Annotated in this window: 92 protein-coding genes, 3 pseudogenes and 1 riboswitch (1 of these 96 running past the window's edge); of the genes and pseudogenes, 66 read left to right on the top strand and 29 right to left on the bottom strand. The window is 74.9% G+C overall.

Annotation, left to right across the window (positions count from 1 at the left end; all coding sequences use genetic code 11):
- The 7 genes and pseudogenes from AB0F11_RS17535 to AB0F11_RS17505 all read right to left on the bottom strand — a co-directional run.
- Positions 1 to 384, bottom strand: the beginning of a protein-coding gene (locus tag AB0F11_RS17535; RefSeq protein ID WP_362173962.1) for an IS701 family transposase. It extends 825 nt beyond the left edge of the window; only the first 384 of its 1,209 coding nucleotides appear in the window; the start codon lies at positions 382 to 384; its stop codon lies beyond the left edge, outside the window.
- Between the two features lie 122 nt (positions 385 to 506).
- Positions 507 to 2,052 (bottom strand): annotated as a pseudogene (locus AB0F11_RS17530) (oxidoreductase).
- A 58-nt stretch (positions 2,053 to 2,110) separates the two neighbouring features.
- Positions 2,111 to 2,749 carry a 3'-5' exoribonuclease gene (locus AB0F11_RS17525; protein ID WP_362173959.1) on the bottom strand — a complete coding sequence of 213 codons (639 nt, stop codon included), beginning with the start codon at positions 2,747 to 2,749 and terminating at the stop codon, positions 2,111 to 2,113.
- A 44-nt stretch (positions 2,750 to 2,793) separates the two neighbouring features.
- Positions 2,794 to 3,984, bottom strand: coding sequence for a GDSL-type esterase/lipase family protein (locus AB0F11_RS17520; protein WP_362173956.1), 1,191 nt, complete (start codon positions 3,982 to 3,984; stop codon positions 2,794 to 2,796).
- Between the two features lie 322 nt (positions 3,985 to 4,306).
- Entirely contained in the window at positions 4,307 to 5,926 is a 1,620-nt protein-coding gene (gene aceB / locus AB0F11_RS17515) for a malate synthase A (RefSeq protein ID WP_362173953.1), read from the bottom strand.
- Positions 5,927 to 6,200: 274 nt separating this feature from the next.
- Complete coding sequence (locus AB0F11_RS17510) at positions 6,201 to 6,782, bottom strand: nucleotidyltransferase family protein (protein ID WP_362173950.1); 582 nt, start codon at positions 6,780 to 6,782, stop codon at positions 6,201 to 6,203.
- On the bottom strand, positions 6,779 to 7,033 hold the full coding sequence (locus AB0F11_RS17505; RefSeq protein ID WP_362173948.1) for a hypothetical protein: 255 nt from the start codon (positions 7,031 to 7,033) through the stop codon (positions 6,779 to 6,781). Before AB0F11_RS17505 ends, AB0F11_RS17510 begins: the two co-directional genes overlap by 4 nt.
- Positions 7,034 to 7,120: 87 nt before the next feature.
- On the opposite strand from AB0F11_RS17505, the gene AB0F11_RS17500 reads away from it, so the two are divergent.
- Positions 7,121 to 8,608 (top strand): PLP-dependent aminotransferase family protein, encoded by a 1,488-nt coding sequence (locus tag AB0F11_RS17500; protein ID WP_362173945.1) that lies wholly within the window; start codon positions 7,121 to 7,123, stop codon positions 8,606 to 8,608.
- Positions 8,609 to 8,660: 52 nt separating this feature from the next.
- Here the strand turns inward: AB0F11_RS17500 and AB0F11_RS17495 are convergent, their stop codons facing one another.
- Together AB0F11_RS17495 and AB0F11_RS17490 are read right to left on the bottom strand one after the other, a co-directional pair.
- Complete coding sequence (locus AB0F11_RS17495; protein ID WP_361911608.1) at positions 8,661 to 9,290, bottom strand: response regulator transcription factor; 630 nt, start codon at positions 9,288 to 9,290, stop codon at positions 8,661 to 8,663.
- Positions 9,287 to 10,561, bottom strand: coding sequence for a sensor histidine kinase (locus AB0F11_RS17490; RefSeq protein ID WP_362173942.1), 1,275 nt, complete (start codon positions 10,559 to 10,561; stop codon positions 9,287 to 9,289). The genes AB0F11_RS17495 and AB0F11_RS17490 overlap by 4 nt, the downstream gene beginning before the upstream one ends.
- A gap of 134 nt (positions 10,562 to 10,695) precedes the next feature.
- Here AB0F11_RS17490 and AB0F11_RS17485 point away from each other — a divergent pair, with 134 nt between their 5' ends.
- Positions 10,696 to 11,790, top strand: coding sequence for an ABC transporter permease (locus AB0F11_RS17485; protein ID WP_362173939.1), 1,095 nt, complete (start codon positions 10,696 to 10,698; stop codon positions 11,788 to 11,790).
- On the top strand, positions 11,787 to 12,470 hold the full coding sequence (locus tag AB0F11_RS17480) for an ABC transporter ATP-binding protein (protein ID WP_362173936.1): 684 nt from the start codon (positions 11,787 to 11,789) through the stop codon (positions 12,468 to 12,470). The genes AB0F11_RS17485 and AB0F11_RS17480 overlap by 4 nt, the downstream gene beginning before the upstream one ends.
- A gap of 158 nt (positions 12,471 to 12,628) precedes the next feature.
- Here the strand turns inward: AB0F11_RS17480 and AB0F11_RS17475 are convergent, their stop codons facing one another.
- Entirely contained in the window at positions 12,629 to 13,432 is an 804-nt protein-coding gene (locus AB0F11_RS17475; RefSeq protein WP_362173933.1) for an IclR family transcriptional regulator, read from the bottom strand.
- A 330-nt stretch (positions 13,433 to 13,762) separates the two neighbouring features.
- Here AB0F11_RS17475 and allB point away from each other — a divergent pair, with 330 nt between their 5' ends.
- A complete protein-coding gene (gene allB, locus AB0F11_RS17470; protein ID WP_362173930.1) occupies positions 13,763 to 15,103 on the top strand; it encodes an allantoinase AllB in 1,341 nt (446 codons plus the stop codon).
- A 2-nt stretch (positions 15,104 to 15,105) separates the two neighbouring features.
- Complete coding sequence (gene alc, locus AB0F11_RS17465; protein WP_362173928.1) at positions 15,106 to 16,224, top strand: allantoicase; 1,119 nt, start codon at positions 15,106 to 15,108, stop codon at positions 16,222 to 16,224.
- Positions 16,225 to 16,403: 179 nt separating this feature from the next.
- Here the strand turns inward: alc and AB0F11_RS17460 are convergent, their stop codons facing one another.
- Positions 16,404 to 17,135, bottom strand: a complete 732-nt coding sequence (locus tag AB0F11_RS17460) for an SDR family oxidoreductase (RefSeq protein WP_362173925.1) — start codon at positions 17,133 to 17,135, stop codon at positions 16,404 to 16,406.
- A 120-nt stretch (positions 17,136 to 17,255) separates the two neighbouring features.
- Positions 17,256 to 18,917 carry a serine/threonine-protein kinase gene (locus tag AB0F11_RS17455; RefSeq protein ID WP_362173922.1) on the bottom strand — a complete coding sequence of 554 codons (1,662 nt, stop codon included), beginning with the start codon at positions 18,915 to 18,917 and terminating at the stop codon, positions 17,256 to 17,258.
- Positions 18,918 to 19,107: 190 nt separating this feature from the next.
- Between AB0F11_RS17455 and AB0F11_RS17450 the strand changes: the two genes are divergently transcribed.
- From AB0F11_RS17450 to AB0F11_RS17440, 3 genes are all read left to right on the top strand, one after another.
- A complete protein-coding gene (locus tag AB0F11_RS17450) occupies positions 19,108 to 19,725 on the top strand; it encodes a dihydrofolate reductase family protein (RefSeq protein WP_362173919.1) in 618 nt (205 codons plus the stop codon).
- Positions 19,726 to 19,880: 155 nt separating this feature from the next.
- Positions 19,881 to 20,783 carry a DMT family transporter gene (locus AB0F11_RS17445; RefSeq protein ID WP_362174020.1) on the top strand — a complete coding sequence of 301 codons (903 nt, stop codon included), beginning with the start codon at positions 19,881 to 19,883 and terminating at the stop codon, positions 20,781 to 20,783.
- A 96-nt stretch (positions 20,784 to 20,879) separates the two neighbouring features.
- The gene (locus AB0F11_RS17440; RefSeq protein WP_362173916.1) at positions 20,880 to 22,067 is read left to right on the top strand and encodes a cytochrome P450; all 1,188 of its coding nucleotides are present in this window, start codon (positions 20,880 to 20,882) and stop codon (positions 22,065 to 22,067) included.
- A gap of 117 nt (positions 22,068 to 22,184) precedes the next feature.
- Here AB0F11_RS17440 and AB0F11_RS17435 read toward each other — a convergent pair whose 3' ends face one another.
- Entirely contained in the window at positions 22,185 to 23,189 is a 1,005-nt protein-coding gene (locus tag AB0F11_RS17435) for a Gfo/Idh/MocA family oxidoreductase (protein ID WP_362173913.1), read from the bottom strand.
- Positions 23,190 to 23,480: 291 nt separating this feature from the next.
- Here AB0F11_RS17435 and AB0F11_RS17430 point away from each other — a divergent pair, with 291 nt between their 5' ends.
- The 10 genes and pseudogenes from AB0F11_RS17430 to AB0F11_RS17385 all read left to right on the top strand — a co-directional run bounded on the left by AB0F11_RS17430 (position 23,481) and on the right by AB0F11_RS17385 (position 31,583).
- A complete protein-coding gene (locus AB0F11_RS17430) occupies positions 23,481 to 24,470 on the top strand; it encodes a sugar ABC transporter substrate-binding protein (protein ID WP_362173911.1) in 990 nt (329 codons plus the stop codon).
- Entirely contained in the window at positions 24,467 to 25,537 is a 1,071-nt protein-coding gene (locus tag AB0F11_RS17425; protein ID WP_362173908.1) for an ABC transporter permease, read from the top strand. The genes AB0F11_RS17430 and AB0F11_RS17425 overlap by 4 nt, the downstream gene beginning before the upstream one ends.
- The gene (locus tag AB0F11_RS17420) at positions 25,507 to 26,382 is read left to right on the top strand and encodes an ATP-binding cassette domain-containing protein (RefSeq protein WP_362173905.1); all 876 of its coding nucleotides are present in this window, start codon (positions 25,507 to 25,509) and stop codon (positions 26,380 to 26,382) included. The genes AB0F11_RS17425 and AB0F11_RS17420 overlap by 31 nt, the downstream gene beginning before the upstream one ends.
- Positions 26,379 to 27,485: pseudogene (locus AB0F11_RS17415) on the top strand (ROK family glucokinase); the annotation flags it as partial. The gene AB0F11_RS17420 and the pseudogene AB0F11_RS17415, both read left to right, overlap by 4 nt.
- A gap of 188 nt (positions 27,486 to 27,673) precedes the next feature.
- Positions 27,674 to 28,264, top strand: coding sequence for a hypothetical protein (locus AB0F11_RS17410; RefSeq protein ID WP_362173902.1), 591 nt, complete (start codon positions 27,674 to 27,676; stop codon positions 28,262 to 28,264).
- A 62-nt stretch (positions 28,265 to 28,326) separates the two neighbouring features.
- Positions 28,327 to 28,959 (top strand): MBL fold metallo-hydrolase, encoded by a 633-nt coding sequence (locus tag AB0F11_RS17405; protein ID WP_362173899.1) that lies wholly within the window; start codon positions 28,327 to 28,329, stop codon positions 28,957 to 28,959.
- 52 nt (positions 28,960 to 29,011) lie between these two features.
- Entirely contained in the window at positions 29,012 to 29,803 is a 792-nt protein-coding gene (locus tag AB0F11_RS17400; RefSeq protein ID WP_362173896.1) for an exodeoxyribonuclease III, read from the top strand.
- Between the two features lie 82 nt (positions 29,804 to 29,885).
- Positions 29,886 to 30,329: a DUF6278 family protein gene (locus AB0F11_RS17395; RefSeq protein WP_362173893.1), complete on the top strand. Its 444-nt coding sequence runs from the start codon at positions 29,886 to 29,888 to the stop codon at positions 30,327 to 30,329.
- Positions 30,330 to 30,395: 66 nt separating this feature from the next.
- Positions 30,396 to 30,797 (top strand): histidine phosphatase family protein, encoded by a 402-nt coding sequence (locus tag AB0F11_RS17390; RefSeq protein WP_362173890.1) that lies wholly within the window; start codon positions 30,396 to 30,398, stop codon positions 30,795 to 30,797.
- 42 nt (positions 30,798 to 30,839) lie between these two features.
- On the top strand, positions 30,840 to 31,583 hold the full coding sequence (locus tag AB0F11_RS17385; protein WP_362173887.1) for an amino acid ABC transporter ATP-binding protein: 744 nt from the start codon (positions 30,840 to 30,842) through the stop codon (positions 31,581 to 31,583).
- A gap of 705 nt (positions 31,584 to 32,288) precedes the next feature.
- Here AB0F11_RS17385 and AB0F11_RS17380 read toward each other — a convergent pair.
- Together AB0F11_RS17380 and AB0F11_RS17375 are read right to left on the bottom strand one after the other, a co-directional pair.
- Positions 32,289 to 33,893 carry a CocE/NonD family hydrolase gene (locus tag AB0F11_RS17380; protein ID WP_362173884.1) on the bottom strand — a complete coding sequence of 535 codons (1,605 nt, stop codon included), beginning with the start codon at positions 33,891 to 33,893 and terminating at the stop codon, positions 32,289 to 32,291.
- Between the two features lie 129 nt (positions 33,894 to 34,022).
- Positions 34,023 to 35,174, bottom strand: a complete 1,152-nt coding sequence (locus AB0F11_RS17375; RefSeq protein ID WP_362174017.1) for an Ig-like domain-containing protein — start codon at positions 35,172 to 35,174, stop codon at positions 34,023 to 34,025.
- Positions 35,175 to 35,533: 359 nt separating this feature from the next.
- Between AB0F11_RS17375 and AB0F11_RS17370 the strand changes: the two genes are divergently transcribed.
- The 6 genes from AB0F11_RS17370 (at position 35,534) to AB0F11_RS17345 (ending at position 42,386) form a co-directional block, all read left to right on the top strand.
- Complete coding sequence (locus AB0F11_RS17370; protein WP_362174014.1) at positions 35,534 to 36,643, top strand: peptidoglycan bridge formation glycyltransferase FemA/FemB family protein; 1,110 nt, start codon at positions 35,534 to 35,536, stop codon at positions 36,641 to 36,643.
- Positions 36,640 to 38,307 (top strand): murein biosynthesis integral membrane protein MurJ, encoded by a 1,668-nt coding sequence (murJ, locus tag AB0F11_RS17365; protein ID WP_362173881.1) that lies wholly within the window; start codon positions 36,640 to 36,642, stop codon positions 38,305 to 38,307. Before AB0F11_RS17370 ends, murJ begins: the two co-directional genes overlap by 4 nt.
- 39 nt (positions 38,308 to 38,346) lie before the next feature.
- Positions 38,347 to 39,042: a response regulator transcription factor gene (locus AB0F11_RS17360; protein ID WP_362173878.1), complete on the top strand. Its 696-nt coding sequence runs from the start codon at positions 38,347 to 38,349 to the stop codon at positions 39,040 to 39,042.
- Entirely contained in the window at positions 39,039 to 40,481 is a 1,443-nt protein-coding gene (locus AB0F11_RS17355) for a HAMP domain-containing sensor histidine kinase (RefSeq protein ID WP_362173875.1), read from the top strand. The genes AB0F11_RS17360 and AB0F11_RS17355 overlap by 4 nt, the downstream gene beginning before the upstream one ends.
- Complete coding sequence (locus AB0F11_RS17350) at positions 40,478 to 40,999, top strand: hypothetical protein (RefSeq protein WP_362173872.1); 522 nt, start codon at positions 40,478 to 40,480, stop codon at positions 40,997 to 40,999. Before AB0F11_RS17355 ends, AB0F11_RS17350 begins: the two co-directional genes overlap by 4 nt.
- An 88-nt stretch (positions 41,000 to 41,087) precedes the next feature.
- Entirely contained in the window at positions 41,088 to 42,386 is a 1,299-nt protein-coding gene (locus AB0F11_RS17345; RefSeq protein ID WP_362173869.1) for a cytochrome P450, read from the top strand.
- On the opposite strand, the gene AB0F11_RS17340 is transcribed toward AB0F11_RS17345, so the two are convergent.
- Complete coding sequence (locus AB0F11_RS17340) at positions 42,346 to 43,071, bottom strand: hypothetical protein (protein ID WP_362173866.1); 726 nt, start codon at positions 43,069 to 43,071, stop codon at positions 42,346 to 42,348. The two genes, AB0F11_RS17345 and AB0F11_RS17340, sit on opposite strands and share 41 nt — an antisense overlap.
- Before the next feature lie 155 nt (positions 43,072 to 43,226).
- On the opposite strand from AB0F11_RS17340, the gene ggt reads away from it, so the two are divergent.
- Entirely contained in the window at positions 43,227 to 45,044 is a 1,818-nt protein-coding gene (gene ggt / locus AB0F11_RS17335) for a gamma-glutamyltransferase (protein WP_362173864.1), read from the top strand.
- A 210-nt stretch (positions 45,045 to 45,254) separates the two neighbouring features.
- Here ggt and map read toward each other — a convergent pair whose 3' ends face one another.
- On the bottom strand, positions 45,255 to 46,022 hold the full coding sequence (gene map, locus AB0F11_RS17330) for a type I methionyl aminopeptidase (RefSeq protein WP_362173861.1): 768 nt from the start codon (positions 46,020 to 46,022) through the stop codon (positions 45,255 to 45,257).
- 63 nt (positions 46,023 to 46,085) lie between these two features.
- On the opposite strand from map, the gene AB0F11_RS17325 reads away from it, so the two are divergent.
- The 12 genes from AB0F11_RS17325 (at position 46,086) to AB0F11_RS17270 (ending at position 59,048) form a co-directional block, all read left to right on the top strand.
- Positions 46,086 to 46,337, top strand: coding sequence for a helix-turn-helix transcriptional regulator (locus AB0F11_RS17325; protein ID WP_362173858.1), 252 nt, complete (start codon positions 46,086 to 46,088; stop codon positions 46,335 to 46,337).
- Between the two features lie 137 nt (positions 46,338 to 46,474).
- Positions 46,475 to 46,690, top strand: a complete 216-nt coding sequence (locus tag AB0F11_RS17320; RefSeq protein ID WP_362173855.1) for a hypothetical protein — start codon at positions 46,475 to 46,477, stop codon at positions 46,688 to 46,690.
- A 24-nt stretch (positions 46,691 to 46,714) separates the two neighbouring features.
- Complete coding sequence (locus tag AB0F11_RS17315; RefSeq protein ID WP_362173852.1) at positions 46,715 to 47,095, top strand: PPOX class F420-dependent oxidoreductase; 381 nt, start codon at positions 46,715 to 46,717, stop codon at positions 47,093 to 47,095.
- A gap of 45 nt (positions 47,096 to 47,140) precedes the next feature.
- The gene (locus AB0F11_RS17310) at positions 47,141 to 49,801 is read left to right on the top strand and encodes a hypothetical protein (protein WP_362173849.1); all 2,661 of its coding nucleotides are present in this window, start codon (positions 47,141 to 47,143) and stop codon (positions 49,799 to 49,801) included.
- A 194-nt stretch (positions 49,802 to 49,995) separates the two neighbouring features.
- Entirely contained in the window at positions 49,996 to 50,838 is an 843-nt protein-coding gene (locus tag AB0F11_RS17305) for a nitrilase-related carbon-nitrogen hydrolase (protein WP_362173846.1), read from the top strand.
- A 38-nt stretch (positions 50,839 to 50,876) separates the two neighbouring features.
- Complete coding sequence (locus tag AB0F11_RS17300; protein WP_362174011.1) at positions 50,877 to 52,130, top strand: aspartate aminotransferase family protein; 1,254 nt, start codon at positions 50,877 to 50,879, stop codon at positions 52,128 to 52,130.
- 16 nt (positions 52,131 to 52,146) lie between these two features.
- Positions 52,147 to 53,547, top strand: coding sequence for a dihydropyrimidinase (hydA, locus tag AB0F11_RS17295; protein WP_362173843.1), 1,401 nt, complete (start codon positions 52,147 to 52,149; stop codon positions 53,545 to 53,547).
- Positions 53,548 to 53,560: 13 nt separating this feature from the next.
- Entirely contained in the window at positions 53,561 to 54,562 is a 1,002-nt protein-coding gene (locus AB0F11_RS17290) for a TIGR03842 family LLM class F420-dependent oxidoreductase (protein ID WP_362173840.1), read from the top strand.
- A 254-nt stretch (positions 54,563 to 54,816) separates the two neighbouring features.
- Positions 54,817 to 55,641 carry an inositol monophosphatase family protein gene (locus tag AB0F11_RS17285; protein WP_362173837.1) on the top strand — a complete coding sequence of 275 codons (825 nt, stop codon included), beginning with the start codon at positions 54,817 to 54,819 and terminating at the stop codon, positions 55,639 to 55,641.
- 77 nt (positions 55,642 to 55,718) lie between these two features.
- The gene (locus tag AB0F11_RS17280) at positions 55,719 to 57,137 is read left to right on the top strand and encodes an NAD(P)/FAD-dependent oxidoreductase (protein WP_362173835.1); all 1,419 of its coding nucleotides are present in this window, start codon (positions 55,719 to 55,721) and stop codon (positions 57,135 to 57,137) included.
- Positions 57,137 to 57,652, top strand: a complete 516-nt coding sequence (locus AB0F11_RS17275) for an O-acetyl-ADP-ribose deacetylase (RefSeq protein ID WP_362173833.1) — start codon at positions 57,137 to 57,139, stop codon at positions 57,650 to 57,652. The genes AB0F11_RS17280 and AB0F11_RS17275 overlap by 1 nt, the downstream gene beginning before the upstream one ends.
- A 187-nt stretch (positions 57,653 to 57,839) precedes the next feature.
- A complete protein-coding gene (locus tag AB0F11_RS17270) occupies positions 57,840 to 59,048 on the top strand; it encodes an acyltransferase (protein ID WP_362173831.1) in 1,209 nt (402 codons plus the stop codon).
- A gap of 63 nt (positions 59,049 to 59,111) precedes the next feature.
- Here AB0F11_RS17270 and AB0F11_RS17265 read toward each other — a convergent pair whose 3' ends face one another.
- Positions 59,112 to 60,152, bottom strand: a complete 1,041-nt coding sequence (locus AB0F11_RS17265; protein WP_362173829.1) for a CorA family divalent cation transporter — start codon at positions 60,150 to 60,152, stop codon at positions 59,112 to 59,114.
- Here AB0F11_RS17265 and AB0F11_RS17260 point away from each other — a divergent pair.
- A pseudogene (locus tag AB0F11_RS17260) lies at positions 60,151 to 60,591 on the top strand (SRPBCC family protein); the annotation flags it as partial. The gene AB0F11_RS17265 and the pseudogene AB0F11_RS17260 overlap by 2 nt on opposite strands.
- A 40-nt stretch (positions 60,592 to 60,631) precedes the next feature.
- A riboswitch (TPP riboswitch) is annotated at positions 60,632 to 60,805 on the bottom strand.
- Between the two features lie 172 nt (positions 60,806 to 60,977).
- On the top strand, positions 60,978 to 62,093 hold the full coding sequence (locus AB0F11_RS17255) for a molybdopterin-dependent oxidoreductase (protein ID WP_362173827.1): 1,116 nt from the start codon (positions 60,978 to 60,980) through the stop codon (positions 62,091 to 62,093).
- A gap of 39 nt (positions 62,094 to 62,132) precedes the next feature.
- Here the strand turns inward: AB0F11_RS17255 and AB0F11_RS17250 are convergent, their stop codons facing one another.
- The 5 genes from AB0F11_RS17250 to AB0F11_RS17230 all read right to left on the bottom strand — a co-directional run bounded on the left by AB0F11_RS17250 (position 62,133) and on the right by AB0F11_RS17230 (position 67,944).
- The gene (locus AB0F11_RS17250) at positions 62,133 to 62,927 is read right to left on the bottom strand and encodes a class I SAM-dependent methyltransferase (RefSeq protein ID WP_362173825.1); all 795 of its coding nucleotides are present in this window, start codon (positions 62,925 to 62,927) and stop codon (positions 62,133 to 62,135) included.
- A 74-nt stretch (positions 62,928 to 63,001) separates the two neighbouring features.
- Positions 63,002 to 64,270 (bottom strand): aminotransferase class V-fold PLP-dependent enzyme, encoded by a 1,269-nt coding sequence (locus tag AB0F11_RS17245; RefSeq protein WP_362173822.1) that lies wholly within the window; start codon positions 64,268 to 64,270, stop codon positions 63,002 to 63,004.
- Entirely contained in the window at positions 64,263 to 65,582 is a 1,320-nt protein-coding gene (locus tag AB0F11_RS17240) for a pyridoxal-phosphate dependent enzyme (protein WP_362173819.1), read from the bottom strand. Before AB0F11_RS17240 ends, AB0F11_RS17245 begins: the two co-directional genes overlap by 8 nt.
- A 3-nt stretch (positions 65,583 to 65,585) precedes the next feature.
- Positions 65,586 to 67,112, bottom strand: a complete 1,527-nt coding sequence (locus tag AB0F11_RS17235) for a Y4yA family PLP-dependent enzyme (protein WP_362173816.1) — start codon at positions 67,110 to 67,112, stop codon at positions 65,586 to 65,588.
- Between the two features lie 196 nt (positions 67,113 to 67,308).
- Entirely contained in the window at positions 67,309 to 67,944 is a 636-nt protein-coding gene (locus AB0F11_RS17230) for a GNAT family N-acetyltransferase (RefSeq protein ID WP_362173813.1), read from the bottom strand.
- 238 nt (positions 67,945 to 68,182) lie between these two features.
- Here AB0F11_RS17230 and recQ point away from each other — a divergent pair, with 238 nt between their 5' ends.
- Complete coding sequence (gene recQ / locus AB0F11_RS17225; protein WP_362173811.1) at positions 68,183 to 70,132, top strand: DNA helicase RecQ; 1,950 nt, start codon at positions 68,183 to 68,185, stop codon at positions 70,130 to 70,132.
- Between the two features lie 225 nt (positions 70,133 to 70,357).
- On the opposite strand, the gene AB0F11_RS17220 is transcribed toward recQ, so the two are convergent.
- Entirely contained in the window at positions 70,358 to 71,260 is a 903-nt protein-coding gene (locus AB0F11_RS17220) for a hypothetical protein (protein WP_362173808.1), read from the bottom strand.
- A 145-nt stretch (positions 71,261 to 71,405) separates the two neighbouring features.
- Between AB0F11_RS17220 and AB0F11_RS17215 the strand changes: the two genes are divergently transcribed.
- The 23 genes from AB0F11_RS17215 (at position 71,406) to AB0F11_RS17105 (ending at position 105,901) form a co-directional block, all read left to right on the top strand.
- Positions 71,406 to 71,999: a DUF4255 domain-containing protein gene (locus AB0F11_RS17215; RefSeq protein ID WP_362173805.1), complete on the top strand. Its 594-nt coding sequence runs from the start codon at positions 71,406 to 71,408 to the stop codon at positions 71,997 to 71,999.
- Between the two features lie 26 nt (positions 72,000 to 72,025).
- Complete coding sequence (locus AB0F11_RS17210; RefSeq protein WP_362173802.1) at positions 72,026 to 72,934, top strand: hypothetical protein; 909 nt, start codon at positions 72,026 to 72,028, stop codon at positions 72,932 to 72,934.
- Positions 72,935 to 72,968: 34 nt separating this feature from the next.
- Complete coding sequence (locus AB0F11_RS17205) at positions 72,969 to 74,843, top strand: phage tail sheath subtilisin-like domain-containing protein (RefSeq protein WP_362173799.1); 1,875 nt, start codon at positions 72,969 to 72,971, stop codon at positions 74,841 to 74,843.
- A 30-nt stretch (positions 74,844 to 74,873) separates the two neighbouring features.
- Positions 74,874 to 75,329, top strand: a complete 456-nt coding sequence (locus tag AB0F11_RS17200; RefSeq protein WP_362173796.1) for a phage tail protein — start codon at positions 74,874 to 74,876, stop codon at positions 75,327 to 75,329.
- Between the two features lie 74 nt (positions 75,330 to 75,403).
- Positions 75,404 to 77,377, top strand: coding sequence for a phage tail sheath C-terminal domain-containing protein (locus AB0F11_RS17195; protein WP_362173793.1), 1,974 nt, complete (start codon positions 75,404 to 75,406; stop codon positions 77,375 to 77,377).
- Positions 77,378 to 77,385: 8 nt separating this feature from the next.
- Positions 77,386 to 77,994, top strand: coding sequence for a phage tail protein (locus tag AB0F11_RS17190; RefSeq protein ID WP_362173791.1), 609 nt, complete (start codon positions 77,386 to 77,388; stop codon positions 77,992 to 77,994).
- A complete protein-coding gene (locus AB0F11_RS17185; protein ID WP_362173788.1) occupies positions 77,991 to 79,439 on the top strand; it encodes a hypothetical protein in 1,449 nt (482 codons plus the stop codon). Before AB0F11_RS17190 ends, AB0F11_RS17185 begins: the two co-directional genes overlap by 4 nt.
- The gene (locus tag AB0F11_RS17180; protein ID WP_362173785.1) at positions 79,436 to 79,624 is read left to right on the top strand and encodes a hypothetical protein; all 189 of its coding nucleotides are present in this window, start codon (positions 79,436 to 79,438) and stop codon (positions 79,622 to 79,624) included. Before AB0F11_RS17185 ends, AB0F11_RS17180 begins: the two co-directional genes overlap by 4 nt.
- A complete protein-coding gene (locus AB0F11_RS17175; RefSeq protein WP_362173782.1) occupies positions 79,617 to 80,702 on the top strand; it encodes a contractile injection system protein, VgrG/Pvc8 family in 1,086 nt (361 codons plus the stop codon). The genes AB0F11_RS17180 and AB0F11_RS17175 overlap by 8 nt, the downstream gene beginning before the upstream one ends.
- Positions 80,702 to 81,367 carry a phage baseplate assembly protein V gene (locus AB0F11_RS17170; RefSeq protein ID WP_362173779.1) on the top strand — a complete coding sequence of 222 codons (666 nt, stop codon included), beginning with the start codon at positions 80,702 to 80,704 and terminating at the stop codon, positions 81,365 to 81,367. Before AB0F11_RS17175 ends, AB0F11_RS17170 begins: the two co-directional genes overlap by 1 nt.
- Entirely contained in the window at positions 81,364 to 82,929 is a 1,566-nt protein-coding gene (locus AB0F11_RS17165) for a hypothetical protein (RefSeq protein ID WP_362173776.1), read from the top strand. The genes AB0F11_RS17170 and AB0F11_RS17165 overlap by 4 nt, the downstream gene beginning before the upstream one ends.
- Complete coding sequence (locus AB0F11_RS17160) at positions 82,926 to 86,738, top strand: hypothetical protein (RefSeq protein WP_362173773.1); 3,813 nt, start codon at positions 82,926 to 82,928, stop codon at positions 86,736 to 86,738. The genes AB0F11_RS17165 and AB0F11_RS17160 overlap by 4 nt, the downstream gene beginning before the upstream one ends.
- A 32-nt stretch (positions 86,739 to 86,770) precedes the next feature.
- Positions 86,771 to 87,811, top strand: a complete 1,041-nt coding sequence (locus tag AB0F11_RS17155; protein WP_362173770.1) for a hypothetical protein — start codon at positions 86,771 to 86,773, stop codon at positions 87,809 to 87,811.
- A gap of 45 nt (positions 87,812 to 87,856) precedes the next feature.
- Entirely contained in the window at positions 87,857 to 88,360 is a 504-nt protein-coding gene (locus AB0F11_RS17150) for a GPW/gp25 family protein (RefSeq protein ID WP_362173767.1), read from the top strand.
- A gap of 18 nt (positions 88,361 to 88,378) precedes the next feature.
- On the top strand, positions 88,379 to 90,559 hold the full coding sequence (locus AB0F11_RS17145) for a putative baseplate assembly protein (protein ID WP_362173764.1): 2,181 nt from the start codon (positions 88,379 to 88,381) through the stop codon (positions 90,557 to 90,559).
- Positions 90,559 to 92,739, top strand: coding sequence for a phage tail protein (locus AB0F11_RS17140; RefSeq protein WP_362173761.1), 2,181 nt, complete (start codon positions 90,559 to 90,561; stop codon positions 92,737 to 92,739). Before AB0F11_RS17145 ends, AB0F11_RS17140 begins: the two co-directional genes overlap by 1 nt.
- A complete protein-coding gene (locus AB0F11_RS17135) occupies positions 92,736 to 94,367 on the top strand; it encodes a hypothetical protein (RefSeq protein WP_362173758.1) in 1,632 nt (543 codons plus the stop codon). Before AB0F11_RS17140 ends, AB0F11_RS17135 begins: the two co-directional genes overlap by 4 nt.
- Positions 94,360 to 96,474: an ATP-binding protein gene (locus tag AB0F11_RS17130; RefSeq protein WP_362173755.1), complete on the top strand. Its 2,115-nt coding sequence runs from the start codon at positions 94,360 to 94,362 to the stop codon at positions 96,472 to 96,474. Before AB0F11_RS17135 ends, AB0F11_RS17130 begins: the two co-directional genes overlap by 8 nt.
- The gene (locus AB0F11_RS17125; RefSeq protein WP_362173752.1) at positions 96,471 to 97,976 is read left to right on the top strand and encodes a hypothetical protein; all 1,506 of its coding nucleotides are present in this window, start codon (positions 96,471 to 96,473) and stop codon (positions 97,974 to 97,976) included. The genes AB0F11_RS17130 and AB0F11_RS17125 overlap by 4 nt, the downstream gene beginning before the upstream one ends.
- The gene (locus AB0F11_RS17120; RefSeq protein ID WP_362173749.1) at positions 97,973 to 99,469 is read left to right on the top strand and encodes a hypothetical protein; all 1,497 of its coding nucleotides are present in this window, start codon (positions 97,973 to 97,975) and stop codon (positions 99,467 to 99,469) included. Before AB0F11_RS17125 ends, AB0F11_RS17120 begins: the two co-directional genes overlap by 4 nt.
- 70 nt (positions 99,470 to 99,539) lie before the next feature.
- A complete protein-coding gene (locus AB0F11_RS17115; RefSeq protein WP_362173747.1) occupies positions 99,540 to 100,352 on the top strand; it encodes a BTAD domain-containing putative transcriptional regulator in 813 nt (270 codons plus the stop codon).
- A 20-nt stretch (positions 100,353 to 100,372) separates the two neighbouring features.
- Entirely contained in the window at positions 100,373 to 103,789 is a 3,417-nt protein-coding gene (locus AB0F11_RS17110) for a patatin-like protein (RefSeq protein ID WP_362173744.1), read from the top strand.
- Between the two features lie 39 nt (positions 103,790 to 103,828).
- Positions 103,829 to 105,901: a SpoIIE family protein phosphatase gene (locus AB0F11_RS17105; protein ID WP_362173742.1), complete on the top strand. Its 2,073-nt coding sequence runs from the start codon at positions 103,829 to 103,831 to the stop codon at positions 105,899 to 105,901.
- A 37-nt stretch (positions 105,902 to 105,938) separates the two neighbouring features.
- Here AB0F11_RS17105 and AB0F11_RS17100 read toward each other — a convergent pair whose 3' ends face one another.
- Both AB0F11_RS17100 and AB0F11_RS17095 read right to left on the bottom strand, forming a co-directional pair.
- Positions 105,939 to 108,740, bottom strand: coding sequence for a SpoIIE family protein phosphatase (locus tag AB0F11_RS17100; RefSeq protein WP_362173739.1), 2,802 nt, complete (start codon positions 108,738 to 108,740; stop codon positions 105,939 to 105,941).
- 18 nt (positions 108,741 to 108,758) lie between these two features.
- Entirely contained in the window at positions 108,759 to 109,745 is a 987-nt protein-coding gene (locus tag AB0F11_RS17095; RefSeq protein WP_362173736.1) for a helix-turn-helix domain-containing protein, read from the bottom strand.
- Positions 109,746 to 109,945: 200 nt separating this feature from the next.
- On the opposite strand from AB0F11_RS17095, the gene AB0F11_RS17090 reads away from it, so the two are divergent.
- The gene (locus AB0F11_RS17090) at positions 109,946 to 110,533 is read left to right on the top strand and encodes a cysteine hydrolase family protein (RefSeq protein ID WP_362174009.1); all 588 of its coding nucleotides are present in this window, start codon (positions 109,946 to 109,948) and stop codon (positions 110,531 to 110,533) included.
- A 117-nt stretch (positions 110,534 to 110,650) separates the two neighbouring features.
- On the opposite strand, the gene AB0F11_RS17085 is transcribed toward AB0F11_RS17090, so the two are convergent.
- Positions 110,651 to 111,799 (bottom strand): glycerate kinase, encoded by a 1,149-nt coding sequence (locus AB0F11_RS17085; protein WP_362173733.1) that lies wholly within the window; start codon positions 111,797 to 111,799, stop codon positions 110,651 to 110,653.
- 196 nt (positions 111,800 to 111,995) lie between these two features.
- Here AB0F11_RS17085 and AB0F11_RS17080 point away from each other — a divergent pair, with 196 nt between their 5' ends.
- Positions 111,996 to 112,496: an NUDIX hydrolase gene (locus AB0F11_RS17080; protein ID WP_361905832.1), complete on the top strand. Its 501-nt coding sequence runs from the start codon at positions 111,996 to 111,998 to the stop codon at positions 112,494 to 112,496.
- Positions 112,497 to 112,531: 35 nt separating this feature from the next.
- Positions 112,532 to 112,960: a hypothetical protein gene (locus AB0F11_RS17075; RefSeq protein ID WP_362173730.1), complete on the top strand. Its 429-nt coding sequence runs from the start codon at positions 112,532 to 112,534 to the stop codon at positions 112,958 to 112,960.
- Positions 112,961 to 113,002: 42 nt separating this feature from the next.
- Here AB0F11_RS17075 and AB0F11_RS17070 read toward each other — a convergent pair whose 3' ends face one another.
- The gene (locus tag AB0F11_RS17070; RefSeq protein WP_362173727.1) at positions 113,003 to 113,539 is read right to left on the bottom strand and encodes a methylated-DNA--[protein]-cysteine S-methyltransferase; all 537 of its coding nucleotides are present in this window, start codon (positions 113,537 to 113,539) and stop codon (positions 113,003 to 113,005) included.
- Between the two features lie 14 nt (positions 113,540 to 113,553).
- Positions 113,554 to 115,044 carry an AlkA N-terminal domain-containing protein gene (locus tag AB0F11_RS17065; RefSeq protein ID WP_362173724.1) on the bottom strand — a complete coding sequence of 497 codons (1,491 nt, stop codon included), beginning with the start codon at positions 115,042 to 115,044 and terminating at the stop codon, positions 113,554 to 113,556.
- Between the last annotated feature and the right edge of the window lie 299 nt (positions 115,045 to 115,343).

The raw sequence follows: 115,343 nt of genomic DNA, 5'->3' as shown, positions 1-115,343 counted from the left end.
CCGCCAGTTCACCACGCCCGAGGCGTTGTTGGACGCCAGGTGCAGCGAAACGCCGGCCTGGCAGTTGGTGACCTTGCCCGCGGTGCCGGTGTACTGCCGGGTCACATAGGCAGAGGCGTCCCCGTCCTTGAGGAACCCGGTGTCGTCCACGATCAGTGCCGTCGGTTTGACGACCGGCTGCATCCGCCAGGCCAGGCGGGCCCGCACGTGTGCCGGATCCCACGGACTGGAGGTGATGAAGTGGGCCAGGGCCTGCCGGTTGCCGTCCTCGCCCAGACGGGCGGCCATCGGCTCCACCGACTTGCGCCCGCCCTCCAGCAGCAGCCCCCGCAGATAGACCGCACCCCACCGACGCTGATCCACCCGACCGAACGGCTCGAACATCTCCGCCGCGAAATCCTCCAGATCACACCGGACCGCAGCCTACTCCCCACCCAGCACACTCGAACAACGACACGACCAATCAAGAAGACACGCCACCGACCCACCAACCTGACCAAGCCCTACTAGTTGCGGCGGAAGATCAGTGCGGCCGCACCCGCGGTGACGATCGTCGCGAGCATCCAGCCGAGGACGACCAGCAGCAGGGCGATCCACTGCGAGGCGCCGGAGGTCCGCCAGGCGGTCTCCTGCCCGAGGTCGAGGAAGGGCAGTAGCAGGTCGAGCGTGTAGATGGGGGCGCTCCAGGTGGGCGCCTCCTCCGCGTTGAGCGGCGGCGGCCGGTGCGGCGAACCACACGGACCCGAGGGCCCACAGGACGGACAGCCACACCACGCCCCGCCCGGGCCGGTACCCGTAGCCGAGGGCGAGGTCCTGGAAGAGGTCCCACACCTTGATCGCCAGGGGAAGGGTCTCCCGGCGCCGCCGGGCCTGGGCGAGGAGCACCTCGTTCGCATCGGTGTCCTCGCCCGAGGCGCGCAGGACGGCCGCCATACGCTCGTACGGCTCGGGGTCGTACTCGGGGGTGGCGGCCTCGATCCACTCCAGGCGCTGACGCAGCCCGAAGGGGCCGGCCGGAACGAGGTCCTCGTACGTGAAGTTCCGCATATCGAGGTGGCCTGCGCGCGGCCAGCTGTGCGCGGTGTCGACCAGCCGCCCCACCACCGCATTGCCCAGGGTCACCCGGCCCCGCTCCGGTCGCTCGGGCATGAAGCGCAGCTCGGGGGTCTGGACGCCGCGCAGCGACAGCTCCTGGCCGTCCCGCAGCTCCAGCCGGACGCGGTCGAGGACGAGGGAGGTGCCGAACGAGGCCCCGTCCAGGCGGAAGTTCCCCTGGACCGAGGCCCGGCGCATCCGGGGTCCGCCTTCCGGGTCGATCGCGTAGGCGTGGGCCGCGAGGACGAGGCTCTCCTCGACCACCAGCCGGGCGGCGTTGAGCGCCGTTCCGGCCGGATGGTGCAGCATGCACCCGCGCAGGCTGACGGTGCCGCCGACGCGCGCGCCGCGCAGGGTGAGCTCACCGGTGGCGTGGAGCCCGTCGGCCTCCAGGTCCTGGCCCACGTTGAGCCCGTCGCCGTCCAGGGCCTGCCCGGACCGGGCGGGCCGCAGCCGCAGCCCGGTCAGGAGCAGGTCCATGCCGATGCGGGCCTGTGGCAGGGCGATGCCCGAGGGCACGAAGCAGCCGCGCAGGCTCAGGTCCCCCTGGGTGGTCAGGCGGGCCGCGTTCACGCGGGGGACGTGGGAGCCGTCGAGGATGAGGTTGCCGGCCATGCAGTCGACGAGTTCGACCGGGCCGTCCAGACGGCAGTCGTGCAGCTCCAGGGGGACGGTCACCTGAGAGTTGGACAGGTCCAGCGCGCCGGTGACGAAGGCGCCCCGGATCTTGAGCGCCGGCGCCCGCCCGGGAAGCGCGGGCGGCCCGTTCAGCAGCAGGCGGGCGATCACCTCGGCGCGCAGGGTGCGTTCGCCGCCCCAGGGTCGGCCGTCGCCGGGGTCGTCCGCTGCCGGGTCTCCCGTGCGCAGGTCGTACGCGGTACCGATCCGGTACGCCTGCCAGAGCCCGAGCTCCGCTGCCGTCAGGTCCTCCGGAGGTTCCTCGTCCCGCTCCGCCATCCGCGCGCCCCCTTCGGCGGCCGTGTGCACTCGTCGGCGGAGCGAAGTTTCCCAGAAATCAGGTCAGTTGGCCGGAAGGAGAGCGAAGGTTCTCGCCGTCTCCGGGGCCCTCCCACAGCATCAGGTTGCTCATCAGCTCCGCCTGTTCCACCGCGTCGTCGAGGGCGTGGTGGGTGTGGCGGCGGGTGGAGCGCAGGGCGGCCGGCATCCGGCCCTTGACGGCCGCGCGCAGCGGGACCCGGGCCTTCGCCGCGTACAGGGTCTTCATGTCGAGGCAGCCCGAGTGCCCGAACGGGCTGTCGCCGCCGAACCGCATCAGGTACCAGTACAGGAACGTCCAGTCGAAGGAGGCCGGGTAGCCGCACATCACCGGCTGCGCCCCCGCCTCCTCGGCCACCTTGCGCACCCAGCTGCGGAAGGCGGCCATCGCCTCGGCCGGGTCGGTGCCCTCCCGCAGGAGCCGGTCCCGGTCGAGCCCGCTGACGGCGAGCGCCTCGGGCACGTACTGGTCGCTGATCGGCCGCAGTTCGCGGTAGAAGGTCCGCGCCTGCGGATCGGCGGCCGTATACGAGGCGCCGTCCTGCCGCCCCGCGACGGCGGCGCCGAAGCTGATCATGGAATAGGGGCCGGGGATCGGACCGTCGGCCTCGATGTCGACGGAGATGTAGAGGGAGGGATGTGCGCTGCGGGCTGCCATGCGCCTGAGCATGCCAGCCCGCAGCGCCGCCGATCATCCGGATTTCAGGAGGCCGGCGTCAGGTACATCCCGGTCTGGTCGCCGCCCGCGGTGTTCTTGCAGCCGACGTTGGACGTGGCCGGCTGGGCCACGGTCAGGGCCAGGCAGCGGCCGACCGCGAGCTGGCCGAAGTAGTTGGGGTGCATGGACTCCTGGACGAGCCCCTGGGTCTCGCTGCTGTCGATCCAGCGCGCCCACTCGCTCGTCTTGGCCGAGGCCGGCGCGGTCGTGGTCACCTGCTTGCTGGCCTTGGAGCACACCTCGCGCCCCTGGAGCATGTCGCGCAGGTCCAGGAACTGCGCGCCCTTGTCGGCGGCGACGGCCTTCAGGCGGTTCGCGATCTGCGGGACGAGCGAGTCCCGGGCCCAGTCGGAGTCGCGGTTCCAGAAGGGGCAGCCGCCGGTGTTGAGCCGGCTCCAGTCGCTCTGCGTGTACCGGTTCTCCGCCCCGCGCGGGATCGGGGAGGGGTAGGACTGCAGCACGATCCGGTACGCGGAGTCGCCGTAGCCTGCGGCGCGCATGACGGCCCGGATCTCGTCCACGGACTTGCCGACGTTCGCCATCACGCCGTCGATCTTCTGGTCGACGGCGTACTGCTGGTCGTCGTAGCAGTACGAGTTCCAGAGCACGAAGTCGTACGCGCACTCCTGGATGATGTCGGCGAAGCCGAGGTCGTTGCCGCCGACGGACAGTGCGATGACCTTGACGTCGTGGCTCGCGGCGACCGCGGCGAGCTGGTCGGCCTGCGGGGCCTCGCCCTTGAAGGCGACGCCGCCGTTCCTCGCGCGGAAGACGTTCTCGGTGGTCGCGCCGGAGCAGGCCAGGTTCACGGCCACCTCGGCGATCGCCCCGGCGCTCCTGACCTCGGCCGAGTCGGAGCGGTGGCAGCCGCCGGCGGTGGCGCCGTACACCTTCGACGGGTCGTAGGTCGAGCCGGTGGTCCAGGCCCGGTCGGTGCCGGTGCGGCTTCCGGAGTTGGTGAGGCTGTTGCCCTTCCAGCGCCCGGCCTCGCCGGAGATGTAGCTGTCGCCCATGGACACCACCGCGGTGGGCCCGGTCCCGGGGCTCGCGACCGCGGTGCCGGCCGCGCCGCCGACCAGAGCGGTGAGGGCGAGCGGCAGTGCCAGGCCGGCCCCGGCGAGCCGTCGCACGCGGCCGCGGGTCCTGTCCTTGCCGGTGTTGCGGAATCCGATCACAGCGGAACTCCTGCGGTAGGCCATGCCGGAGCCGGAGCGAACTCCGGGGCATGGCTGGGGAAGTGGGGGTTACCGCCGGCCGGTGGCACCGGAAAGGTGACATGGCGCACGTTGTTACCGCTAGGTAGCCGCAGATTACGATGGCGTAACGACCGACCGGTCGTTCGGCCCCCCGGCGTTCCGCTTCCCGACCTGTCCGCCCTTCCGGTTTTCCGGACTCCCCCTTCCTGATTCCGTGCCAGGGAGCAGGGCAGGACGTGAAACGACTCCGCCCCCGGCCGTGGGGCCGGGGGCGGAGTCGGTGCGTTCGGCTGCTGTGCGATCAGCCGACGAGGCGCTCGTACGCGGGGAGGGTGAGGAAGTCCGCGTAGTCGGCGTCCAGGGAGACCTGGAGGAACAGGTCGTGGGCCTGCTGCCACTTGCCGGCCGCGTAGGCCTCGTCGCCGAGCTCGGCGCGCAGGGCGGCCAGTTCCTCGGCGGCGATGGTGCGGGTCAGTTCGGCGGTGGCCCTCTCGCCGTTCTCGAAGACGACGCCGGCGTTGATCCACTGCCAGATCTGCGAGCGGGAGATCTCGGCGGTGGCCGCGTCCTCCATCAGGCCGAAGATGCCGACGGCGCCCAGGCCGCGCAGCCAGGCCTCGATGTAGCGGATGCCGACCTGGACGGCGTTGCGCAGGCCCTCGTAGGTGGGCTTGGCGTCCAGGGAGTCGATGGCGATGAGCTCGCCCGGGGCCACCGAGACGTCCTCGCGCAGCCGGTCCTTCTGGTTCGGCTTCTCGCCGAGGACCGCGTCGAAGGAGGCCATCGCGATCGGGACCAGGTCGGGGTGGGCGACCCAGGAGCCGTCGAAGCCGTCGTTCGCCTCGCGGTCCTTGTCGGCCTTCACCTTCTCGAACGCAACGCGGTTGGCCTCGGCGTCCTTGCGGGACGGGATGAAGGCCGCCATGCCGCCGATGGCGTGCGCGCCGCGCTTGTGGCACGTGCGGACCAGGAGCTCGGTGTACGCCCGCATGAACGGGGCGGTCATCGTGACGGCGTTGCGGTCCGGCAAGACGAACTTCTCGCCGCCGTCGCGGAAGTTCTTCACGATGGAGAACAGGTAGTCCCAGCGGCCCGCGTTCAGGCCCGCGGCGTGGTCGCGCAGTTCGTAGAGGATCTCCTCCATCTCGTACGCGGCCGTGATCGTCTCGATGAGGACGGTGGCGCGGACGGTGCCCTGCGGGATGCCGACGTAGTCCTGGGCGAAGACGAAGATCTCGTTCCACAGGCGCGCCTCGAGGTGCGACTCCGTCTTCGGCAGGTAGAAGTACGGGCCCTTGCCCAGGTCGATCAGGCGCTGTGCGTTGTGGAAGAAGTACAGGCCGAAGTCCACCAGCGCACCCGGCACCGACCGGCCGTCGACCCGGACGTGGCGCTCCTCCAGGTGCCAGCCGCGCGGCCGCATCACGACGGTCGCCAGCTGCTCGGCGGGCTTCAGGGCGTACGACTTGCCCGTGCGCGCGTCGGTGAAGTCGATGCGGCGCTCGTAGGCGTCGATCAGGTTGAGCTGGCCGAGGACCACGTTCTCCCAGGTGGGCGCCGAGGCGTCCTCGAAGTCGGCGAGCCAGACCCTGGCGCCCGAGTTCAGGGCGTTGATGGTCATCTTGCGGTCCGTCGGACCGGTGATCTCCACACGGCGGTCGTTCAGGGCGGCCGGGGCCGGCGCGACCTGCCACTCGCCCTCGCGGACCTGTGCGGTGTCCGCGAGGAAGTCGAGGTGCGAGGTGCGGGCGATCTCGGCGCGGCGCTCGGCGCGGCGGGCGAGGAGCTCGTCGCGGCGGGGGGTGAACCGCCGGTGGAGCTCGGCCACGAAGGCGAGGGCGGCCTCGGTCAGGACCTCGTCCTGGCGGGGGAGGGGCTCGGCGTCGACGATGGCCAGCGATGACGGCGCTGGTGCGGACATATCTGTCACTCCTTCAGCGGCGGTGCCTGGCGGCCGCGGGGGAATGCTCGCGCGGGACGGCACGCAGTGCCGTCGGGTGTGGAGAGTTCCGGGATACGGTCGCGGGCGCCGTCTGGGGGTTCAGGGCGCTTCTGACCAGTGGATAGTAATTTCCTTATGGTGGAAGTTCAATGGTTTGTTGATGTCGAGATTCTCTGAGTCGACAGACTCCGCTCCCTGGTGGCCCTGAGTGCCACCACCGTCACGCCCCGCTCAGGTCTGTCCCGAGCCGGACTCAGGCAAGTCGTGCCAGGTCGGGCGGGGTGTCGATGTCGTACGCCTCCGCGACGTCCCCGCACTCCACCAGCGTGAGCTCCGCCGCGTGCGCTGTCAGGTGCACCCGCGCGCCCTTGTCGCCGGTCGCCGTCGCCGCGATGTCGGCCCACCGGTCCGCCCCGAAGAGCACCGGATGGCCGCGCTCCCCGCCGTACGCCGCCGCCACCAGGCTGGACGGCGAGCGGTACGCCTGGCGGACCCGGGCCACCGCCGCGGGCCCGATGCCCGGCTGGTCCACCAGCGACACCAGCGCCGCGCCGGCGCCCGTACCGGCCAGGGAGGCGAGGCCGACGCGCAGCGACGAGCCCATGCCCTCGGCCCAGTCCGGGTTGTCCAGGACCACGCACCCGCTCAGGTCCGCCCGCTCGCGGACCTCGGCCGCCGAGGCGCCGAGCACCACGTGCACCGGCCCGCAGCCCGCCTCCCGCAGCACCCGCACCGCGTTCTCGACGAGCGGGCGCCCGCGGTAGGGGAGCAGGGCCTTGGGGCGGCCGCCGAGACGGCGCCCGCCGCCGGCCGCCAGCAGCAGGCCTGCGATCACGGGGCCGCCGGGTGGGTCGACCGGGCCGACCGGACCGGCTGGGTTGACTGGGGTGGGTGAGTTCGTCGAGTCGGCTGACATGACAGCGATTCTCGCGCCTCCTCCGGGGCCGGTGACCGGCGTACCAGGATCCGGTGCAGGGCGCGCCGTACGGCGGCCTGCGCCGCACCCAGCCGCAGCGGTTCGCCGATGCGGTTCTCGGCGGCGGCCACCAGCGCACGCTCGTCGCGGTCGGTCAGCAGGTTCTGCATGGCGGATCTCCTTGCCAATCGGGAGCCAATACCGCGAGTCTGGTCACCGATTGGCCTGGACGGCAGAGCCAATCAGGGGAGGTTGGCATGGCAAACGGGCGAGTCGTCCAGACGGCGGACAGAACGATCGGCAGCCGCCAACTCGCGGCACTCCTGCCCCCCGAGGTGCTGGCGCGCCCCGGCTACCGCTCCCTCGCCGACGCCCTGCGCACCCTGCTCCTCGACGGCCGCGTCGCCCTGCACGTACGGCTGCCCGCCGAGCGGGACCTCGCCGAGGCGCTCGGCGCCAGCCGGGCCACCGTCACCGGGGCGTACGACCTGCTGCGCGAGAGCGGCTACGTGCGCAGCCGGCGCGGCTCCGGCACCTGGACCGACCTGCCCGAGGGGCACGCCCCGGTCGGCGCCCACCTCCTCGGCGGCACCGGCGGCTACCGCCCCGACGGCGAGGACGGCCTCGACCTCGCCATCGCCGCCATGGGCGCGCCCGTCGACAGCCTCGCCGAGGCCCTCGCCTGGGCCGCGGCCCGGCTGCCCCGCTTCGCCCGCAACCCCGGCTACCACCCCTTCGGCCTGCCCGACCTGCGCACCGCCATCGCCGACCGCTTCACCCGGCGCGGCCTTGCCACCCACCCCGGGCAGATCCTGGTCACCGCGGGCGCCCAGCAGGCCTTCGCGCTGGTCGTGAACCTGCTGTGCCGGCCCGGCGACCGGGTGGTGACCGAGAACCCCACGTACGCCAACGCCCTCGACGCACTGCGCCAGGCCCGGCTGCGCACCGGCTCGATCGCCGTCTCCGACGCCGGCTGGGACATGGAGATCGCCGAGTCCACCCTGCGCCAGACCGTGCCGAAGCTGGCGTACGTGATCCCGGACTTCCACAATCCGACCGGCGCACTGATGCCCCGCGAGCAGCGGCTGCGGCTGCTGGCGGCGACCCGCCGCACCGGGACCTGGCTGGTCGTGGACGAGACCATCGCCGACATCGCCCTCGACGTGCCGGCGCCAGCGCCGCTGCCCTCGCTCGCGCCGCGCGGCGAGGCGGACCACGTGGTGGTGATCGGCTCGCTCAGCAAGACCCATTGGGGCGGCCTGCGCGTGGGCTGGGTCCGGGCCGCCGAGAAGGTGATCACCGAGCTGGCTGCGGTGCGGGTCGCCGCCGACATGACCGGCTCGGTGCTGGACCAGCTCGTCGCGCTGCCCCTGCTGGAGGGCGTGGAGCGCTCCCTGCCGATCCGCCTGGCCGAACTGCGCAGCCGCCGCGAGGTGCTGGTGCGGGCGCTGGAGGAGCACACCCCGGAGTGGTCCTGGCAGGTGCCGCCGGGCGGGCTGTCGCTGTGGGTGGACTTGGGTGAGCCGGTGAGCTCGGCGCTGGCCGAGCGGGCCGCCGCCGGCGGGGTGCACATCGGCCGCGGGGCCCGCTTCGGCGTGGACCCCGGCACCTTCGAGCACCGCATCCGGATCCCGTACACCCTGCCCGAGGACCGCCTGGAGGAGGCCGTGCGCCGCCTCGCCGCCGCCTTCCACGACGGCGTCCCCCTGGCCCCGTCGGTCGACCGCCCCCACTGGGTGGCCTGACCGCCGCCCGGCGGTCAGGCCTGCGGTCAGGGGGTGCTGTTGCGGGGTGCCGTCACGGGGTGCGGATGAGGCGGCGGGTGGCGGCCGCGGCCACCGCCGCCGTACGGGAGTCCACGCCGAGCTTCGCGTACACGTGGACCAGGTGCGACTTGACCGTGGCCTGGCTGAGGAACAGCCGCTTGGAGATCTGCTGGTTCGACAGGCCGTCCGCGACCAGCTGGAGCACCTCCAGCTCCCGCTTGGTCAGCGCCTCCGCGGGCGTGCGCATCCGGTCCATCAGGCGCAGGGCCACCGCCGGGGCCAGCGCCGACTGGCCGGCCGCCGCCGTGCGCACCGCCGCCGCCAGCTCCTCCGGCGGGGCGTCCTTGAGCAGATAGCCCGAGGCGCCCGCCTCGACCGCCGCCAGGATGTCCGCGTCCGTGTCGTACGTCGTGAGCACCAGCACCCGCGGGGCCCCGGGCCGGGCCGTGATCGCCGCCGTCGCCGCCGAGCCGTGCATCCCCGGGCCGAACTGCAGGTCCATCAGCACCACGTCCACCGGCTCGGCCGCGGCCAGCTCGACGGCCCGCTCGGCGGTCGCCGCCTCCGCGACCACCGTGAAGTCCGGCTCCGTGTCCAGCACCGCACGCAGCCCGGCCCGCACCACCGGGTGGTCGTCGGCCAGCAGCAGCCGGATCGTCATCGGGAAGCCTCCGCGTCCGTGTTCGTGTCGGTGTCGGTGTCGGTGTCGGCGTTCGTCCGGGTCACGGTGCCCGTGCGGGTGTCCGTGGGCAGCGTGACCGCTACCGCCGTGCCCTGCCCCGGCGCGGACTCCACCGTGAACAGCCCGCCCAGCGACTCCGCCCGCGCCCGCATCGCCGGCAGCCCGAAGCCGCCGTCCCCGGAGGGGGCGCGGGCCGGGTCGAAGCCGGCCCCGTCGTCCACGATGTCCAGCGTCACCGAGGCGTCCATGAACGTCAGGGTGATCCCCGCGCGCCCGGCGCCCGCGTGCCGCACCACGTTGGCCAGCGCCGACTGCGCGATCCGCAGCAGGGCCACCTCGTACGGAGTCGGCAGCTCCCGAGGCGTCCCGCTCAGCGAGAACCGGGCCTGCGGCACCCCCGCGCACAGCCGCTCCAGCGCGGCGGCCAGCGAGCCGCGGTCCAGGTCCGGCGGCGTCAGCGCCCGTACGAACCGGCGCGCCTCGGCCAGGTTGTCCTGCGCGGCCTCCCGGGCCCGGCCGATGTGCTCCAGCGCCGGGGCCAGCCCCGGGTCTCCCTCGGGCAGCGCCCGCTCGGCGGCCCGCAGCAGCAGCTGGATCGAGGAGAGCCCCTGGGCCAGCGTGTCGTGGATCTCGCGGGCCAGCCGCTCCCGCTCGGCCGTGGTCCCGGCGGCCCGCTCGGCCGCGGCGAGCTCGGCCCGCGTGGCGATGAGCTCCTCGATCAGCTCGCGGCGGCGTTCGCTCTCCCGGTACAGGGCCTGGTAGCCCAGGACCGTCGCGACGGCCACCGCGGCGCCCAGCAGCGGCCCGAGGAAGGCGCCCGGGTTCACGGTGCCGCTGTGCGTGAGGAAGGAGCCGATGGCCGCGCAGGCGGTCACGGCGACGGCCGCGAGCCCCCAGCGCAGCCGCAGCAGGTGCAGTTCGAGGAAGTACAGCGGGAAGGCCAGCCACAGCCCGTCGGGGGACAGCACCAGCAGCCCCGCCCACAGCGCGCCGAGCGCCGCCAGCCAGGCCCCGGCGGCCGCCGGCGAGCGGCGGACGGCGCAGGAGCGCACCCCGGCCGCGTACACGGCGGCGAGGACGGCGCAGACGGCGGTGACCGCCACCGCCCCGGGGGCGGAGTGGCTGACGGCCCGGCCCGCGGCGAGCGCGAGCAGCGCGAGCAGCAGGGCGTGCAGGCACAGCCGCAGGACGCGGGTGACGGGTGTGAGCGGCCGGGAAGCGGTACGGGAGGGCGAGGGTGACGCGGTCATGGCCCGACCAGCGTAAGCGGGCCCCGACCGGGCCCGGTCAATCGAAAGTTTGATGTCGGGATGCGTCCTTCGATACCAGGATCGCTCCCGTGGCGCGATGTCCCGGGCGCACCGGGCCGACCAAGGTGGGGGACATGTTCGTCGCATGGAGAGATCTACGGTTCGCGAAGGGCCGCTTCGCGCTCATGGGCTCGGTCGTCCTGCTGATCACGCTGCTGGTCGGCCTGCTGTCCGGGCTCACCGCCGGCTTGGCCCGGGAGAACATCTCGGCCGTCACCGGCCTGCCCGCCACGCACCTGGCCTTCGCCGAGCCCGGCGGGGAGCAGAAGGTGTCCTTCACCAACTCCCAGCTGCTCGAGAAGGCCTGGCAGGCCTGGCGGGCGCAGCCCGGCGTGCGGTCGGCGCAGCCGCTCGGCATCCGGACCACCAACGCCGCCGCGGGCGAGCGCACCGCCGCCGTGTCGGTCTTCGGCACCGACCCGGCCGGACCGCTCGCGCCGAAGGCGGGCGGCGGCCCCGCGCAGGGCCGGGTGGTCCTCTCCGAGAAGGCCGCGAAGGAGCTCGGCGGCCTCACCGCCGGATCCCGGCTGAAGATCGGCCCGCTCGACCTGGTCGTCGCCGCGGTCTCCGGCACCGCCGCCTACAGCCACACCCCTGTGGTCTGGGCGGACCTGGACGACTGGCAGCGCATCGGCAACCCCGGCACCTCACCGGACACCGTGGCCACCGTCATCGCCCTCGACGTGCCGGGCGGTGGCGCGGACCTGGCCGCCGGGGACCGGGCCGCGGGGACCCGGGCGCAGACCGTCGACGAGGCCCTCGGCGCCATAGGGTCCTACCAGGCGGAGAACGGCTCGCTCCAGCTGATGAGGGGCTTCCTCTTCGCCATCTCCGCCCTGGTCATAGGGGCCTTCTTCACCGTCTGGACGATCCAGCGCAGCGGTGACATCGCCGTCCTGAAGGCCCTGGGCGCCTCCACCCCGTACCTGCTGCGGGACGCCCTCGGCCAGGCCGTGGTCATGCTCGCGATCGGCACCGGGGCCGGTACGGCGCTCGCCGCCGGCATCGGCGCGCTGATCAGCGGCGGCGACGTGCCGTTCGTCCTGGAGACCGCCACCGTCCTCGCACCCGCCGCGATCATGATCGTGCTCGGCGCGCTGGGGGCGGCCCTGTCCATCCGGCGGATCACCGCCGTCGACCCCCTGACCGCCCTCGGGAGCGCCCGATGACCCTGCTCGTGGACGACGTCACCCTCACCTACCCGGACGGCGAGAGCCGGCTCACCGCCCTGGACCGGGTCCGGCTGGAGGTGCCCGCCGGCACGCTGACGGCGGTGGTCGGGCCCTCCGGCTCCGGCAAGTCCAGCCTGCTCGCGGTCGCCGCCACGCTGGTGACCCCGGATTCCGGCCGGGTGGTCGTGGCCGGCCGGGACACGGCCGGGCTGAGCGCCGCCGAGAAGTCGGCGCTGCGCCGCGAGAAGATCGGCATCGTCTTCCAGCAGCCGAACCTGCTGGCCTCGCTGACCGCCGCCGAGCAGCTGCAGGTCATGGCGCACCTGTCGGGCAGGCCCTCGCGGGAGCTGCGGCGGCGGGCGCTGGAGCTGCTGGACGCGGTCGGTCTGGCCGACAAGGCCGACAAGCGGCCGCACCAGCTCTCGGGTGGGCAGCGGCAGCGGGTCAACATCGCCCGCGCCCTGATGAACGAGCCGGCGGTGCTGTTGGTCGACGAACCGACCAGTGCGCTGGACCACGAGCGGGGGGCGGGTGTCCTCGACCTGCTGGTCGGGCTCACGCGGGAGCGGGGGACGGCCACCGTGCTCGTCACGCATGACCGGGCCCATCTTGAGCGGATGGACCGTACGGCGACGATGACGGACGGGCGTCTGACGGAGCCCGTGGCTGCCGCGTGAGGGGCGGTGCCCAAGCCGAAGGCCCCGGCCTCCCGAGAGGGGCCGGGGCCTTCGCGTGGCCGGGCCGAAGATTCGGGGCTCCGCCCCGGACCCCGCGCCTCAAACGCCGGCGGGGCTGGATTTGCCGGACCGCCGCCTCAAGCGCGGGCGGGTCGGAGCTACGCCGGGGTCTGGCTCTGGAGGGCTACCGAGAGTTCCGCCGCCACGTTCTGGAGGATCGGGACGATCGACTCGGTCAGGTCCTCCGTCACGCGGCCGGCCGGGCCCGAGATGGAGATCGCGGCGGCGGTCGGCGAGTTCGGGACCGACACGGCCAGGCAGCGGACTCCTATCTCCTGCTCGTTGTCGTCGACCGCGTAGCCCGCCCTGCGGACCTGCTCCAGGGCGTCCAGGAAGCCCTCGGGCGTGGTGATGGTCTTCTCGGTCGCGGCCGGCATCCCGGTGCGCGCGAGCAGGGCCCGGACCTCGTCGGCCGGGGTGTAGGCCAGCAGCGCCTTGCCCACGCCCGTGGAGTGCGGCAGCACGCGGCGGCCGACCTCGGTGAACATGCGCATGGAGTGCTTGGACGGCACCTGGGCGACGTAGACGATCTCGTCACCGTCGAGCAGGGCCATGTTCGCCGTCTCGCCGGTCTCCTCGACCAGGCGGGCGAGGTACGGGCGGGCCCAGGTCCCCAGGAGGCGCGACGCGGACTCGCCGAGGCGGATCAGACGCGGGCCGAGGGAGTACCGTCGGTTGGGCTGCTGCCGCACGTACCCGCACGCGACGAGGGTGCGCATGAGGCGGTGGATGGTCGGCAGCGGCAGCCCGCTGGCGGTGGAGAGCTCACTGAGGCCGACCTCGCCACCCGCATCGGCCATGCGTTCGAGCAGATCGAAGGCGCGCTCGAGGGACTGGACGCCACCGCCGGCGGCGGTGGTCTTGGCGGAAGCGTCGGTGGTGCTGGCGCTGGACGTCGGCACGGCGCGGTCCTTTCGGTGCTGGCAGGCAAGGAAGCAGCCTACCGGGCTCTCGGCCTCGGCCCTAGAGTCGGGTCAACGCCGTCCCCGCCGGTCAGAGCGGGTTTGTCCGGGTGGTGGAGGTGCTCCGGAAGTTACCCGTGCACCCCCCGGTGGCGATAGCTACATTCTGAATAGCGAAATCTTAATTCCATGCTGTGGAAACCTCCAATTGCGGACACGGAGTGTCGGTGCAGTGTCCGCCCACTCTTGACTGGGCCCCGGATCGGCATGAAGACTCCGTCAACAGAACGTTGAATTTCGCTCTGTGGAAGTAGATGGGGAGGTTCCGGCGTGTCCGACCACGTGGAACTGGTACTGCGCTCGACCCGCGTCATCACCCCCGAGGGGACGCGCGCCGCTTCGGTCGCCGTCGCCGCCGGGAAGATCGTCGCCGTCCTGCCGCACGACGCCGAGGTACCGGCCGGCGCCCGGCTGGAGGACTTCGGCGACGACGTCCTGCTCCCCGGTCTGGTCGACACCCACGTGCACGTCAACGACCCGGGCCGCACCGAGTGGGAGGGCTTCTGGACGGCCACCCGCGCCGCCGCGGCCGGAGGCATCACCACGATCCTCGACATGCCGCTGAACTCCCTGCCGCCCACCACCACGGTCGGCAACCTCGTCGTCAAGCGGGACGTCGCCCGCGCCAAGGCGCACGTGGACGTCGGCTTCTGGGGCGGAGCGCTGCCCGACAACGTCAAGGACCTGCGCCCGCTGCACGACGCCGGGGTCTTCGGCTTCAAGTGCTTCCTGTCGCCCTCCGGCGTCGACGAGTTCCCGCAGCTCGACCAGGACCAGCTCGCCGCCTCCCTCGCGGAGATCAGCGGCTTCGGCGGCCTGATGATCGTCCACGCCGAGGACCCGCACCACCTCGACTCCGCGCCGGTCGTCCCCGGCCCGAAGTACGCCGACTTCCTCGCCTCCCGCCCGCGCGACGCCGAGAACACCGCGATCGAGAACCTGATCGCCCAGGCCAAGCGGCTGAACGCACGCGTCCACGTGCTGCACCTGTCCTCCAGCGACGCGCTCCCGCTGATCGCCGCCGCCAAGGCCGAGGGCGTGCAGATCACCGTCGAGTCCTGCCCGCACTACCTCACCCTTACGGCCGAGGAAGTCCCCGACGGCGCCAGCGAGTTCAAGTGCTGCCCGCCCATCCGCGAGGCCGCCAACCAGGACCTGCTCTGGGACGCCCTCGCCGACGGCACCATCGACTGCATCGTCTCGGACCACTCGCCCTCCACCGCCGACCTCAAGACGGCCGACTTCTCCACCGCCTGGGGCGGCATCTCCTCCCTCCAGCTGGGCCTGCCGGCCATCTGGACCGAGGCGCGCAAGCGCGGCCGCACCCTGGAGGACGTCGTCCGCTGGATGTCCACAGCCCCGGCCCGCCTGGCGGGCCTGGACCGGAAGGGCGCCATCGAGGCCGGCCGCGACGCCGACTTCGCGGTGCTCGCCCCCGAAGAGACCTTCACCGTGGACCCGGCCGAGCTGCACCACCGCAACCAGGTCACGGCGTACGCGGGCAAGACCCTGCACGGCGTCGTGCAGTCCACCTGGCTGCGCGGCACGCAGATCGCCGACCACGGCACCCCGTCCGAGCCCACCGGCCTCCTCCTCGAAAGGCAGAACTGACCGTGGCGATCCCTTCTTTCACCGGCAACGCGAACCCGTACGGAGGCGGCGACCCGTACGCCGACTACCGCACGGCCGAGTTCCCGTTCACGCAGTACGCGAACCTCGCCGACCGTCAGCTCGGCGCCGGTGTGATCGCCGCCAACGACGAGTTCTTCGCCCAGCGCGAGAACCTGCTGGTCCCCGAGGCCGCCGAGTTCGACCCCGAGCACTTCGGCCACAAGGGCAAGATCATGGACGGCTGGGAGACCCGCCGCCGCCGCGGCGTCTCCGCCGAGCAGCCCTGGCCCACCGCCGAGGACCACGACTGGGCGCTCGTCCGCCTGGGCGCCCCCGGCGTGATCCGCGGCATCGTCGTGGACACCGCCCACTTCCGCGGCAACATGCCGCAGGCCGTCTCCATCGAGGGCACCAACTGGGAGGGCGCGCTCGCCCCGACCCCCGAGGAGCTCCTCGGCGACGACGTGAAGTGGACGACCCTCGTCCCGCGCACCACGGTCGGCGGCCACGCGGCCAACGGCTTCGAGGTCGGCGTCGAGCAGCGCTTCACCCACCTGCGCGTCAACCAGCACCCCGACGGCGGCATCGCCCGCCTGCGCGTCTACGGCGAGGTCCTGCCGGACCCGAAGTGGCTCGCGGCGCTCGGCTCCTTCGACGTCGTGGCGCTGGAGAACGGCGGTGCGGTGCAGGACGCGTCCAACCGCTTCTACTCCCCGCCGACCAACACCATCAACCCGGGCCGCTCCCGCAAGATGGACGACGGCTGGGAGACCGCCCGCCGCCGTGACAACGGCAACGACTGGATCCGCTACCAGCTCGTCGCCGAGTCCGAGATCCGCGCGGTCGAGATCGACACCGCCTACCTCAAGGGCAACTCGGCCGGCTGGGCCTCGCTGTCGATCAAGACCGGCGAGGAGGGCGAGTGGCAGGAGTTCCTCCCCCGCACCCGCCTGCAGCCCGACACCAACCACCGCTTCGTGCTGGACGTCCCGGCGGTCGGCACCCACGTCCGCATCGACATCTTCCCGGACGGCGGCTTCTCCCGCCTGCGCCTGTACGGCTCCCTGACGGAGGCCGGCGCCGCCGCGCTCGCCGCCCGCCACCAGGAGCTCGGCGGCTGACACCGCCCGCAGTACCGCCCCGGGGGCCGACACCCCCGGGGTGAACCGGAACCTCCGAGGTCCCGGACAGCCCGTGGGGCGCAGCCGTACCGCTCGGTACAGGTGCGCCCCTTCGGCATGTACGGCGTCGGCCGCCGGGCTCGTCAACCGCCGGGCCCGTCAACCGGTCCCGGTCCGGCTCAGGCCGCGTGGCCGCCGTCCACGGAGTACTCGGCCCCCGTCACGTACGCGGCCCCGTCCCCGGCCAGGAAGGCCACCACGTGGGCCACCTCCTGCGGCGTGCCGAACCGGCCGAGCGCGGTCATGGCCCGCTGGCCCTCCGCGTACTCCCCGTCCGCCGGGTTCATGGACGTGTCCGTCGGCCCCGGGTGCACGATGTTGGCCGTGATCCCGCGCCCGCCCAGCTCGCGGGCCAGCGCCTTGGTCAGGCCGGTCAGCGCGGACTTGCTCATCGCGTACAGCGTGCCGCCCGGGCCGGGGACCCGCTGGGTCATGCAGGTGCCGATGGTGACGATCCGTCCGCCGCGGTCCATCAGCAGGGCCGCCGTCTGCGCGGCCACGAAGGCCCCGCGGACGTTGACGGCGAGCACCCGGTCGACGTCGGCCGCGCCGATGGTCTCGATCGGCCCGAGGACACCGATGCCCGCGTTGTTGACGAGCACGTCCAGCCGCCCGAACTCCTCGGCGGCCCGCCGCACCGCCCCGGCCACGGCCTCGGCGTCCCCGGCGTCGGCCCGTACGGCCAGCGCCCGCCGGCCCAGCGCCTCGATCTTCCCGACGACCTCGGCGGCTGCCTCGGCATCGTGCACGTAGCTGATCGCGACATCGGCCCCCTCCTCGGCCAGCCGCAGTGCCACCGCGGCCCCGATGCCCCGGCTGCCACCCGTCACGAACGCCGCCCTGCTGCTCATGGAACCCTCCTCGTCGTGCCACCAACTTGGTTGCGGGTTCAATAAAACCGGGGTGTGCCGACCACCGCTGGCAGGAATCCGACCTGGCGTTCGGGCGGCCCGCGCAGAGCCGGCGGGGCGTCAGCCCCGCGAGCGCCAGACCGTCAGATCCGCCCGCAGGAAGCTGTCCAGGCCCTTCACCCGGACCGGCGTCGACTTGATCTGGAGCACGAGCACGCCGATGTCACCCGACGGGTGCCGGATGCAGAACTCGCTGCCGGCCGCCGCCGAGGCGAGCGGCCAGCGGGTGGGCTTGGCCGTGGGCAGGAGGGCCCGGCAGTCGTCGACGGAGAGCCCCGGTTTGCCGTACGACATGAGGATCGCACTGGAGTCGCTGACGAGGTCGCAGTCGATCTCGTCGCATTCGAGGCGGACGTCGCCCTTGCGGTCCTCGCGCGCCACCCCGTCCTGGAGGCTCAGCGAGCCCTTCTCGTCCAGCTGGACGCCGGGGTACGGGTACGCCTGCACGGAGCGCGAGGCCTGGGGGGAGGCCTTCGCCGCCCCGGACGCCAGCCCGCCGGCCAAGGCCCCGGCCCCCGAGCGCGCGGACGACGGGGCCGAGGCGGAGGAGCCCGGGGCGGCAGGGGCGGAACCGGCCGGGCCCTTCGCGCCGGCGGACCGTCCGCCCGCACCGTCCCCTCCGTCCGCCCGCTCCCCGAGCAGCCAGGCCAGGCCCCCCAGCAGCCCCGTCGCCGTCAGCGCGGCCAGGGCGATCAGCGCGGTCCGCCGCCGGCGCGCCCGCGGGTCCTGCGCCCCGTCCGGCTCCGGCGGAGGCGCCCAGGGGGAGGCCGGCCCCGGAGCGGCCGGCGCCGCCAGGGTGTGCACCGGGGTCGGATCCGGCACCGGGCCCGGTACGGACACCTCCGGCCCCATGGCCTCGCGCCAGACGGCCGGGCCGCCGCCGGCGTCGCCCTCCGCGCCGAGCCGGCTGCGGCACGCGTGCACGATCTCGGCCGGGGTGGCCCGCTCCGCCGGATCGGCGGCCAGGCACCGGGCGATCAGCGGACGCAGCGCCTCCGGCAGCCCCGACAGGTCGGGGGCGGAGTGCACGATCCGGTACAGCACGCTCAGCTGCGGCCCGTCCCCGTACAGCGTCTCGCCCAGCGCGGCGAACGCCGCCGTCTGGCCCAGCGCGAACACGTCGGTCGCCGGGGTGACCTCGCCGCCCGCCGCCTGCTCGGGGGCCATGAACGCCGGGGTGCCGACGGCGGTGCCCGCGGCGGTGTGCGAGGAGACCCCGGAGGCCAGCGAGATGCCGAAGTCGATCACCCGCGGCCCGTCGGCGGCCAGCAGGACGTTGGACGGCTTCATGTCCCGGTGCACCACGCCCGCCCCGTGGATGGCCTGGAGCGCCTCGGCCACCCCGGCCATCAGCCACAGCACGGCGGGCACCGGCAGCGGCCCCCGCCGCGCCACCGCCTCGGCCAGCGAGGGCCCCGGCACGTACACGGTGGCCAGCCAGGGCTGCGTCCCGTCCGCGTCGGCGTCGATCAGCTCGGCGGTGTACGCCCCCCGCACCCGGCGGGCCGCCTCCACCTCGCGCCGGAACCGCCGGCGGAAGTCGGGGTCCTCCGCCAGCTCCGGCCGGACCACCTTGATGGCCACAGGGCGGCCGCCCGGCGTGTGCGACAGGTAGACCCGGCCCATGCCGCCCGCGCCGAGCCGCGCCGCGAGGCGGTAGCCGGCCACGGCCCGCGGATCGTCCCCCTGCAGCGGCCGGAACACCTCGGTGGTGCTGTCCATCGGCTCTCTCCCCCGACTCCCGTGATTCCCCGATCACCTGATCAACCGATGAATTGATCAGCGGCAGCCTATGCGGGGGGCGGGCGGGTGGCGGCAATCGGAGGGGGCTCCGAGCGCGCCGCAGCGATGAGTCGCGGGCGGGCCGGGAGTCTGAACCACTGAACGGACCCCTACCCCGGAGCGCAGAGCCATGGCCAAGCTGACCCTCACCACCTTCGTCACCCTCGACGGCGTGATGCAGGCCCCCGGCGGCCCCGACGAGGACCGCAGCGGCGCCTTCCACTACGGCGGCTGGCTCGTGCCGTTCGCCGACGAGGGCATGGGCGCGTTCATGACGGAGGTCTTCGACCGGGTGGGGGCCTTCCTGCTCGGGCGCCGGACGTACGAGATCTTCGCCGGGTACTGGCCGCAGCACGACGACCCCGCCGACCCGATCGCGAGCCGCCTCAACACCCTGCCCAAGTACGTGGCCTCCACCACGCTGAAGGACCCGCAGTGGGCCCGCACCACCGTCATCGACGGCGAACAGCTGCAGAGCGAGATCGTCCGGGTCAAGGACGCGCTGGGGGAGGACCGCGAACTGCAGGTGCACGGCAGCGGCATGCTCGCGCAGTGGCTGCTGGCGCGGGACCTGGTGGAGGAGCTGAACCTGCTGGTCTTCCCCGTCTTCCTCGGCGCGGGGCGCCGGCTGTTCCCCACGGGCGGGCTGCCCACCGCGTACGAGCTGACCGCCTCGCGCACGACGGAGCGCGGCACGGCCATCCACACCTACCGCCCGACGGGCCGCGCCGCGTTCGGCAGCTTCTGACGCGACCGGTGCCGGGCCCTGCGGGGCCCCGAAACCGCTCGACCGGCATGATCAGCCGACGGTACGGTGGCCCCGCAACCGTGCGAGCCGCCGAAGTCTCCACCCGCCCCGAGCCGTTGGAGCTCCCGGTGACCTCGTCCGCCACCTCGCCCGCCCTGCTCGCCCGCACCGCCGCCCCGCACCGTGCCCGGCTCGCCGACCTGCCCGTCCTGGCCGTCGCCGTCGTCTGGGGCGGCAGCTACCTCGCCGCCAAGGGCATCACCACCGCCCACACCGTGATCGCGGTGCTCGTGCTCCGCTTCGCCCTCGTACTGCCCGTGCTCGTCCTCGCCGGACGCCGGCGGCTGCGGGCCCTGCACGCCCGGCAGCTGCGCGGCGCGGGCCTGCTCGGACTCGTACTCGGCGGGATCTTCGTCCTGGAGACCTACGGGGTCGTCCACACCTCCGCCACCAACGCCGGGCTCATCATCAGCCTCACCATGATCTTCACCCCGCTCGCCGAAGCCGCCCTGCAGCGCCGGGCCCCCTCAGGTGCCTTCCTCGCCGCCGCCGGCCTCTCCGTCGCCGGCGTCGTCCTGCTCACCCAGGGCGCCGGCTTCACCGCCCCGGGCCTCGGCGACCTGCTCATCCTGGGCGCCGCCCTCGCCCGCACCCTGAACGTGCTGCTCACCGCCCGGATGGCCGCCGTCCGCGACGCCGACTCCCTCTCCCTGACGACCGTGCAGCTCGCCGCCGCCGTGGCCGTGTTCGCCGTCCTGGCCGCCGTGCCCGGCACCGGCGACAGCCCCTGGGCGGCGGCCGCCGCCTTCGGCCCCGCCGAGTGGGCCGGGCTCGCCTTCCTCTCCGTCTTCTGCACCCTCTTCGCCTTCTTCGTGCAGATGTGGGCCGTACGCCGCACCTCGCCCTCCCGTGTCAGCCTCCTCCTGGGCACCGAGCCCCTGTGGGCGGCCGCCGCCGGCATCGCCCTCGGCGGCGAACACCTGGCCCCGGCCGGCCTCGCGGGCGCGGCGCTCGTCCTGGCGGGCACGGCCTGGGGGCGCCGCGCCGCGGCCGCCTGAGCCGCCCGCGCATCGGGCCGGGTGGCCGGTTCGCCGACCCCGGAGTGACCGGAAACCGGCGGGTAGCAAGCTCAACTGCCGCCGTAGGGTGGCTGTATGCCTCAACCGGATATCAGCGGCAACTCCGCGGACTTCCGCGCCGACCCGTACGCCTACTACGCCCGGCTGCGCGCGGCGGGTCCCGTACACCGCGTCGACGTCGCGGCCGCCGCGTACGAGCCGACCTTCATCGTCGTCGGCAACGAGGAGGCCCGACAGGCCCTCAACCACCCGGGCCTGTCGAAGGACTGGCGCGCCAGCCTGCCCGACGTTGCCCACACGGCGGCCAACTTCAACATGCTGGAGTCCGACCCGCCGCACCACACCCGGCTGCGCAAGCTGGTCGCCCGCGAGTTCACCGCCCGCCGCGTCGAGGCGCTGCGCCCCCGCGTCCGGCAGATCACCGACGAGCTGCTCGACGCGATGGCCGCCCGCCCGGAGCGCACCGCCGACCTCATCGAGGCCGTCGCCTTCCCGCTGCCGATGACCGTCATCTGCGAGCTCCTCGGCGTACCCGACCTGGACCGCGCCCGCTTCAGCCACTGGTCCAAGGAGGTCGTCTCCCCGTCGGCCGGCGCCCCGATCACCGCGGCCCACCAGCAGCTCAGCCTGTACCTCGGCGAGCTCGTCGAAGCCAAGGCCAAGGAGGACGCCGACGACCTCCTCGGCGCCCTCATCCGCGCCCGCGACGAGGACGGCGACCGCCTGTCCCACGACGAGCTGATCGGGATGGCCTTCCTGCTGCTCATCGCCGGCCACGAGACCACGGTCAACCTCGTCGCCAACGGCATGCGGGCCCTGTTCGCCCACCCCGCCCAGCTCGCCGACCTGCGCGCCGACTACGACGGCCTCCTCGACGGGGCGGTGGAGGAGATGCTCCGCTACGAGGGCCCGGTACAGAACGCCACCTTCCGCTACGCCCGCGAGGAGGTGCGGATCGGCGGCAGCACCATCCCGGCCGGCGCCACCGTGGTGGTCTCGCTGGGAGCCGCCGACCGCGACCCCGGGCGCTACGCCGACCCCGACGCCTTCGACATCCGGCGCGCCCCGCAGGGCCACCTCGCCTTCGGCCACGGCCTGCACTTCTGCCTCGGCGCCCCGCTCGCCCGGATGGAGGGCCGGATCGCGATCCGCGGCCTGCTGGAACGCTTCCCCGACCTGGCCGAGGACCCGGCCGCCGGGCCGCCCGTCTGGGTCACGGGCAGTCTGATGCGCGGAGTGACCCGGCTGCCGGTGCGCTGGTAGGCGCGGGCCATGGCCTGCCGTCCCGGGCAGCCCGCGTCATCGCCGCCGCCGGCGGCGCGGCGCGTGCCGTGCCCCCAGGTTCGGGCGCCACAGGTCCGGGCGTCACAGGTTCGGGCGTCACAGGTCCGGGAGCTCCTCCATGCCCACCCGGCGCCGCTCCCGCCGCGACAGCTCGCACGCCTCGGCGATCCGCAGGGCCGCCAGCGCCTCCCGGCCGTCGCACGGGTTCGGGCCCTCGCCGCGCACCAGCCGTACGAAGGCGGCCAGCTCCGCCTCGTACGCGGGCCCGAACCGCTCCAGGAACCCCGTCCACGGCTTGCCGGCCGGGGGCGGGCCGTGCGGCTCCGTCGAGGCGATCGGCGTACGGTCGTCCAGCCCGGAGGAGATCTGGTCGAGCTCCCCGGCGAACTCCATCCGCACGTCGTACCCGGCGCCGTTGCAGCGCGTGCCCGTACAGGTGACCAGGGTGGAGTCGTCCAGCGTCAGCAGCGCCGCGGCCGTGTCCACGTCACCGAGCTCCCGGAACCGCACCGGACCCGCGTCCGAGCCGGTCGCGTACACCTCGGTGACCTCGCGCCCCGTCACCCAGCGGACCATGTCGAAGTCGTGCACCAGGCAGTCCCGGTACAGGCCCCCGGAGGCCGCCAGGTACGCGGCGGGCGGCGGCGCCGGATCGGCGGTCATCGTCCGTACGGTGTGCAGCCGCCCCAGCGCCCCGGAGCGCACCAGCTCCCGCGCCGTGCGGCAGCCCGGGTCGAAGCGCCGCATGAACCCGAGCTGGAGCACCCCGCGCGCCGCCTCCACCTCGCGCAGCACCGCCAGCGTCCGGGCGAGGTCCACGGCCACCGGCTTCTCGCAGAACACCGGCAGCCCGCCCCGTACGGCCCGCACCACCAGCTCCGCGTGACCGTCGGTGGAGCAGGCCACGACCACCGCGTCCACGCCCCAGGTGAAGACCTGCTCCACGGACGGCGCGGCCGTGGCGCCGAGCCGGTCGGCGAGCCGTACGGCCCGCTCCGGATCGGCGTCGGCCAGCAGCAGCGAGCCGGCGTCCGGGTGGCGGGCCAGTGCCGCCGCGTGGAAGGAGCCGATCCGGCCCGTTCCGATCAGCCCGATGCGCATGCACTCAACCTGACCCCGTCCGCGGTGGCTGTCAATCTGCCCGGAGAGGGCATCGATGGCACAGTTGGCCCGGATCGCCTCGAAGCCCCCGATGACCTCACATGGCCCACTGTGGCGGATACTGGGCGGCTGGAACCGGAATGACCGCTTTGGCATCGGCGGGCCGCAGGCCACGGGCCGCGGCCCGCAGCAGCGGTACGCAGCACGCGCAGTACGCAGGACGCGCAGTACGCAGGACGACGGAAGGGCAGGCACGCAGACGTGGCTAGGGTCGGGACAGGGGTACGCGTCGTGGGCGCCGTGCTCGCCGCGGTGCTGGGGGCCTCCCTCGTGGGCTGCAGCAGTACGGGCGGCAAGCGGGCCGAGGAGCGGGCCAAGGCCGCCGCGGCGGGCCGGCCCGCCGTCTCCACGCCGCGCTGGACCTTCGCGATGGTCACCCACGCGGGAGACGGCGACACCTTCTGGGACATCGTCCAGAAGGGCGCCAAGGAGGCCGCGGCGAAGGACAACATCAACTTCGTCTACGCCCACGACGACCAGGCACAGCAGCAGGCGCAGTTCGTGCAGAACGCCATCGACCAGAAGGTCGACGGCATCGTGGTGAGCCTGGCCAAGCCCGAGGCCCTCAAGGACGTCGTCGCCAAGGCGGTCAAGGCCGGCATCCCGGTGATCACGGTCAACTCCGGATCCGCCCAGTCCGCGCAGTACGGCGCCCTCACCCACATCGGCCAGGACGAGGAGATCGCCGGCGAGGCGGTCGGCAGCGAGCTGGCCCGCCGCGGCCGCAAGAAGGCGGTCTGCGTCCTGCACGAGCAGGGCAACGTCGGCCACGAGCAGCGCTGCGCCGGCGCGAAGAAGACCTTCGCCGCGGGCGGCGGCAGCATGGAGAACCTGTACGTCGAGGGCACCAACATGCCCTCCGTGCAGGCGGCCGTCCAGGCCAAGCTGCAGGCCGACCCCTCCGTGGACGCCGTCCTCACCCTCGGCGCGCCCTTCGCACCCACCGCGATCAAGGCGAAGGAGGCCGCGGGCAGCAAGGCCGAGGTCGACACCTTCGACCTCAACGAGTCGGTCGCCCGCGACCTGAAGGCCGGCAGCATCGGCTTCGCCGTCGACCAGCAGCCCTACCTCCAGGGCTACGAGGCCATCGACCTGCTGTGGCTGTACCGCTACAACGCGGACGTGCTCGGCGGCGGCCGCCCCGTGCTCACCGGCCCGCAGATCGTCACCGCCGACCAGGCCGCCAAGCTGGAGGACTACATCAAGCGGGGCAGCCGATGAGCGCCCTGGCCCCCGCCCCGGCACCCCCGCCGCCCCCGCCGTCCGCCGCCTCCGCCGACGAGCGCCTGGCCCCCGTCTCGCTGCTGCGCCGCCTGCTCGGCCGCCCCGAGCTGGGAGCGGTCGTCGGCGCTGCCGCCGTCTTCGTCTTCTTCTCCTTCGCCGCCGACAGCTTCCTCCAGGCCTCCAGCCTGAGCACGATCCTGTACTCGGCCTCCACCATCGGGATCATGGCGGTCCCGGTGGCCCTGCTCATGATCGGCGGGGAGTTCGACCTCTCCGCCGGCGTCATGGTGACCACCTCGGCGCTGATCAGCTCGATGTTCAGCTACCAGATGACCGCCAACGTGTGGGTCGGCGTCCTCGTGTCGCTGCTGGTCACCCTGGCCATCGGCTTCTTCAACGGGTTCATGCTCATCCGCACCAAGCTGCCCAGCTTCATCATCACGCTCGGCACCTTCCTGATGCTGACCGGCCTGAACCTCGGCTTCACCAAGCTCATCAGCGGCACCGTCTCCACCAAGACCATCGCCGACATGGAGGGCTTCCCCTCCGCCCGCGCCCTGTTCGCCTCCCAGTGGACCGTCGGTTCGGTCACCCTCAAGGTCACCGTCCTGTGGTGGCTGGTCCTGGTCGCCGTCGCCACCTGGATCCTGCTGCGCACCCGCGCCGGCAACTGGATCTTCGCGGTGGGCGGCGGAGCCGATGCCGCCCGCGCCGTCGGGGTGCCCGTCGTCAAGACCCGTATCGGCCTCTACATGGGCGTCGCCCTGTGCGCCTGGATCTCCGGGCAGCACATCCTCTTCTCGTACGACGTGGTCCAGTCCGGCGAGGGCGTCGGCAACGAGTTCCTGTACATCATCGCGGCCGTCATCGGCGGCTGCCTGATGACCGGCGGCTACGGCTCCGCGATCGGCTCGGCCGTCGGCGCCTTCATCTTCGGCATGACCAGCAACGGCATCGTCTACGCCCAGTGGAACCCGGACTGGTTCAAGTTCTTCCTGGGCGCCATGCTGCTGCTCGCCACGCTGCTCAACGCATGGGTCCGCAAGCGGGCGGAGGCCAAGTGAGTGCCCTTGTGAAGCTGACCGATGTCAGCAAGTACTACGGCAACATCCGCGCCCTCCAGGGCGTCTCCCTGGAGGTCTCCGCCGGCGAGATCACCTGCGTCCTCGGCGACAACGGCGCCGGCAAGTCCACCCTCATCAAGATCATCGCCGGGCTGCACCAGCACGACGCCGGCAGCTTCGAGATCGACGGCGAGGAGACCGTCCTCGCCAACCCGCGCGCCGCCCTCGACCGCGGCATCGCCACTGTCTACCAGGACCTCGCCGTCGTCCCGCTCATGCCGGTCTGGCGGAACTTCTTCCTCGGCTCCGAGCCCACCCGCGGCCGCGGCCCCTTGCGCCGCCTCGACGTGGAGTCCATGCGCGAGACCACCCGCGCCGAGCTGTTGCGCATGGGCATCGACCTGCGCGACGTCGACCAGCCGATCGGCACCCTGTCCGGCGGAGAGCGGCAGTGCGTGGCCATCGCCCGCGCCGTGTACTTCGGCGCGAAGGTCCTCGTCCTGGACGAGCCGACCGCCGCCCTCGGCGTGAAGCAGTCCGGCGTCGTCCTCAAGTACGTCGCCGCCGCCCGGGACGCCGGCCTCGGCGTGGTCCTCATCACGCACAACCCGCACCACGCCCACCTCGTCGGCGACCGCTTCGTCCTGCTCAAGCGCGGCACCATGGCCGGCAGCCACACCCGCGACTCGATCACCCTCGACGAGCTCACCCGGCAGATGGCGGGCGGCTCCGAGCTGGAGGAACTGAGCCACGAACTGGAGCGGGTGGCAGAATCGGGTCCGACGCCCCGCACGACGCCCCGCCCGACGACCGACGACACCCAGAGGGACGACACGACTCGATGAGCACGTACCGGGACTTCACGCTCACCCACCGGGGGGCAGCGCGGAGCACCGTCCTGCGGACCATCGGCACCCGTGAGCGCCGGTCGCACCTGACCGCCCCGCGCGTCCCGACCGTCGGCATCGACATCGGCGGCACCAAGGTGATGGCCGGCGTGGTCGACGCCGACGGCGTCATCCTGGAGAAGATCCGCACCGAGACCCCCGACAAGTCCAAGAGCCCCAAGGTCGTCGAGGACACCATCGTCGAACTGGTCCTGGACCTCTCCGACCGGCACGACGTCCACGCCGTCGGCATCGGCGCCGCCGGCTGGGTCGACGCCGACCGCTCCCGCGTCCTGTTCGCCCCCCACCTGGCCTGGCGCGACGAGCCCCTGCGCGACGCCCTCCAGTCCCGCCTCGCCGTCCCCGTCATGGTGGACAACGATGCCAACACCGCCGCCTGGGCGGAGTGGCGCTTCGGCGCCGGCCGCGGCGAGGACCACCTCGTGATGATCACCCTCGGCACCGGCATCGGCGGCGCCATCCTCGAAGGGGGCCAGGTCAAGCGCGGCCGGTTCGGCGTCGCCGGCGAGTTCGGCCACATGCAGGTCGTGCCCGGCGGGCACCGCTGCCCCTGCGGCAACCGCGGCTGCTGGGAGCAGTACAGCTCCGGCAACGCCCTGGTCCGCGAGGCCCGCGAGCTGGCCGCCGCCGACTCCCCGGTCGCGTACAACATCATCGCCCGCGTCGGCGGCAACGTCCACGAGATCACCGGGCCGCTGATCACGGAGCTGGCCCGCGAGGGCGACGCCATGTGCGTCGAGCTGCTCCAGGACATCGGCCAGTGGCTCGGCGTCGGCCTCGCCAACCTGGCCGCCGCCCTCGACCCCGCCTGCTTCGTCATCGGCGGCGGCGTCAGCGCCGCCGACGACCTCCTCATCGGCCCGGCCCGCGACGCCTTCCGCCGCCACCTGACCGGCCGCGGCTACCGGCCCGAGGCCCGCATCGCCAAGGCCCAGCTCGGCCCCGAGGCCGGCATGGTCGGCGCCGCCGACCTGGCCCGGCTGGTCGCCCGGCGCTTCCGCCGCGCCACCCGCAGGCGCGTCGAGCGCTACGAGCGCTACGCTCGGCTGGGCCGCCGAGAGCCCGCGCCCCCCGAGGACCGGGGCGAGCAGGCGCAGAGCCGACAGGCACGGAACGAGCAGGCCGGGAACGCCCTGGGCCAGGACCACCAAGGCCAGGACCACCAAGGCCAGGCCCACCAGGCTCAGGACCACCCGAACCGGAACCAGCAGCAGGACCAGGAACCGCAGTGACACCCCCCACCCTGCCCCGCCAGGCGCCCGCCCCCGACGAGGGCGGCGCGCCGACCACCACGGCGGAGGACCGCAAGCACGTCGTCAAACGCCGCTGGATCACCGCGATCATCATCCTGCTGCTGGTGGGCGTCCCCGCGGGCTACCTCGCCGTCTCGGCGCAGCAGAGCCGCGAGAGCGGCCGCGACAAGGCCGCCAAGATCGGCGCGTCCAAGGTCCGCCCCGGCTGGCCCTCCCGGGTGCAGCGCAGCATCTACGACGTGCCGATCCCGCAGAAGGCCTGGAAGGTCGGTTTCCTGGAGACCAACAACTGGCACACCAGCCGGCTGTACGTGCAGTTCGCGGTCACCCCCGCCGACCTGGACACCTTCCTCGCCGACGTCGGCACCAGCCGCGGGGCCCTGACCCGCGGGGTCACCATCGACGCGCACGACGCCTCGATCGCCGGCTGGAGCTGGGGCCCGAACAACGCCTGGTACGGCATCACCCTCGAACAGCCGGACCCGCGCCCCACCCGCGACATCACCGTCGACCTCACCGACCCGGGCAAACCCCGCGTCTACGTGGTCTCCACCGCGGTTCCGTAGGCCGCGCAGCGGTCCCGGAGGAGCGCCCCACCCGACCCGGGGGCGGCCGCTAGCCTGGGATCATGAAGCTCACCAAGCGGCTGCACTCCTGTGTCCAGCTCGAGAAGGACGGGCGCGTGCTCGTCATCGACCCGGGCGCCTTCAGCGAGCCCGATGCAGGCCTCGGGGCGGACGCCCTGCTCGTCACGCACGAGCACCCCGACCACTTCCACGAGGGCCGGCTGCGCGCCGCGCTCGACGCCAACCCGGCCGCGCAGCTGTGGACCCTGCACAGCGTCGCGCAGCAGCTCACCCCCGCCTACCCCGGCCGCGTCCACACCGTCGGCAACGGCGACGCCTTCACCGCCGCCGGGTTCGAGGTGCAGGTGCACGGCGAGCTGCACGCCCTGATCCACCCGGACATGCCCCGGGTCACCAATGTCGGCTACCTGGTGGAGGGTTCCCTCTTCCACCCAGGCGACGCCCTGACCGTCCCCGGCGTCCCCGTCGAGACGCTGATGCTGCCGGTGCACGCCCCCTGGAACAAGGTCGGCGAAGTGATCGACTACGTCCGTGAGGTCAAGCCGGCCGTGGCGATCGACATCCACGACGCCTACCTGTCGGACGTCGCCCGCCCGATCTACGACTACGCCCTGGAGGCCCTCGGCGGCGCTCCGCACAGCCGGCTCGGCGCAGGGGACACCGCAGAGGTGTGACTCCGACCGCCGGGTCCGGCCGCTGTCGGTGCCGGGCGGTAGGTTGGACGTCATGCGCATTGCCACGTTCAACGTCAACTCGATCACCGCCCGGCTGCCCCGCCTGCTGGCGTGGCTGGAGTCGTCCGCCCCGGACGTCGTCTGCATCCAGGAGACCAAGTGCTCCCTGGAGCAGTTCCCGCACGCCCAGCTGCGCGAGCTGGGCTACGCGGCGGCCGTGAACGCCACCGGCAGGTGGAACGGCGTGGCCCTGATCTCCAAGGTCGGCCTGGAGGACGTGGTCGTCGGCCTGGCCGACGGCCCCGACTACGAGGGCGTCCAGGAGCCCCGCGCGATCTCCGCCACCTGCGGCGGCGTGCGCCTGTGGTCGGTGTACGTGCCCAACGGCCGCGAGGTCGAGCACGACCACTACGGCTACAAGCTCGACTGGTTCCGCGCCCTGACCACGGCCGTCGCCGAGGACGCGGCCGGCCCGCGCCCGTTCGCCGTGCTCGGGGACTTCAATGTCGCCCCGACCGACGAGGACGTCTACGACCCGGCGGTCTTCGCGGGCCTGACCCACGTCACCCCCGCCGAGCGCGCCGCCCTGGAGGCACTGCGCGCCGCCGGCCTCGCCGACGTGGTGCCGCGCCCCCTGAAGTACGACCGCCCGTACACGTACTGGGACTACCGCCAGCTCTGCTTCCCCAAGAACCGCGGCATGCGCATCGACCTGGTGTACGGCAACGAGCCGTTCGCCAAGGCCGTCACCGACGCCTACGTCGACCGCGAGGAGCGCAAGGGCAAGGGCGCCTCCGACCACGCCCCGGTCGTCGTCGACCTCGACCTCGACCCCGGCGCGTAACGGGCCGCGGGCCGGGGTCCGCCCCGCCGGATCCAGGCGCGCCCTGTGGCCAGGCGGGCGTCCTGGTGCCAGGCTGGGCGACATGAACATCCCCTTCCTGGACCACTGGCTCAACCGGAACGACACGGAACGGGGTGCGGGACTGGCCGCCGCCCTCGCGGAGGACCCCGAGAGCGTCAACGAGTTGTTCTCGGAATGCGAGATGCTGCGCGTCCACGCGCGGGCGGCCGGGCTCGAACTCGACGGGAGCCCGGCCTCGTTGGAGGCGCTGGACCAGCTGATGCCCCGCTGGCGACGGGACCCCGAACTCGTCCCCTGGCTCGGCAACGACGCCGGCTTCTACCTCGGCACCGTGATCATCCGCTCCCGCCTGGGCGCCACCTGGCAGCTCTGGCCGAACGGCCAGCCGGTGATCCGCCTGTCCTCGGGCCGCGAGCTGAACGTGATCGAGTCGGGGGTCTCCTGGGCGATGACCGGCTCCCCGGAGCTCTCGCAGGCGTACGCAGAGGCATCCGAAGGCCTCTAGAACGCCCGGTGAAACGTCCGATGGAACGTCCGCGGAGGTCCGCGGAAGATCCGGAAACGGAGGGGCATGAGCGTCGACATCGTCTACGAGACCCACTCGCTCACCGAGGACAACGAGCGCGGCATCGCCATCGGCCGGCTGCCCGGCCGCCTGTCAGCGACGGGCCGCCGGCTCGCGGCCCGGCTCGGCGACCGCCGCCGCGAGGACCACCTCGCGGGGGTCTTCGTCTCCGACCTGCACCGGGCGGTGGAGACGGCCGGGATCGCCTTCGGCGGCACCGCCATCCCGATCCACCGGGACCCGAGGCTGCGCGCATGCGACTACGGCGAGCTCAACGGCTGCCCGGTGACCGCCCTGGAAGGCCGCCGCTCCCGCCACATCGACACCCCGTACCCGGGAGGCGGCCAGAGCTACCGCTGGCGTGTTGACGGGGCGAAGGCCGCCCCACCCGGCGATAGTCGGCCCTGACCGCACCGTCCACCATCACAGCAGGGCAGGGACGAACCACACATGGCCGTGGAACCACTGATCGAACTGCGGGACGTGAACAAGCACTACGGGCACCTGCACGTCCTGAAGGACATCAACCTCACCGTCGGGCGCGGGGAGGTGGTGGTGGTCATCGGCCCGTCCGGCTCCGGCAAGTCGACCCTGTGCCGGACCATCAACCGGCTGGAGACCGTCGAGTCCGGAACGATCACCCTCGAGGGCAGGCCGCTGCCCGCCGAGGGCAAGGACCTGGCCGCCCTGCGCGCGGACGTCGGCATGGTCTTCCAGTCCTTCAACCTCTTCGCGCACAAGACCGTCCTGGCCAACGTCTCGCTCGCCCAGATCAAGGTCAGGCACCGCAGGAAGGACGAGGCCGACCGGCGCTCCCTGGAGCTCCTGGAGCGCGTCGGCCTCGCCGACCAGGCGCCGAAGTTCCCCGCACAGCTGTCCGGCGGCCAGCAGCAGCGCGTCGCCATCGCCCGCGCCCTGGCGATGGACCCCAAGGCCCTCCTCTTCGACGAGCCCACCTCCGCCCTCGACCCGGAGATGATCAACGAGGTGCTGGAGGTCATGCGGCAGCTGGCCGCCGAGGGCATGACCATGGTCGTGGTCACCCACGAAATGGGCTTCGCCCGCTCGGCAGCCCACCGCGTCGTCTTCATGTCCGACGGCCGCATTGTCGAGGACCGCCCGCCACAGGCGTTCTTCACCTCCCCGGAAACCGACCGCGCCAAGGACTTCCTCTCCAAGATCCTCAAGCACTGAGCGCAGCATCGGCTCACCCGTTCGGCGGGGACAGCCCCACCTACCACGTCGACCGCGTCAACTTCGATGCGAAGGCCCCCTATTGGGTGCCCGCCGGTGACTTCATGGGTGACTTCCGCAAGGACGAGCTGAAGTTCCCGTACCAGGCGACGGCATCCGATCCGGCGACGCTACTGATCGATGTGAACCCGGGCCGGTGCCACTGCACGTGGAATGCGAAGTTGAGCTGGACCGACGGCAGTGAGCACGGGACGACGGTGATCGACGACAAGGGAAAGCCCTTCCACGTCACGAGCTCCTCAGGCTTGCCGATCTACACCTGGCAGGAGGGAAGGCGGGTGCGCGATGACAAGTGGTCGCAAGAGGGACCGCGCGCGAACGACGCTGTTCTTCGGCGCTCTGGTCGTGCTCGGCGCTCTCGTCGCCTGGGCCGTCGGTACGTGGCCGGAGGACAGATGGCCGCGCCGGCCGCGGGACCCGGCCGTGCTGGTGCGGGGCGTGACGGTCACGGTCGACGGCCGGTGGGTCACTCCGGTGTCCGCCGCCGAGGCGGGCGCCCCGTCGGCGCGGGACGCCTGCCTGCCGGGCGTACGGACGTGGCTGGTCCGACCCGTTCGACCTCGGCCGTGGCGGAGCTGCCCACCGCCGCCGCACCATCCGGGTCACCAAGAGCTCCCAGGGGTACTGAGTCACCGGCCGCCCGGATCACTTCTCGCGCAGCGGGATCGTCACGTAGGAGGGGTTGGTGTGGGGGGAGGTGAAGGTGAGTTGGGCGGCCAGGGGGTTGTGTTCGATGTACAGGGGGTCCACCGTGTCGATGACCAGGGCCAGGCGGTGGCCCTCGGGGACGTCGTACGCGGTCGAGAACAGGTCCAGGTCCACGCCGAAGGCCTGGCCGGGGGCCTTGCCGTGGAAGGTGTACGGGGCGTTCGTGACCAGCTTGCCGATGCCCAGCGGGCCGACGTCGTAGAGGTAGGCGATGAACGTGCCGTCGGACCGGGTCGGGGTGACCGTGGTGTGCAGCCGGGCCGTTCCGCGGATGCGCTTCTGCGTGTCATAGCGCCCGGACTGCCAGACGGCGGCGAAGGCGCGGGGCAGCAGCGGGATGGACGCGACCGGGGGCGTCTTCACGAACTGGTCGAGGGCGCTGGAGAGCAGGACGATCCCGCCGTCGGCGCCGGAGTCGATGCCGGTGAAGACGTGCTCGGTGTCGGAGAGGGGGAGCTTCTCGGTGGCGGCCGCGCCGACGGCCTTCCAGTCGGGGTACCCCTCGTAGCCCTCGCTGCTGCGGGACTTGATCTGCACCGGGGCCTCGGTGTCCACGCCGTTGTGCTCGTCCTTGAGGTAGCGGTCGAACCAGCGGTGGGCGTTGGTCCAGGTGTCGTTGGGCAGGCCGAACAGGCCGCTGCCCTCGGCGGTGGCGTGGTCGCCGGGGCGGAACTCCAGCCGCTTGGGGCCGGTCAGCTTGTCGTAGAACGAGCCGTACTGGTTGGGCGGGAAGATGGTGTCGCCCCAGGCGTTGCCGAGCATGACCGCGGCGCCGTTGGCATTGATCCGGTCGAGCTGCTCCGAGGCCGAGCGCTGCCGCCCCCAGTCGATCAGCTGCTGCTCGCGGTCCAGGCGGGAGCCGGCGAAGTCGGCCAGGACCTGCTGGAGTTCGGGGCTCGGCCGGCCGGTGAGGTAGCCGGCGGCGCCGAGCAGGGCGGCGGCCTGGACGTGCTGGGTGCGGCCGGAGTAGATGGAGTCGATGAGGTCGGCCCAGCCGCTGAGCGCGACCACGGCCTTGATGCGGGCGTCGTGCGCGGAGGCGAGCAGGCTGATGCCGGCGCCGTACGAGACCCCGCCGACGCCGATGCGGCCGGCGTCGGCCGGGGTGTTGGCCAGGGCCCAGTCGATCACGGCGGAGACGTCGGCGGCGTCGGGCGGGCCGGCCACCTCGACGCGGCCGCCGGAGAGCCAGAAGCCGCGGGAGGTGTAACTCACCACGACGTAGCCCGCGTCGGCGAGCTTCTTGGCCTGGGCGACGTACTCGATCTGCGGCATGCCCCAGCTCGACGGGAGCACGATCAGCGGGTACGTCCGCCCGGGTACGGCGTCGGCCGGGGTGAAGACGTTGCCCTTGAGGGTGATACCGCCGGAGCCCGGGATGTCGTGGAAGCGCAGCTCCGGCGAGGAGGCTGCGGAGGTCACGGCGGCCGCGGCGGCCGGGGCCGGAGCGGGGGTCTCCGCCCGGGCCTGCGTGGGGGTCAGGCCCAGGGTGGCCACGGTCAGGGCGGCCGCCACGGCCGCCGCGGTGGGGGTGCGGACCATCGAGGGCTCCTCGTATGTACCGGTGTGGGGGTACTCGACGGTAACCGGCGGACCTTACCTGAGGTAACCCACTAGTAAGTTACGCGGTGGTAACGATCTGTCGGTCAATCCGCCCCTCCCGACGATCCGTCAGCCGTTCTGCGGCGCCGCCCCGGTCACGGCGCTCTTGGCCTTCCACTCCTCCCAGGACAGGTTCCACTCGCCGAAGCCGTTGCCGATGTCGGCCTTGCCCTTCGAGCCGTTGCCCGTGACCTCGACCGCGTCGCCGACCTGGGCCATCTCGAACAGCGCCTTCGCATCGGAGTCGCTCATGCCCACGCAACCGGAACTGGCGTTGGCGCGTCCGAAGTTGCCCGCGTTCCACGGGGCGGCGTGGATGTACATGCCGGACCAGGTCACGCGCATCGAGTAGTCGACCATCTTGTCGTAGGAGTCGCCCAGGCCTACGGTCTGGGAGTCCATCCGGATGGTGCCCTCCTTGCTCATCAGCACCATCTTCCCGGACCACGAGGCCTTCTGGCCGCCCGGCGTGCCCGCCGAGACCGGGATCGTCTTCACCGTCCGGCCGTCCTCGACCACCGACATCCTGTGCGCGTCCAGGTCGACCTGGAGCCGCCGGTCCTTGCCGATCTTGAAGTCGGTGACGTAGTCGCGGACGAAGTAGCCGCCGCCCTGGCCCGAGTCCACGCCGTTGAGGTTCATCTCGACCTTGACCTCGGTGCCGGACTTCCAGTAGTCCTTCGGCCGCCAGTCCACCCGGTCGTTGCCGGTGTAGTCCTTGAACCAGCCCCAGGACCCCTCGGTGTTGTTCGAGGTGGTCACCTTCAGGTGCTTCTCCACCTCGGCCTTGTTCTTCACCGGGTTGTCGAAGACCAGCGAGACCGGCTGGGCCACGCCCACCGTCGAGCCCTTGCCGGGGACGATCGCCACCTTGTTCACCTTGTCCGCGGCCGCGGTCTTGAACTGGGCGCTCGCGCTCTGGCTGTCGGTGTTCTGCGCCTCGACCTTGTAGTCCGTGCCCGGCGCCGCGTTACGCTCGGAGGTCCACGTCCGGCCGTCGTCGGCTATCTTCCCGGGCAGTTCGCCGCCCTTGCCGTCGGAGACCTTCACCTGCGCCAGCTTGCCCGCGGCCAGGGTGACCGTCACCGGCTCGCCGGGCTTGGCCTGGTCGCCCGTGAGGTTCACGGAGATCGCCATGTCGGCCTTCTTCTTCATCTCCGCCTTGCCGTCGGCGCCCCCGCCGCCGGACCCGCCGCTGCAGGCGGTCAGCGCGGCGGCCATGAGTGCGGTACCCGCCAGCACGGCGCGGCGGGTCGTTGCGGAACGGCGGGTACGGCGTGTACGGCTCAACGAAGGGCCCTTTCAAACGGCAGCGGCAATGAAACGTCCGCAAAGAGGGATGCGGGCAAGGCGACTGTAGGTTGCGCAATCTGCCGAAAAGATCGGACGCATCTCTGTGACGTCGACCGCAGCAAAACGGTCATCGTCCGGTCACAATCGCCGCGCCGATCGGTCATGGACGCCTGTGAGAGTCCTGTCCACCCCACGACCGTACGGACAGGAAGGCATCAGCCGTGTGCGCACTGCTCGCGACCCCCGACCGGCGGCACCATGAGCAGGACCCCCGCCGGGACCTTCAGGTGCGCTCCCTCTCCGAAGCGGAATATCTGACCTTCCTTTCCCGGTACCGGAATGCAAGCTTTCTGCAGTACCCCTCCTGGGCCGGGGTAAAGGACCTCTGGCGCTCGGAAAGGGTCGGATGGCACTACCCGGACGGTGAAATCGCCGGCGGCGGGCTCGTTCTCTACCGCCAATTCCCCGGCACCCGCAAATACTTCGCCTACCTCCCCGAGGGCCCCGCCGCCGACTGGTCCGACCCGTACCTCGACCGCTGGCTGAACCCCCTCCTGCGCCACCTGCGCGCGGCCGGCGCCTTCGCCGTACGCATGGGCCCCGCCCCCGCCTACCGCCGCTGGGACGCCGCCCCCCTCAAGGCCGCCACCGGACCCGGCCGGCGGGTCACCGACGTCCTGGCCGCCGAGGTCGACCCGGTCGGCGCCGCCCTCGCCGACCGGCTGCGCACCCGCGGCTGGCGCCGCTGCGGCGGCGAGGACGACGGCGACGCCCAGCCCCGCCACGTCTTCCGCGTCCCGCTGGCCGGCCGCACCCTGGACGACGTCTGGTCCGGGCTCAACCAGGAATGGCGCCGCAATGTGCGCAAGGCCACAAAGACGGGCGTGGAGACCCTCCTCGGGACCGCAGGCGACCTGCCGGAGTTCCACCGCCTGCTGCGCATCACCGAGGAGCGCGACGGCTTCCGCCTCGGCCGCTCGCTCGCGTACTACGAGCGGCAGTACGAGGCCCTCAACGCCGAAATGCCGGGCCGGATGCGGCTCTACCTCGCCGTCCACGGGGGCGAGGTGCTCGCCGCCCACACGATGATCACGACCGGCAGCCGGGTCTGGTACCAGACCGGCGCCTCCGCCGACCACCGCCGCGAGGTCCGCCCCAGCAACGCCCTGCAGTGGCGCATGATGCGCGACGCCCATGCCCTCGGAGCGGACGAATACGACATGCGCGGGGTACCCTCCACCCTCGACCCCGACGAACGTTCCTTCGGGCTGCTGCGCTGGAAGCTCGGCACCGGCGGGCAGGTCGTCGAAACGCTCGGCGAGTGGGAGACACCCGTGGACGGATACGCCAACGCGGCGCTCTACAAGGCCTTCCAGGCCTACCTGGCCCGCCGGTGACGGCCGCCGCCGCGCCCCCCGCCGCGCCCGCCGCAGCAGCGCCCAAGTCCTCGGTGCTGCGCAGCGGCGCGCTCATGGCCGCCGGCTCCGTCGTCTCCCGCGCCACCGGGTTCGTCCGCTCCGCCGTCGTCGTCGCCGCGCTCGGCACCGGTCTGCTCGGCGACACGTACGCCGTCTCCAACACCGTCCCGAACATCCTCTACATGCTCCTCATAGGCGGCGCCCTCAACGCCGTCTTCGTGCCCGAGCTGGTCCGGGCCGCCAAGGAGCACGCCGACGGCGGGGCTGCGTACACCGACCGGCTGCTCACCGCCTGCACCACGGCCCTCGTGCTGCTCACCGCCACCGCCGTGCTGGCCGCCCCGCTGATCGTGGCCGCGTACACCCCGTACAGCGGCGCGCAGGCGAGCACCACCGTCGCCCTGGCCCGCTACTGCCTGCCGCAGATCCTCTTCTACGGGCTGTTCACCCTGCTCGGGCAGGTGCTGAACGCCCGCGGCCGGTTCGGCGCCATGATGTGGACCCCGGTCCTCAACAACCTCGTCATCATCGCCGTCTTCGGACTGTTCCTCTTCCTCTCCCACGACGGCGCGGACGGCCTCAGCGCCGCCGAGACGCGCCTGCTCGGCCTCGGCACCACCGCCGGCATCGTCGTCCAGGCCCTCGCCCTCCTCCCCTCGCTGCGCGCCGCCCGCTTCCGCTGGCGCCCCCGCTTCGACTGGCGCGGCCAGGGCCTGGCCCGGCCGCTGCGCAACGCCGGCTGGACGGTCATGCTCGTGTTCACCAACCAGATCGGCTACTGGGTCGTGACCCGGCTGTCCACCACCGCCGGGCGGCAGGCGGAGCTGGCGGGCCTCGCCGGCGGCGCCGGCTACACCGCCTACAGCAACGCCTACCAGCTGTGGATCGTCCCCCAGGGCATCATCACCGTCTCCCTCGTCACCGCGCTGATGCCCCGGATGAGCGCGGCCGCCGCCGACGCCGACCTCGCCGCGGTCCGCCGCGACGTGTCGTACGCGCTGCGCTCCAGCGCCGCCCTCGTCGTCCCGGCCGCGGCCCTCTTCGCGGCCCTCGCGCCCTGGGTGATGGGCAGCGTCTTCGGCTACGGGCGCACCGGCGCCGCCGACATCGAGGCCATGGCCGGCATGCTCATCGCCTTCGCGCCCGGCCTGGTCGCCTTCTCCGGCCAGTACGTCCTCTCGCGCGGCTTCTACGCCCTGTCCGACACCCGCACCCCGTTCGGCCTGAACCTGGTCATCGCCGGCCTCAACGCCGGGCTGTCGGTGGCCGCGTACCTGCTGCTGCCGCCGCGCTGGGCGGTCACCGGGATGGCCGCCGCGTACACCGTCGCCCTGTTCGCCGGCCTCGCCGTGACCGCGTACACCCTCGCCCGGCGGCTCGGCCCGCGCGAGGGCGCTGCGGGTTCGGGTTCGGGTGGCCGAGCCACCGCCCTCGGCACCCACCTGCGGCTGCTCGCCGCCGCAGTGCCCGCGGCAGCCGCCGGGTACGCGGCCGCCCGCGCCGCCGAGGGCCTCGGCGACATCGCCGCGGCCGCATCGGGAACCGCGGTGATCATGATCGGCGTCGTTCTCCTCGCCGGGCCGCTGCGCCTGACGGAGATCACCGACCTGCTGAACTCCCTGCGGCGCAAGAGCGGCCGCTAGCGGGGGGAACGGCCACGACGCCCTTGGAAGCCGAACCGGATGCCACGCGTACTGCTGATCGAGGACGACCCCTCCGTACGGGAGGGGGTGGGCCTGGGCCTGCGCCGCCGCGGCCACGAGGTGCGCGCCGCCGACACCGGCGAGGCCGGCCTCGCGCTGATGGGGGCCTTCCGCCCGGAACTGGTCCTGCTCGACCTGATGCTGCCCGGGATCAACGGCGTACAGGTCTGCCGCCGCATCCGTGAGACCAGCCAGGTCCCGATCATCATGCTGACCGCGCGCGGCGACGACTTCGACATCGTCGTCGGCCTCGAAGCCGGCGCCGACGACTACATCGTCAAACCCGCCCGCACCGAGGTCATCGAGGCCCGCATCAAGGCCGTCCTGCGCCGCCTCGGCCCCCCGTCCGGCAGTCGGCCCGGGGTCGAGCAGCACGGGGATCTCGCCATCGACCGATCCGGGCTCACCGTCGCCAAGAACGGCGAGCGCCTCGCCCTCGCCCCCAGCGAGCTCAAGCTCCTGCTGCACCTGTCCGCCTCGCCCGAGCAGGTCTTCTCCCGCCAGCAGCTCCTGGAGTACGTGTGGGAGCACAGCTACCACGCCGACGCCCGGCTCGTGGACGCCTGCGTACGGCGCCTGCGCCACAAGCTGGAGGACCCGGCGGCCGCACCCCGCTACATCCAGACCGTACGCGGCTTCGGCTACCGCTTCGGCCCGCTCGCGGCCCTCCGGTGAGGCGCATCGCCCCGCTGGGCCTGCGTACCCGGCTGATCGCGGCCTTCCTCCTGGTCGCCGCGATCAGCGCGGTCTCCACCGCCGCGCTCACCTACCAGCAGGCCCGCACCGCCGTCCTCAAGCAGAGCCAGGACACCGCGGTCAGCACGCTGCGCGACCTGATGGAGACCCAGGCCGTCAGCCTGCCCGTGGACCAGGAGCGGCTCGACCAGATCGTCCTGGAGCTCACCCGGCGCGGCAAGCCGCACCCCTGGAACGTCTTCGCCGAGTACGGCGCCCTGCGCTCCTCCAGCACCGGCGCCCCCGCCTCCACCCTGGTCACCGAAGCCCTGCGCAAGCAGGTCGGCGCCCACCCGCACGGAGCCTTCCAGCGCGTCACCGACCCCAACGGCACCCCCTACCTGACCGTGGGCATGCCCGGCGTGTTCACCCACCAGGGCGCCACCCGGCCCACCGGCCTCACCGTCTTCGTCACCATGCCCCTCGCCACCGAGAACGCCACCGTCGAAGCCATGGTCGAGGCCGCCAAACGGGGAGCCGTCCCCGGTCTCGCGATCGCCTTCGTCCCCGCCCTGCTCGCCGCCCGCAGCGTGCTGCGCCCCGTACGGGACATGCGCCGAGCCGCCCAGAACATGGGCCGCGGCCGACTCGACACCCGCATCGAGGTCCGCGGCGCCGACGAACTCGCCGGTCTCGCCCGCACCTTCAACGAGACCGCCCGCGCCCTGGAGCAGTCGGTGAGCGAGTTGCGCGAGGCCGAGACCCGGGCCCGCCGCTTCGCCTCGGACGTCTCCCACGAACTGCGCACCCCGCTCACCGGGATGCTCGCCGTCACCGAGGTCCTGGACGAGGACGCCGAACGCCTCGACGCCGACACCGCCGCCGCCCTGCGCCTCATCAGCGCCGAGACCGGCAAGCTCGCCGTCCTCGTCGAGGACCTGATGGAGATATCCCGCTTCGACGCCCGCGCCGCCGAACTGAACCTCGACGACGTGGACCTCGCCGAAGCGGTGGGCAAGACCCTGGAACGCCGCCACTGGGACGACGAACGGGTCCACACCGACCTGCCCGGACAGGTCCGCGCCCGCCTCGACCCGCGCCGCTTCGACGTCGTCCTCGCCAACCTCGTCGGCAACGCCCTGCGGCACGGCGAAGCCCCCGTCCGCGTCACCGTGGCCACGCGGCCGGATCCCGGCGGGGACCGGCTGCTCGTCGAGGTCGCCGACAGCGGACCCGGCATCGCCCCCGAGGTGCTGCCCCACATCTTCGACCGCTTCTACAAGGCCGACGCGGCCCGCACCCGCTCGGCGGGCAGCGGCCTCGGCCTCGCCATCACCCTGGAGAACGTACGGCTGCACGGCGGCACCCTGGTCGCCGCGAACGGTCCGGCCGGGGGAGCGGTGTTCACCCTCGACATGCCGCTGGAGGCCGACGCATGACCCGGACACGGGCCCGGACCCGGGCGGCCGCACGGGCGGTGGCGCTCCCGGCCGCCGCGGGGCTCCTGCTGACCGGCTGCGGCATCAAGCCGACCGGGGTCGTCGAGAGCGGGGCCCCCGCCAAGATGGCCGTGGCCGGGCCGACCGAGAACTCGCTGGTGTACTACATCACCCCCGACGACCGCCTCACCCCCTCCACGGTGCCGTACACCATCCCCTCCCCGGGCGGCGCCCTCGCCCGGCTGCTCGCCGGGCCCACCCAGCAGGAGCGGGCCGCGGGCCTGCGCACCGCCGTTCCCGTCGTCGACCTCAGGTCCGCCGTCGAGGTGCGGGTGCTGCAGTCCAACAGCGACACCGTCGAGGTCGTCCTGCCGATCCTGGTCGAGGGCCTCACCGACCTCGCCCGCGGCCAGCTCGTCTGCACCACGCTGTCCTCCCAGCCGAGCCACTACCGGGCGGCGCTGCGCGGCCCGGACACCGTCATCGAGGCCGCCCCCTGCAAAACGGGGCGCCTCTGACGGGGGACCGCCCGGTCTGGGCGGCGGTACCGGGCGGCCGCCCCCCGGCCCCCTTGCGGACCCTGCCCCGCCCCGTCACGGTGGCCCCATGCATGCCGCCGCCCCGGACGGGGCCCGCCCGGCCCCCGCCCCCGCCACCGTGCCCGTGCCCGACGTGTTCGACCCGCGCCGCTACGCCAAGGGCATCCCGCACGAGGCCTACCGGCTGCTGCGCGACCGCCACCCGGTGGCCTGGCAGGAGGAGCCCGAGTTCGACGGCTGGCCCGCCGGCCCCGGCTTCTGGGCGGTGACCCGGCACGCCGACGTGGTCCGGGTGCTGCGCGACCACACCGCGTACTCCTCCTGGCTGGGCGCCACCCAGATCCGCGACCCCGATCCGGCCGACCTGCCCTTCCTGCGCCGCACCATGCTCAACCAGGACCCTCCCGGCCACGGGCGGCTGCGTCGGCTGGTCTCCCGCGCCTTCACCCCGGCCCGCGTCGACGCCTTCGCGGCCCGGGTCCGCGAGCGGGCCCGTACGCTGCTGGCCGGGGCCCGCTACAGGGCCGAGGACGGCGCCGCCGACGTGGTCGCGACCGTCACCGACGAGTACGCCCTGCTCAACCTGACCGACCTGCTGGGCATCCCGGCCGCCGACCGCGCCCTGCTGCTGGAGTGGACCGTGCGGGTCATCGGCTACCAGGATCCCGAGGACGCGCCCGAACCGCTGCGCGGCCCCGACGGCAGGCCGCTCAACCCCCGGTCACCCGCGCTGCTGGGCGAAATGTTCGCGTACGCCCGCGAGCTGGCCGCGTACAAGCGCCGCCACCCCGGCGACGACGTGATGACCTCGCTCGCCACGGCCGGACTGGAGCCGGCCGAACTGGAGATGTTCTTCTTCCTGCTGACCGTCGCCGGCAACGACACCGTGCGCAGCGCCGCCCCCGGCGCGCTGCTCGCCCTCGCCGGGGCCCCGGGCGCCTACCGGCGGCTCGCCGCGGGCGAGGTCCCGGTGGAACGGGCCGTGGAGGAACTCCTGCGGGTCCACCCGCCGGTGCTCAGCTTCCGCCGCACCGCCGCCGCCGACACCGAACTGGCCGGGCAGCCGATCAGGGCGGGGGACAAGGTGGTGGTCTTCCACGCCTCCGCCAACCACGACGAGCGCGTCTTCGCCGAGCCCGGCCGCCTCGACCTCGCCCGCACGCCCAACCCGCACGTGTCCTTCGGGGACGGCCCGCACGTCTGCCTGGGTGCGCACTTCGCCCGGCTCCAGCTGCGGGTGCTCCAGGAGGAGTGGCGTACGGCCATGCCCGCTCCCGAACTCGCAGGTCCGCCGCGCCGGTTGGTGTCGAACTTCATCAACGGGATCACACGTCTGCCGTTGCGGGTGTCCGGGCCGGGACGGTGACGTCCGCCAGCAGCTCGGCCACGTCGGGGCCGTACGCGTCGGAGTTGGTCACCTTCAGCAGCACGCAGAAGGAGCTCCCCCGGTAGGTGCGGGCCAGCTTCTGGTGGTTGCGGGCGAGGAAGCGGGCCCCCGCCTGGTTGCTGACCGCGGTCTGCCCGGAGATCAGGAACACCGGCCGCGTGCCGGGCCCGGTCGTCAGCCGGGCCAGCACCACGTACTCGGCCTGCCCCCTCTGCCACCGGTACGTCTCGCCGCCGACGTGGATCGCCCCGCGGTCCGGCCCCGGCTCGGTGGAGATGTCGACCCGTATGCCCGGCAGCATCGACGCCAGGTGGGCGGTGGTCCGGTTGTTGGACGCGGGCCCGCCGATGCAGAACTCGGCGCGCTCCCCGAAGCCCTGGCGGACCGCGTCGTGCGAGACGATCTGCAGGTTCGCCCCGCAGTCCTTGATCAGCGCGGATATCTCCAGCAGCGCGAAGGTGTCGTTGCGGTGTACCGACCCCTCCGTGCCGCCCATCTGCCGGTTCACCACGAACAAGCAGTCCGAGCCGGTGGGCAGGCCGAAGAACGCCTGCTTGCGGCGCAGCGCCCGGCGCCACACGTAGGTGCGGGTGAACCAGCCGAAGCCGCCGCTGATGGCGGTGGCCGCCACCCCGAGCACGATGTTGCGCACGTCGTCGTTCATGCGGCGGATGCTAGCGCTGTAACCGGAAAGGTTCACCGGGCCGGGCCTTCCTGACGCGGGGGGTGCGGTGAAGTTACAGTGCCGACCGCAGGCAGCCCTGCCGTCCGCCCGCAGGGGGGTCTGACAGGCCGTCGACCGTCGACCGGAGGTACGCCATGCGTCGTCCCGCCCCACGTCAGTTAGCGCTCGCCGCCGCCCTCGCCGGCACGCTCGTCGCGACCGGCGCCGCCGCCCCGCCGTCGGCCCCGCCGCAGGCCGCCGGCACCCCCGCCAAGGTCCCCGTCGCCGTCGGCTACGGCGGGGTCGTCGCCAGCGTCGACGCCGACGCCAGCGCGGCCGGCATCGCGGTCCTGCGCTCCGGCGGGAACGCCGTGGACGCCGCCGTCGCCACCGCGGCCGCGCTCGGGGTGACCGAGCCGTACTCGGCCGGCATCGGCGGGGGCGGCTACTTCGTGTACTACGACGCGAAGACCCGCCGGGTGCAGACCATCGACGGCCGCGAGACCGCCCCGAAGACCGCCACCGCCGAGCTGTTCCAGGAGAACGGCGTGCCCATCCCGTTCGAGGAGGGCCAGACCAGCGGCCGCTCGGTCGGCGTTCCCGGCACCCCCGCCACCTGGAAGAGCGCACTCGACGCCTGGGGCACCCGCCCGCTCGGCCAACTCCTGGTGCCCGCCGAGAAACTGGCCCGCGACGGCTTCACGGTGGACGCCACCTTCCGGGCCCAGACCGAGGCCAACCAGGCCCGCTTCAAGGACTTCCCCGACACCCGCAGGCTCTTCCTGCCGGGCGGCGCCCTGCCGGTGGTCGGCTCCACCTTCAAGAACCCCGACCTGGCCGCCACGTACGCGGAGCTCGGCCGCAAGGGCGCCGGGGCGCTGTACCGCGGGCCGATCGCCGAGGACATCGTCAACACCGTGCGCAAGCCGCCCGTGGACCCGGCCGCCACCCGCAAGGTCCGCTCCGGCGACCTGACCGCCGCGGATCTGCGCGCCTACGCCACCAAGCGGCAGGAGCCGACCCGGGTGGGCTACCGCGGCCTGGACGTCTACAGCATGGCCCCCTCGTCCTCCGGCGGCACCACCGTCGGGGAGGCGCTGAACATCCTGGAGCGCACCGACCTGGGCTCCCTGTCGGAGGCGCAGTACCTGCACCGCTTCATCGAGGCCTCGCGGATCTCGTTCGCCGACCGGGGGCGGTGGGTCGGCGACCCCGCCTTCGAGCAGGTCCCGACGCGCGAGCTGCTCTCGCAGCGGTTCGCCGACGCGCGCGGCTGCCTGATCAGCCCGGACCGGACGCTGAAGAGCCCCCTGCCGCCGGGGGACCCGCGTGCGCCGCAGCAGCCCTGCACCGCCGGCGGGCAGGCCGCGCCGACGACGTACGAGGGCGAGAACACCACCCACCTGACGGTCGCCGACCGCTGGGGCAACGTGGTGTCGTACACCCTGACCATCGAGTCCACCGGCGGCAGCGCGATCACCGTCCCGGGGCGCGGCTTCCTGCTCAACAACGAGCTGACCGACTTCTCCTTCGCCCCGGCCTTCCCCGGGGTGCCGGACCCGAACCTGCCCGGCCCCGGCAAGCGGCCGCGGTCCTCCATGTCCCCGACCATCGTCCTCGACCACGGCCGGGCGGTGCTGGCGGTCGGCTCCCCGGGCGGCGCCACCATCATCACCACCGTCCTGCAGACCCTGACGGAGCACCTGGACCGGGGGCTGCCGCTGGTCGACGCCATCGCCGCGCCGCGGGCCAGCCAGCGCAACCAGGCCACCACCGAGCTGGAACCGGCCCTGTGGAACAGCCCGCTGCGCACGGAACTCGAAGCCCTGGGGCAGGCCTTCCGCCAGAACCCGGAGATCGGCGCCGCCACGGGCGTCCAGCGCCTGCCCGACGGCCGCTGGCTCGCCGCAGCCGAAACCACCCGCCGGGGCGGCGGCTCGGCGATGGCGGTCCACCCGCACGGCACCCCGTAGTAACCCTGCGGCCCGGACCCTACCCCCAGCTACCGCTGGGGGTACCCCCAGCGCTCAAACGCCGCGCGGGCTGGATCTTGCCGCTGCGCGGCAATTCCAGCCCCGCCGGCGTTTGAGGCGCGGGGTCTGGGGCGGAGCCCCGGTTTCGGGAAGGGGCGGGGAGGGGAAACGGCTCCGCGCAGCGGGAGGGGCGGTGGCCCGCCCGGGCCGTCAGAGGGCGGTCAGGATGCGGGGCCCGGCCGCGGTGACGGCCACCGTGTGCTCCGCATGCGCGGCCCGCGTACCGTCAACGGTGCGCAGCGTCCAGCCGTCCCCGTCGCACCGATAGTCATCCGTTCCCCCCGCAATCAGCATCGGCTCGATCGCCAGAACCATCCCCACCCGCAGCCTCATCCCCCGCCCCGCCCGGCCCTCGTTCGGCACACCCGGCTCCTCGTGCATCTGCCGCCCCACCCCGTGCCCACCGAAGCCGTCCGGAATGCCGTATCCCGCCCCCCGGCACACCGTGCCGATGGCGTGCGCGATGTCCCCGATCCGATGGCCCGGCACGGCGGCCGCGATCCCGGCCGCCAACGCCGCCTCGGCGGTCTCGATGAGCCGCAGGTCGGCCGGGCGCGGCCGGCCCACCGTGAAGCTGACCGCCGCGTCCCCGACCCAGCCGCCGAGCCGGGCGCCGCAGTCGATGCTGACCAGGTCGCCGTCGCGGAGCCGGTAGCCGTTCGGGATGCCGTGGACGATCGCGTCGTTGACCGAGGCGCACACCACCGCCGGGAAGGGGACCGGCGCGAACTGCGGCCGGTAGCCGAGGAAGGGCGAGGTCGCCCCCGCCCCGTCCAGTACGCCGCGGGCCACGCGGTCCAGCTCCTGCAGGGACACGCCGACCCGCGCCGCGTCCCGTACCGCGGCCAGGGCCCGGGCCACGACCCGGCCCGCGGCGCGCATCTCGTCGATCGACCGTTCCGTCTTGAGTTCCACCATGCCAATAACTATACCGGTATAAGTTTACCGGCATTGTTATTGGAGGCGCGCTAAGCTGGGGCCATGGTCCGAACCCCTCTCACCCCCGAAGAGCGCGAGCGCGGCGAGCGCCTCGGCGCCCTGCTGCGAGAGGCCCGCGGCGGCCGCAGCATGGTCGAGGTCGCGGCGAGCGCCGGGCTGTCCGCCGAGACCCTGCGCAAGATCGAGACCGGCCGCGCGCCCACCCCGGCCTTCTTCACCGTCGCCGCCGTGGCCGAGGCGCTCGGCCTCTCCCTGGACGACGTGATGCGGCGCTGCGCCCTGGTGACGGCCTGACGGGCAGGCCGTAGGGAGGCGGGCGCCGGGCACCCCGCGGCGTTCGGCCCGCGTCCCGGCCGTCGTTCGGGCGGCCCGACGGGCCGAACGGCCCAACCGGCGGTGGGGGCCGCCGGGCGCGGGGCAGACGTGATGGCGTGTCAGCCACGCCCGCCCCCGCCCACGCCCACGCCCCCCAGCGCCTCGGCCTCGCACTCCTCGGCGCGCTGCTCGCGGCCGGCCTGCTGGTGGCGGCCTGCGCCTCCCCCGAGGACCGGACCGGGACCGGCCGCCCCGCCGACCCGGTCGCGAACCACCCGGCGCACCCGCCCGCCACCCCCGGCCAGGCGCCGGGCCGCGGGTACCGCCCGTAGCGGGCGTGGGCCTAGCCTCGGGGCATGAACCTCGAAGAACTCGGGCGGTCCCCGTACGTGAGCCTCACCACCTTCCGCAAGGACGGCACGCCGGTCGCGACCCCCGTCTGGGCCGTGGTCGAGGGCGGCGAGCTGTACGTCTGGACGCGCTCGGACGCGTGGAAGGTCAAGCGGATCCGCAACAACGGCCGGGTCACCCTGGCCGCCTGCGACGTACGCGGGCGGGTCGAGGAGGGCGCGGCCGTCCTGGAGGGGCGGGCGCGGCTGCTGGACGAGGCCGGGCTGAAGCGGGTGCGGCGGCTGCTGGGGCGGAAGTACACCTGGCGGTTCTGGGCCGTGGACCTGCCGGCCGCGGCGGTCCGGCTCGGCAAACGCCCGCACACCGCGATCGCCGTCAAGGTTTGAGATTCCTGTAGCCCGCCCGTAACACCCGTGGGATCCAATGCGGGCATGGAGACCGCGACTTCGCTGGCGATCGCGCAACTGTCGGGCTATCTACGCGGGTTGACGCACCGGCTCGATCCGGGGGCGGGGTGGTACGGGGAGTTCCTGCGTCGCGATCCGGAGGGGATGCGGGCCTGCCTGGAGGGGGCCGCGATGCCTCCGTGGGACGTGATGGAGTCGCTGCTCGGCGACCTCGCGGCCGCCCGCGGTGCGCAGTTCGCGGCGCGGGAGACGCAGCATGCGGCCCGGCTGCGGGCCGCGGCCGTCGCCGCGTGGGACCGGCTCCCGGGCGGGGCCGAGGAGCTGCGGACCCTGCGGGCGGATGCCGCCGACCAGCGGGCCCTCTCGGAGGCCACGGCCCGGACCCTGACCGCGCGCCTCGCCGCCACGGCCGACCACGCCGAGGCGGCCGCCGTGGCCGCGGAGCTCGCCTGGGTACGGGACGACGCGGCCCGGGCGGCCGCCCGCCAGCAGGACTTCACGACCCGCCTGGAGTCCCTGCCCTCCGACCCCCTACCGGGCTTACCCCGCCAACGCCCCGCGGCGCCCCAGCCCCCCACGCACCCGACCCCGGCGGAGCGGCAGGCGCCCGGTGCACCCTCACACCACGGCGCGGCCCTGAAGGAGACGCCCGGCGCGGCCTCGCATCCCACCCCGATGGCAGAGCAGGCGTCCGGCGCGGCCCTGCAGCTCGGCCCGATGGTGGAGGAGACGTTCGGCGCGGCCGCCTCGCAGCCCGTCCCTGAAGAGTGGCAGGGGCCCGGTGTGCCTTGGCAGCGCGGCGGGGGGCCGGATGAGGCGTCCGGCGGGGTCCCGCAGCCCGGTCCGATGGTGGAGGAGGCGTTCGGCGCGGCCCGACAGCCGGCCCCGGCGCCGGGGGAGGCGTTCGGCGCGGCGACGCGTCCCGCCACGGCGGAGCGGCAGGCGCCTGGTGTGCCCTCGCAGCGCGGCGCGAGTCCGGGGGAGGCGTCCGGCGCGGCCCTGCATCCCGCCGCGATGGGGGAGCAGGCGATCGGCACGGCCCCGCAGCCCGCCCCGGCGGCGGAGCAGATGTTCAGCGCCCGCCCGCAGCGTGGTGTGGAGGCGGGGGAGGCAGCCGCCGTGGCCCCGCAGCCGCCCGTACGGCGGGCCGAGGGGCGGTGGTTGCGGGGCGGCGCTGCCCGGCGGTCGGGCGGGGCGAGGTACGCCGGCGCGGCGGCTCCGGCCCCGGCGGCCTTCACCCTCCCGCCCGGCCATCACGACGGCCCGCCGGTCCCGCCACCCCGCGGCGCGCGCTTCGCCGTCCTCCCCGCGGCCGCCGCAGACCCCGCCACTGCGCAGTCGGCCGCCGACCGCGGCCCCGCCGACGCGTGGCTTCGCAGTGCCGGGCCGGGATCCGGCCCCGAGGGCTTTGAGCGCCCAGAGCCCCCCGACCCTTCAGGCACCGGAGCCGGTTCCGCGGCTCCCGGGTCCGCCGCGCCGTGGCCTGCGGACCCGCCTGCCGCCGGCCGGGAGGTCGTCGCCCATGCATCCGCCCCGAGGGCCGCCGACACCCAGCCCGTCGGCCCCGCCGATGCAGCCCTGTGGTCGCCCGCCCCCGAAGCCACGGCCGCTGCCGCCGCCTGGTCCGTGGGGTCCGCTCCGATGCCCGACGGGGCCGCATGGGCCGACGGCTCTGCGCCGTACGCCGACCCGCGGGCCGGAGCGCCTGCGGCGGGCAGCGCTCCCGGCCTCGGCGGTGACACCGGGCCGGGCGACGGCCCGGGCGGCGCGCCCGCCCCCGGGGCCGCGGCCGCCGGGAACTCCGCACCCGGCAAGGCCCGGTGGTCCGCGCCGGGCTCCGGCGGTGCGCCCGGGCTCGGGGAGGCGGGTGCATGGGACTCGGGGCGAGGCGGGGGCACGTGGGCCGCCGGCCCTGGCCCGGGGTCCCTGGGCACGGCCGGTGACGGCCCGGGCGGCGCGCCCGCCCCCGGGGCCGCGGCCGCCGGGAACTCCGCACCCGGCAAGGCCCGGTGGTCGGCGCCGGGCTCCGACGGTGCGCCCGGCCTCGGGGAGGCGGGTGCATGGGACGCCGGGCCGCACGGGGATGCGTGGGCCGCCGGCCCTGGCCCGGGGCCCGGGAGCGCGGCCGGCGACGGCCCCGACTCCGGACCCGCCCCCCTCCGCGCCGTGCAGGACGTGGTGGCCGAGCTCATTGCCCTGCGGGGGCAGGGCCGCAGCGGCGAGGCGCACGTCGTGCTGTGCGAGGCGGCCGCCTGGCCGGCCGGGCGGTTGCCGGCGCTGGCCGCCGAGCTCGGGCGGGCCGGGCTGGCCGCCGACTGGGCCACCCTGCTGTGGGAGGCGGCCTCGCTCCCGCCCGAGCGGCTCGCCGCGGCCGCCGCCGCCCTCGGCGAGGCCGGCCGGCACGCCGACTGCGAGGCGCTGCTGCGCCAGGGCGTGGCCCGCCCCGCCCCCGAGATCGCCGAGGCGGCCCTGACCCTGGCCGCGGCCGGCCGGCACCACGAGGCCGACGCCCTCCTCGGCGCCTTCGTCCGCGTCCGCACCGCCGAGGAGGCGGCCCGCCTCGCCCGCCGCGACCCGCAGTGGTTCACGCCCCGCCTGCTCGCGGCCGCCGCCGCCGTCTCCGCAGGGCACCGCCGCGACCTCGTACACGCCCTGCGCATCGTCGCCAAACTGCCCGCCGACTGATCGCTGCCGGATCACCGGCCGATCGCCTACCGATCACCCCCGACCGAAAGCGACCGCCTCGCGCGCCAAAACGACCGACTGCTCCAACAGTGCAAGGCGGTCTTGCCCCGGGCTGTGACGAGGCCTACGTTCTACTCCCTACGCACACCGTCTACGTGCGTAGAAGTCGGCGTTCCCGTCGCGAGGAGCAGCTCATGGCCCAAGTCGTCCGCGCCGCACTCGTCCAGGCCACCTGGACCGGAGACACCGAGTCGATGATCGCCAAACACGAGGAGCACGCCCGCAGAGCGGCCGCCCAGGGCGCCCGGATCATCGGCTTCCAGGAGGTGTTCAACGCCCCCTATTTCTGCCAGGTCCAGGAGCCCGAGCACTACCGCTGGGCCGAACCGGTCCCCGACGGCCCCACCGTCCGCCGCATGCAGGACCTCGCCCGTGAGACCGGCATGGTCATCGTCGTCCCCGTCTTCGAGATCGAGGACGCCGGCTTCTACTACAACACCGCCGCCGTCATCGACTCCGACGGCAGCTACCTCGGCAAGTACCGCAAGCACCACATCCCGCAGGTCAAGGGGTTCTGGGAGAAGTACTACTTCCGCCCCGGCAACCTCGGCTGGCCCGTCTTCGACACCGCCGTCGGCAAGGTCGGCGTCTACATCTGCTACGACCGCCACTTCCCCGAGGGCTGGCGCGCCCTGGGCCTGGCCGGCGCGCAGCTCGTGTACAACCCGTCCGCCACCCACCGCGGCCTGTCCGCGCACCTGTGGCAGCTGGAGCAGCCCGCCTCGGCCGTCGCCAACGAGTACTTCGTCGCCGCGATCAACCGCGTCGGCCGGGAGGAGTACGGCGACAACGACTTCTACGGCACCAGCTACTTCGTCGACCCGCGCGGGCAGTTCGTCGGCGACGTCGCCAGCGACAAGGAGGAGGAACTCCTCGTCCGCGACCTCGACTTCGGCCTCATCGAAGAGGTCCGCACCCAATGGGCGTTCTACCGCGACCGCCGCCCCGACGCCTACGGAGGACTCGTCAAGCCGTGACCGAACCGATCCCCCTGCACAGCCGCCACCGTGCCGTCATGCCCGACTGGCTCGCCCTCTACTACGAGCGCCCCATCGAGCTCACCCACGGCGAGGGCCGCCACGTCTGGGACGCCGAGGGCAACCGCTACCTCGACTTCTTCGGCGGCATCCTCACCACGATGACCGCCCACGCGCTGCCCGAGGTCACCAAGGCCGTCTCCGACCAGGCCGGCCGGATCATCCACTCCTCCACCCTCTACCTCAACCGCCCGATGGTCGAGCTGGCCGAGCGGATCGCCGCCCTGTCCGGCATCCCCGACGCCCGCGTCTTCTTCACCACCTCCGGCACCGAGGCCAACGACACCGCCCTGCTGCTGGCGACCGCGTACCGCCGCTCCAACCAGATCCTGGCGATGCGCAACAGCTACCACGGCCGGTCCTTCTCCACCGTGTCCATCACCGGCAACCGCGGCTGGTCCCCGACGAGCCTGTCGCCGCTGCAGACGTACTACGTGCACGGCGCCGTCCGCACCCGCGGCCCCTTCGCCGCCCTGTCCGACGCCGACTTCACCGCTGCCGCCGTCGCCGACCTCGAGGACGTCCTCGGCCAGGCCCGCGGCTCGGTCGCCGCCCTGATCGCCGAACCGATCCAGGGCGTCGGCGGGTTCACCTCGCCGCCCGACGGCCTGTACGGGGCCTTCCGCGAGGTCCTCGACCGCCACGGCATCCTCTGGATCAGCGACGAGGTCCAGACCGGCTGGGGCCGTACCGGCGACAGCTTCTGGGGCTGGCAGGCGCACGCCCAGAACGGCCCGCCGGACATCCTGACCTTCGCCAAGGGCATCGGCAACGGCATGTCCATCGGCGGCGTCGTCGCCCGCGCCGAGATCATGAACTGCATCGACACCAACTCCATCTCCACCTTCGGCGGCTCCCCGGTCACCATGGCCGCCGGCGTCGCGAACCTCGCCTACCTGCTGGAGCACGACCTCCAGGGCAACGCCCGCCGCGTCGGCGGCCTGCTGCTGGAACGGCTGCGCGCCATCGCCGCGACCGTGCCCGCCGTACGGGAGGTCCGCGGCCGGGGGCTGATGGCCGGACTGGAGCTGACCCGGGCCGGCACCGACCGGGCCGACCCGGAGGCGGCCGCCGCCGTCCTCGAAGCCGCCCGCGAAGGCGGTCTCCTCCTCGGCAAGGGCGGCGGCCACGACACCAGCGTGCTGCGCATCGCGCCGCCGCTGTCCCTCACCGTCGCCGAGGCGGAAGAGGGAGCCGTCATCATCGAACGGGCCCTGCGCAGCATCGTGTAGCCGGGAGGCGCCGCACATGTCCCACCGCACCCTGATCCGCGGCGGCCTCGTCGTCACCGCCGCCGACGAGCTCCACGCCGACGTCCTGGTCGAGGACGGCCGGGTCGCCGCCCTCGCGGCGCACGGCTCGGCCGCCGCCGAGAGCTGGACGGCCGACCGCGTCCTCGACGCGGCCGGGAAGTACGTCATCCCCGGCGGGGTCGACGCCCACACCCACATGGAGCTGCCCTTCGGCGGCACCTTCGCCTCGGACACCTTCGAGACCGGGACCCGCGCCGCCGCCTGGGGCGGCACGACCACCATCGTCGACTTCGCCGTGCAGAGCGTGGGCCGCAGCCTGCGCGAGGGCCTCGACGCCTGGTACGCGAAGGCCGACGGCAACTGCGCGATCGACTACGGCTTCCACATGATCCTCTCGGACGTCAACGAGGGGACCCTGAAGGAGATGGACCTCCTCGTCGAGGAGGGCGTCACCTCCTTCAAGCTGTTCATGGCCTATCCCGGCGTCTTCTACAGCGACGACGGGCAGATCCTGCGCGCCATGCAGCGGGGCGCGGCCAACGGCGGGCTGATCATGATGCACGCCGAGAACGGCATCGCCATCGACGTCCTCGTCGAACAGGCCCTGGCCCGCGGCGAGACCGACCCCCGCCACCACGGCGAGGTCCGCAAGGTCCTGCTGGAGGCCGAGGCCACGCACCGGGCGATCCAGCTGGCCCGCGTGGCCGGCTCCCCGCTGTACGTGGTCCACGTCTCCGCGGAGGAAGCCGTCGCCGAGCTGGCCGCCGCCCGCGACAAGGGGCTGCCGGTCTTCGGGGAGACCTGCCCGCAGTACCTGTTCCTGTCCACCGACAACCTCGCCGAGCCCGATTTCCAGGGCGCGAAGTACGTCTGCTCCACGCCGCTGCGGCCGCGCGAGCACCAGGCCGCGCTGTGGCGGGGCCTGCGCACGAACGACCTCCAGGTGGTGTCGACCGACCACTGCCCGTTCTGCTTCAAGGGCCAGAAGGAGCTCGGCCGCGGAGACTTCTCCAAGATCCCGAACGGCCTGCCCGGCGTGGAGAACCGGATGGACCTCCTCCACCAGGCCGTCGTCGACGGGCACATCAGCCGCCGCCGCTGGATCGAGATCGCCTGCGCCACCCCGGCCCGGATGTTCGGCCTGTACCCGCGCAAGGGCACCATCGCGCCGGGCTCCGACGCCGACATCGTCCTGTACGACCCGCACGCCGAGCAGGTGGTCTCCGCCGCCACCCACCACATGAACGTGGACTACTCGGCGTACGAGGGCAAGCGGATCACCGGGCGCGTCGACACGGTCCTGTCCCGCGGCGAGCTCGTCATCGACCGGCGCGAGTACACCGGCCGGGCCGGCCACGGTGCGTTCGTCCACCGCTCCACCTGCCAGTACCTGTAACCAAGGAAGTGCGATGGACTTCGGCCTCGTCCTGCAAACCGACCCGCCCGCGTCCCAGGTGGTCAGCCTGATGAAGCGTGCCGAGCGCAACGGGTTCCGCTACGGCTGGACCTTCGACTCGGCCGTGCTGTGGCAGGAACCCTTCGTCATCTACAGCCAGATCCTGGCGAACACGCAGAAGCTGCACGTCGGCCCCATGGTCACCAACCCCGGCACCCGCACCTGGGAGGTCACCGCCTCCACCTTCGCCACCCTCAACGACATGTACGGCAACCGCACCGTCTGCGGGATCGGCCGCGGCGACTCGGCCATGCGGGTGGCCGGACGCAAACCGAACACCCTGGCCCGGCTGGGGGAGGCCATCGACGTCATCCGGGACCTGGCCGAGGGCCGCGAGGCGGTCGTAGACGGCAATCCGATCCGGATCCCCTGGATCCGGGAGGGCCGGCTCCCCGTCTGGATGGCCGCGTACGGGCCGAAGGCGCTGGCCCTGGCCGGTGAGAAGGCCGACGGGTTCATCCTCCAGCTGGCCGACCCCTTCCTCACCCAGTGGATGGTCCACGCGGTCCGCGAGGCCGCCGAACGGGCCGGGCGGGACCCGGACGCGATCACCATCTGCGTGGCGGCGCCCGCGTACGTCGGCGAGGACCTGGCCCACGCCCGCGACCAGTGCCGCTGGTTCGGCGGCATGGTCGGCAACCACGTCGCCGACCTGGTCGGCCGCTACGGCGAGCACTCCGGGATGGTCCCGGACGCCCTCACCGACTACATCAAGGCCCGCCAGGGCTACGACTACAGCCACCACGGGCGCGCCGGAAACCCGTCCACGGACTTCGTCCCGGACGAGATCGTCGACCGCTTCTGCCTGCTGGGCCCGCCCGAGGCCCACATCGAAAAGCTGCGGGCCCTGCGCGACCTGGGGGTCGACCAGTTCGCCGTGTACGACATGCACGACGCGCGGGAGACCACGATCGACGCCTACGGCGAACACGTGATCCCGGCCCTGCGAGGCTGAACGCAGCCCGGCACACCGCCTGAGGGCGGGGCCTGGCAGTCCCGGCGTCGGCCCGCGCCCGGGACGGTGGTCCGGCAAATCCACCGCCGGCGTTTGAGTGGGGCCCCCCGGACCTCGTCTGGGGGGACCCCACTCAAACGCCGCCGCGGCCTGCCCGCCCGGCGGACCCCGGTTCACCGACCCGACACCCGGCGGCCGCCACCCCGCCCCCTTCCCCGGTGGGGATTGTCGGCGCGGCATGGTGTGATGGGGGCATGATCGAACAGTTCCTCGCCCGCGACCTGTCCGCCGTCGAAGAAGCCGTCCGCAAGGCCGCGGCTGCGGAGATCATGCCGAGGTTCCGCCAGCTCGCCGAGCACGAGGTGGACGAGAAGAGCGGCCCGCACGACCTGGTCACCGTCGCCGACCGCAAGGCCGAGGAGCACCTCACGGCCGCCCTCACCCGCCTCCTCCCCGGCTCCGCCGTCGTCGGCGAGGAGGCCGTGCACGCCGACCCCACCGTGTACGGGGCGCTGCGCGCCGACGCCCCGGTGTGGATCGTGGACCCCGTCGACGGCACCCGCCAGTTCGTCGCCGGCGACCCCGCCTTCTGCACCCTGGTCGCCCTCGCCCACCGCGGGGAGATCCTCGCGTCCTGGACCTTCGCCCCCGCCCTGGACGAGCTGGCCACCGCCGTGCGCGGGCAGGGCGCGTACCTGGGCGCGGAGCGCCTGGCCTGCGGCTCCCCGCAGCCGGGCGCCGAGCTGCGGGTCGCCGTGGCCCACCCGCTGTACACCACCGACAAGGACAAGAAGGTCCTCTCCCGCCTGGACGTGCCGGGCGTCGCGCCCCGCCCGTGCGGCTCGGCCGGCCTGGAGTACCTGAAGGTGGCCCGCGGCGAGGTGGACGGCCTCGCCTTCACCTGGCCCTCGGCCTGGGACCACGCGGCCGGCCTGCTGCTCGTCGGCGAGGCGGGCGGCGCGCAGTCCACCGTCGCCGGGGTCCCGTTCCGCATCGACCGGGACAACGAGCTGCCGTTCGCGGTGGGCCGCGACGAGCCCACCGCCCTGCGCATCCGCGACCTGCTGCGCAAGGCGTAACCCGCTGTAGGACAGGGCCGGATGGACGGCCGGAATATCCTGGGGGCGAAGCCGCCGCCGGACGAAGGGGTCTCAAGGTGCCGTCGATTCTCGATGCGGTCGTGGTGGGGGCGGGGCCCAACGGGCTGACGGCCGCCGTCGAACTGGCCCGGCGCGGCTGCTCGGTGGCCGTCTTCGAGGCCGCGGGGGCGGTCGGCGGCGGGGCCCGCACCGAGGAGCTCACCCTCCCGGGCTTCCACCACGACCCGTGCTCCGCGGTGCACCCGCTCGGCATCGGCTCGCCGGCGTTCTCCGCGATGCCGCTGAAGCGGTACGGGCTGGAGTGGCTGCACGCCCCGCTGCCGATGGCCCACCCCTTCGACGACGGGACGGCCGCCGTGCTGTCCCGCTCCGTCGCCGAGACGGCGGCCTCGCTCGGGCCGCGCGACGCGGGCGCGTACCGGCGGCTGGTCGAGCCGTTCACCTCCAAGTGGGACAGCCTGGTACGGGACTTCATGGCCCTGCCCTCGACCGCCCTGCCCCGCGACCCGCTCACCCTCGCCCGCTTCGGGCTCGCCGGACTCCCGCCGGCCGGCTGGCTGCTGCGCCGCTTCCACGACGAGCGGGCCAAGGCCCTGCTCGCCGGGCTCGCCGCCCACGTCATCGCCCCGCTGGGCGGCATCGGCACCGGCGCCGTCTCCCTCGTCTTCGCCCTGGCCGCGCACGCGGTCGGCTGGCCGATGGCGCGCGGCGGCTCGCAGTCCCTCTCCGACGCCCTCGCCGCCTACCTCGCCGACCTCGGCGGCACCGTCCACACCGGCTTCGAGGTCAAGCGGCTCGACGACCTCCCCCCGGCCCGCGCGTACGTCTTCGACACCTCGCCGACCGCGCTGGCCCGCATCGCCCGCCTGGGGCGCACGTACGACGGCTACCGCTACGGCGCCGCCGCCTTCAAGATCGACTACGCCCTGTCGGGCCCGGTGCCGTGGACCGCCGAGGAACCGCGCCGCGCCGGCACCGTGCAGATCGGCCCGCGCGCCCGCGACATCGACGCCGCCCTGCAGCTCGCCACCGGCGGGCGCGCCCCCCGCAACCCCTTCCTGATCACCGCCCAGCCCAGCCTGGTCGACCCGGGCCGCGCGCCCGAGGGCAAGCACGTCTTCTGGGCGTACGGGCACGTGCCCGCCGGCTGGGAGGGCGACCTCACCGATGCCGTCGAACGCCAACTGGAGCGCTTCGCCCCCGGCTTCCGCGACCTCGTCCTCGCCCGCGCCACCGCCGGCCCGCCGCAGCTCGCCGCCCGCAACCCCAACTACGTCGGCGGGGACATCGCCTGCGGCGCCGCCACCGGCCTGCAGCTCCTGCTGCGCCCGAAGCTCTCCCTGTCCCCGTACACCACGCCCCACCCGGCCGTCTTCCTGTGCTCTTCCGCCACCCCGCCCGGCCCCGGCGTCCACGGCATGTCCGGCCACAACGCGGCCAAGGCGGTCTGGCGGCACCTGCGAAAGGAGTCCTGATGGTCCGCATCACCCTCGTCCAGGGCGACATCACCGCCGAGCACGCGGACGCGGTGGTCAACGCCGCGAACTCCTCCCTGCTGGGCGGCGGGGGAGTGGACGGCGCCATCCACCGCCGCGGCGGCCCGGAGATCCTGGAGGCCTGCCGCGCCCTGCGCGCCTCCCACTACGGCAGCGGCCTGCCGACCGGCCGGGCGGTCGCCACGACGGCGGGCCGCCTCCCGGCCCGCTGGGTGATCCACACGGTCGGCCCGGTCTGGTCCCGCGAGGAGGACCGCAGCGCCCTGCTGGCCTCCTGCTACCGCGAATCCCTCCGCGTCGCCGACGAACTGGGCGCCCGCACGGTGGCCTTCCCCGCCATCTCGACCGGCATCTACGGCTGGCCGATGGACGACGGCGCCCGCATCGCGATCGAAACGGTCCGCGCAACGAAGACCGCGGTCGAGGAGGTCAGGTTCGTCCTCTTCGACGATGCGGCATACAGAACCTTCGCCACCCAGCTCGCCTCCGCGTAGCCGGCGGCGGATGCGCCGACCTCGTCGGCAGTGATCGCCAACGCCATGTCCGGCCTGCCGGAGCCCTTCGCTCACGGTGCCGGCCGGGTGGGGCGGGGTGGCCGCGGGCGCACACAGCTACGATCGCGGGGCTCCCATCCCCGAAATGCGCCGGTGTCGCGGACACCGCAGGAATTCCAGAGGTGTCATGTCCGACAGGTTCATCCTCGCCGGGGACCGTGCCCCGGTGCCCGCCGAGGCTCCGCAGGAAGCCCCCGACCCCCTCCGACGCGCCCGCCAGAGGCTGTGGTCGAGGGCCGGCGGGTCCGGGCGGGCCGACCATGGGGCGAGGTCGGTGCGGGCGCCGCGAATAGCAGTGCTGGACGGCCTGCGGCTGCTCGCGGCTCTGTCGGTGGTCCTGTTCCACTACCTGGCCGGATCGGGGGCGATCCCCTGGCAGCAAACGGCGGTCGAGCTGTTTCCCCGGCTGCACCGGGTCGCCGAGTTCGGCTGGCTGGGCGTGGTCTTCTTCTTCATGATCAGCGGCTTCGTCATCTGCATGTCCGGCTGGGGCAAATCGCTCCAGCACTTCTGGCAGGGCCGGATCCTGCGACTGTTCCCGCTCTACTGGACAGCGGTCGTACTCTCCTCGGCAGCCGCCCGGCTGGGCCCGCACCTTCCGGGCGAGCCGCGGGTCACCGTCGGCCAGATGCTGACCAACCTCACCATGTTGCACGAACCCCTCGGCGTGCCCAGCGTGGACAACGTCTACTGGACGCTCTGGATCGAGCTGCGCTTCTATCTGGTCTTCTCCCTCGTCGTCCTGCTGGGCACCAGCCACCGACGGGTCACCAACTTCTGCTGGGTCTGGGCGCTGGGCTCGGTCCTGGCGCCGGCGTCGGGCATCCCGCTACTGGACCAGCTCCTGGTGCCCCGATGGGCGCCCTTCTTCATCGCCGGTATCGCGTTCTACCTGGTCCGCCGAGCAGGCCGGATCGAGGGCGAGACCCTGGGCATCCTGGGGCTGTCCTGGCTGCTGATGCAGCACCGGCTCCCCGCGATCATGGAGGGCGAGGGGCATGGCATCAACTGGAAGGTCTGCCTCACCGCGATCACCGTGATGTACCTGCTGATGGGCCTGATCGCACTCGGCAAGCTCGACCGGATCCAGTGGCGCTGGCTGCCCGTCGCAGGCGCGATCTCCTACCCGCTCTACCTCGTCCACCAGTCGCTGGGCGTACGGGTCATCTGGCGCTGGAACGAACAGTGGGGCGCATGGCCGACCCTGCTCGGCGTGATCGCAAGCGTCGTGCTGATCGCCTGGCTGCTGCACCGCCTGGCGGAGCGGCCGCTCACCCGGCTGCTGCGCCGGCTGTTGACCGCCCGGACCGAGCGGTCGCAGCAGCTCACTTCCTAGGCGGCGGGGGCGCGCCTGGGCCGGGTGCTCGCACGGTCGCCTTCCCTGTCATCTCGACCGGCGCTACCGGTGTCCGTCGTGGAGGGGGGTGGGGAGGTTCGGGTGGGGGATCGGGGGGTGGTGACGGCGGTGGAGCCAGATGTAGAGGGCCAGGCATGGCACCAGCAGGCCGAGGACCGTGAGGGTGAGGAATGCGGGGAAGCCGCTGATCCGGGAGACCAGCCAGGAGAAGTTCTGGCCGAAGAAGCCGACCACGAAGGACAGCGGCAGGAAGACGGTCGCGAGGATCGTGAGCTGTTCCATCGTGGCGCTCTGCCGCAGGTTGATCTTGTTCTGTTCGACGGAGATCACCGCGATGTTCGCTTCCAGGACGGTGGCCAGCAGGTCGCGCTGGGCAGCCACCTCCTCGTTCACCAGCAGCAGGTGGTCGTGCACGTTGTGGAAGTACGGCAGCAGCTCGGCCGGTGACCTGCCCGGCTTGAGCAGGCGGGAGAGCACCGCGAGCAGCGGGTGCACGGCGCGGTAGAAGTCGGTGGCCTCGCGCCGCAGGAAGTAGATGCGTTCGGTCGGGGCGACCGCTCCGGAGAAGACCGTGGCCTCGATCTGCTCGATGTCGCGGTCGAGTTCTGCGACGACCGGGGCGTAGCTGTCGACGACCTGGTCGAGGATGGCCCACAGGGTCGAGGCGCTGCCCGTGCGCAGCAGCTCGGGACGCCGTTCGAGCCGGCTGCGGGCCCCGTGCAGCTCGCTGGCGATGCCCTGGCGCACCGTGATCACGAAGTGTTCGGAGAGGAAGACGCTGATCTCGCCGGTGTCGATCTCCTCGCGCTCGTCGTCGTAGCGCGCGGTGCGCAGGATGATCAGCTCGGTGCCGTCCTCGTACTGCTCGGCCTTCGGCCGCAGGTGGAAGGTCCGCGCGTCCTCGACGGCGAGTTCGTGCAGGCCGAAGCTCTCGCGGACCTTGTCCATCTCCTCCGGGCGGGGTTCGAAGAGGCCCAGCCAGACGAATCCGCCCTGTTCGCAGCATGCGGCCGCCCGGTCCAGCGACATCGGGCCCTCTTGCTGGCGGCGCCCGTCGCGGTAGTGCGCGCAGTCCACGATCATGGTGTTCCTCCTCGCGTCCGGCCCACGGATGCCCTACAGCCATGGTTGCTCGGGCGGCCCGGCCGTGACGGCCGACACAAGGGGCGGGTGTCACGTTCCGCGAGGGCCCCTCGTCCTGTGGGTGATGGGCGCGGGCGCCGAGGGTGCCCGTGCCGCCGCTCGGCAGGAAGGGATGCAGATGGAGACCTTCGGGTGGTTCCGGGAGCGGATCACGGCGTACCGCGCGCCGCACGGCTTCGACTACACGGTCGAGCGCAGTTTCCCGCCCTCGCGGCACGAGCTCGGCCGCATGACCTTCACGGAGGTTCCCGGGGGTGCGGAGGTGGTGTGGACGACCACGTTCGAGGTCCGTCTCCCGTTCGGTGCGGCCTTCACCCGGGTCGTCGCCAAGCCCGTCATCGCCCGTACCTTCGCCGCGATCCTCGCCGCGGGCGCCGCGGCGCTCGCGGCCGGCCCGGAGGGCAGAGGGGGCATGAAAACGACCTACGAAGCGGGCTCCCTGCGCCGGCATGGTCCGGATCAGGTGATGGAGGTCGCCTTCGGGTCGTCCCGACCTTCAGGCCTCTCAGCCCGACCGTCGACGTCGGTCCCAGCGGACACGAACACCTTCCGCGGAAATCGGCTACTCCGGTCGAACTCCCTCGCTCGCCTCGTAGGCCTATCTACAGAGTAGTCCCACGTCGCCGGGAGGAATAGGGGGGATGCCCTGTTTGTTTTTAATTGTCTTTTTCGCGGTTTCCGGGCCCTAGACTGGGCAGCAGCACTCCCCTCCACGCCACGCCCTGCCGGCCGGCTTGTCCGACGATCCGACGGGAGGTGTCGGCCGTGGCCGCATCGCCGCTGCCGCGCGGCTCCGGCGCCACCGCCTGGGCGCCCGAGCCGGTGACCGCCGACCCGTACAACGCCCAGACGCCCTGGGCGGCGCTGGCCGAGCCGGTCACTCCTGTGGAGGCCTTCTTCGTACGCGACCACTTCGGCATCCCGGAGGCGGACCCCGGCCGGTGGCGCGTGCGGATCGGCGGAGCCGTGGCCGCGCCCCTCGACGTGGGCTACGCGGAGCTGTGCGCGATGCCCCACCGGGAGCTCGACGTCGTCCTGGAATGCGCGGGCAACGGCCGCAGCCTGATGCGGCCCCGCCCCACGGGCCTGCCCTGGGGCCAGGGTGCGGTCGGGTGCGCACACTTCTCCGGGGTGCCGTTCGGCTCCCTCGCCGCCCGGGCCCGGATCGACGCAGCCGCCGTGGAGATCGTCTTCTGCGGGGCCGACTCCGGTACGGTGCACGGCCGCCGCACCGCCTTCGAGCGCAGCCTCCCGCTCGCCGCGGCCCTGCACCCCGACACCCTCCTCGCCACCCGCATGAACGGGGAGCCGCTGGCGCCCGAGCACGGGGCGCCCGTCCGCCTCGTGGTCCCCGGCCGGTACGCGGTCGCCGACGTGAAGTGGCTCGTCGGGGCCCGGGCCGTCACGGAGCCCTTCACCGGGCCCTTCCAGACGGAGGAGTACGTCTACACGGCCTCCCGCGGCACCCCCGAGGGGCCCGTGACCACGGTCCGGGTCAAGTCCCTCGTCACCGCGCCGGCGCCCGGCTCGGTGCTGCGGTGCGGTGCGCAGACCCTCGTACGGGGGCGGGCCTGGTCCGGCGGCGGTGTGGCGGTCCGCCGCGTCGAGGTACGGGTCGAGGGCGAGGGCGAGGGCGAGGGCGAGGGCGAGGGCGCCGGCGGTGCCCCCCCGTGGGAGGAGGCCCGGCTCGAACCGGCGCTCGGGCCGTACGGCTGGCAGGAGTGGACCCATCCGTGGACGGCGCCCCGGCGGGCCGGGCGGTACCGGCTGCTGGCCCGCGCCACCGACGAGGCCGGGCACACCCAGCCGCCCCGTGCGCCCTGGAACGCCCACGGCTACGGCTGCAACCCGGTGGCCTCCGTGGAGGTCGTCGTGGAATGACCGGGGCGGCCCGGCCCGCCCCGGCCCGCCCGGCCCTGCTCAGCGCAGGGCCGCCAGCACCCGGCTGGTGCCGTGCTGCCAGACCGTGCCGACGTGGGTGAAGCCCGCCTCGTGGAGCAGGGCCGTGTGGGCGGCGACCGGGAGGTCGGCGGAGGAGCACGCCGGGTGGCCGGGGGAGTCCGCGTGGGGCAGGAGCGCGGCCAGTTCCGGGTCCTCGGCCGCCCCCGACCACCACGACGCCCAGTCCTCGTGGGTGAAGGCCAGGTTCCGCTCGGAGTGGCGGCGGCCGATGTCTGCCGCGAGGGCGCTGATCCGGGCGGAGTCGGGGGCGATGTGGTCGCCGTTGACAAGTACGCCGCTCGGGCGCAGCCGTTCGGCCAGGTCCCGGTAGACCCGACGCAGGGCGTCCTCGCTCAGGTAGTGCAGGGCGGTGGTGGATACCGCCGCGTCCAGCGGCCGGTCCAGGCCGAGCCCGTCCAGCCAGCCGGGCGCCCCGATCAGGGCGCGTACGTGGCGCAGCCGGGCGCTGCCGTAGTGGGCGCGGCCCAACTCCAGCAGCAGCGGGTCCGCGTCGACGGCGAGCACCTCGGCGTCGGGCAGCCGGTCGGCCAGCAGCGCCGCCAGCGCGCCCGGGCCGCTGCCGAGGTCGAGGACGAGCCGCCCGGGGCCGCCCGGGGCGGCGCCCCGGGCGCCGGTACGAGCCCGCTCCGGCGCGCGCGTGGTGTGCTCGACGACGTCCGCGATGACGGTGAACCGCTCCGCCCGGTCCACGGCGTACCGCTGCTGCTGGCACTCCCAGCGCTCCACCCAGTGCGCAGCCGTCGCCGTGCTCACACTGCGCACACTGTTCGCTCTGCTGGCACTGCTGACCCGGCTCACCGTGCTGTCGCTGCCGCTCATACTGAAAATCATTGCAGTGTGGCGAGGGCGGCGAGCAACTTCTCCATCTCTTCGAGTGTGTTGTAGACGTGCAGGCTGACGCGGACCGAGCCGCCCTCCGGCCCCGGCCCCGCCTGGCAGTGGTCGTCGCAGCGCACCATGAACCCGTGGCTGAACAGGATGAACCCCAGATCCTGCGAGCCGATCCCGCGGTGGCGGAACGTGACGATGCTGCCCCGGCGCTGCACGGCGGTGTCCGCCGCCAGGCTGGTGCGGCAGCCCAGCACCTCGTACGCCGGCAGCCGGCTCAGCCCGTCCGTCAGCACCGACGCCAGGGCCGCAGTCCAGCGGCCGATCCGCTCGGTCCCGGCGGCGTCCAGCCAGTCCAGTGCCGCTGCCAGGCTCACGATGCCGGCCGTGTTCGGGGTGCCCTGCCAGCCGCCGGGCACGAAGGACGGGCCGCGCTCGCCACGGGCCCAGACGGCGCCCGTTCCCGGCAGGGCGAGCGCCTTGTGCCCGGAGAAGACCAGGAGGTCCACGTCCAGCCCGGCCAGGGAAACCGGCTGGTGGCCGACGCTCTGCGCCGCGTCCAGGCAGATCACCGGATCCGGGCCGACCGCCTCCCGGATCCGGTGCACGTTCATGTCGGCCCCGTACACGTGGTGGACGTGCGTGGCGGCCACGAACCGCAGGCGCGGGCCGGCCGACGCCGCCAGCTCGGCCAGCGCCGCCGGATCGTAGTCCCCGGACCCCTCCTGGCAGGGCAGCGCCCGTACGGCGATCCGCACGCCCTGCCGGGCCAGCAGGTCCCGGGTCTCCAGCCACGGATCGAGGTTGGCGCGGTGGTCGCCGAACGGGACCACGATCTCGTCCCCGTCGGCGAGCAGCCCCGGCAGCCAGTCCCGGGCGACGGTCCGCAGCCCCTCCGAGGTGCCGCCGGTGAAGTGCACCGACGAGCGCCGCGGGGCCGGGTCGCCCAGGAAGGCCTTGACCCGTTCCCGGGCGGCCTCCACGCGGGCGGTCGTGTGGTTGGCCCACGGGTAGGAGCCGCGCCCGGCGTTGGCGTTGGCGGTGGTCAGGTACGCGGCCACCGCGTCCAGGACCGGCTGCGGCTTCTGCGCGGTGGCCGCACTGTCCAGGTAGGCCGCCGGCGGCCCGGAGCCGTCCCCGGAGCCCCTCCCGTGGCCGTCCTGCCCCCCCGCCAGGATCGGGAACTGCGCGCGCAGCGGCCGCTGCCAGCCGTCGAGCGCGGCCAGCTCCCCGCGCGGATCGGGCGTCGCGGCGGCCACGTCAGTCACGCACCAGCGGGGCCCCGGCGTCCCGCCAGGCGATGATGCCGCCCGCGAGGCTCCGTACGTCAGGATGGCCCATCCGGGTGAGCAGCGCCGCGTACCGCAGGGACTTCTCCCCGACCGGGCAGGCCAGCAGCACCGGCCGGCTCGCACTGAACGGCATCCCGCCCCGCACCAGCTCCGCGAACAGCTCGTCCACGATGTTGACCGAGCCGTCGATGTGCAGCGCGCCGTACGCGAACGGGCCGCGCAGGTCCACCACCAGCGGGCGCCCGCTCTCGACCCAGGGGCGCGCCTCGGCCACCTCCACGGACCGTACGGCGGCCAGTTCGGCGGCGGTGACGTGCTCGACCGCGTTGCGCACGGGCGGGCGGCCCAGCAGCTCGGGCCGGCGCCGGCGGACGTAGCCCATGTAGCTCTCGGCCCGGTCGCACACCAGGAACACCGCGGTCCGGCGCTCCGTCAGCCCGGCGTCGAGGGCCCTCAGGTGGCGGACCGCGCCGTGGTACGCGGCCCCGCCGGTCGGCCCCGACAGCAGGGCGCAGCGGCGCAGCAGCACCAGCATGCCGTCGAGCGCCTCGTCCGAGTCCACCGTCTCCAGGGCGTCGTACACCACCGGGTCGAACAGGCCCACCTCCTGCACCTCGTCGGCGGTGCGTATCCCGGGGATGAAGTCCGACTTGGCGCCGACCAGGCCGACCACCCGCACCGCGGGGTCGTGGGCGCGCAGGGCGCGGGCGACCCCGGTGGAGGAGCCGGCGGTGCCCACGCAGGCGATGAAGAAGTCCGGGGCGCGGCCGTCCAGGTCGGCGATGATCTCGGGGCCGGTGCCCTGCGCGTGCGCCTCGGCGTTCAGCGGGTTGAAGTACTGGTCGGTGTGCAGGTGGGCGCTGCCCGGCCGGGTCAGCTCCCGGTGGAAGACGGTCAGCGGATCGGAGGTGTCGGTCGGGTCCAGGCACTCGCTCTGCCCGGGCAGTTCCTCGATCTGCGCGCCGAGCAGGAGCAGCAGGTCCTTGATCTCGGGGACCCGCATCCGGTTGGTGACGCTCTTGAACGGCAGCCCGTACAGGCCCGCGAGCAGGGCCAGGGCCTTGGCCGTGTTGCCGCTGGACAGCTCCACCACGGTCTCGCCGCGGGCCGCCGCCCCGGCCAGCCGGCCGCGGACCATGTTCCAGGCGGCGCGGTCCTTGAGCGAGCCGAAGGGGTTGAGCATCTCCAGCTTGGCGTACAGGTCGATGTTGCGCAGGCCGTGCACATCCGGATCGATGCGCACCAGCGGGGTGTTGCCGATGGCCTCGGTGATGCTGTCGTACCGCAACTGTCATCCCCCCGTTTCGGTGACCGGCCAGTACTCCTCGTCCAGGCACCAGCGCCAGGCTCCGCCCTCCTCTCGCGCCGCCCTGACGGCGACCTTGCGGGCCGGCGGCTGCCGCTGGGCCCTGGTGGCGGTGAAGTCCATGCAGTACCCGGCCGTGTTGGGGAAGGCCAGCAGGTCGCCGGGGCGCGGCAGACGGGGCAGGAACACGGTCCGGCGGGTGATCAGGTCGGCCTCCAGGCAGAGGCTGCCCATGAGGTGCACGCCGACGGTGCCCCGGTCGCCGGCAGCGCTGCCGTTCCCGCCGCCGGACGTGTCTGCGGAGGCGTCTGCGGAGGCGTCTGCGGACACGTCGTCACGGCCGACGAGGACCGGGTCGACCAGCACGCCGTGGTCCTCCAGGCCGACGTCGCCGGCGTTCAGCGCGAGCCGCACGCGCGGCGGGCCCTCGGCGTCGGTCCGCACCTCCAGCACCCGGCCCAGGGTCAGCCCGCACTGGTCCACCAGGGCGCGGCCGGGCTCCGCGTACAGATCGCACAGGCTCTCCAGCAGCAGGGTGCCCAGGGGGCGGCCCAGCGCGGGTGCAGGGCGGGAGAGCAACTCGTCGAGGTACGCGGGCCCGGCGGCCGGCCGGTACGCGGGGTACAGGGCGAGCGCGCCCCTGAGGGTGCCGTGCTCCACCCGCAGTCCGTAGCCGTGGCCGCCCCAGGTCAGCGGTGCGCGGCGGCCGAGCGCGGCCTCGGTGAGGGCGGTGGTGTAGCGCTCCCACTGGGCGGCGTGGGCCAGGTAGCTGACGCCGAAGCCGCCGCCGACGTCGACGGCCCGTGGCGTGAAGCCGCGCAACCTCAGCTCCTCCACGGCCCGCAGGCAGCCCTCCAGGGCGGTGGCCTTCTCGTCGGTGCTCGTGGTGTCGAGGTGGTACCCGACCCCGACCGGCTCCACGGCGTCGCGCAGGGTGTCGAGCAGGTCGAGCAGCGGGCCGAGGGCCTTGACGGCGGTGCCGAAGCGGCTGCTGCGGGAGAGCGTGCGCGGGCCCGTGGTCTCGAACCCGGACAGCCGCAGCAGGACGCGGAGGCGGGGCAGCCCGTACGAGCGCACCAGCCGCGCGGCCCGTTCGAGCTCTCCCGGCCCGTCGGCGTTCACAGTCGCTCCGGTGCGCGCGGCCAGCCACAGGAACGCGGGGTCCTTCGGGCCCGTCGCCATGATCCGGTCGGGGGTGAACCCGGCCCCGAGGGCGTGCTGCAGCTCCTGCAGCGAGGCGGCGTCCAGTCCGGAGCCGGTGTGGGCGGCCAAGTGCCGGACCAGGGCGCTGGAGCCGGTGGCCTTGTGCGCGAAGAAGATCCGCCCGGAGAGGTGGTGGCGGCGCAGGACGGCCTCGAAGCCGGCCGTGTTGTGCTCGGTCTCCGAGGGCAGGACGACGCCCAGCGGCGAGCCGAGTGCCTCCACGAGGCCGTGCAGGAACGGCCCGGAGCGCAGCAGGGACGCCGGGCCCGTGGTGAGCCGCGGCTCCAGGTACAAAGGGGCGTCGCTCATCCCGGCCGTTCCGTCCCTCCCCGACGGCGCCGTGGGCGGACCGGGGGCCCGTGGCCCCGCGGTGCCGTGGTCCCGCGGTGCGTGGCCCTGCAGTGCTCGCCCTGCGCGATCGATCATTCGTCCGGCTCGGGCCATCATCGCTCCGTTCGGGCGGCAGCTGAAGGGTGCGTGGGAGCACGGGGGGCGGATGGCCGGATCACGACGGTGGTCGGGGAAGGTTCAGAGGGTTCGGAGTTCGGAGGGTTCGGAGGGTTCGGAGGGCGAGGCTCATCAGGACGTCGTCCCGGTCGTCGCCGGGAGCCACCCGCAGCGCACCCGGCCACCGGCCGACCTCCTCCCAGCCCAGCCGCCGGTAGAAGTCCTCCAGCCCGCAGCCGGACCGGGCGCTGAGCTGGAGCCGCTCCAGGCCCATCTCGTCCCGGGCGATCCCGGCCACGCCCGTCATGAGGGCCGTGCCGATGCGGCGGCCGCGGAAGCGCGGGTGGGTCTGGACGTGGTTGACCACGCCGCAGTGGGCGATCAGCGGATGCGGATCGTGGTGCAGGACCAGCCAACCGGCGATGGTCCCGCCGGAGCGGGCCACGAGCAGCCGGGACCGGACCGGGTCCAGCCCGCGTACGAGCCGCTCCACCACCGGCGCCACGTCCGCCGGGCCCACGGGCGGCATGGGCAGTCCGGGGGCGATCACCGCGCCGCCGGCGTTGACCACGGCCGCCCAGCAGTCGGTCAGCTGCGCTGCGAGCCAGGGCGGCACGCTGTCCGGGCGGGTCAGCTGCACGAGCTGCACCGGCTGCGGAAGACCCGGGGCCGCGGGAGGCGGGGACGACGGCATGCCCCCCAGGGTCTCAGGAGCCGGCCGCGCCGGGGGAGGACTGCGGGCGCCCCCGTGCGCCCTTGGCCGGAAAGCAGCCCGGGTGGTGAGCGGGGCTGCGGGGGAGGCCGGGGGGGAGGCGAGGGGTGACGAGGAGCGGCGAGGCCCGGTCCCGCGCCGGAAGCAGGCACTCCGCGACGGCCGGGGGGTTGTCCACAGGCGGGCCCGGGGTGTCGCAGGAGGTCGGTAGGCTTCCCGCATGACCCTTTCGGACGCGTCCCCGCGCACCCACGATGCCCTGGAGGTGCTGCACCGCGTCTTCGGGTACGACTCCTTCCGCGGTGAGCAGCAGCAGATCATCGAGCACGTCGCGGGCGGCGGCGATGCGCTGGTGCTGATGCCGACCGGCGGCGGCAAGTCGCTCTGCTACCAGATCCCCGCACTGGTCAGAGGCGGCACCGGCGTCGTGGTCTCGCCGCTGATCGCGCTCATGCAGGACCAGGTGGACGCGCTCACCGCCCTCGGCGTGCGGGCCGGGTTCCTGAACTCCACCCAGGGCTTCGACGAGCGGCGCACCGTCGAGCAGCTCTTCCTCGCCGGCGAGCTGGACCTGCTCTACCTGGCCCCCGAGCGGCTGCGCACGGAGGGCACGCAGCGCCTCCTCGACCAGGGCGAGGTGTCGCTGTTCGCGATCGACGAGGCGCACTGCGTCGCCCAGTGGGGCCACGACTTCCGGCCCGACTACCTCGCCCTGTCGATGCTGCACGAGCGCTGGCCCAAGGTCCCGCGGATCGCCCTGACGGCGACGGCCACCCCGGCGACGCACGCCGAGATCGCCTCCCGGCTCGGGCTCGGCGAGGCCCGGCACTTCGTCGCCAGCTTCGACCGGCCGAACATCCAGTACCGGATCGCCGCCAAGAACAACCCGCAGAAGCAGCTGCTGGAGCTGATCCGCGCCGAGCACGAGGGGGACGCGGGCGTCGTCTACTGCCTCTCGCGGGCCTCCGTGGAGAAGACCGCCGCCTTCCTGGTGGAGCAGGGCATCGACGCGGTGGCCTACCACGCGGGCATGGACGCGGCCACGCGCGCCGCGAACCAGGCCCGCTTCCTGCGGGAGGACGGGATCGTGGTCGTCGCCACGATCGCGTTCGGCATGGGCATCGACAAGCCGGACGTACGGTTCGTGGCCCACCTGGACCTGCCGAAGTCGGTCGAGGGCTACTACCAGGAGACCGGCCGCGCCGGCCGCGACGGCGAGCCGGCCACCGCCTGGCTGGCCTACGGGCTCCAGGACGTGGTGCAGCAGCGCAAGCTGATCGAGGGCTCCGAGGGCGACGAGACCCACCGCCGCTCCCAGAGCGCCCACCTCGACGCGATGCTCGCGCTGTGCGAGACCGTCGAGTGTCGGCGGGTGCGGCTGCTGGCGTACTTCGGCCAGGAGTCCGGGCCCTGCGGCAACTGCGACACCTGCCTGACCCCGGCCGAGTCCTGGGACGGCACGGTCGCCGCGCAGAAACTGCTGTCCGCGGTGTGGCGGCTGGCGCGGGAGCGGCGCCAGAAGTTCGGCGCCGGCCAGATCATCGACATCCTGCAGGGCAAGAAGACGGCCAAGGTCATCCAGTTCGACCACGACCAGCTGTCCGTGTTCGGGGTCGGGGCCGACCTGGGCACCGCCGAGTGGCGCGGGGTCGTACGGCAGCTGCTGGCGCTGGGGCTGCTCGCGGTCGAGGGCGAGTACGGGACGCTGGTGCTGACCGAGGCCAGCGGGGAGGTGCTCGGCGGCCGCCGGAGCGTGCTGCTGCGCAAGGAGAAGGCGCCGGCCCAGCCGCGCAAGGAGTCCGGCGCGCGGTCCGGCTCCGGGAAGGGCGGCCGGGTGCCGGTGGACCTGCCGGCGGCTGCCGTGCCGGTGTTCGAGGCGCTGCGGGCCTGGCGGGCCGCGACGGCCCGGGAGCAGGGGGTGCCGGCGTACGTCGTGTTCCACGACGCCACGCTGCGGGAGATCGCGACGCGGCTGCCGGGGTCGGTGGAGGAGCTGTCCGGCGTCAACGGGGTCGGCGAGGCGAAGCTGGCCAAGTACGGCGAGGGGATCCTGGAGGCCCTGGCCGACACCGGGGCCGCGGCCGCCCCGTCGGACCCGCACCCGCACGAGGAGGAACCGCCCCCGCCCCCGGAGGACGACCTCGACCCCCCGTGGGACGACTGGGACTAACGGCCCCGCCCGGCCCGATCCCGGGCCCCGCCCGGCCCCGCGCCTCAATCGCCGGCGGGGCCGGGTTTCCTGGGGCTCCGCCCCAGACCCCGCGCCTCGAACCCCGGCGAGGCTGGATCGTTCGAAGCCGGGGTCGGCACCATTCAGCCTCGCCGGCGTTTGAGGCGCGGGGCCCGGCGGAGCCGGGTTTTCCCGGTCCCGGGGTCGGCGGCCCGGTGCGCCGGGCTAGGCCTCGGCAGGGGCGGCCTCCTCCTCCGGGGAGTCGGCGTCGGCCAGACCGGCCTGGTCCGGGCACGGCGGGCACAGGCGGGTGTACTCCGCCATCACCTCCTCCACCGTTTCCTTCTGCTTGCGTTCGCACGCCCCGCGCCGGGTCTCCTCCTGGCAGGCGCGCTCGGCCCGCGCACCCTCCAGCACCGCAATGGCCTGCCAGCCCTTCAGCACGCACAGCAGCGCCTTGCACAGGCAGTCCACGAACTCCGACACCGTCGAGAAGCCCCGCCACGCCTCCCGGATCCTCCGCAACAGCACCAGCAGGCGCGCGTAGAGCCGTACGACGTCCTGCCCGAGCACCGGATCACACACGTCCGCCAACAGCTGCGCCGCGTCCGCCTTGATCTTCGCCGCGCGCTCCGGCAGTGCCGTCAACTCGCCCACCAGCGCCGTGAAGCACGCCGCCGCGTGCAGCGTGTCCGTCGTGTAGTGGGCGATGCGGGCCGAGAGCGTCGCGACGGTGTCGTCCGGGCCGACCGCGTCGGAGAAGTCGCAGCCGCAGTCCTCCACGCAGCAGCCCCGACCGCCCGCGCACCGCCGGATCTCCTCGAAGACCCGGTCCACCGCCTGCTCCAGGCAGTGCCGCTGCTCGTGCGTGACCCGGCAGCGGATCTGCTCGCGGACCTTGCCGAGGGTGGCGCCCGCCTCGTCCAGGTCCGTCTTCGCGGCCAGCCGGGCCTTGGTGTAGCCGGTCCGGGCGCCGTTGAACCGCTCCTGGAACTCCCGCAGCTGCGGCAGGTGTTCCTGCGTGACCTCGGCCCGGCGCTGGATTCCCGTGGCGATGCACGCCAGTTCGTCGATGGCGCCGGCGTCGCAGCCGCCGCCGGCCGGCTGGGTGTGGAGGGTGCTGCTCATGTTCGGCTCTCCTGGTCGATGCGGGCAGGCGCACCGAGTGTGGGCCGGGCGGTGTCACCGGCCCGTCGCCACCTCCGCCGCACCCGCCGACCCCTCAGAGCCCGCCGCAACGGCCCCGTGACGCGGCGGGCCGCAGCATCGCCGCATGGCTGGATACCGGGCACTCGCCGCCGTCGGGCGCAGCGTCGTCGCGCTGCTCAACCGGCGTTTCGCCGAGGAGATCCCCACGGGCCGCCGCCCCGAGGCCGTGCTCGCCGGGCCGGTGGACTTCGACAAGGTCGACACCCCCGGCTCCGTGATCCGCAACCCGGCCGTCTCCGTGTACTGCTACCGCCTCAGCGTCGACCGGGAGACGCGGCCCGCGCTCGCGGCGATGGCCGCCCGGGACGGGCTGCCGCGGCTGCCGCTGCGCATGCACCTGATGATCGCCGCCTGGGACCGGTTCGTGGAGGCCGAGCTCGAATGGCTGGGCCTGGTCGCCCGCGTGCTGGAGAGCGAGGCCCTGCTCACCGGGCCGCTGCTGCACCCCAGCGGGGACTGGCTGCCCGGCGATTCGGTGCAGGTCGTCCCCGACGAGCTGGCCATGGACTCCATGAGCGAGGCCTTCCAGGCGATGACCACCGACTACCGGCTCTGCCTGCCGTACGTCGCCCGCGTCGTCCGCATCGACGGCCCGGCCGGGCCGGCCCAGGCCGAGGTCACCACGGTCGCCGCCGGACCTGCGGGGCGGCTGCCGTGAGCGGGGGCGGGGACGGAGATGCGGGCTTGGGCGTGGGCGGGGGCGGGGACGGAAATGCGGGCCTGGGCGTGGGCGGGGACGTGGACGGGGGCCCGGACGTACTGCACCGCCTCGCCCTGGCCGTGCGCCCGCTCGACGCCCGTACCCGGGCCCCGGCCGGGCCGGGGCTGCGCGTCGGCTGGGAGAGCGGCCCCGTACCGGGCCGTCGGCAGCGCACGTCGCCCGACGGCCTCGTCCACCCGTTCGAGGGCCGCGGCGCCGACGGGTTCGTCCTGCGGTACCCGTACACCGGCGGCCCGCCCGCCACCCTCACCCTCCGCATCGACGATCCCGCCCGCCGCTGGCTCCCGCGCCGCTTCCGGGTGCCGTTGTGGACCCGGGCCGAGCTCGCCGGGGCCGATGCCCGGCCGCCCACCGCCACGCACGTCCGCGCCGACGCCCGGCTGCTGCTGCCCTGGCTGCTGCCCGGCCCCGCCTACCCGGTGCCGCAGGGCACGACCGGCCTCCGCTTCCGCGTCGCGTACGCCGCCGGCCCCGCCGACAGCAGCCCCGTGCGGTGGCCGCGCGTGGACGCCTTCGGGCCCGGCGGAGTCCCGCTCGGCTGGGCCCACGGCGACGAGCACGGCCAGGTGCTGCTGCTGATCGACGCGGTCGGCGTGCTGCCCTCGCCGGTGCCCTCCCGCCTCGACATCGCCCTGCGGACGCACGCCCCGGACCCGGATCCGCACCCGACGACCCCGGGTGCGCTGCCGGACCTGCCCACCGAGCCCGTCGACCGCAGCACCTCCCCGCCCCGCCCGCAGGACCTCGACAACGCGGTGCTGCGCGGAACCACCCGGCCCGCCGGATACCGCACCGGCGCCGCCGACACCGTCCGCACCCTCACCGTCGGCCAGGTGGTCCCCGCCCCCGACCTGATCCACACCACCGCCTGACCCGCCCGACCCGTGTGACCGAGGAGACCCGTACATGCCCGAGTACCTGACCCCCGGCGTCTACGTCGAGGAGACCAGCTTCCGCTCCCGGTCCATCGAAGGCGTGCCGACCAGCACGTTCGGCATGGCGGGGCGCACCGAGTACGGACCCGTGCCGTACACCCTGCCGAACGGCGGCCCCTCCGTCCTGCCCGGCCCCACCCTGGTGACCGGCTTCACCGAGTACGAGCGGGCCTTCGGCGGGCTCAGGATCGGTGGCGAGGACTGCCAACTCGCCCTCGCCGCCCGCGCCTTCTTCGCCAACGGCGGGCGCCGGCTCTACGTCTCCCGGGTCTTCCCCTTCACCCGTACCGGCACCGGCGCCGACGACCCCATCGACGTCCCCCGCAACTTCGCCTCCGTCTCCCTGCCCGCCGGGCCCCGCCCGCTGCTGCGTTGGTGGGCCCGCTGGCCCGGCTCCGCCGGGGCCCGGATCAGCGTCGCGGTGACCTTCCGGCGCGGCAAGAACATCGTCGTCACGGGCGCCGACAACCAGCCGCGCCTCACCGGGGTCCAGGAGGGCGCCGCCGTGGAGACCGCCGCGATGAACGGCGGGCAGCCGCCCGTCCTCGGCGACGCCACCGCGCCGGTGCCGGGCAGGGTCCGCGTCGTGGTCCGCCGAGCCGACGGCGTCCTCGGCTACCGCACCGAGCAGGGCGGCTTCGCTGCCGTGCCGGCCGGCGAGGCGGCCTTCCACCTCACGCTCGCCGTCACCGTACGCCTCGACGACCGCGTCGACGTCTACAACGAGCTCGAACTCGACGATCTGCACCCGCGCTCCGTCGGCAACGTCCTCCAGGCCGCCGACCCGGCCGACGAGTTCTCCCTCGTCCGGCTGGAGACCGTACCGCCCGCGGCCGGGCCCGCCCCCACCCCGGGCGCGCTTCTGGCCGAGCTGCTCGCGCCCGGGCCGGCCGGCCTCCACCTCGACGGAGGCGGCGACGGACGGGAGTTGGCCCCGCAGGACCTGGCCGGCAAGGAGGCCAACCCGGACAGCCTCACCGATCCCGCCCTCGGGCTGGGCGCGCTCGCCGAGATCGACGACATCGCCATCGTCGCAACCCCGGACACCGTCACCCTCCGGACCGAGTACCAGAAGTCGGCCGTGGACCACCTGATCGGCCACTGCGAAAGGCTCCGCTACCGGATCGCGATCGTCGACCCGCCCCGCGACAGCTCCATCTCCGAAGTGCGCCGCTTCCGCGCCCAGTTCGACACCAAGTACGCCGCCCTCTACTACCCCTGGGTCAAGATCACCGACCCCGGCCGGCGCCCCGAACCCGGCGCCCCGCCACCCGTCCTGGAGGTGCCGCCGTCGGGCTACGTCGCCGGCATCTACGCCCGCAGCGACACCGAGCGCGGCGTGCACAAGGCCCCCGCCAACGAAGTCCTCCTAGGAGTCAGTGACTTCACCGCCAACGTCACCTACGACCGGCAGTCCGTCCTCAACCCTGAGGGCATCAACGCCCTGCGCTTCTTCGAGGGCCGCGCCCGGCGCGTGTGGGGCGCCCGCACGATGAGCTCCGACCCGGAGTGGAAGTACGTCAACGTCCGCAGGCTCTTCATCTACCTGGAGCACTCCATCGAGAAGTCCACCCAGTGGGCGGTCTTCGAACCGAACAACGAGCGGCTGTGGGCCTCGATCCGGCAGACCGTCGAGGACTTCCTCTTCGCCACCTGGCGCACCGGCGCCCTGCTCGGCACCAAGCCGGAGGAGGCCTTCTTCGTGCGCTGCGACCGCACCACCATGACCCAGAACGACCTGGACAACGGGCGGCTGATCTGCCTGATCGGCGTCGCGCCCACCTATCCCGCCGAGTTCGTCGTGTTCCGCATCGGCCAGTTCACGGCCGACGCGCAGCGCAGCTGACCCGCGCCCCAGAACGGGAGACACCGCCCCATGGCCACGCGCAACAACCCCTACGGCGCCTTCAACTTCCTGGTCAAGCTCGGCGACACCGGCGGCGAGGACCAGATCGCGGGCGGCTTCTCCGACTTCACCGGAGCCGCCAACGAGGTGAGGTTCTCCGAGTACCGCAACGGCAACGACCGCGAGAACCACGTCCGCAAGATCGCCAACACCAACACCACCAACGACGTCACGCTGAAACGCGGCATCATCGGCGACCTGCGCCTGTTCAACTGGATCAAGGCCGTCCGGGAAGGCGCCCAGGACGCCCGCACCGTCACCGTCACCTTGCACGACGAGGGGCGCACCGCCGTCTGCGCCTGGGTCCTGCACGCCGCCCAGCCCAAGAAGTGGGTCGGCCCCACCCTCAGCGGCAAGGGCGGCGGCGAGGTCGCCATGGAGGAACTCCACCTCGTCGCCGAACGCATCGACTTCCGAACCCTGTGAGCGGGCCCGGACTGCGGCTCGGGGCGCCCGGGGTGTATCGCGATGCCCGGCGGCCTGCGCCCGGCTTCGCACCGGTGCGGCTGGACGTTGCCGGGTTCGTCGGTGTGGCGCCGCGCGGGCCGGTCGACGCGCCGGTGCCCGTCGACCGGTGGTCGGACTACGTGCGGTACTTCGGCGGGTTCGAGGGGCCTGGGCTGCTGCCGTATGCGGTACGGGCCTTCTTCGCCCAGGGCGGGGTACGGGCCCACGTCCTGCGGGTGGCGCCGCTGCCCCGCGCCCCGCACCCCGACGCCGAGCAGGCCTGCGCCCTGCACCGGGTCGCGCTGGCCCGCGCCGGGGCCGGGGGCGCGGTGCCGTACGAGGTCGGGCTGCGCGCCCGGGACGAGGGCAGTTGGGGCGGCCGGCTCGCCGTGCGGTGGGACTTCGCCGCCGCCGGGCGGTTCGAGGGCGCGGTGCGCGGGCGGGAGCTGGTCCTGCCGGAGGGGCGGATCCCGCCGGCCGGCTCGGTGCTGCGGATCCGGGGCGCGGGGCTGCCGCCCGCCGGGGGCTTCTTCCGGATCGCCGCACTCGTGGAGCGGGCGGAGGGTGAGCCTGCCGGGTTCGGGGCGCGTGTTCGGATCGCGGTGCTGGATCGGCCGCCGTACGCCGGCGCGGGGCCTGCCGCCCCGGGCGGGCCGGCGCCGGTCGTGGAGGCCGAGGTGGTCACCGCCGCGGTCACCGTCTCCGACGCCGATACCGCGAGCCCCCGAGGCGAGCGGTTCGCCGGGCTCGGTCTGTGTCGCGGCCACCCCCGGGCGGCCGACGTCGTTCTGGCCGCCGAGTCGCTCCTCGTCGCCCCCGACGGGGTCTGGCCCGAGGTCCTCCTGCCGCCCGACCTCTTCCTCACCTCCGCCCTCTCCCGTCCCGTCCGCCCCGGCACCGACCGCTACGCCGGCATCGGCGCCGACAGCTTCCTCGGCCCCCTCCCGGTCGAGCTGCTGCCCGCCGGCGGCTGCGACGACACCGGCGACGCCGGTGACGCCGGTGCGGACGTTGCCAACGGCGTCGTCGGCGTGGACCGGATGGCGCTCGTCCCCGAGGTCGCGCTGCTGTCCGTACCCGACCTGCTGTGGCAGTACGGGGACAGCACGCCCACCACCGAGACGCCGCCGCGGCCCCTCACCGGCCGTTTCGCGCCCTGCCCGCCGCCCGCCGCCCCCACCGTCCTGCACCCGGCCCGGCCGCGCGCCCTGCTCCTCGACTCCACCGCCCAACTGCCCGAGATCCTGCGCCGCCAGCAGCGGCTCGTCGCCCTGGCCGAGCACCGGCGCCGGTTCGTCGCCCTCCTCGACGTACCGCCCGGGCTGCCCGTGCGCGCCGTCGCCCGCTGGCGCGCCGCCCTCGACAGCAGCCACGCCGCCGCCTACCACCCGTGGCTCGGCGTGGTCGACCCTGCGGATCCCGACCCGGCCCGGCGCGCCGTCCTCGTGCCGCCGTCCGGCTTCGCGGCCGGCATCACCGCCGAACGCGAACGGCGCCTCGGCCTGCCCTGGGGCCCCGCCAACGCCCTCGCAGCCGACGCCGTGACCGCCGCGCAGCGGCTCGGCGACGCCGACTGCGACGAGCTGCACCTGCTCGGCGTCAACGTCTTCCGCGCCGAGCGCGACGGCTACCGCCTCGCCTCCGCCCGCACCCTCTCCCACGAACCCGACCTGCGCCAGCTCAGCGTGCGGCGGCTGATGACGATGCTCCGGCTCACCCTCCACCGGCAGGCGCAGCCGCTGGTCTTCGAACCCCACACGCCGCAGCTGCGCGACGAACTGCGCAGCGCCCTCGTGCAGTTGCTGCGTGCCCTGTACCGGGCGGGGGCCTTCGCCGGGGACACCGAGGACGAGGCCTTCTTCGTACGCTGCGACGAGCACCTCAACCCGGTCCGCTCGCAGGGGCTGGGGCGGCTGGTCGCCGAGGTCGGGGTGGCGCCCGCACAGCCGCTGGAGTACCTCGTGCTGCGGATCGCGCAGTACGGCGACGGAACCGACGGCGGCATCACCGCCGTTGAGCTGAGGTGAGGTGAGCCGTGCCCGGCCGCAGCCCCGAACTCGTCCAGACCTTCCGGTTCCGGATCCGGCTCACCCGCAGCGCCGCCCCGGGCCGCACCGCCCTCCCACCGCCCGCCCTGCCCCGCCCGCTGTCCGAGGCCGCCGCGGCTCCCGGCCCGGCCGCCGCGCGCGGGCCCGCGCCCGCCACGGCCGCGGCCGGCGGCGGCCCCGACCGGCTGGGCGACGGCGGGTTCCAGGAGTGCTCCGGGCTCGGCCTGGAGGCCGACCTGCGCGAGTACGCCGAGGGCGGCGCCAACGACGCCGTCGTACGCCGGGTCGGGCGGGTCAAGCTCCAGCCGATCGTCCTCAAGCGCGGCATGTTCGTCGCCGCCGGCGGCGGGAGCGCCGACACCGCCCTGTGGGACTGGCTGCACGGCATGGTCGCCGACGGGGGGCCCGTGCCCCGCTACGACGGCGACGTGGAGGTGCTCGACGCCGCCGGCGCCCGGGTGGTGGCCCGCTGGACCTTCACCCGCGGACTGCCCTTGAAGATCACCGGGCCGACGCTCAACGGCAGGACGGGGGAGATCGCCGTGGAGGAACTGCACATCGCCCACGAGGGCCTGCGCCTGGAGCGCACCCCGTGACGGCCACCGCCCACGCCACCCTGACCCGGCTGGAGGTCTTCGGCGAGCAGGGCAAGGACAGCACGCCGCTCGTCCGGGAGGCCGGACCGTCCCTCGCCGTGCAGTTCAATCCGACGAGCCTGCGCATCTCCCGTGCCAACAACGTCGACCGGGGCGGGGCGACCACGAAGTCCCAGAAGGTCCAGCACCCCGCGCAGGAGGGCTCGACCCTCACCTTCGACCTGGAATTCGACACCGCCGAACAGCGCGGCAGCAGTGGCCACGTCGACGTCCGCCGCTGGACCGCCCTCGTACGGCAGTTCGTCGAGCCGCCCCCGCAGAAGGCCTCCGACCCGCCGCCGCCCGTCCGCTTCGTGTGGGGGACGCTGCGCTACAACGGCATCGTCACCCAGGTCACCGAGGAGCTCGACCACTTCGCGCCCGACGGCACCCCGCTGCGGGCCAAGGTCTCCGTGGTGATCGTCGAGCAGAACTTCGCCTACCAGGCGCACGCCGAGGGTCCCGGTGCCCGGGACAGCCGGGCCGCCGCCGAGGCCGGCGACCAGGGCGCCGGAGCCGCGCCCGGCACGGCCGGGACGAACCGGCCCCGGCAGGTGGTCCAGGCCCGGGACGGGGAGTCCGCCCAGCAGCTGCTGGCCCGGCTCGGGCGCGACCCGGCCGCCTGGCGCGGCGCGATGACCGGGCTCGACAGCCCGCTGACCCTGGCGGCCGGGGCCTCCGTCCGGCTGGGCGCGGAGGTCGAGGCGGGCTTCTCCGGAGCGGCCGCGGCTGCGGCCGGCCCGGCGGCGGGCTTCGCGGCGGGCGCGGCGGTGACCTCCGCCGCCGCACTGGCCGCCGCCCTGGGCACGTCGGCCCCGGGGGCCACGGGAGTTGCGCGAGCTGCGGGCGGCACCGGCCCGGGCGGCACCGGCCGAGGCGGCCCCAGCGTCTCCGGCGCGGGCGCCCCGGGTACGTCCGGCCCGGCCGGTACGGGACCCCGGGCCGAACCGGATCCGGCCCGGGCGGGGTTCGTGCTCAGCGCCGGCGGCGGCATCGGCGCCGCGGCCGACGCGGTGGCCGCGGCCGCGGTGGACCTCGCCACCGCCCGCGCGCGCCAGGCCTTCGAGGTCCCCCCGGCGCCGCCCGCCCCACCCATACCTGGGCCTGCCGCACCCGGATACGCCCCGCCCACCGCCCCCGACCCCCGCGCCACCACGTACGGCAGCGGCATCCCGCTGCGCTCGCGCGCCGACCCCGCCACCCTCGCCGAGGTCCGGGCCGGCGGCGCCCGCAGCCTCGCCGACCGGGCCCGCCGCGAGGAGGTCCCCGCCCCCGACCCGCTCGCCCCGCCGTGGGAGCGGCTGCCGCCCGACCCGCCCGGCGGGGCCGCCGCCGACTGCGGGCAACGCGGCCGTGACGCAGGCCCCACCACCCTGGGGTGGACACCGCGAGGAGGCCCGCCGTGAGCGTGTACATCGGAGAGCTGCACACCGAAGTGGTCCCCGCGGGCAGCGGCGGCCCGCCCGCCCCCGCACCCGCCCTCGGCAGCGGGGCCGCAGGCAGGTGGGCGGCGGCCGAGCAGCACCGGGAGGCCTGCGAGCGGGCCGCCTGGCTCGCCGCGCGCACCGCCGCGGAGGGCTTCGATGACTGATGCCGCGGTCGCGGCCGTCTCGCCCGTCTTCGAGGTCGGCGGGGCCCTCGTGAAGGACCTCGCCCGTGACTGCGTACGCCTGGAGGTGGCCGAGGGCGTCGAGGGACTGCGCACCCTGCGCGCGCACTTCCTCGCCGTCGGCCCCGGCGCCAAGGGCCCGCAGGACCGGCTGCTGCACCTCGACGGGTCCACGGTCGGCCTGGGCAGCGCCCTCAAGGCGGCCCTCGGTCCGCCCACGGGCCAGCGCTACGTCTTCGAAGGCGTGGTCTCCGGCATCGAGCTCGTCCTCGGCGACGGCGAACCGCCGCTGGTCCTCGTCCACGCCGAGGACGCGCTGATGCGGTTGCGGATGACCCGCCGCATGCGCACCTACCACGACGTCACGGACGCGGACGTGGCCCGCGAGATCGCCCGCGAGCACGGCCTCGACGCCGACGCGGACGTCCCCGGCCCGCGCTACGACGTCGTCCAGCAGCTCAACCAGAGCGACCTCGCCTTCCTGCGCGAACGGGCCCGCCTCGTCCAGGCCGAGCTGTGGGCCGGCGGCCGGACCCTGCACTTCCGGCCCCGCGGCAGCCGCACCGCCGCCGTACAGACCCTGGTCTTCGGCAACCAGCTGATGTCGGTGCGGCTCGCCGCCGACCTCGCGCACCAGCGCAGCGAGGTCGTGGTCACCGGGTACGACGCCGAGCGGCGCGAGCCCATAGACGAGCGGGCCGGCCCCGAGGTCGTCGAGGCCGAGACGGCCGGCGGCCGCACCGGCGCCCGGCTGCTGGCCCGCGCCCTCGGCCCCGCGACCAGCCTGCGCGTACGCGAGGCCGCCCTGACCACCGAGGAGGCCGGCAGCTGGGCCCGCGCGGAAATGCTGCGCCGCGGACGCCGGTTCGTCACCGTCGCCGGCACCACCAACGGCAGCCCCGACCTGGTCGTCGGGGGCCGGCTCACCCTCCGCTCGGTCGGCGCCCCCTTCGAGGGCGAGGGCTACCACGTCACCCGGATCCGGCACACCTTCGACCCCGACCACGGCTTCCGCACCCGCTTCGACGCCGAACGCCCCGGCCTCAACGAGGGGGTGTGATGTCCCTGCCCGCCCCCGCGGACGGCTCCGCACCCGGATACTTCGGTGTCTACCCGGCGTTCGTCACCGACATCGTCGACACCAAGCGGCTCGGCCGGATCGAGGTCCGCTTCCCCTGGCTCGGCCGCGACGGCGACCGCGACGTGCGCGCCTGGGCCACGCTCTGCTCCCCGTACGCCGACGACCGGCAGGGCCTGCTGGCGCTGCCCGAGGTCGGCAGTCAGGTCGTCGTTGCCTTCGAGGCGGGCAACCCGCGCCGCCCGTACGTCATCGGCGCCGCCTGGAACGGGCGTACGGAGCTGCCGCACGAGCCGGAGGCGGCCAACGACATCCGCCAGCTGCGGTCCCGGGCCGGCAGCCGGCTGGAGTTCGACGACACGGCCGGCGCGGCCAGGGTGCGGATCACCATGGCCTCCGGGCACGAGGTCGTCCTCGACGACGCCGCCCGGCAGGTGACGATCCGGCACAGCGGCGGCTGCGTCGTCCGGCTGACCCCCACCGCCGTACAGGTCGAGGCGAACGCCGCCGTCGAGGTCAAGGCGCCCACGGTGACCGTGAACTCCCCGCTGTCCACCTTCACCGGCCTGGTGAAGTGCGCGACGCTCGTCGCCGACCAGACGGTGATCTCCCCGGCCTACACCCCCGGCGCCGGGAACCTCTGGTGAACGCCGGTACGGGGCGGGGTACGGGCGCCGGTACGGGTGCCGCCGACCACGGGTTCCGGATCCTCGCCCCCTGGTACGTGTGCGAGCGCGGGAGGTTCGACCGCTTCGCGCCCGCGGCGCTGACCCCGGCGCTGCAGAAGTACGCCTCGGCCGAGTTCGTCCACGCCCTGGTCGCCGACCCCCGCGCCTCGCTGGCCTTCGACCCGGTCGAGGACGTGTGGTCCTGCCCGCTGCCCGTACCGCCGGAGCAGCGCGGGCCCGGCCGGGCCCGCTTCGCCACCCACCGGCTCTACCGCACCAAGCTGCGCAAGCTCTACCAGCCCAGCCACGAACGCTTCTACGCCGTCGTGGTCGAGCTCTTCTGCGACCGGCCCGGATGGCCGCGGCCGCAGTCCGCCGAGGGGCTGGAGGTCGGGTTCGTGATGCGCCGGCGCCGGGTGGACATCGACTGCCCGCCCAAGGTGCTGCGCCGGCTCGCCCTGCGGCTGACGACCGGCCTGCTCGCCGGCGTTGACGCCGGGCCGTCCCTGTCGGAGGCCCGGGACCTGCTCTGGGCCGACCTCGCCCACCGCAGGGCCTTCGAGGCCGAGAACCGCGACCTCCTCGACCAGGTCGCCGTGGCCACCGAGACCCAGGCCTGGATGGTCGGGCCGGCCGGCGGCCAGTGGCGCAAGGTCGGCGACCCGCCGCCCGCGGGCCGCCCCGCGGACCGGGAGCAGGAACTGCCGATGTGGCGGCTGCCGGCCCGCTCAGGGGACTGCACCCAGGGGCCGCCGCCACCGGAGCGCTCCCTGTGGTTCGGGGTGGTGCCGACCTCCTCCGGCGACCACGACGACCGGGGCGCCCCCAAGCTCGACGACCAGTCCGTCTACGAACTGCACTGCTTCGTGCGCCGCGCCCCGGCCCCCGGCCACGAGCACTGCCCGCCGCAGGTCTCCTGGAGCGAGTCCGGCGAGCCCTTCCGGCTCGCCCCGTTCTACGACCCCGAGGGCACCAGGAACCGCAGGACCTCCATCACCCTGCCCGACCTGCGGGCCCTCGCCGCCCGGGCCGGAGAACCGCCCGGCCCCGGCGGGGTCGCGATCACCAGCCCGCCCGGCTCGCAGCTGTCCTTCGACCCGGGCGGCGGCACGCCCAGCGGCGGCTCGGTGACCGGCAGGACGCCCCGGATCTGCACCTTCGCCCTCGAGATCTTCATGATCGTGGCGTTCTTCCTGTTCTCCATGTTCCTGCCGATCGTGGTGTTCCTGTTCCAGCTGTGGTGGCTGCTCGCCCTGCGCTTCTGCCTGCCGCCGTCCGCCACCGCGATGGCCACGCTGAAGGCCCACTTCGACGCCGGACTCACGCTCGCCGACATGGGCGCCGCCGAACGGGAGGCCTTCGACGGGCTGCTCGGCGCCCAGGGGGCCACCGCCCGGCTCCAGGCCGGCGAGGGCGGCTTCCGCGACGAGGACGGCAAGGACCTCTTCGAGGCCGTGACCCCGCCCGACCCCGCGCCCGTACCGGTGCCGCCGCAGCCGCTGCCGCCGGTGGACGACCCGCTGTGCGGGAGCGGGGGGTGAACGGGCGGGCCGTCCCCGTCCCGGCGCCCGCACCCGCGCCCCGGGCGGCGGCGAAGGCACCTGCCCCCGCGCCCGCCGCCGTTCCGCGGGCGGCCTCCACGCGGCTGGCGGACGAACTGGCCCGCGTCCTCATGGCCCCCGCCGCCGCCGAGGTGCGGTCCGCGCGCGAGGCCGCCGCACCGCCGGGGGTACGGACGCACCACCGCGGGAGGCCCGGCGGCGAGGCCGCCGCACACCGCGGCGACGGCCGGCAACCGGGCCCGCAGGGCGGCGGCGTACGGGCCGAGGAGGCGCCCGCGGAGAAGGCGGGGGCGGAGTCCGCCGGGCCGGGGTCCGCCGAGCACTCCGGTCCCGGCGAGCACCCCGACGACCTCGTCACCCTGGAGCTCGCCGAACACGAGCGGTGGGCCGCCTCCTTCGGAGGCCTCGGAACGGCCGGGACGGACGCCAGGGCGCAGTACCTGCTCGACATGGCCGGCCAGGGCGCCGCGGCCGGCGCGGCCGGCGGCGCCGTGACGGGCTTCGCGATGAGCGCGATCGGTGCGGCCGTGGGGCAGATCGCCGCCCGGCGGCTCGCCACGCTGGCCGTGTCCCGGGGGCTGTCGGCGACGCCCGTCCCGGGGCTGGGACCGGCGATCGGCGGCCTCATGGCCATCGGGGGACTCCTCGCGCGCGACTGGAGCGAGACCGGGCGCACCGTCGGCCGGATCGGCACCGGGACCGGCTACGAGCGGCTCGCCAACGACCTCGAAGGCCTGGCCGAACTGCTGGACGTGGCCACGGCGCTGATGGACGTCGTGGGCGGCGTCCTCGGCGGCATCGCGGTGGGCATGTGGGTCGGGGCGGTGGTGTCCGGCGGAACCCTGGCCCCGCTCGCCCTGACCCTCTCGGCGGTGGCGACGGCCATGGGCCTCGCCACGACGGCCGTCGGCCTGATCACCAACGCGACCGTCCGGCCGGTCGTGACCGCGCTGCGCGCCCTGCACGCCTTCGAGTCCCGGGCCGACCCCGCGGGGATCGAGGAGCAGGGCCGCGAACTGTCCGCGGCGGCGAGCCAGGTCACCGGAGCGGTGGCGGGCGCCCTGGCCACGAAGGCGGGTGCGCGGCTCGGCACGGCGGGCGGCGACCGCCTGGACCGCGGCATCACCCGGCTCCAACAGCGCGCCACGGGCGGTGACCCCGCCCCTTCCGTCACCTCCTCCGGCGGCCCCCGCCTCCACGCGGAAATGCCGGAGGCCCCCCTACCGGCCCCGGCACCCCACACGGACCCGGCTCCCACCCCGGCCACGACGCCCCACGCCGACCCGGCCACGACCTCGGGCACGTCGAGCCACGCCGACCCGGGCACGGGCACGACGGTCCACGCCGACCCGGCCGCGGACACGGGCACGGCGGTCCACGTCGACCCGGCCGCCGGTGCGGCGGACACCGGCTCGGGGGCCCCTGCCGGGTCCGGTGCGGCGGGACAGGCGGGCCCCGGCGCCGCGGCGCGGCCCGCCGCGTACGGGCCGGCGCCCGTGCACGATCCCGCCGACTTCGGTGACCTCGGCCCGCTGCTGCGGAGCCTGGAAGAGGATCCCGTCGTACGGGCGCGGCTCACCGACGAGCGGCCCGAGCCGGCCCGGCGGGCCGACCCCTGGGGGCCCGACGGGGCCCGCGCGTATGCCGACCGGCAGGCCGCGGCCCATCGGGAGGTCACCGGGATGACCGGTGATGCCGTGCAGGCCGGGCACACCGCGGCCGCACGCCACGCGGCCGAGTCGGGGATCCGGGAGGCGGACTGGGACACGCAGCGGATGCAGCCCCTGCACAGCCGCCGCGACCCCGACCTGGCCGTCACCGTCACGCACCAGGACGGCCGCCAGAGCACCAACACCCGCCACCGCGCGCAGGAGCGGCTGATCGACGCGGCCGTCGGCCATTCCCGGGCCGCCGCCGAGGACGGCAGGCTCAGCCCCCGAAGCCAGCTCGACGCCGCCGACCTGGTGGCCTGGCAGGCGGAGAACGTGCCGCTCGCCCAGGACAACGTCGAGCTGCTGCGCTCCGGCGGCCACGCCCCGCCGGAGCGCGGGGCCCCGGTCGACCCCGCCACCGGCCGCGTCATCCCCCACAAGGCTCCGGCTCCCGCGTCCCCCGCAGGGGCCGGGCCCACGTCCACCGCGCCCGCGCCCCCGGCGTCCGGGTACCCCGACCACACCGCCACCCTCCCGCCCACCCAGGACCGCGCCGCGGCGATGGCTCAGTACCGGGCGCAGGTACAGGCGGACCCGGCCCGCGAGTCGGGGGTCTGGCTGGACTCCACCGGCCACTACCACGTCATGCAGGGCGGCCCGGGCTCCGTCAACCCGCCCACCGGGGTGTCCGGTCCGCTGCAGCTCGTCTACCACAGCCACCCCACCACCCCCGATCCGGCGATGCGGCTCCTCAACAGCCGCCCCTCGCAGGCCGGCGGGGACTTCGCCGTCCTCCAGTACCAGCACGGCGAGGGGCCGAAGGGCGCCCGGACGGTCTCGGAGCTGCACTTCCCGGTCCACGCGCAGGACGGCAGCCACAGCGGCTACGGGGCCACGCAGTTCGCGTACGACCCCACCCACCCGCTGCCGCTCCACGTCCGCACCACCACCCCGGGCGGCCGCACCTCCTCAGTCCGCTACCGGGACTTCGCCGACTACCAGCGCCGCGCCCGCGTTGGGGCCGGCGGTGCCACACCGGCGGAGCGGGCGGCGGCCTTCGCGCACAGCGAGGAACGGCTGCGCACCGACCGGGCCGAGGCGGCCGCGGCCGTCGAGGGGACCGTACGCGGGCTGCGCCCGGCGCCCGGGCTGCTCGGCGTACGCGAGGGCCGCGAGCAGGGGCGGCAGCAGGGCGACCGCGCAGCGGCCGGCAGCGCCGAGCCGACCCGCACCGGGCCCGCGTACACGGCCCGTGCGGCCGGCCTGCGGCCCGGCGAGTCCGTGGAGGTCCCGGTCAACCCGGCCTACGCGGCCCCGCCCGGCACCCGGGCCGAACTGGCGGCCCTGCGCGAACGGATCGCCCTCACCCGGCAGGCCCAGGCCGAACTCGCCCGGACCGAGGGCCGGATGGCGGGCCAGGCGGCCGTCCAGCGGGGCCAGGACGACCGACTCGACCGGGCGGGCGGGATGTCGCAGCACCTCGTCGAGGGCGGCCGGGCGCAGGCGGCCGCCACGGGGACGACCCGGTCGGCGAACCGGGAGCAGCAGTCGACGGCCGAGGGCGCCGTCGACCGGTTGGGCCGCTCGGCGCAGCAGGCCGGCGCGGTCGCCGCCCTCGTGGGCAGCCTGCGGGCCTTCCAGGGGCTGGCGCACCTGTTCGGCCATCTGCCGGGCAGTCTCGGCGACAGCGCCCGCGGGGCGCGCGCCGACTCGGCGCGCCTGATCGCCGCGCTGGGGCGGGTCACCGAAACGGACGCCGCCCGGCACTCGATGGAGGCCGGCCGGTCGGACCTCCGGGCGGACGAGACCCGCATCGGCACCGTCGAACAGTCCAACCGGCAGACCGCCGGCGAGCTCGACCGGGGCCGCCGCCAGGTCGACGAGCTGCGGGCGCGCAACCAGGAACGCCTCGGCGAGACGGAAGCGACCGGCCTGCAGGCCCGCCAGGAGCGGCGCGCGGCCGCCGGCGACGAGGTGCGGACCCGGGCCGCGCACGACGACCTGCTCGTCCGGATGCAGGCCTGGGCGGCGGAGCACCGGGCCGCCCGCGAACGGGCCGTCGCGTCGGCCCGCGCCCGGCTCACGGCGCAGGGCTACCGGGTGCGGGACACCCGGGACGCGCGGGAGACACGGTAGATGCGAGAACCCGGAAAGACACGGGAGAGCCGATGACGACGATGCCCGAGCCGCCCTCGGCAACCGCCGCCGCCCGGCAGCAGGTTGCGGACCTGCGCGGCGGCGACCCGGCCGGACTTGCCGAGGCCCTGGAGCAGTTGGCCACGGCAGCCATGGACGAAGGGGACCTGGGCGCGGCGGCGGCCGCCCTGGAGGAGGCCGCCGGGCTGTGGGAGCGGACGCGGGAGGCCGAGCGCCAGGGGTTCTGCCTGCTGCTGGCCGCGACCGCCCAGCGGCTGCGCGGCGACCTCGGGGCGGCCCGGCACAACCTGGAGCGGGCGGCGGCCGCGGACCTGCCGGAGGCCGTCCGCCGCGCCTTCGGCATGGAACGGGCCGAACAGGCCCTGGCGGCCGGCGATGCGCAGGCCGCGTACGAGGGCTTCGGCGCGGCCCTCGAAGCCCTCGACGCCGCCGCCCCGGAAGCCCCGGGCGCCGCTGCCCCGGACGCCCTGGTCCGGGCCCGGATCCTGCAGCGCCGGGCCGCCGCCGCGCTCGCCGCGCAGCGGTGGTACGACGCGGCAGGCGACCTGATGGACGCCGAGGAGCTGCTCTTCGCGCACGGCGCCCACGACGAGGCGGAGGCGGCCGCGCTGGGCGCCGCGCTGGCCGTCGCCCACGTCGCACCGGACACCGCGGAGCGCGTATGGGAGGCGGCCACGGCCCCGGCCCCGCGCGACGGTGCGGCCGCAGCCCGGCGGGCCGTCGCAGGCGGCCGGATCGCCCTGCACGCCGACGATCCGGCCCGGGCGCTGCGGCGGTTCGACGAGGGCCGCCGGGCCGCCCTGGACGCGGCCGACCCGATCGCCTACCTGGCCGCCGTCCAGGAGGCCGTGGGCGCGGCCGAACTGCTCGGCGACGACGCCACCGCGTACGCCCGCCTCGCGACGGCCTGGGCCACCCTCGGCGACCTCCTCGGCCGGGAGCTCGGCCGCCACCTGGTGCGGCCGCTGCTGGACGGGCTGCGCGAACGCCTCGGCCCCCGGCGCTTCGCGGCCGCCCGGACGGCGTACGAGGCACGGGCCGACGGCGCGTGAACCGGCGCGACGCCACGGTGACGGCCGACCCGGAGGATCGGAGCCATGAGCGTGAGCACAGGGACGAACGGGGCCGGCGGCCGGGCGGCCCTGTCCGAGGCCGACGCCTGGTCCGGGACCGGGATCCGCTTCCCGCTGCGCCCGCAGGGCGACCCCGGCGGCGCAGGCGCCCCGTACGACCCCGGCGCCGCAGGCGGGCCCCCGGGCGAACCCCGCCCCGGCGCCCGCCTCGGCTGGGTGTCGGGCGCGGAGGCCATCCGCCAGTCCGTCGAGACCCTCCTCGACACCGAGCCCGGCGAGCGCGTCATGCGCCCCACCTTCGGCTGCGGCCTGCGCCGCCACCTCATGGCCCCCAACACCGCCGCCACCCGGGCCGCGATCGCCGCCGAGATCGGCGAGGCGCTCACCGCCTGGGAGCCCCGGATCCGGGTCACCGAGGTCTCCGTGACCGCGGGGGAGGAGCCGGCCCTGGTGTGGATCGACATCGCCTACGTACGGCTGCTGGACCTGCGGGCCGACAACCTCGTCTACCCCTTCTACCTGCGATAGGGGCCGGGTGACGACCGCATGCCGCTGATCGGGCCCATCCTCGACGACCGCACCTTCGCCCAGCTCCGCGACGAACTCGTCAAACGGATCCCGGTCTACGCCCCCGAATGGACCGACCACAACGCCGGCGATCCCGGCATCGCCCTGCTCGAACTCTTCGCCCACCTCGGCGAGTCGCTGCTCTTCCGCTTCAACCAGATCCCCGACGCCACCAAGGCCGCCTTCCTCCGGCTGCTCGGCGTACGCCCCCGCCCCGCCCTCACCGCCCGCACCCTCCTCGTCCTGGACACCGACCGCCCCGAGGGCGTACAGGTGCTGCCCGGCACCGAGGCCCGTGCCGGCGCCGTCTTCTTCGAAACCGGCCACGAGACCGTCGCCTGGCCGCTGGAGACCCTCGCCGCCGGCAAGACCCCCGTCGCCCCCGCCCCGCCCGGGAGCACCGAGGCCCGCCGCCGCGAGAACATCGTCCAGGCCCTCCCCAAGGCCGACCGCGACCGCATCGCCGCCGGCGCCCCGCTCTCCTTCCACGTCACCACCCGGGTCCCCGCCGACCCGCTCGACCCCGAGCAGCCGCCCCTCGACGTCAGCACCACCCTCGACCAGAGCCTGTGGATCGCCCTGCTCGCCAAGAAGACCACCGACCCCCGCCGACTGCCCGGCCAGACCCTCTTCCTCGGGATCGTCCCGGACGAGGAACTGCCCCGCCCCTACGACCTGCGCGCCCGCGACCCCCACGACCCGACCCGGGTGCGCGCCGGCGAACTCCTCACCGCACCGCCCGGCTTCCTGTGGGAGCTGTGGAACGGCCCCGCCGCCCGTACCCCGTTCACCCCGCTCGCCGTGCTCGGCGACACCACCCGCGGGCTCACCACCGCCGGCGTGGTCAGCGTCGCCCTGCCCGCCGCCCTGCCCGACCCGCCCCCCGCCCGGCCGCCCGTCGGCGGCGGCCTCGACCGGCCGCCGCCGCTCGACGACGACGCGACCGCCGCCCGCGTCCTGGCCTGGCTGCGCGTACGCCGCCCCGCCGGCGAGAACGACGCCATCCACCGCATCCGCTGGGTCGGCGTCAATGCGGTCGGCGCCGTCCAGGCCCGCACCGCGGCCCCCGAACTCCTCGGCACCGGCACCGGCGACGCCGGACAGGCCTACCGCCTCACCCAACGCCCCGTCCTCGCCGGCAGCGTCCGCCTCGAAGTGGAGGAGGCCGACGGCTGGCGGCCCTGGACCGAGGCCGAGGACTTCGCCGCCGACGGCCCCTTCGACCGGCACTACACCCTCGACGCCGACGCCGGAATCGTCCGCTTCGCCGGCCGCGGCCGCCTCCCGCAGATCGGCGAGCGCATCCGCGTCCTGTCCTACCGCCACGGCGGCGGCTCCGCCGGCAACGTCCCGGCGGGCGCCGTCACCGCCCTGACCGGGGTCTCCGGCGTCAAGGCCGCGAACCCGCTCCCCGCGGCCGGCGGCGCCGACCCGGCCTCCCTCGCCGACGCCCTCGACGCCCTGCCCGCCGAGGTGCACCGCCGCGACCGGGCCGTCACCGCCGACGACTACCGCGCCCTGGCCCTCGAAGTCCCCGGCGTACGGCGCGCCGAGGCCCTGCCGCTGCTCCACCCCGACACCCCGGCCGTGCCCGCCGCCGGCGTCGTCAGCGTGCTCGTCTTCCCCGCCGAGGACCTGCGCGACCCGGGCGCCCCGCTGCCCGACCTCGCGCTGCTGCGGCAGGTGGCCGCGTACCTCGTGCCGCGGCGGCCGGTCACCGCCGAGCTGTACGTCATCCCGCCCACCTACGTCGACATCGCCGTCTCCGTCGGGATCCGGACCCGCGAGGGCTACCAGCCCGACGCCGTGCGCCGCTGGACCGAGCTGATCCTGCGCCAGTACCTCGCCCCGCTCCCGCCGTACGGGCCCGAGGGCGCGGGCTGGCCGCTCGGCCGGGCCGTGCGGCGCGCCGAGCTCGAAGCCGTCGCCGTACAGGTCGAGGGGCTGGAGTACCTGGAGGGCGAACTCCTGCTCGCCCGGCGCTCCGGCGAGGGCTGGACCCCGCTGCCGCTCGTCCCGCTCGAAGCGTGGGAAGTGCCCCGCCTGACCGCGATCACCGTCGTCACCGGCAGCCCGCTGCCCGTCGGCTCCGGATACGGCTCCCCGCCACCGCCCCCCGGCGACCCCGTGGTCGTCCCGCTCCCCGCGGAGGTGTGCTGATGCACGGCGACCGCACGACCGCCCTGCTCGCCGACCCCGACCAGTGGCTGCGCTGCCGCCACGAGTCCACCGCCCTGCTCGACGGCGGCGGCGTCCAACTCGCCTGGGAGCCGGAGCCGGAGCCGGAGCCGGAGGCCGACGGCGAGGGCCGGGCCGGCGGCGGAGCCGGAGCCACAGCCGCCGGCCCCGGTCCCGCCGGGCTGGCCTTCGACCGCTGGGGCCGGGCCTACCGCTCCCACCCCCGCGCCGGCCGCGTCGACGTCCTCCCGCCCGGCGGCGCGAGCGCCCCGGCCGCCGGGCCGCCGCGTCCCGGCACCCTGTGTGTTCCGCGCGGCCTCGCCGTCGACGCGGGACAGCGGCTCCACATCGCCGAATCCGGCGCCGCCTGCGTCCACGTCGTCGACCTGTGGGGCGAGCGGCTGCTGCGGCGCGTCCCCGTCCGCACCCCGGCCCGCCCCCACCGCCGGCCCCTCGACGTCACCGCCCACTGCGGCGCGGTCGCCGTCCTCGTCACCCGGCCCGCCGCAATCCTCCTGCTCCAGGGCCGCCGCGGCCCCCTGCGCGGCCCCGCCCTGCACCGTCCGCCCGGCGCCGAGGACCTGCGCCCCACCCGCATCGCCGACCATGCCGGCCTGCTCCACGTGCTGTGGACCGGGCCCGCCGGCGGCCGCGCCGTCGTCGCCCGGGCCGACGGCACCCGTCCGCTCGCCGTCGACGGAGCCACCGACCTCGACCTCACCCCTGACGGCGCCCTCGTGGTCGCCCGCGGCCCCGGCCGCCCCTTCCGCCGCTTCCGCCCCGACGGCACCTCCTGGTCCGAGATCGAACCCCTGCGCGCCCCCGGCTACGACGGCGGCGCCCTCACCGTCGACCCCGACGGCCGCATCGCCTTCACCACCGCAGACGGCACCGGCCGTACCGCCGGCCCCGCCGCCCGCTACACCCCCGCCGGCACCGTCCTGTGCTACCGGCTCGACGCCGGCGAGTACCGCACCCGCTGGGGCCGGCTCTTCCTCGACGCCTGCATCCCGCCCGGCACCGAGGTCAACGCCGCCTTCCTGACCGACGACGAGGACACCGTCCCCGACCCGCTGCCCTGGCAGCCGCCCGTCCGCGGCCCGCGCACCGTACGCCGCCCCGACCTCACCCCGCCCCTGCCCTCCGCCGCCGCCCGGGCCGCCCGCCTCCCCGCCCCCGCCCCGCTGTTCCGCCGGCCCACCGGACGCGAACTGCCCTGGACGCAGATCGATCCCGACGACGGCTTCGCGACGTACGAGGTCCCCGTCCAGGCCCCGCCCGGCCGCTACCTGTGGATCGTGCTCCGCCTCACCGGCACCCTCCGCCTCACCCCGCGCATACGGGCCCTGCGCGTGGAACGGCCCGGGCACCGGCTGTCCGCCGCCCTGCCCCGCGCCTGGAGCCGGGACGAGGCCGACGCCGCCTTCCTGCAGCGCTTCCTCGCCCCCGCCGAAGGCCTCCTGCACGAACTGGACTCCCGCGCCGCCCTGCGCACCCTGCTCCTCGACCCCCGGACCACGCCGCAGGAGGCCCTCGGCTGGCTCGCCGGGCTCCTCGGCCTGGCCCTGGACCGACGCTGGCCCGTGCCCGCCCGCCGCGCCCTGGTCGCCCAGGCGTACGACCTCTTCCGCATCCGCGGCACCGCGGCCTGCCTCGAACGCATCCTGCGGCTCTACCTGCCCGTGCCCGTGGCCGTGGTCGAGCACTGGCGGCTGCGCGGACTCGGCGGAGCCGTCCTCGGCACCGCACCCGGCGGGCCCGGCGCCCCCGCCGTCGGCGGCGCCGCCCGCACCTCCGGGGCGCTCGGCCGGTTCACCGTCGGCGGCACCCGGCCCGGCGAGGACGGCTACACCGCCACCGCGCACCGGTTCAGCGTGCTGATCCCCGCCGCACCCAGCCCCGGCCAACTCGACGTCGTCCGCGCCATCGTGGAGGCCCACAAGCCGGCCCACACCCGCGTCGACATCTGCCCGCTGGGCGCCGGCATGCGCATCGGCCGCACCCTGCACCTCGGACTGACCTCCGTGGTCGGACCCGGCGCGGCCTGGGTCCCGGCCGTCGTCGGCCACACCGCGGTGGGCGCGGACGGGATCGTCGGCGTGCCCGCGGCCGGCTCCCGCGTCGGCGAGAGCACCATTGCCGGGGCGGTGCGCGTCGGATGACCACCCCCACGGCCCCCACCGCAGCCCCCACCGCGGCGCCCGTCCTCGTCGTCGGCCGGCTCTCGGCCACCCTGCGCCACGCGCCCGGCCGCCCGCCGCCCGCCCCGGACCCGCTGCGCGGCCCCCTGCTCCACGCCCTCGGCGGCCGGCTGGAGTCGGCACTGCGCGGCCTCGCCCTGCCGCCCGGCCGCTGGTGCCTGGCCCGGCTCGACCTGACCCTGCCCTTGGAACTGGACCGCCCCGACCGGGCCCTGGCCGACGACTGGTCGCGCGCCGTCGCCGCCGCGATCGAGCGCACCGTACGCGAGAGCTCCGCGGGCGGGGGCGGCTCCGCCACGGCCGTCCACTACCGCCACGACGCCGACCTGCTCGCCGACGCGGTCACCGGCCTCGCCACCGGGCGCCTCGAACGGCTGTGGGCCTGGCGGCAGACCGGCCTGCTGCACCCCGAGGACCCCGCGCCGCAGACCTCTCCCGGCGACGCCGCCCTGGCCGTCCTGGGCCGCCACCCGCAGCAGGCCGCCGCGGCCGTCGTACGCGCCGCCGATCAGTGCGGGGCCGCCGCCCTGGACCGGGCCTGGGGCCGCCACGGCTGGCAGCGCCTCGCCGCCCTCGCCGCCGCCGGGGGCGGGACCGACGCACTGCCCCGTCCCGCTGACCTGGCACCGCCCGCCCCGGCCACCCGGGCGCGGGCCCGCGCCCTGCTCGCCGGCTCACGGCTCGCCGCCCTGCTGCGGGACAGCCGGCTGCGCCCCGCCGAGGAGACCGCCGCGGCCTGGGCCGTCCTGGTCCTCGCCGAAACCGATCCCGCCGCCCTGCACCGGCCCGGGCTGCGCCGCCTGCTCACCGAGGCCCTGCACGCGCCGGACCGCCCCGGACCCCCGCCGCCGGCCGCCGCCGGACAGGGCCCGGCGGGGGAGGCCCCGGAGCGGCCCGGCGACCCGGGTCCCGCCCCGCCCGGGTCCCGCCCCGCCGCGGACGACGCCGCCGGCGGCGCTCCCGCCGAGGGGCCCGCCGTACGCACCCCCCACCTCCCAACGCCCGAACACCCCGGCCCCGGCCCCGGCCCCGCACCCGAGCCCCTGTCGACCGCCACCCCGGCGGAGGGCGCCCCGACCGACTGGGCCGGCCTGCTGTTCCTCCTCGCGACCGCGGCCGAGGCCGGGCTCCCGGACCGGGCCCTGGACGATGCGGCCCTCGCCGCACGGCCGCTGCCCTGGGTCCTGCACGCCACCGCCCGGACCCTCGTGCCCGCCGCCGGCCCCGACGACCCGGCCCTCCTCGCCCTGGCGGGCCTCACCCCGGCCCGCACCGCCCCGCTGCTGTCCGCCGCCCCGCCCACCCCGCGGGAACGGCCCCGCCTCGACGCCCTCGCCGAAGCCTGGGCACAGGCCACGGCCGCCCGTCTGGCCGGCCCGGCCGACGCGACCGGGGCCGACGCGGTCGACCCGTACCGCGCCGTCGCCGCCCTGGCCCGGCGGCGGGGCGGGATCCTGGCCGAGCCCGGGTGGATCGAGGTGGTGCTGGCGGGTGCGGACGCCGACGTGGCGGTGCGACGGGCCGGGCTCGACCTCGACCCGGGGTGGGTCGGCTGGCTCGGGGCGGTCGTGAGGTTCCGGTATGTCTGAGCGCATCAGCCTCGCCCTGTCGGCCCGCGCCGCCGCCGTGGCCGTGCGGGTCGCCGACCTGCTGGACTCCCTGTGCAGCGAGGAGGCGGGCGCCGAACCCGCCGCCTTCCTGCGCGACTGGGCCGCGAGCGCCGTACGCCTGGCCCGGCCCGGCCCCGGGGGCCCGCCGCCGTCCGTCACCCCGCTCGACCGGCTGGTGCGCCGCTACGGGCTCGGCGTCCTGGAGACCGAACTCGTCCTGTTCGCCGGGCTCCCCGAGGAGCACGAGGGACTCGCCCGCACGTTCCGCACCATGAGCCCCACCGGCGCCCCGCACCCCAGCGTCGGCCTCGCCGCCCTGCTGGCCGAGCGCGGTGGCGTACGGGCTCCGGCCGCGGACCGGGCCGCGCTGCGCCGACTGCTCCACGAGGGCCCGGCCGTACGGTCCGGCGTGCTCGTGCTCACCGGCGAAGGCCCCTTCCACGAGCGCTCCCTGACCCTCGCCGACCAGCTGTGGGAGGCCCTGCACGGCTGCCCCGCCCGCCCGGCCGCCCTGGAGGAGGCCGACCCGGGCCCGCCCGTACCCGGACTCGACGGCTGGATCGCCCTGCCCGAGAGCGCCCGGGCCGTGGCCGCCCTGCGCTCCCGCGAGCCCCGCGTCCTGCTGGTCGGCGCCCGCGACGAGACCGTCGGCCTCAGCCGCTGCACGGCCCTGGCCGACGCCGCCGGGCTCGGCCTGTTCGCCGCCCGGGCCCGCCCCGACGACCCCCGCGCCCTGGCCCTGCTCGGGGTGCACGCCGCCGTCCGCGGCGCGGTCCCGCTGTTGGTGGTGCCCGCCCCACCGCCCGGCGCGGCCGCCCCGGCCACCCCCGCGGCCGGCCGCGTCCCCGGCCCGCTCCTGGTCTGCGCCCCGCCCGGCGCCGTACGCCCCGGCCCGCAGCGGCCGGTCCTGACCGTGCCCGTCGGCCCGGTCGGGGTGGCGGACCGGCGCCTGGCCTGGCGGGCCGCCCTGCCCGAAGCCCCCGACCAGGCCCCCGAACTGGCGGCCCGTCACCCCCTGGACCCGGCCCTGACCGCGCAGGTCGCCCTCGACGTGCGCAGCCGCGCCGCCCTGGCCCCCGCCGGCGGGCCGGACGGCGGTGCGGTGCCCGACGTCTCCGGGGCCATCCGGGCCCGGGCCGGCGCCCTGCTGCCGCCGGGCGTGGACCTGGTGGGCCCGCAGGCCCGCTGGCCGCGCCTGGTCCTGGCCCCGGAGGCGGACGGCCAGCTCCGCGACGCGGTGGCCCGGCTGCGCCACCAGGCGCTGGTCCTGGACGACTGGCGGCTGCGGGAGGCCGCCCGGGCTGCCCGCGGCGTACGGCTGCTGCTGACCGGGCCGCCCGGCACCGGCAAGTCGCTGGCCGCGGAGGTCCTCGCGACCGAGGCGGGCCGGGACCTGCTCGTGGTCGACGGCTCCGAGCTGGTGTCGAAGTACATCGGCGAGACGGAGAAGAACCTCGCCGCCTGCTTCGAGGCGGCCGAGCGCACCCAGGCGGTGTTCCTGCTGGACGAGGCCGACGCCCTGTTCGGCACCCGTACGGAGATCTCCGAGGCGAACGACCGGTTCGCGAACATGGAGACCGCCTACCTGCTCCAGCGGCTGGACCGCTTCGACGGGCTGGCCGTCCTGACCACCAACCTGCGGCAGAACATCGACGCGGCGTTCATCCGCCGCATGGACTTCGTCGTGGAGTTCGCGCTGCCCGAGGAGGCGGGCCGGCACCGGATGTGGGACCTGCACCTGCCCCGCGCGGTGCGCCACCCCGACGTGGACGCGGCGGCCCTGGCCCGGTGCTACCCCGTGCCCGGCGGCTGGATCCGCAACGCCGCGATCGGGGCGGCGTTCCGGGCGGCGGACGAGGCGGGCCCGGTCCGCCAGCGCCACCTGGTCGACGCGATGCGCCGCGAGTACGGCAAGGCGGGCCGGCCCTTCCCGGGGGAGCCACCCGCGACGGGCGGCCCCGGCGCGGACGGCCGGGCCGCCCGGGCCCTGGCCGCGGCGCAGGCCCCGGGCTCCGCGGCGCCGGCGACCACACCGTCCGCCGCCCCCTTCGCGATCGACAGGCGTACCCGGAAGGAGACCCCATGACGGCGCTCGGCACCGGCGGGCCCGGCGGCACCACTCCGTGCGGCTGCGGCTGCGGCGGCGCGCCCGCCCCGGACCTGCCCACCGGCCCCACCAGCCCCACCGGCCCCTGCGACGGCGGCCCGTGCGGTGCGGAGGAACTGCCCGCGCACCCGTTCCTCGCGCTGCGGGTGGCGTTCGGCATGCTGCTCGGCGAGGACGACTTCCGCGTACTGATGGGCAATCCGCGCGGCAAGCTGATGCTCCACCAGGCCTGGCAGCACGGCCCCGGCGTGGTCTGGGGCCTCGGGCTCGCCCGGACCGGCGACGAGCTCGCCGTACTGCCCGGGCTCGCCGTGGACGGCCTCGGCCGCGAGGTGAACCTGGAGGCCCGGTGGTGCCTGTCCCTGGCCCGCTGGGCGAAGGACTGGGCCGAGGAACACCCCCCGGACGCCACTGCACGGCCGGCCCCCCGCACGGGCGCGGGCGCCGGCACGGGCGCGGCGGCGTCCGCGGACGCGGAGCCCGCCCCGCCGCTGCGCCGCACCGCCGAGGCCTGGATCACCGCCGAGTTCGCCTCCTGCCCCGACCGGCCGGTCCCCGCCCTGGCCGACCCGTGCGACGTGACCCGCCGTCACGACGACTGGTCCCGCCACGTCGAGACCGCCCGGATCACCCTGCAGGCCCGGCCCCCCGAACCCTGGCGCCCGTACCACCGCGTACGGGTCCTGCTCGGCCTGGAGGAGGCCGCCGAGGGCGATCCCGCCGGCCGGGAGGCCCTGGCGGAGGCCGCCGCGGTCGCCCGGGAGCCCGCCCACCTGCGGGCCCCGGCCCTGCTCGCCGCGTTCCGCCGGCTCGCCGCCCGGGACGCCACCGCGCAGGCCCCGCAGTGTGCCGAGGGCGACGCCTGCCCGCCGCGCGCGCCCGTACCGGAGGAGCGGGGCGCCGTCCTCCTCGCCCGCCTGACCGTCGAACTCACCGAGTACGACGGCTGCGTACGGGTCGAGGATGTCCGCGTCGACCCCGACGTCCGCACCGCCCTCCTGCCCACCACCACCCTCCAGGAGCTGGTCTGCGGCCTGGCCCCCGGCCTCGTCGGCGTCGCTGCCGAGACCGACGCGGGAGGCCCGCGCCTCATCCGCGACTCCCTCGCCTGGAGCCGCGAGCACACCGTGCTGACCTTCGAGGTCACCGCCCCGCTCGCCCCCGGCTGCGCCGAACCGGAAGGCGTGGAGATCACCTCGCTCTCCGACGGCGGGCGCGGCTGGGCCACCGACGAGGTCGCCCAGATCGGCATCTCCGCCGACGGCCGCCGGGTCAGGGTCGACCTCGACCAGCGGCCCGCCCACGAGACCGTACGCATCCGCATCCGCGGCACCGGCCCCAAACCCCTGTACGGCAGCGCCCCGCGCGCCCCCTTCGCGGGCCCGGTCGGCGGCCCGCCGGGCACCCTCGACGAGGGCCACGACGCCGTCGTCACCGTCCATCTGCCGCGGCCGGCGGCCCCCGGGAGGACCGACGCATGACGACCACCGAAGGAACCGCCGCGGCGGCCGCGAGCCCCGCGACCGCGGCACCTGCCGCCACCGCCGCACCGCCGTCGGCGACCGCCGACGGCGGGATCGACCGGCTGAACGCCTTCGACGGCCTCTTCCTGCGCGCCGAACACCTCACCCGCATCCAGGACTACGCCCGCGAACTCGCCCTGGCCGTGGGAGCCGCGGCCGGCCCCGGCGTGGCCGAGGGCTACGAGGTCAGCGTCCAGGCCGGCACGCTGCGGGTCGGCGCGGGCCTGGCCGTCTCCGCCGCGGGCCGCCCGCTGCGCTCCGAACGCCTGGTCACCCTGCCCCTCGCCGGCCTCACCCCCGGCCCGGACGGGTTCTGGTGGGTCGAGGCCGTGCCCGCCACCAGGGACTACGGCGAGGCCCCGGTCCAGGGCAGTTACTGCGACGACCCCTGCTCCGGGACCGCCGCGACCCGGCACCCGTACACCGCGGAGGGGGTGCGGATCCGGCTGACGGAGGACAGCGAGCGCGGCCTGGACGGCCAACTCCCGGCCGCCCGCCGCAACTACCTCGCCTCGCGGATCTTCCGGGCCGAGCGCACCGAGCACTCCGCCTGGCCGTACGGCACCCCAGGCGACGGCACCGGCACCGCCTCGGGCAGCGCCCCCGCCCTCCCGGCGAACTGGGACCCGCCGCCCGTGGGCCCGAGCCGCGCCCAGGGCGTCCGCCTCGCCGTGCTGCTGCGCGTCCCCGGCACGGCCGACACCTTCGAGGTGGACACCTGGACCGCCCGCCGCGACCGCGGCGCGCCCCCGCCCTACCGGTACTGGCAGTCACGGCTCGGCATGCGCCCCTGGGACGTCTTCACCGCCCAGATCCTCCAGTTCCAGACCCAGCTGGCGCAGGTGCTCGCCGCGCAGGAGGCGCCCCGCAGCGATCTGGGGCCGCTGCTGGAGCAGCTCGCCCTCCTCGGCGGGCCGCAGTTCCTGAAGTCCCACACCAAGGACCAGCTGGGCCGCGAGGTGGCCCGGATCGTCGCGGACCTCGGCGAGGGCGCCCTGATCACCCCGGCCGCGCCGCAGGGCCCGTACTCCCTGGCGGACCTGGGCCTGGTGGAGCTCCCGCCGGCCGGCTACCTGCCGCTGCCGCCGGCCCCGCAGGAGGACCGGCGCAGCCCGCAGGACGGGCCGCGCAGCCCGCTGGACCGGGTCCGGACCCTGCTCGGCCCGTACGCGGACCTGACCTACTGCCGGTGCGGCCTGGCGGACGTCGCCGGCGCCGTCGAGGAGGCCCGCAACCGGGACCGGATCAGGCTGGACCGGCCCGCCGCCGTGGACGTCCTGCTGCCCGTCGACGACGCGGGCGAACAGGCCGCCGACTGGGTCGCGTTCGTCCGCAGCAGGCGCCGCTCCTGCCACAGCCCGGGCAGCGCCGCCCGGACGTCCACGGCAACGGACACGGAACCGCACACGGAAGCGAAGGCGGAAGCGGACGCGGGAGAGGGTGAACTGTAGCACTCGGTGACTGATCGGTGACGCATTGCGCATAGAGTGAGCGGTCGGACTTCTCTGAGGAGGACCGCCTATGAACCAGCAGTTCCTCGAGTCGCCGGTCCGGGTTCCCGGGCCGGGTGCGGGTGAGGGTGAGGGTGAGGCGCCGACCCTCCATCTCCTCGGCGGCCCGCGCGTCGTCCACCGGGGGAGATGGCTGGACGTCCCGGAGGGAGGCAAGCGGCTGCTCGCGTTCGTCGCGCTGAACGGCGGCCGCGTCGAACGGCGGCACGCCGCGGGCACGCTGTGGCCCTCCGGAGACGATCTGAGGGCGGCCGGGAACCTGCGGTCCGCACTGTGGCGGCTGAAGGCCGCCGGCATCGACCTGCTCGACTCCGACAAGTGCTCGCTCGCCGTCCGCGAGCACACGGTGGTCGACCTGTACGTGCTGTACGGCTGGGCCGGCCGGCTCATCAACGGCACCGCCACCACCCAGGACCTCTCGGCGCTGAAGTGGCGCGCCGACGCCCTGGACCTGCTGCCCGGCTGGTACGACGACTGGGTGCTGCTGGAGCGCGAGCGGGTCCGCCAGCGCCTGCTGCACGCCCTGGAAGCCCTCAGCCGCGAACTGGCGCGCGTCGGACGGTACGCCGAGGCGGTGGAGTCCGCGCTCGTCGCGGTCAGCGCCGAGCCGCTGCGCGAGAGCGCCCAGCGGGCCCTGATCCGGGCCCACTTGGCAGAAGGGAACCTCATCGAGGCCATGCGCACCTACGACACCTACCGCGACCTCGTCAAACGGGAGCTCGGCGTGGAGCCGGGCCGTGAACTCTCATCCCTCATACGCGACTTCTGCCGCACCGCAACCCGGTCCCGCGAGGTCCTCGCCGCCCGGGTGCGACACGCCTGATCCCGGGCCAAGCTGGGGGCATGAGCGACGACCCACAGGGCGGGCTCGGCACGGAGCTGCGCCTGGCCCTCGCGATGCGGGGCGGCGTCAGCCTCGCCGTGTGGATGGGCGGGGCCTGTTGCGAGACGGCGGCGCTGCGGTCGGCGGCGCCGCGCCCGCCGGCGCCCACCGCGGACGCGGCACCGGCGGGCGGAGCGCCCGCGGGCGGCGCGCCGGCGGGCGAGGCGCCGACGGGGGAGCGGCCGGCGGACGAGGCCCCGACGGGCGAGGCGGCCACGGATGAGGCGCCGGCGGGCGAGGCACCGGAGTACGGGCCCGAGCCCACCCCGGAGCGCGACGTCTACCAGGGCCTGCTGGCGGCCTGCGGCTACGAGCGGGTCGACGTCGACGTCCTGGTCGGCACCAGCGCCGGAGGGCTCAACGGCGTGCTGATGGCCTGCCACCTCGTGTACGGGATGCCCTTCGGCGACGGCGTGCGCAACCTGTGGCTGCGCCTGGGCGACCTCGAAGGACTGCTGCGCCGCTCGACCCCCTTCCACGTACCGGCCTCGCTGATGCGCGGCGACGAGGTCTTCTACAAGGAGCTGCGCTCCTGCCTCGGGGACCTCGTCAACCAGGCGCCGCCCGCCTGGCGCCCGCCCGCCTCGCTGCGGCTGATCCTGACCGCGACCCGGCTGCGGCCCCGCCGCGACTGGGTGCGCCCCCGGCTCGGCCGGCCGCAGCTCGTCGGGCGCTCCGACGCCTACTTCCGCTTCCGCCACCGCGGGGCGCTCACCGACTTCCCCGACGACGTCACGGGTGCGGCCCGCGACGCGGCCCTCACCCGTCTGGCCTACGCCGCCCGCACCACGTCCTCCTTCCCCGGCGCCTTCGAGCCCGGCCAGGTGTACGTCGCCACCGGCGCCCAGAGCCTCACCGACCCGCTCCGGGTGGACATGCGGGGCGTCAGCAGCGAGACCGGCTACCCGGACGGGAACTCGGACGGCTGCGTCGAGCTCATGGACGGCGGCCTGCTGGACAACATCCCCGTCGCCTGGGCCGTACGGGCCATCGCCGGGGCCCCGGTGACCCGCAAGGCCGACCGGTGGCTGCTGTTCCTGCAGCCCGTGCCGCCGTTCCCGCCGCCCCCCGCACCGCCGCAGGCGAAGCGGCGCGTGACCCGGCTCGTGCGGACGGCCGTGCAGTCCCTCGCCGTCAAGGCCGGGTCGGAGTCCCTGCGCGACGACGCCCTCGCCCTGCAGGCCGCGGACGCCGCGGCCCAGCAGCGGCAGAGCGCCACGGGGGCGCTGCCGCTGACCCTCGACGCCCTGGAGGGCATGGTCCCCAGCCGGCTGGGGATGTACGCGAGGACGGTCGGCGGCGCCGAGGCCACCCGGCTGATCCGGCTGCTGGAGGACCCGGCGGACGTGACCGGCCCGGACGCGCTGCCGCTGCCGGCCGGCCCGGGCCCGCTGGAGCCGCTGGACGAGACCGGCGAGGGCTCCGTCACGCTGTTCCGGCGGCTGCGCGCGGCCCCGGCCGCCCTGGTGCTCCCCGACGGGGGCGGCGCGCTGCCCGAGCCGGGATGCTCCCCGCTGCCGCTGGCCCGCACGGTCCGGCTGCTCCTGGACTGGGTGCGGGCCTGGGAGGCCGGACGGGACGGGGCGGAGCAGCATGCCGGGGGCGAGGCCGCCGGGCCGGTCGCCGAGGAGCTGCGCCGGCGGCTGCACGCCTTCCGGTTCGCCGTCGCCGTCCTCATCGCCGCCCGGGACCGCCTGCTGCTGGCTGCGTACCGCGACGCCCTGGCCCTGGGCATCCTGCCCGAGGACGCCGCCGGCCCGTACGTCGCGGCCACCCGCCGGCTGGCGGCGCTGATGCCGGCGCTGCCGCCGCCGGGCGCGGACCCGCGGCAGTGGGAGACCTGGGCGGTCAACCTCGCCCAGGCGGCCACCGGCGGGGCGCCGCCGCCCCCGCCCGCCCCGGTGGCGCCCGAGGCCGCGTACGCACAGCTGTGGCTGCGGCTCGCCGAACTCGGCGAGGACGTCGGCACGCGGCTCCCCGCCGGGATCGCCGGCTTCGAGGCCCTCCACGAGGCCGCTTCCCAGGGCACGCTGCCCATGGCCGACGCCCTGGCCCGGGCCGAGGTGCTGCTCGGCCCGCTGCGCCCCAACCCGCTCGCCGAGGCCGCGGACATCGCCTTCCACACCGTCTCGGCGGCGAACACCAGCTGGGCCACCGACACCGTCCTGCCGGGGGTGGACCGCAACTCCCCGAAGGCGCTGGTCCGCGCCAAGCTCAGCGGCAACCAGCTCAACAACTTCGCCGCGTTCCTCAGCGCCCGCTGGCGGATGAGCGACTGGACCTGGGGCCGCCTCGACGGGGCCGCCTCCCTCGTCTCCGTCGTCGCCACCGACGAGCGCCTCCAGCGCGCGTTCGGCTCCATCCAGGACCCCACGGCGCTCGCCGGGGCCGTGGCCGAGGCCACCGGACTCGGTGAGCCCTTCGTCGAGGCCTGGGCCGCGCACGTCGTGGCGCAGGGCGATTCCGTCGCGCCCTTCGACCGGGTCCGGGCCGTCCTCACCGAGCTGCGCCAGCGCGAGGTCCTCGCCGAGGAGCTGCCGCTCATCGCCGAGCTCCACGCCCGGGGCCCGCGCGGCGGCAACCGGCCGCCGCCCGCTCCGCCCGTCCCGGCCCCGCTCGCACCGGAGGCCTTCGACGACGCAGTACGGGCGCTGCGCGCCATCGGCGCCGAGGAGGTGTCGGGGCTGGTGCGGCAGCGGGACCCGCGCCGGGCGGCCCTGCGCGCGGGCCTGCTGGCCTGGCCGGCGCTCCAGCCCTCCGGCAGGGGCGGTGCCCGGCTCGTACAGGGCGCCCTCGGGGTGCTGAAACCGCTGGTGTACCTGCCGTTCCTGTTCGCCGTCCTGGCGCCCTGGCCGGCCCTGGCCGCCGCCGCGCTGATGTGGACGGGCATCGCCTTCTGCACCGGCCAGTGGTCCTCCCTGCCGGGCCACGTCCCGGTCTGCCTGTACGCCATGGCCGCCCTCGCGGCGGGTACGGGGCGGCTGCGGCCGCCCTGGCTCCGGTACGCGGCGCTCGCGTCCCTCGCCGTGCCGCCGCTGGCCCTGTGGCTGCTGCGCGGCCACACCACCCCGGACCTCGGCCCCTGCTGGCGGTCGGTGGTCATCGGCGCGGCCTTCGCCCTCGCCGCCGCGGCCGTGCTGGACGCGGGCACCGACCGCTGGCTGCTGTTCCCGGCGGCGGCCCTGGCCGCCGGCGGCTGGGCCGCGCTCGTCCAGTTCGGCCGCCCCGCGCTCGACAGCGGCTGGTGGGGTGCACTGATGCTCTACGTCGTCCTCTTCTGGGTGACCTTCGTCCTGCCCTGGCTGTACCCGCGGGCGGTACCGCGGGTGACCCCGAGCCCGGCACGGAGCCCCTCGCCGATCGCTCGGATAGGGTGAATCGGTAGGAATCAGACCCCCCGGGGTGAGGTCGGTGCGGTGGACGCTTTCCAGTCGACGAGCGAGGTCCCGGACCAGCCGGCCGCGGCTGTCGGGTACGCGGGCGTGCTCCGCGAGCTCCTGCCGATCGCCCTCTGGCGGGAGGACGCCGACGGCCGCATCGTCGAATGGTCCCTGGCCGCCCAGGACCTGCTGGGCCACCGCCCCGAGGACATCCTCGGCCGCCCCGGCACCGCCGTCCTCGTCCCCGAGACCAACCACGGCCTCGCCGACCAGCTGACCCGCCGCGTCCAGGCCGGCGAGACGGTCGTCGGCACCCTGCCCGTCCGCCACCGCGACGGCCACCGCATCACCATGGAGATGTGGATCGTCCCCGCCGCCGACCCCCAGGGCCGCACCGGGGCCATGCTCATCGCGGTGGAGACCTCCGAGGTCCTGCGCATGCGGGACTCCCTCGCCGCCCTGCAGAGCCTGTTCACCCAGTCGCCCATCGGGCTCGCCACCCTCGGCCCCGACCTGCGCTTTCTGCGCGTCAACGACGCCCTCGCCCGGATGAACGGCGTCAGCGCCGCCGACCACCTCGGCAAACGCCTCACCGAGGTCGTCCCCGGAGTCAACGCCGCCGCCCTGGAGGCGACCATGCAGCAGGTCCTGGACCGCGGCACCGCCGTCCTCGACGTCCGCCGCACCGGCCGCACCCCCGCAGACCCCGGCCGCGAGCACACCTGGTCCTGCTCCTACGCCCCCCTCCTCGACGGCTCCGGCCGGGCCCTGGGCCTCATCGCGTCCCTCATCGACATCACCGAGGGCCAGCAGGCCCAGATCGAGGCCGAACGGGCCCGCCGCCGCTTCGCCGTGCTCGCCGAGGCCGGCACCCGGATCGGCACCACCCTCGACCTGCGCCAGACCGCCGAGGAGATCACCCAGGTCCTCGTGCCGCAGCTCGCCGACTCCGCCGACGTCCAGCTGCTCGAAGCCGTCCTCGCCCCGGACGACTCCGCCGCCTCCCACCGCGGCCTGCTGCGCCGCCTCGCCGCCGTCTTCCCCGACCCGGACGCCCCCACCGCCAGACTGCTGCCCGGCCAGACCTTCCGGATCCCCGCCGGAACCGTGTACGAGCAGGTCATCGCCGCCGGCCGGCCCATGAACCTGTACCGAGCCGACATCCCCGCCCTGATCTCCGACCCGCGCGCCGAGCCGCTGCGCGCCTACCTCTCCACCCTCGGCTCGGCCCGGCTGATCCCGCTCATGGCCCGCGGCACCGTCCTCGGCGCGGTCACCGTCACCCGGCTGGCCGAACGAGAACCCTTCGACGAACAGGACTGCATCCTGGTCGACGAGGTCGTCGCCCGCGCCGCCCTGAACATCGACAACGCCCGCATGTACACCAACCAGCGGCGGGCCGCCCTCACCCTGCAGCGCAGCCTCAGCAACAGCGACCTGCCCCTCGTCACCGGCCTGGAACTGACCGGCCGCTACCTGCCCGCCAGCGCCCACGACGTCGGCGGCGACTGGTACGACGTCATCCAGCTCCCCGGCGGCCGCACCGGCCTCGTCATCGGGGACGTCATGGGCCACGGCATCCACGCCGCGGCCGTCATGGGCCAACTGCGCACCGCCGTACGCACCCTCGCCCGGCACGGCGTGCCCCCCGGCCGGCTGCTGCGCTCCCTGGACGCGGTCGTGGCCGACCTCGGCGAGGACGAGATGGCCACCTGCGTGTACGCCGTCCACGACCCCGCGTCGGGCGGCTGCGTCATCGCCCGCGCCGGCCACCCCCCGCCGGCCGTGGCCACCGCCCGCGGCACCGTCACCTTCCTCGACGGGCCGCCCGGCACCCCGCTGGGCACGGGCGGCCGCGAGTTCCGCACCGAGCGGCTGCAACTCGCCCCCGGCAGCCTGCTCGTCCTCTACACCGACGGCCTGATCGAGGCCCGCGACCGCGACCTCGACCAGGGCATGGCCGAGCTCGGCCGGGTCCTGCGCGACCCCGCCCAGCCGCTGGAGACCCTGTGCGACGGCATCCTGTCCCGGCTGCTGCCCCCGGCCCCGCAGGACGACGTGGCCCTGCTGCTCGCCCGTACGACACCCCGCCGGCCGGGCCGGGCCTGACCGGCCGCCCGCGGCCGGCCGGTCGGGGGCGGCCGGGTCACCAGGCCAGGTCCTCCAGCGCGTCCAGGTCGGGTTCGGGGAGGGTGGGCTCCGGGCCGGCGGTTAGCGGGAGTTCCGCCCAGATGACCTTGCCCCGCTCGGTGTAGCGCGTGCCCCAGCGGTCCGCGTACTGGGCCACCAGGAACAGGCCGCGGCCGCCCTCGTCGGTGGTGGCCGCGTACCGCAGGTGCGGGGAGGTGCTGCTGGCGTCGGAGACCTCGCAGATCAGGTTCCGGTCCCGCAGCATCCGTACCCGGATCGGCGCGCCCCCGTACCGGATGGCGTTCGTGACGAGTTCGCTCAGGATCAGCTCCGCGGTGAACGCGATGTCCTCCAGCCCCCACGCGGCCAGCTGCGCCGAGCTCGCGCCCCGGACCCGGGAGACCGCCGCCGGATCGGAGGGCACCTCCCACTCGGCGATCCGGTCGGCCTCCAGCCGCCGCGTGTCGGCGATCAGCAGTGCGATGTCGTCGCTCGGCGAGGGGAACAGCAGCGCGGCCAGCACGTCCGAACAGGCCTGCTCGGGGCTGCGGCCCGGCCGCGCCAGCGTTTCGGCCAGCATGCCCAGCCCGGTGTCGAAGTCCCGGTCCCGGTCCTCCAGCAGCCCGTCGGTGAACAGCACCAGCCGGCTCGCCTCCGGCAGCCGCAGCTCCACCGACTCGAACGGCATGCCGCCCACCCCGAGCGGCAGCCCGACCGGCATCTCCGGGAACTCCACCCGCCCGTCCGGCTCGACCAGCGCGGGCCCGGGGTGCCCGGCGCTGGCGATCGTGCAGCGCCCCGACACCGGGTCGTACACCGCGTACAGGCAGGTCGCGCCGGTGAGGCCGGCCGGCTCGCCGGACGCCGCGTCCTCCCCGTCCGGGAAGGCCCCGGACTCGTTCTGGTCGATCCGGCCGATCAGCTCGTCCAGGTGCCCCAGCAGCTCGTCGGGCGCCATGTCCAGCGTCGAGAAGTTGTGCACGGCGGTCCGCAGCCGGCCCATCGTCGCCGCCGCGTGCACCCCGTGCCCCACGACGTCCCCCACGATCAGCGCGACCCGCGCCCCCGCCAGCGGGATCACGTCGAACCAGTCCCCGCCCACCCCCGCCTTCGCCGGCAGGTACCGGAACGCCACGTCCACCGCGCTCTGGGCGGGCAGCACCCGCGGCAGCAGGCTGCGCTGCAGCGTGACCGCCGTCGCGTGCTCCCGCGTGTAGCGCCGGGCGTTGTCGATGGACACCGCCGCCCGCGCCCCCAGCTCCTCCGCGAACGACAGGTCCTCCTCGTCGAACGCCTCCGGCGTCTCGGCCGCCCGCCAGAAGTTGGCCATCCCCAGCACCACGCCGCGGGCCTGCAGCGGCACCGAGATCAGCGAGTGCAGCCCGTACCCGAGGGCCTGGCGGGTGCCCTCCTCGTCCTGCGCCCGCCACCCCTGCGCGGCGTGCAGGTCGGCGGCGAGCACCGCCCGCCCCTCGTCCAGCGCCGTCGCCATCGGAGCCGTCGGCACCTCGAAGCGGATGACGTCCCCGACCGGCTGCAGGGGCTGGTCGGTGCGGATCCCGGTCATCGCCGCCCGCCGCATCTCGGTGTACAGGCCGGCGGCGAGCTCCGGCTCCTCCCCGTGCAGCACCTCCTCCAGCAGCTCCACCGTGACGAAGTCCGCGAACCGGGGGACCGCCACCTCCGACAGCTCCTCCGCCGTGCGCACCACGTCCAGGGTGGTCCCGATCCGCACCCCCGCGTCGTACAGCAGCTGAAGCCGCTCGCGGGCCACCTCGGCGCGGCCCGAGAGCGCGGCCAGCTCGGTGGAGTCGCGCAAGGTCATCACACTGCCCGTCGGGCGCCCCCGGTAGGGCTCGGTGGGGCGCACGTTCACCGCCAGCAGCCGGTCGCCCGCCAGGTGCACCTCGTCCGTCGCGACCCGCCCGGAGAGCAGCAGCGAGGTGGTGTTCGCATCCAGCCCGAGCTCGGTGACGTGGCGCTGCTCGGCATCGGGCGGCAGGTCCAGCAGCCGGCGCGCCTCGTCGTTGGCGAGCAGCAGCCGGTGGTCGGCGCTGATGATCATCACGCCCTCGCGCACCGCGTGCAGGACCGCCTCGTGGTGCTCGTTCATCCGGGCCATCTCGGCCGCGCCCAGCCCCCGCGTCTGGCGCCGCAGCCGCCCGCTGACCAGGGCCGCCCCGCCCGTACCGAGCAGCAGTGCACCCGCGGCGGCGCCCAGCAGCAGGGGGAGCTGGCCCTCGACGACCCCCGAGATGTTGGTGATCTCTATTCCGGTGCCGACCAGGCCGACGACGTTCCCGTCCGCGTCCCGTACCGGCACCACGGCGCGGACCGCGTCGCTGGGCTGGCCCCGGAACACCTCGGTGAAGGGGTGCCCGGCCACGGCGCGCGAGAGGTCGCCGGTGGCCCGCCGGCCGATCAGGTCCGGCCGCGAATCGGTGTACCGGACCCCGTCGCGGGTCATCACCGCGATGAAGTCCACACCGGAGGCCAGGCGTGCGGCGTCGGCCAGGGGCTGGAGCTCGGCCGTCGGGTCGGCCGACTTCAGGGCCGCCGGCAGCCCGGGAGCGTGCGCGAAGGCCTCCGCCGCGGCCAGGGAGCGGTCGCGCGCGTTGCGTTCGCTGTCGTGGCGGGCCTGGAAGACGAGGGCCAGCGCGGCGGCGGTGATCAGCACCAGCACGATCACCGCCTGGAGCGCGAAGACCTGACCGGCGACGCTGTGCGCACCCAGGGAGAAGCGCGCGTGCGGTTCCGCGCCCAGCCGGGTCGGCTGCCGGGGCGGCGATCCCCTGGGTCGACCAAAACGTCCGGTCATGAGCCATTTCTAACACTGCTACGGGGATTCGCGCGTGGCTGCCGGTGCGGCCGTGGTCACAGCGCGGTAGGCGCGCGGGCTCATCCCCACCTGGGCGGTGAAGTGCTGGCGGAAGGTGACCTCGCTGGCGAAGCCCGCCCGCCGGGCCACCTCCGGCACCGGATGGTCGGTGCGCTCCAGCAGCCGGCGCGCCTCGTCGATGCGGTGGCCGAGCAGCCAGCGGTGCGGGGTGGTGCCGGTCGCCGCCGCGAAGTGGCGGGCGAAGGAGCGCGGCGACATCCCGGCCCAGCGGGCCAGCCGTGCCACCGGCAGCGGCTCGTGCAGCTGCCGCAGCGCCCGCTCCCGTACGGCGGCCAGCGCCTCGGCGGTGCGATCCGCGGCCGGAGTGGGCCGGTCGAGGTACTGGGCGTGGTCGCCGGTGCGGAACGGGCCGGTCACCATCGACCGGGCGATGGCCGCCGCGGCCTCCGAGCCGTGGGCCTGCCGGACCAGGTGCAGGCACAGGTCGATCCCGGAGGCCACCCCGGCGGAGGTCCACAGCCCGCCGTCCTCCACGTACAGCGGGGCGTCCTCCACCAGGACCTCCGGGTGGCGCTCGGCGAGCTGCGGGGCCAGCCACCAGTGGGTCACGGCCCGGCGGCCCGCCAGCAGCCCCGCCTCCGCGAGGATGAACGCCCCGGCGCACAGCGCGGCGACCGGCACCCCGCGGGCGTGCGCCTCCCGCAGCGCGGCGAGGACCGGCTCGGGGGTGGGGTCGGTCGGCTCGGCCAGCGCCGGCACGACGACGAGGTCGGCCGTGGCGACCCAGTCGAGCCGCCGGTCGGGGGCCAGGGTCAGCCCGCCCGGCAGGGCGATGGGCTCGGTGTCCACGGCGCAGCGGCGCAGCTCGAAGCGGGGGACGCCGAGGCCGCTGCGGTGCGGGCCCCAGACCTCGGTGATCACGGCGAGGTCGAAGCTGCGGATGCCGGGTTGGACGAGGACGGCGACGCGTTGCATGCGGCCCATGCTGCCACTGCCGCCGAGGCGATGCTGCCAGGGTGGCAGGATCCCATCGATACCCGGCAGGGGAGCCGCTGTCTTGCGGGCACCGCGCCGACCAGCATGGAGTCATGAAGAACTCCACGAACTCCCTGCAGAACACCGCGGCGACCCCGGCCGCGAACACCGCCGCGACTCCCGCCGCGAACCCGGTGCCCCACGAGGGGATCGAGATCGCCGCCGATGCCGCGCTGCTGGTCATCGACGTACAGAAGGGCTTCGACGACACCGCCTTCTGGGGCCCGCGCAACAACCCGGGCGCCGAGCGGAACATCACCGCCCTGATGGACGCCTGGCAGGCGACCGGCCGCCCGGTCGTGCTCGTCCAGCACGCCTCGCGCCCCGGCTCGGTCCTGGCCCCGGACCACCCGGGCCACGCCTTCAAGGACGCCGTCGCCGAGCGGGCGGACCGTGCGGCGCTGCTGGTCACCAAGACGGTGAACTCCGCCTTCTACGGCACGCCGGACCTGGCCGACTGGCTCGCCGCGCAGGGGATCCGCCAGCTGGTGGTGGCCGGGATCCAGACCAACATGTGCGTCGAGACCACCGCCCGGATGGGCGGGAACCTGGGCTACGACGTCCTCGTACCGCTCGATGCGACCCACACCTTCGACCTGTCCGGGCCGGCCGGGCTGCGCCTGAGCGCCGACCAGCTCGCCGCGGCCACCGCCGTGAACCTCCAGGGCGGCCGCTTCGCCCGCGTGGTCACCACGGGCCAGCTCCTGAGCGCCGCGGCGGCCCCGGTCCCGGCGTGAGGAGGGCCAACCGGCGAGGCCCGGCGCACGCTCCCCGGCAGGGAGCGCAGCACCGGGCCGCGCCGCTGTACGCCTTCTCCGTACGACCTCGCGTACGACCTCGCTGTACGGCCTCGCTCAGAGCACGTCGGCGGCGATGTTGGCCGCGACCTGCTCCAGCAGCGGGCCCGCGTTCGCGATGCACACCGCCGGGTCCGGCTCGATCTCCGTCAGCGGGTAGGCGCGGCGGATGCCGGCCGCCTGCAGGGCCGACTGCTCCAGCAGGAGCCGGCCGCAGACCGCCACGACCTCCTTGCCCGCGGCCCGCGCCGCCGCCGCGACGCCCGCCGGGGCCTTGCCGTGCAGGGTCTGCTCGTCCAGCGAGCCCTCACCGGTGATCACCAGGGTCGCCCGCTCCAGCGCCGGGGCGAAGCCGAGCACCTCCAGCATCAGCTCGATGCCGGGCCGGAAGCTCGCGCCGAGCAGCAGCGCACCGTAGCCGATGCCGCCCGCGCCGCCCGCGCCGGGCGAGGCCGCCAGCTCGGTGGCCTTCGGGCCGATGGCCTTCTCCAGCACCAGCGCGTAGTGCGCCAGCGCCGCGTCCAGCGTCGCCACGTCCTCCGGCGACGCGCCCTTCTGCGGGCCGTACACCGCCGCGCAGCCCTTGGGGCCGGTCAGCGGGTTGTCCACGTCGCTGGCCAGCACGAAGTCGACCTCGGCGAAGCGGGGGTCGACCCCGGACAGGTCCGCGGAGGCCAGCTGGGCCAGCGCGCCGCCGCCCGGACCGACCGGTTCGCCGTTCGCGTCCAGGAACACCGCGCCCAGCGCGGCCAGCATGCCCGCGCCGCCGTCGGTGGTGGCGCTGCCGCCCACACCGAAGACGATGGTGCGCGCCCCGGCGTCCAGGGCGGCCTTCAGCACCTCGCCCGAGCCGTACGTCGTCGCCGTCAGCGCGGCGAAGACGCCCTTCGGCAGCAGCTGCAGCCCCGACGCCTCCGCCATCTCCACCACGGCGGTGCCGTCGCGCAGGGCGAAAGCGGCCGTGACCTGCTCGCCGAGCGGTCCGGTGACCCGTACCTCCCGGCGTTCGAACCCGGCCGCCACGGCGGCCGCGACCGTACCGTCGCCGCCGTCCGCGACGGGGAGGGTCTCTACCTCCACGCCCGGTACGGCCTTGCGAAGACCGGCCGTCACCCGCTCGGCGACCTGAACGGCCGTGAGCGAGCCCTTGAATTTGTCCGCGGCGATGAGCACGCGCGCGGCCTCAGTTACTGCTCCGTCCGTCACCTTGCTATCCCTTGCTATCGAACAGTGCAGTCGCGCCGCCATGAGCCTATCCGGAGGATCCTCCTATGCCCATGGGTGGCCTGGGTCACATGCCGTCCGCGATACCCCTAAAGCGGGACATGTACCTGCATAACGCTCCGCGTGGAGGCCCCGGTGGACGTGATCGCTCCGCGGCGGGTGTGGATAGGGTGGGCGGGTGACTGCCACGGATGACTACGCCACCTACATCGCGAGCCTGCCCCGGGTGCTCGCCGGGGCGGCCGCGCTCTACCGGGACGCGCGGGGCCGGGTGCTGCTCGTCGAGCCCAACTACCGCGAAGGCTGGGCCCTGCCGGGCGGGACCATCGAGTCCGACGCGGGCGAGTCGCCGCGCGCCGCCGCCCGCCGGGAGAGCGCCGAGGAGATCGGCCTCGACCTGCCGCTCGGCCGCCTGCTCGCCGTCGACTGGACCCTCGGCCCGGGCCGTCCGCCGCTGGTCGCCTACCTCTTCGACGGGGGCGTGCTCGACGAGGCGCAGCTCGCCGCGATCCGGCTCCAGGAGGAGGAACTCCTGTCCTGGAAGCTGGTCGAGCCCGCCGAACTCGGCGAGTACCTCCTCGGATCGCTCGGCCTGCGCACCCGGGAGGCCTGCCGGGTGCTGGAGTCCGGCGAGGGAACCGTGGAACTGGAGAACGGCCGCCGCCCGGCTGCGTCGTGACACCGGGCTTACCTCACGCAGGACACAATCAGCTGATGATCACGATGTACGCCTGGCCCAGCACGGCCGACGGGCCCGACGCCCTGCCCATGGTCCACTTCACCACCGACCGGCAGGACGGCGGCGAAGTCACCGCCGACGGAACGCCGGTGTGGCTGTTCGACACCGCCATACGCGACGGCGGCTGGGCCCGGTTCACCGACTTCGACGGCTGGTCCGCGCCCGCCGAGGGCTGGCAGGCGCTCTACCGCCGCGAGGACGACCTCCTCGCCGTCTCCGGCCCCGGCCCGTGCGAGGGGTGGTACCAGGGCAACCTCGGCGCCGACGCCGAGTGGGTGGCGGCCGCCGCCGCGCAGCAGAGCGTCGTCCTCCTCGCGGCCCCCGTCCAGCACCCCTCGCTCTACAGCTACGCGGTCGAGGCGGGCGCCGCCTTCGCCCTGCTGGTGCCGCTGGCCGTCATCTGACCTGGGCCGGCAGCTCAGACTCGGCAGCTCAGAGCCGGCAGCTCAGAACAGGGCCTCCGGGGCCCCGACGGCGGGCTCCTTGCCGGACTCGAAGGCCAGGAGGCGGACCTTGCGGTCGACGCCGCCGCCGTAGCCCGTCATGCTGCCCGAGGCGCCGATCACGCGGTGGCAGGGGACGATGATGCCGATCGGGTTGCGGCCGTTGGCCAGGCCGACCGCCCGCGAGGCGTTCGGCTTGCCGAGCCGGGCCGCCAGCTCCCCGTACGACCAGGTCTGACCGTACGGGATCCGTACGAGCTGGTCCCACACGCTGCGCTGGAACGCGGTGCCCTCCAGGCGCAACGGGAGGTCGAACCCGGTCCGCTCCCCGGCGAAGTAGGCGGTCAGCTGGCGCACCACCTCCGGGAACGGGCCCTCGTCGGCGGTGACCCGCTCCCCGAACGTCTCCTCGGCCGGCCGGTGCCGCTGCCCGCTCATGTACAGGCCGCTGAGGACGCCGTCCGTGGAGACCAGGGTCAGCGGCCCGTACGGGCTCTCGACGACGGCGTGCGTCCTGGCGGTGGTGGTCGTGGTGGTCATGGCGCGTCTGCTCCTCAGGCGGGGAGGTGGTTGATGGCGTGGTCGTCGGTGGCCCACAGGTACTGCACGGCGTACGCCCGCCAGGGCCGCCAGGCGGCCGCCCGGGCGGTCAGCGCGGCCGGCGTGGACGGCAGCCCGAGCTCCTTCGCGGCGCGCCGCAGCCCGAGGTCGGACGGCAGGAAGGCGTCCGGGTCGCCGAGCGCCCGCATCGCGATCACCTCGGTGGTCCAGGGGCCGAATCCGGGCAGGGCGGCCAGCCGGGCGCGGGCCGCCTCCCAGTCGCTGTCGACGCCCAGCGGGAGCGAGCCGTCCGCCAGGGCGGCGACGAGCGTGGTCAGCGTGGTGCGCCGGCTGCGCGGCAGGGCCAGGGCCTCCGGGTCCAGTGCGGCCAGGGCCTGCGGGGAGGGGAACAGGTGGGTGAGCCCCCCGGCGGGGTCGGGGTCCGCGACCGGCTCGCCGTACGCCGTCACCAGACGGGCCGCGTGCGTACGCGCCGCCGCGGTGGACACCTGTTGGCCCAGCACCGCCCGTACGGCGAACTCCGCCGCGTCGACGGTCCGCGGGACCCGGCGCCCCGGGGCCTTGTCCACCAGCGGCGCCAGCAGCGGGTCGGTGCGCAGCTGCTCGTCGACCGCCTCCGGGTCGGCGTCGAGGTCCAGCAGCCAGCGGCAGCGGCTGATGGCGATCGTCAGGTCGCGCAGGTCGGTCAGGGCCAGCTGGCAGCCGATGTGGTCGGGCTGCGGGGTGAGGGCGACGACGCCGGTGCCGTAGGGCAGGCGCAGGGTCCGGCGGTAGGCGCCGGCGCGCCACTCCTCGACGCCGGGAACTGCGGTCGCGGCGAGGTGGCCGAAGAGGTTGTCCGGGTTGAGCGGGGCCCGGTACGGCAGGCGCAGGCTGATCGTGCCGGGGATGCGCGGCTCCTGCCGCTTCGCCCGGGCGGCCCGGGCGGCTCGGGCCCGCAGCTCGCCGGGGGCGAGGGCGAAGACCTCGCGGACGGTCTCGTTGAAGGTGCGGATGGAGGAGAAGCCGGAGGCGAACGCCACGTCCCCCATGGGGAGCTCGGAGGTCTCGATCAGCAGCCGCGCGGTCTGGGCGCGCTGCGCCCGGGCGAGCGCGAGGGGTCCGGCGCCCAGCTCGGCGTTGAGCTGTCGCTCGACCTGGCGGGTGGAGTAGCCGAGGCGGGCCGCGAGACCGGGCACGCCCTCGCGGTCCACGACGCCGTCCTGGATGAGGCGCATGGCGCGGGCGACGGCGTCGGCGCGGGCGTTCCACTCGGGGGAGCCGGGGGAGGTGTCGGGCCGGCACCTCTTGCAGGCCCGGTACCCGGCCTGCTGGCAGGCGGCGGCGCTGGGCAGGAAGGTCATGTTCTCGACCTTCGGCGGCACGGCGGGGCAGCTGGGCCGGCAGTAGATCCGGGTCGTCCGCACGGCGGTGAAGAACCACCCGTCGAACCGGGCGTCCTTCGACTGCACGGCCCTGACGCAGCGCTCGGTGTCGGTGTACATGGATCCAGGATCGCGGGGGGCGGGGGGAGGGGCTGGCGGTTTTCCGACATCAAGCGTAGGCGGGCCGACGGCGCCACATCCCGGCCCGGGGCCGCAGACGTCGACTCCCTCGCAGCCGCAGCCGCAGGCCGGGCGCCGGACGGCAGATCCAGCCCGCGCGGCGTTTGGAGCGCACCGGGCGCGCAGCGCCCGGAACGGCGTGCCGGGCGAAGCCCGGGCACCCGGCGGGGGCCGGGGCCGCAGGCCCCGGTTTCGGGAAGGGGCGGGCTGGGGAACAGCTCCGCGCAGCGGACCCGACC

The organism is Streptomyces sp. NPDC032472 (assembly GCF_040636955.1).
GTDB lineage: Bacteria > Actinomycetota > Actinomycetes > Streptomycetales > Streptomycetaceae > Streptomyces.
This window is presented reverse-complemented; position numbering and strand designations above follow the sequence as displayed.

Coding starts and splice junctions, on each gene's coding strand:
- AB0F11_RS17400 (WP_362173896.1), top strand. CDS start 29,012: ATGCGCATTGCCACGTTCAACGTCAACTCGATCACCGCCCGGCTGCCC.
- AB0F11_RS17075 (WP_362173730.1), top strand. CDS start 112,532: ATGATCACGATGTACGCCTGGCCCAGCACGGCCGACGGGCCCGACGCC.
- AB0F11_RS17270 (WP_362173831.1), top strand. CDS start 57,840: ATGTCCGACAGGTTCATCCTCGCCGGGGACCGTGCCCCGGTGCCCGCC.
- AB0F11_RS17435 (WP_362173913.1), bottom strand. CDS start 23,189: ATGCGCATCGGGCTGATCGGAACGGGCCGGATCGGCTCCTTCCACGCG.
- AB0F11_RS17265 (WP_362173829.1), bottom strand. CDS start 60,152: ATGATCGTGGACTGCGCGCACTACCGCGACGGGCGCCGCCAGCAAGAG.
- AB0F11_RS17290 (WP_362173840.1), top strand. CDS start 53,561: ATGGACTTCGGCCTCGTCCTGCAAACCGACCCGCCCGCGTCCCAGGTG.
- aceB (WP_362173953.1), bottom strand. CDS start 5,926: ATGTCCGCACCAGCGCCGTCATCGCTGGCCATCGTCGACGCCGAGCCC.
- AB0F11_RS17135 (WP_362173758.1), top strand. CDS start 92,736: ATGACCACCCCCACGGCCCCCACCGCAGCCCCCACCGCGGCGCCCGTC.
- AB0F11_RS17150 (WP_362173767.1), top strand. CDS start 87,857: ATGAGCGTGAGCACAGGGACGAACGGGGCCGGCGGCCGGGCGGCCCTG.
- AB0F11_RS17405 (WP_362173899.1), top strand. CDS start 28,327: ATGAAGCTCACCAAGCGGCTGCACTCCTGTGTCCAGCTCGAGAAGGAC.
- recQ (WP_362173811.1), top strand. CDS start 68,183: ATGACCCTTTCGGACGCGTCCCCGCGCACCCACGATGCCCTGGAGGTG.
- AB0F11_RS17070 (WP_362173727.1), bottom strand. CDS start 113,539: ATGACCACCACGACCACCACCGCCAGGACGCACGCCGTCGTCGAGAGC.
- AB0F11_RS17525 (WP_362173959.1), bottom strand. CDS start 2,749: ATGGCAGCCCGCAGCGCACATCCCTCCCTCTACATCTCCGTCGACATC.
- map (WP_362173861.1), bottom strand. CDS start 46,022: ATGGTGGAACTCAAGACGGAACGGTCGATCGACGAGATGCGCGCCGCG.
- AB0F11_RS17345 (WP_362173869.1), top strand. CDS start 41,088: ATGCATGCCGCCGCCCCGGACGGGGCCCGCCCGGCCCCCGCCCCCGCC.
- AB0F11_RS17440 (WP_362173916.1), top strand. CDS start 20,880: ATGCCTCAACCGGATATCAGCGGCAACTCCGCGGACTTCCGCGCCGAC.
- AB0F11_RS17125 (WP_362173752.1), top strand. CDS start 96,471: ATGACGGCGCTCGGCACCGGCGGGCCCGGCGGCACCACTCCGTGCGGC.
- AB0F11_RS17100 (WP_362173739.1), bottom strand. CDS start 108,740: ATGACCGGACGTTTTGGTCGACCCAGGGGATCGCCGCCCCGGCAGCCG.
- AB0F11_RS17300 (WP_362174011.1), top strand. CDS start 50,877: ATGCCCGACTGGCTCGCCCTCTACTACGAGCGCCCCATCGAGCTCACC.
- AB0F11_RS17310 (WP_362173849.1), top strand. CDS start 47,141: ATGGAGACCGCGACTTCGCTGGCGATCGCGCAACTGTCGGGCTATCTA.
- AB0F11_RS17315 (WP_362173852.1), top strand. CDS start 46,715: ATGAACCTCGAAGAACTCGGGCGGTCCCCGTACGTGAGCCTCACCACC.
- hydA (WP_362173843.1), top strand. CDS start 52,147: ATGTCCCACCGCACCCTGATCCGCGGCGGCCTCGTCGTCACCGCCGCC.
- AB0F11_RS17490 (WP_362173942.1), bottom strand. CDS start 10,561: ATGACCGCGTCACCCTCGCCCTCCCGTACCGCTTCCCGGCCGCTCACA.
- AB0F11_RS17155 (WP_362173770.1), top strand. CDS start 86,771: ATGACGACGATGCCCGAGCCGCCCTCGGCAACCGCCGCCGCCCGGCAG.
- ggt (WP_362173864.1), top strand. CDS start 43,227: ATGCGTCGTCCCGCCCCACGTCAGTTAGCGCTCGCCGCCGCCCTCGCC.
- AB0F11_RS17360 (WP_362173878.1), top strand. CDS start 38,347: ATGCCACGCGTACTGCTGATCGAGGACGACCCCTCCGTACGGGAGGGG.
- AB0F11_RS17065 (WP_362173724.1), bottom strand. CDS start 115,044: ATGTACACCGACACCGAGCGCTGCGTCAGGGCCGTGCAGTCGAAGGAC.
- AB0F11_RS17120 (WP_362173749.1), top strand. CDS start 97,973: ATGACGACCACCGAAGGAACCGCCGCGGCGGCCGCGAGCCCCGCGACC.
- AB0F11_RS17115 (WP_362173747.1), top strand. CDS start 99,540: ATGAACCAGCAGTTCCTCGAGTCGCCGGTCCGGGTTCCCGGGCCGGGT.
- AB0F11_RS17485 (WP_362173939.1), top strand. CDS start 10,696: ATGTTCGTCGCATGGAGAGATCTACGGTTCGCGAAGGGCCGCTTCGCG.
- AB0F11_RS17130 (WP_362173755.1), top strand. CDS start 94,360: ATGTCTGAGCGCATCAGCCTCGCCCTGTCGGCCCGCGCCGCCGCCGTG.
- AB0F11_RS17325 (WP_362173858.1), top strand. CDS start 46,086: ATGGTCCGAACCCCTCTCACCCCCGAAGAGCGCGAGCGCGGCGAGCGC.
- AB0F11_RS17340 (WP_362173866.1), bottom strand. CDS start 43,071: ATGAACGACGACGTGCGCAACATCGTGCTCGGGGTGGCGGCCACCGCC.
- AB0F11_RS17145 (WP_362173764.1), top strand. CDS start 88,379: ATGCCGCTGATCGGGCCCATCCTCGACGACCGCACCTTCGCCCAGCTC.
- AB0F11_RS17230 (WP_362173813.1), bottom strand. CDS start 67,944: ATGCCGTCGTCCCCGCCTCCCGCGGCCCCGGGTCTTCCGCAGCCGGTG.
- AB0F11_RS17395 (WP_362173893.1), top strand. CDS start 29,886: ATGAACATCCCCTTCCTGGACCACTGGCTCAACCGGAACGACACGGAA.
- AB0F11_RS17380 (WP_362173884.1), bottom strand. CDS start 33,893: ATGGTCCGCACCCCCACCGCGGCGGCCGTGGCGGCCGCCCTGACCGTG.
- AB0F11_RS17350 (WP_362173872.1), top strand. CDS start 40,478: ATGACCCGGACACGGGCCCGGACCCGGGCGGCCGCACGGGCGGTGGCG.
- AB0F11_RS17450 (WP_362173919.1), top strand. CDS start 19,108: ATGGCCAAGCTGACCCTCACCACCTTCGTCACCCTCGACGGCGTGATG.
- AB0F11_RS17390 (WP_362173890.1), top strand. CDS start 30,396: ATGAGCGTCGACATCGTCTACGAGACCCACTCGCTCACCGAGGACAAC.
- AB0F11_RS17385 (WP_362173887.1), top strand. CDS start 30,840: ATGGCCGTGGAACCACTGATCGAACTGCGGGACGTGAACAAGCACTAC.
- AB0F11_RS17500 (WP_362173945.1), top strand. CDS start 7,121: ATGGCAAACGGGCGAGTCGTCCAGACGGCGGACAGAACGATCGGCAGC.
- AB0F11_RS17215 (WP_362173805.1), top strand. CDS start 71,406: ATGGCTGGATACCGGGCACTCGCCGCCGTCGGGCGCAGCGTCGTCGCG.
- AB0F11_RS17095 (WP_362173736.1), bottom strand. CDS start 109,745: ATGGGCCGCATGCAACGCGTCGCCGTCCTCGTCCAACCCGGCATCCGC.
- AB0F11_RS17420 (WP_362173905.1), top strand. CDS start 25,507: ATGGGTCCGCAAGCGGGCGGAGGCCAAGTGAGTGCCCTTGTGAAGCTG.
- AB0F11_RS17175 (WP_362173782.1), top strand. CDS start 79,617: ATGACTGATGCCGCGGTCGCGGCCGTCTCGCCCGTCTTCGAGGTCGGC.
- AB0F11_RS17200 (WP_362173796.1), top strand. CDS start 74,874: ATGGCCACGCGCAACAACCCCTACGGCGCCTTCAACTTCCTGGTCAAG.
- AB0F11_RS17305 (WP_362173846.1), top strand. CDS start 49,996: ATGGCCCAAGTCGTCCGCGCCGCACTCGTCCAGGCCACCTGGACCGGA.
- AB0F11_RS17480 (WP_362173936.1), top strand. CDS start 11,787: ATGACCCTGCTCGTGGACGACGTCACCCTCACCTACCCGGACGGCGAG.
- AB0F11_RS17460 (WP_362173925.1), bottom strand. CDS start 17,135: ATGAGCAGCAGGGCGGCGTTCGTGACGGGTGGCAGCCGGGGCATCGGG.
- AB0F11_RS17425 (WP_362173908.1), top strand. CDS start 24,467: ATGAGCGCCCTGGCCCCCGCCCCGGCACCCCCGCCGCCCCCGCCGTCC.
- AB0F11_RS17205 (WP_362173799.1), top strand. CDS start 72,969: ATGCCCGAGTACCTGACCCCCGGCGTCTACGTCGAGGAGACCAGCTTC.
- AB0F11_RS17455 (WP_362173922.1), bottom strand. CDS start 18,917: ATGGACAGCACCACCGAGGTGTTCCGGCCGCTGCAGGGGGACGATCCG.
- AB0F11_RS17375 (WP_362174017.1), bottom strand. CDS start 35,174: ATGGCCGCCGCGCTGACCGCCTGCAGCGGCGGGTCCGGCGGCGGGGGC.
- AB0F11_RS17220 (WP_362173808.1), bottom strand. CDS start 71,260: ATGAGCAGCACCCTCCACACCCAGCCGGCCGGCGGCGGCTGCGACGCC.
- AB0F11_RS17170 (WP_362173779.1), top strand. CDS start 80,702: ATGTCCCTGCCCGCCCCCGCGGACGGCTCCGCACCCGGATACTTCGGT.
- AB0F11_RS17505 (WP_362173948.1), bottom strand. CDS start 7,033: ATGCAGAACCTGCTGACCGACCGCGACGAGCGTGCGCTGGTGGCCGCC.
- AB0F11_RS17275 (WP_362173833.1), top strand. CDS start 57,137: ATGGTCCGCATCACCCTCGTCCAGGGCGACATCACCGCCGAGCACGCG.
- AB0F11_RS17495 (WP_361911608.1), bottom strand. CDS start 9,290: ATGACGATCCGGCTGCTGCTGGCCGACGACCACCCGGTGGTGCGGGCC.
- AB0F11_RS17235 (WP_362173816.1), bottom strand. CDS start 67,112: ATGAGCGACGCCCCTTTGTACCTGGAGCCGCGGCTCACCACGGGCCCG.
- AB0F11_RS17285 (WP_362173837.1), top strand. CDS start 54,817: ATGATCGAACAGTTCCTCGCCCGCGACCTGTCCGCCGTCGAAGAAGCC.
- AB0F11_RS17140 (WP_362173761.1), top strand. CDS start 90,559: ATGCACGGCGACCGCACGACCGCCCTGCTCGCCGACCCCGACCAGTGG.
- AB0F11_RS17110 (WP_362173744.1), top strand. CDS start 100,373: ATGAGCGACGACCCACAGGGCGGGCTCGGCACGGAGCTGCGCCTGGCC.